Genomic DNA, 114,962 nt, shown 5'->3' on the forward strand with positions numbered 1-114,962 from the left:
GATCGGATGCAATCAAGCGCAACATATCGCCGTTCTTTTAAGCTCAGCGTTCTCTGTGCTGGCATCGCTTTTTTTACAACTTCTTCTCTGGCGGCCGGCAGCGACCTGATGCAGTCGGCCAGCCAGATCACCGCCACCGGCCTGGCGAAACAGCAGGATCTTCCCTCATTAACCGGCGAAAGCGCCGAACCGGCGCTGGCGCGCGTGCCCGACTCCCTGACCATCAATCAGGCGGTGCAGCGGGCGATCCAGTGGCATCCCGACATCGCCGAAGCGGTGGGAAAGCTGCTTGAGCAGGCGGATCAGGTGGATGTGGCGAAAGCCAAATACTATCCGCAGATCAGCGGCGGCATGAATAACGGTTACAGCAACAGCTACAGCGAGAAGGGCTACAGCCCCTCGTTCGTGCTGTCGGTGTCGCAGATGCTCTATGACTTCGGCAAGGTCAGCAGCTCGGTGCGCTCCGCCGAGGCGGGCGTCGCCCAGCAGCAGGCCAACGTGCTGGTGAGCATCGACACCGTGGCGCACGACACGGCCGCGGCGCTGGTGCAGGTGCAGGGCTATCAGCAGCTGGTGAAGATCGCCCAGGAGCAGCTATCGGCGCTGATGAAAATCGGCGATCTCGCGCGTCAGCGCAACAATGAAGGCGCCGCCTCGCTCTCCGACGCCACGCAAACCGACGCGCGTATCGAAGGGGCGCGCACCGTGCTGACGCAGTATCAGGCCAACCTCGACCGCTGGCGCGCCACGCTGGCGACCTATCTCGGCTGGCCGCTGGTGAAAAAGGTCAGCGACGACTTTCCCGCCAGCCTGGCGCGTTCCTGCGACGCCGCGAAAAGCGACGACCGCGCTATTCCGGCGGTGCTGGCCGCCTGGGCGCAGGCCAACGAGGCGCAGGCGAAGCTGGACAACGCCAACGCGCAGATGCTGCCCACTATTTCGCTGGAGCCGCAGGTAACGCACTACCTTAACAATCACTACGCCAGCAGCGAGACGCTGGATCGCACGCAATATTCCGCCTGGGTCAAAGTCGAGATGCCGCTCTATCAGGGCGGCGGCATGACCGCCAGCCGCAACGCCGCCGCCAACGCGCTGACCGCCGCCAACGCAGCGGTCAATTCGGCGCGGCTGAAGGCGCGCCAGCAGCTAAACGAATCGCAGAGCCAGTCGCAAAGCCTGGCGCTCAGCCTGGCGATTCAGGCGCGGCAGCAGCGGCTGGGCGAGAAAACCCAGGCGCTTTACCAGGATCAATATCTGCAGCTCGGCACCCGCCCGCTGCTCGACGTGCTCAACGCCGAGCAGGAGGTGTTCCAGACGCGCTTTACGCTGCAGCAAACCATCAGCCAGTTGCGCGCGCTGCAGCTCGACTGCCTTTACAGCACCGGCCATATGCGGTCGGCGTTCGCCCTGAATAATCAGCGGATCCAGTCCGTGGAGATCCAGCCATGACGCAAATGCAGCTTCCAGATTCGCCCGCCGGCAAGCCCGAGGGGGCCGAAGGCGGGGTGCCGCTCCACGGCTGGGCCACAGCCATTATCCTGATCGCCGCGCACTATCGTCTGCCCTGTTCGCCGGGCATGATCCTCGCCGCCAGCGAGTGGCAGGGCAAACAGACGCGCGACAAGGCGCTGCGCCATCTGGCGCGCCAGGCGGGCATGTCGCTGCAGCTTTACCAGGATAATAAGTGGGAGATTAACCACTGGCGGCTGCCGCTGGCGGTCGAGCTGGCGGACGGCCAGGTTGGGGTCATCGTCAGCTTCGACGGCGAAGATGAGGTGCGGGTGCACTTCAGCGGCGACGAGCAGCCGACGCCGCTGGCGCTCGGCACCCTGTTGCCCGACATCCGCTTCGCCGCCGCTTTTCGCCCGCTCACCGCCGCCAAAGACAGCCGCGTCGACCGCTATCTGGAGACCATTAAGCCCGACTGGCTGCGGCGCCTGGTGCTGCGCGATCTGCGCCCCTACGGCTACGTAATGCTGGGCTCCTTCCTGATCAACCTGCTGGCGCTGGTGGGCATTATCTTTTCGATGCAGGTCTATGACCGGGTGATCCCGGCGCAGTCCTACCCCACGCTCTACGTGCTCTACGGCGGGGTGATTATCTCGGTGATCTTTACCTATATTCTGCGCGTCGGGCGCGATCACGTCACCGATCTGCTCGGCAAGCGCGCCGATATGCGCGTCTCCGATCGGGTGTTCGGCCATGCGCTGCGGCTGCGCAACAGCGCGATTCCGCGATCCACCGGCACCTTTATCTCTCAGCTGCGCGAGCTGGAGGCGATCCGCGAAATGGTGACCTCGACCACCGTCAGCTCGATCGTCGATATGCCGTTTTTCCTGCTGTTTATGCTGGTCATGGCGATTATCGCGCCGCAGCTGGCGTGGATCGCGCCGGTGGCGGTGATCCTGATGATCCTGCCCGGCGTGCTGAAGCAGAAAACCCTGGCGCGGCTGGCGCACCAGTCGCTGAAAGAGTCGACCCTGCGCAACGCGGTGCTGGTAGAGAGCGTGCAGGGGCTGGAGGATATCAAGCTGATGCAGGCGGAGGATCGCTTTCTGCAGCAGTGGAACAGCTATATCCGCATCACCGCGCAGTCCGGCGTGGAGATGCGCAAAGTGATGCACTCGCTGATCAGCTGGGGCGTGACGGTGCAGGGGCTGGTCTATGCCAGCGTGATCGTGATCGGCGCGCCGATGGTGATCAACGGCGACATCACCACCGGCGCCATCGTCGCGGCGTCGCTGCTCTCGTCGCGCATGATCGCGCCGATGGGCACCCTGTGCGGCGTGCTGGCGCGCTGGCAGCAGGTCAAGGCGGCGAAAACCAGCCTCGACGCGCTGATGGCGCTGCCGGTCGAGAACAGCAAAGATGAAACCCGCATTCACTGCCCGGTGCTGTTCGGCCACTACCAGTTCAGCGAGGCGATGTTTCGCTACTACAGCGACTCCGCCACCATCGCGCTGCGCATCAAAAGCCTGACCATCAAGCCGGGCGAACGCGTCGCGGTGCTGGGCCGCAACGGATCGGGCAAATCGACGCTGCTGCAGGCGATGATCGGCGGCATGGATCTGGTGGGCGGCGAACTGCGGCTCGACAACCTGAGCCTGCCGCATATCGATCTCGCCGACGTGCGGCGCAACGTCGGCCTGATGACGCAGAACGCGCGGCTGTTCCACGGCACGCTGCGCGAAAACCTGACGATGGGCGCGGCGCACGCCAGCGACGAGGCGATCTTCGCCGCGCTGACGGTGAGCGGCGGCGCCGACTTTATTCGCCGGCTGCCGCTCGGGCTCGATCATCCGGTGATGGAGGGCGGCGTTGGGCTGTCCGGCGGACAGCGGCAGTCGGTGCTGCTGGCGCGCATGCTGCTGCGCGATCCCAATATCGTGCTGCTGGATGAGCCGACCGCCTCGCTGGACGACCATACCGAAAAAGAGTTTATCGAACGGCTCGGCCAGTGGCTCAACGGCCGCACGCTGGTGGTGGCGACCCACCGCGCCGCGATTCTCGCGCTGGTGGATCGCGTGCTGGTATTAAAAGAGGGGCAGCTGGTGATGGACAGCCCGAAAGAGAGCGCGCTGCCGCCTGCGCGGCCGGCGCTCAATCGTCCGGAGGATCAGGCATGAGCGAGCTATCGACTAAACTGCGGCTGGTGGCGCCCGAAGCGGAGACCTCAGACGATCTTAACGGCGATCTGCGCTCGGAAGCCTACTACAGCGGCTCGGTGCGCCTGATCGTCATCAGTTTTTTTCTGCTGATGGCGGGTCTGATCTGGGCATGGTTCGGCGTGCTGGACGAGGTGTCGACCGGCACCGGTAAAGTGATCCCCAGCTCGCGCGATCAGGTGCTCAGCTCGCTGGAAGGCGGGATCCTCGCCGAGCTTAACGTGCATGAAGGGGATCGGGTCGAGGCGGGGCAGATCGTGGCGAAGCTCGATCCGACGCGATCCGTCTCCAGCGTCGGCGAAAGCGCGGCGCGCTATCGGGCCGCGCTGGCGGCCAGCGCGCGGCTCTACGCCGAGGTAAACGATCAGCCTTTGCGCTTTCCCGACGAGCTAAAGGCCTTTCCCGATCTGATCGCCTCGGAAACCCGGCTCTACACCACCCGACGCGCGCAGTTAAAAGACGCGACGGCGCAGATCCAGCAGTCGCTCGGCCTGGCCGACCGCGAGCTGGGCATTACCCAGCGGCTGGCGAAAAGCGGCGCCGCCAGCAGCGTCGAGGTGCTGCGGCTGCAGCGCGACAAGTCCGATCTGGAGCTGAAGCTTACCGATATGCGCTCGCAGTATTACGTACAGGCGCGCGAGGATCTAGCGAAGGCGTCGGCGGAAGCGGACAGCCTGGCGCAAACGGTAAAGGGGCGCGAAGATACCGTCAGCCGCCTGACCCTGCGCTCGCCGATGCGCGGCATCGTGAAAAACATCAAGGTCACCACCGTCGGCGGGGTGATCCCGCCCAACGGCGAGCTGATGAATATCGTGCCGATGGATGACCGCCTGCTGATCGAGGCGCGCCTTTCGCCGCGCGATATCGCCTTTATCCATCCGGGGCAGAAGGCGCTGGTGAAGATCTCCGCCTACGATTATGCGATCTACGGCGGGCTGCACGGCGTAGTGGAGAGCATCTCGCCCGACACCATCCAGGATGAGGTGAAGCCGGAGATCTACTACTATCGCGTCTTTATCCGCACCGATACCGACTACGTGCAGAACAAAGCGGGACGCCGCTTCGCCATCAGTCCCGGCATGGTCTCGACGGTCGATATCAAGACCGGCGAGAAAACGGTGATGGACTATCTGGTCAAGCCGTTTAACCGCGCCAAAGAGGCGCTGCGAGAACGTTAATGCGATCTCAACAAACGCGTTTCCGGCGCGTCGCGCATTGCAGCGCGCGCCGAACTCCGCAATAATTGCGTACACTGCGGCAACGCAACTATCCCTTCCTCGTCGGGCTTAACGACGCGGAGGGGATTTTTTTTATCTGGCCTTCACCTGTAACTTAATGCCATGCGGCAGCGAGGATGATTTATGTATAACACCCTGGGCAATCAGTACGACAATTCGCTGGTTTCAAACGCCTTCGGCTTCATGCGTTTTCCGGTCAACTTCCAGCCTTACGACAGCGACGCCGAGTGGGTCATCACCGGCGTGCCTTTCGACGCCGCGACCTCTGGCCGTCCGGGGAGCCGTCTGGGACCGGGCGCGATCCGTCAGATCTCCACCAACCTCGCCTGGGAAGGGTGCCGCTGGCCGTGGCAGTTCGATCTGCGTCAGCGTCTTAACGTGGTGGACTGCGGCGATCTGGTTTACGCCTTCGGCGATTCGCAGGATCTCTCTGACAAATTACAGGCGCACGCGGAAAAACTGCTGGCGAACGGCAAGCGCATGCTGACCTTCGGCGGCGATCACTACGTTACGCTGCCGCTGCTGCGCGCTCATGCAAAACATTTCGGCAAGCTGGCGCTGGTGCATTTCGACGCCCATACCGATACTTACTCCAACGGCCCGACGTTCGATCACGGCACCATGTTCTTTACCGCGCCGCAAGAGGGGCTGATCGATCCGCAACACTCAGTGCAGATCGGCATCCGCACCGAGTTTGACAAGAGCCTCGGCTTTAACGTGCTGGATGCGGCGCAGGTCAACGATCGCAGCGTCGACGATATCCTGGCGGAAGTGAAGCGCACCGTCGGCGATATGCCGGTATACCTGACCTTCGACATCGACTGTCTCGATCCGGCGCACGCGCCCGGCACCGGCACGCCGGTGATTGGCGGCCTGACCACCGATAAGGCGACCAAACTGGTGCGCGGCCTGCAGGGCCTGAACATTGTCGGCATGGATCTGGTGGAAGTGGCGCCAGGCTACGACCACGCCGATCTCACCTCGCTGGCCGCCGCCACGCTGGCGCTTGATATGCTGCACGTGCAGGCGGCGAACAAAGGCGAATAACCCCTGGATCCGGGCGCACTCGCGCGCCCGGTTTTAACCGTAACGGAGAGCATGATGGGATTACTTGATGAATTAGTCGGCGCCTTAGGCAACGGCAACGAACGCAATACCTTAGGCGAACTGCAGGCGGTCTGGAACTGGGTGCAGGAGCAGGGCGGGGTGCAGGTGCTGCTGCAGAAGTTCCAGCAGGGCGGCCTGGGCGAAATTTTAAGTTCATGGATTGGCACCGGCAGCAACCAGTCGGTCAGCGGCGGGCAGCTGCAGTCGGCGTTCGGCGAAGAGGCGATGCAGTCGCTGGCGCAGAAGCTGGGCACCGACGTGAACGGCGCCTCGGGCAAACTGGCGGAGCTGTTGCCGCACCTGGTTGACCGCATGTCGCCGCAGGGGCAGATGGACGATCAATCCCTGCACGACAAGCAGCGCGATCTGGGATCGATGGTCGATCAGCTTTTCAAGCGCTAGTTCCCACGCGCGCCGCCGCAGGGCGGCGCGCGCTCGCTTATTTTCCGGCGTCCGCCGCGATGCGTTCGCGAATATGCTGCGCGCGCGCCTCGGAGTCGGGATGCGAATCAAACAGGCTGCTCTGTTGGCCCTGCTGCATTTTCGCCAGCTTCTCAAAGCTGGTCGCCAGCCCCATCGGATCGATGCCGCGTTTCTTCAGTAGATCGTAAGAGTAGTCATCCGCCTGCGACTCCTGGGTTTGCGAGAACTGCGCGTTGACCAGCTTTTCGCCCAGATCCCCCAGCTGCGACTGCGACAGCGAGCCGATCACGCCGCCGACAGACGCGGCCGCGGTGCGCGCCGCCGTGGTGCCGAAGGCGACCTGCATCGCCTTGCGCGTGTGACCTAGCGCGACGTGGCCCATCTCATGCCCCAGCACCCCCTCGACCTCGTTATCATCCATCATATCCATCAGGCCGCTGTAGACGCGGATGCAGCCGTTGGCCATCGCCCAGGCGTTAACATCTTTGGTGACGTAGACGCGATAGTTGGCCGGCGTGCCGTTGATGTTGTCGCCCAGCGCGGCGGCGATTTTGTTCAGGCGCTGCTGGTAGGTGCTGTCGGCGGGCGCGAGCTGGTTCTCTTTATCCATCTGCGCGCAGGATTGATCGCTGAGCTGCTTTACCTGCTCATCGTTAAGGGTGTAGGCCTGAAAAGCCTGCGCGCCCGACTGCAGCAGCGCGTTGTTGTCCATGCCCTGGCAGCCGCTGAGCAGCGCCGCGAGGCTGATTGCCATGATGCCTGTCTTAATCGTCATGCGTACATCCTGTGGGTAACAAGGTCAGAAAAGCAGGTATCTGAAAAAGGGTCAGATACGGTAAAGAGTGGGTTATAGCCTGTCGACGGCCACTTCGCTAGCAGACATTGCCGTAAATGCCAGACGGAGCGGCGACATTTAGCACGGCGCGGCATGTACTTTTGCCCCGATTTTCATGTACATTGATGAGCGACTTTTTCCTTGTTTTGCCTAATAAACCATTAATAACAATGCGTTAAACAGGCGAATCATTCATCCGACCTGGAGTAGAACATGCCCTCTCGTAAAGAGCTTGCCAACGCCATTCGCGCGTTAAGTATGGACGCAGTACAGAAAGCCAAATCGGGACATCCGGGGGCCCCGATGGGTATGGCAGATATTGCCGAGGTGCTGTGGCGCGGCTACCTGAACCATAACCCGACCAACCCGCTGTGGGCCGATCGCGACCGCTTCGTGCTCTCCAACGGCCACGGCTCGATGCTGATTTACAGCCTGCTGCACCTCACCGGCTACGATCTGCCGATGAGCGAGCTGCAGAACTTCCGCCAGCTGCATTCAAAAACTCCAGGTCACCCGGAATACGGCTACACCCCAGGCGTGGAAACCACCACCGGCCCGCTGGGCCAGGGCATCGCCAACGCAGTGGGCTTCGCCATCGCCGAGCGCACGCTGGCGGCGCAGTTCAACCGTCCGGGCCACGACATCGTCGATCACAACACCTATGTGTTTATGGGCGACGGCTGCATGATGGAAGGCATCTCGCACGAAGTCTGCTCGCTGGCCGGCACCCTGAAGCTGGGCAAACTGGTCGCCTTCTATGACGACAACGGCATCTCTATCGACGGTCATATCGACGGCTGGTTCACCGACGACACCGCGAAGCGCTTTGAAGCCTACGGCTGGCACGTGGTGCGCGGCGTAGACGGCCACGACGCGGACGCTATCGCGAAGGCGATCGACGAAGCGAAAGCGGTGAGCGATAAGCCTTCGCTGCTGATGTGCAAAACCGTTATCGGCTTCGGCTCGCCGAACAAAGCGGGCACTCACGATTCACACGGCGCGCCGCTGGGCGACGACGAAGTGGCGCTGACCCGCAAACAGCTGGGCTGGGCGCACGCGCCGTTCGTGATCCCGTCAGAGATCTACGCCGAGTGGGACGCGAAAGAAGCGGGTCAGGCGAAAGAGGCGCAGTGGAACGAGAAATTCGCCGCCTACGCGCAGGCGTTCCCGGAGCTGGCCGCCGAGTTCAAACGTCGCGTCAGCAACGAGCTGCCGGCTAACTGGCAGGAAGAGTCGCAGAAATTCATTGAACAGCTGCAGGCGAACCCGGCGAAAATCGCCAGCCGTAAAGCCTCGCAGAACGCTATCGAAGCGTTCGGCAAGCTGCTGCCGGAATATCTGGGCGGCTCTGCCGACCTGGCGCCGAGCAACCTGACCATGTGGTCTGGCTCTAAGCCGATCAACGTTGACCTGGCGGGCAACTATATTCACTACGGCGTGCGCGAGTTCGGTATGACCGCCATCGCCAACGGCATCGCGCTGCACGGCGGCTTCCTGCCTTACACCGCAACTTTCCTGATGTTCGTGGAGTATGCGCGCAACGCGGCGCGTATGGCGGCGCTGATGAAGATCCGTCAGATCATGGTCTATACCCACGACTCCATCGGTCTGGGCGAAGATGGCCCGACGCACCAGCCGGTCGAGCAGCTGGCCAGCCTGCGCACCACGCCGAACATGAGCACCTGGCGCCCGTGCGACCAGGTAGAGTCAGCGGTGGCGTGGAAATACGCTATCGAGCGCAAAGATGGCCCGAGCGCGCTGATCTTCTCTCGCCAGAACCTGGCGCAGCAGGAGCGTACGCCTGAGCAGCTGGCGAACATCGCGCGCGGCGGCTACATCCTGAAAGATTGCGACGGTCAGCCGGAGGTGATCCTGATCGCCACCGGTTCTGAAGTTGAGCTGGCGGTCGCGGCTTACGACAGGCTGAGCAGCGAAGGCATCAAAGCGCGCGTGGTTTCCATGCCTTCTACCGACGCCTTCGACAAGCAGGATGCTGCCTACCGCGAAGCGGTGCTGCCGAAAGCGATCGGCGCGCGCGTCGCTATCGAAGCGGGCATCGCCGACTACTGGCAGCGCTATACCGGCCTGCACGGCGCGGTGGTCGGCATGACCACCTTCGGCGAATCTGCACCGGCTGAGAAGCTGTTCGAGGTGTTTGGTTTCACCGTTGACAACGTTGTGGCGCAGGCGAAAGCGGTACTGTAAGTGCCTGGGGTTCGCCCGCGCAGGCGGGCGAACCCGATAAAGCGACGGCTACAGCAGCGTCGCTTTATGCAGTTGAAATGCCTGACTGGCGGAGGCAGGTGCGTCGGTCAGGAGACTCTCTTTCGTCTCCTGTTGCCAGGGAACGGAAGAGCCGTAGAAGCGTCCCTGATGATGTACCGACAGCGATTCGCACTCGATGGTACCCTCCATAAACCCTTCGGCATTAACCGCCACTTCGTTACTGTGACACAGCCCTTTCAGCTCGCCGCTGATCTCTGTGCGCTGCGCATAGATCTCGCCGTCGACCCGTCCCTGTTTCTGCACCACCACGGTTTTTTCCGCCGTGATTTTGCCGCTTACGCTGCCGCTGATATGGACATCGCCCTTTGCGGTGATCTCGCCGACGATGGCGCAGGTGTCCGGGATGGTGGTGACGTTGCCAGGCGCTGCCTTCACCACGGTGGCGACAGAGACGCTCTCTTCAAGATCGTCCACTGGCGGCGTGGTTGCCGTCGTAGGGGTATCGGTGTAGCTGGCGTTAAAACTGTTCTCTTTGCGTTTAAACATGGTTATTCCCTTCTTTAATCTTAATCCTCTGGAAGCCGCCCTGGCGATAAACGCAACCGCGACTGCCAGCAGCAGTCCGCGATGCTGGTACATCAGCTTCAGCGTAACGCTCCAGCTCAGCAGGTAGATCGCCAGAGCGGAGGCCCAGATAAACCAGAGATACCAAAGCAGGTTGTAGTTCATAGGTTGTCTGCTGTAAGGAAGCGCCCGTTGCCGCTCTTCGGCCGGGTGGCGCTAAGCAGGGTTACTTTACTAAAGCGGATCGCGTCTGGCGCTCGTTTTTTATCCATAGTGGTGAAGCAAGTGTGATCCTGGTCAGATTTTTAAATTCTGTTTTGATCTGACGCATTCCAATTATTACCGCTTCTCTTTATTGTAGCTGAACCGTTTCAGTTCGCGCTGCGACGGCGTTTTTTCCGACGGCATGCTGTTGCAAAAGCGCGAGAATTTCCTGTACAAACGTGAACGTCTGGCTCAGGCTAACGGTCCGATTTTGCACTGAATTTAACTGCTGGGGTGATATGACGGTTCGCATTGCCATTAATGGATTTGGTCGCATCGGACGCAACGTGCTGCGCGCGCTCTATGAAACCGGGCGGCGAGCAGAAATCACGGTGGTGGCGATTAACGAACTGGCGGAGGCGGCCGGCATGGCGCATCTGCTAAAGTACGACACCAGCCACGGCCGCTTCGCCTTTGACGTGCGTCAGGAGCGCGATCTGCTGTGGGTCGGCGACGATACCATCCGCATTCTGCATCACGCCGCTATCGACGCGCTGCCGTGGCGCGAGCTTAACGTCGACGTGGTGCTGGAGTGCACCGGCGTCTACGGCAGCCGGGCGGACGGCGAGGCGCATCTGCAGGCGGGCGCGAAGAAAGTGCTTTTCTCCCATCCGGGCGGCAGCGATCTCGACGCCACCGTGGTGTTCGGCGTGAACGAACAGGCTCTTAAACAAACTGACCGCATCGTCTCCAACGCCTCCTGCACCACCAACTGCATTATCCCGGTGATCAAGCTGCTGGACGACGCCTTCGGCATCGAGTCGGGCACCGTAACCACCATCCACTCGGCGATGCACGATCAGCAGGTCATTGACGCCTATCACAGCGACCTGCGCCGCACGCGCGCCGCCAGTCAGTCGATTATTCCGGTCGACACCAAACTGGCCGCCGGGATTAGCCGTATTTTTCCGAAATTCGCCGATCGCTTCGAAGCGATTGCGGTGCGTGTGCCTACTATCAACGTGACGGCTATCGATCTCAGCGTCTCCGTGCGCCAGGCGGTAAGGGCCTGCGAGGTCAACGCGCTGCTGCAAAACGCGTCAGAAGGGGCATTTCGTGGTATAGTTGACTATACGGAATTACCGTTAGTCTCAGTAGATTTTAACCACGATCCGCACAGTGCCATTGTGGACGGCACGCAGACGCGGGTCAGCGGTCAGCACCTGATCAAGACCCTGGTCTGGTGCGACAACGAATGGGGCTTTGCTAACCGAATGCTCGACACGACGTTAGCGATGGCCGCAAGCGGTTTCAGGTAAGGCGCGGTTTGCGCCTGGCAAAACTTATGAGAATCAACGAGAGGGTTCACCATGTCTGTAATTAAGATGTCCGATTTGGATCTGGCTGGTAAGCGCGTTCTGATCCGTGCCGATCTCAACGTACCAGTAAAAGAAGGGAAAGTGACGTCAGACGCACGTATCCGTGCTTCTCTGCCTACCATCGAATCGGCGTTGAAACAGGGCGCAAAAGTGATGGTCACCTCTCACCTGGGTCGCCCGACTGAAGGTGAATACAACGAAGAATTCTCCCTGCTGCCTGTTGTTAACTATCTGAAAGAAAAACTGAACGGTACTAACGTTACCCTGGCGAAAGACTACCTCGACGGCGTTGAGGTCGGCGCGGGCGAGCTGGTGGTGCTGGAAAACGTTCGCTTTAACAAAGGCGAGAAGAAAGACGACGAAGCGCTGTCGAAAAAATATGCCGCGCTGTGCGACGTCTTCGTGATGGACGCCTTCGGCACCGCGCACCGCGCGCAGGCCTCGACGCACGGCGTCGGCAAATTCGCGCCGATCGCCTGCGCAGGCCCGCTGCTGTCAGCCGAGCTGGAAGCGCTGGGTAAAGTGATGAGCAACCCGGAGCGTCCGCTGGTAGCAGTGGTCGGCGGCTCAAAAGTGTCGACCAAATTCGACGTGCTGCAGTCGCTGGTGAAAATCGCTGACACCGTTATCGTCGGCGGCGGCATCGCCAACACCTTCGTCGCTATCGACAACAACGTCGGCAAATCGCTCTATGAGCCGGACTTCGTCGAAGCGGCAAAAGGCCTGCGCGACCAGTATGGCATTCCGGTGCCAACCGACTCGCGCGTCGGCACGGAATTCTCTGAAACTGCGCCGGCAACGGTGAAAAAGGTTTCCGAAGTGGCGGATAACGAAGAGATTATGGACTTCGGCGACGAAACCGCGCAGGCGATGGCGAAAGTGCTGAAAGAAGCCAAAACCATTCTGTGGAACGGTCCGGTCGGCGTGTTCGAGTTCCCGAACTTCCGTAAGGGCACCGAGATCGTGGCGAACGCCATTGCAGACAGCGAAGCTTTCTCTGTTGCAGGCGGCGGCGATACCCTGGCGGCTATCGACCTGTTCGGCATCGAAGACAAAATCTCTTACATCTCTACCGGCGGCGGCGCGTTCCTGGAGTTCGTCGAAGGCAAAAAACTGCCTGCGGTCGCCATGCTTGAAGAGCGTGCTAAGCAGTAATCCTTTGGGGGCGACGCCTGGCGCGTCGCCTGAAGACTTGCCCCGTTGGGCGTTTAAAGCGCTGTCCCCACAGGGGATAGTCGGTCACGAAACAGGACACAATCATGTCTAAAATTTTTGATTTCGTTAAACCCGGCGTTGTCACTGGTGATGACGTTCAGAAGATCTTCCAGGTAGCGAAAGAGAACAAATTCGCGCTGCCAGCGGTAAACTGCGTCGGCACCGACTCAATCAACGCCGTGCTGGAAGCCGCCGCGAAAGTAAAAGCGCCGGTTATCGTCCAGTTCTCTAACGGCGGCGCCGCGTTTATCGCCGGCAAAGGTTTCAAAACCGACAAGCCGCAGGGCGCAGCCATTTTCGGCGCTATCTCAGGCGCGCATCACGTTCACCTGATGGCTGAACAGTATGGCGTGCCGGTTATCCTGCACACCGACCACTGCGCGAAAAAACTGCTGCCGTGGATCGACGGTCTGCTGGACGCAGGCGAAGCGCACTTCCAGAAAACCGGCAAACCGCTGTTCTCTTCTCACATGATCGACCTCTCTGAAGAGTCGCTGGAAGAGAACATCGAGATTTGCAGCAAATACCTGGCGCGCATGGACAAACTGGGCATGACGCTGGAAATCGAGCTGGGCGTGACCGGCGGTGAAGAAGATGGCGTGGACAACAGCCACGTTGACGCTTCCGCCCTCTACAGCCAGCCGGAAGACGTAGACTACGCCTACACCGAGCTGAGCAAAATCAGCAAGCGCTTCACCATCGCCGCCTCTTTCGGCAACGTGCATGGCGTTTACAAGCCAGGCAACGTCAAACTGACCCCGACCATTCTGCGCGACTCGCAGAAATACGTCTGTGAGAAACATGGCCTGCCGCACAACGCGCTGGACTTCGTTTTCCACGGCGGTTCCGGTTCTTCCGCAGCGGAAATCGAAGAGTCGATCAGCTACGGCGTGATCAAAATGAACATCGATACCGACACCCAGTGGGCAACCTGGGACGGTATTCTGCAGTACTACAAAAAGAACGAAGAGTACCTGCAGGCGCAGCTCGGCAACCCGCAGGGTCCGGACAGCCCGAACAAGAAATACTACGATCCGCGCGTCTGGCTGCGTGCGGCGCAGGCCTCAATGGTCATGCGCCTTGAGCAGGCTTTCAAAGAGCTGAACGCTATCGATCGTCTGTAATCCGCTTCGCGGGTTAATCAACAAGGCCAGGTCTTCGGATCTGGCCTTTTTTTATGCCGCTGTCGCGATATTCAGCCTAAATTTACAACAAATTCAACGTAGATTTGGCATATCCGCTCAATGTTGATTACCCTTGATAGCTGGTTTGCCGGAATTTTCTGGCTGTGATTTGATCTTCCCGGCAGGGAATTCAACAACAGGGCTCTCAAATGGAAGACTTAAACGTCGTAGACGGCATTCATAACGCCGGCGGCTGGCTGGTGCGCAATCAGGCGCTGATCCTCAGCTATGCGGTCAATATCGTAGCGGCTGTGGTTATCCTTATCCTGGGGATGATTGTGGCGCGCATTATCTCAAGGGGCATCAACCGGGTGCTGGTGGCGCGTCATATCGACAAAACGGTGGCGGACTTTCTGTCGGCGCTGGTGCGCTACGGCGTTATCGCCTTCACCCTGATCGCCGCGCTTGGGCGCATCGGCGTGCAGACCGCGTCGGTTATCGCCGTGCTGGGCGCCGCCGGTCTGGCGGTCGGTCTGGCGCTGCAGGGATCGCTCTCGAACCTGGCGGCGGGCGTGCTGCTGGTGACCTTCCGTCCTTTCCGCGCGGGCGAATTCGTCGATCTCGGCGGCGTGATGGGCACGGTGCTCAACGTGCAAATCTTCTCCACCACGCTGAAGAGCGCGGACGGTAAAATCGTCGTGGTGCCGAACGGTAAAATTATTGCCGGCAACATCGTCAACTTTTCACGTGAACCGGTGCGTCGCAACGAGTTCATTATCGGCGTCGCCTACGACGCGGACGTGGATGAGGTGATTGCGCTGCTGGAAGAGGTGGTTAAAAGCGATCCGCGCGTGCTGCAGGATATGGGCGTGCAGATCGGCCTCAACGAGCTGGCCGCCTCGTCGCTCAACTTCGTGGTGCGCTGCTGGAGCAACAGCGGCGATCTGCAGAACGTCTACTGGGATCTGCTGAAGAACTTCAAGCGCGCGCTGGATGCGAAGGGCATCGGCATTCCTTATCCGCAAATGGACGTGCATCTGCATCGCGTCAGCCAGCCTGACGCGGAAGCGAAAGCAGAATAACCCTCTCAGGACGGCGCCTGCGCCGTCCTTATTAATCTGCCTAATAGCAGATTAAATCTTTCAATTTCCGCTAATAACCTCGCCTCTTTATACTCCTTTGCATCTCGCTGATGTAAGGAAAACGCCGTGTTATCAATGTATTTACAGGGGCTTGCTCTTGGCGCCTCGCTGATTCTGCCGCTGGGCCCGCAGAACGCATTCGTGATGAATCAGGGCGTTAAGCGCCAGTACCATCTGATGACGGCCTCACTCTGCACGCTGAGCGATATCGCGCTGCTCTGCGGTGGCATCTTCGGCGGCAGCGCCTTGCTGCACCAGTCGCCGCTGCTGTTGATGCTGATCACCTGGGCCGGCGTGGCTTTTCTGCTGTGGTACGGCTGGAGTGCGCTGCGCCGCGCCTTTAGCGGCGATGTCGACCTGGCCAGCGACGGCGAGCTTAAGCAGAGCCGCTGGCGCATTATCGCCACCATGCTGGCGGTCACCTGGCTTAATCCCCACGTCTATATCGATACCTTCGTGGTGCTGGGCAGCCTGGGCGGGCAACTGCCGACGCAGGAGGCGCGCCGCTGGTTCGCGCTGGGCACCGTCAGCGCGTCGGTGTTCTGGTTCTTTGGGCTGGCGCTGATGGCGGCCTGGCTCTCGCCTCGCTTGCGCACCGCCAGGGCGCAGCGCGCCATCAATTTGCTGGTCGGCGCGGTGATGTGGATTATCGCCAGCCAGCTGGCGCTGCAGGGAATAGCGAATTTCTGAGTTGAATTGTCCTAAAGCGGCAGAACAGGATAAGCAAAACGCGAACTTTTGCGGTATAACACGCTCTTAGCAGTGCATACTATTCCGTTCAGGCTCTGGCCTTTGATGCCGCAGCAAAACAGAGATTCCAAGGAGGACTTTCGTGAAACTGAAAGCACTGGCGCTGGTCGCCATGACAGGCGCTTTAGCGCTGCCGTTAAGCGCATTAGCCGACGAACTGCCGAACGGCCCGCATGTCGTGACCTCCGGTCAGGCGACCGTCGATGCGCGCCCGGATATCGCCACGCTCTCTATCGTGGTCAACGTCTCCTCTAAAGACGCCGCGGACGCGAAAAAGCAGGCCGACGACCGCGTCGCGCAATATTTTGATTTCCTGCAGAAAAACGGCATTGAGAAGAAAGATATCGATGCCGCCAACCTCAGCACGCAGCCGGAATATGACTATACCAAAGAGGGCAAGTCGGTGCTGAAAGGCTACCGCGCGGTGCGTCAGGTGCAGGTGACGCTGCGTCAGCTGGATAAGCTGAACGAGCTGCTGGACGGCGCGCTGAAAAGCGGGCTGAACGAGATCCGCTCGGTTGAGCTGGGCGTCACCAATCCCGACAGCTATAAGGCGCAGGCGCGCAAGGCGGCGATTGATAACGCGACGCAGCAGGCCGCAGCGCTGGCGGAAGGCTTTAACGCGAAGCTTGGCCCGGTTTACAGCATTCGCTACCACGTGGCCAACTATCAGCCGATGCCGATGGCGCGCATGTATAAAGCCGCCGCGCCGGCTGCGGATACCTCCGCGCAGCAGACCTACGAGCAGCAGAGCATTCACTTCGACGATCAGGTGGATGTGGTGTTCGATATCAAGCCGAATGCGGCAGGCACGCAGCAGTAATGGAAAAGGGGCGCTAAGCGCCCCTTTTTTTGATTGTTTGTCAGACAACAAATAAGACAAACGCGGGTGGCGTGCGCACCTTGCTTAAGGCGCGCGCTTGCTCAGGCCGCTAAATCATCCTGGCGCAGCACGCGATGGCCGTGGGAGATTAGCGCGTCGGTGACGCGGCGCATCAGGCGGCTCTCCGGCGCGAAGCGGTGCCAGTAAAGCATGCGACGCTGGCAAAGGCCCGGCGTCAAATCGAGCAGTTCGCCGCTGGCCAGCTCGCGCTCAATCTGCAGGTGCGGGATCATACAGCAGGTCGACCCCTGACGCGCCAGCTGCACAAAGGCTTCCGAAGAGTTAACGATATGGCAGGGCACGCTGCCCGGCGACAGATCGAAATTCTGCTGTAAAAAGGCCTGATGCATATCGTCGAGATGGTCAAAAGCGACCGCTGGCGCCTTGAGCAGCGCCGAGCGCGTCACGCCGTTGGGGAAGTAGCGCGCGGCGAACTCCGGCGAGGCGACGAACAGATAGTCGAGCGCGCCAAGCTGATCGACCAGGCAGCTCGGCAGCGGCTGCGGCTGAATACTGACCGCGCCCACCACTTCGCCGCGGCGCAGCCGTTCCTGCGTACGGGTTTCATCTTCGACCTGCAAATTAAGGCGCACCGGCGAGTCCGCCAGCACATCTTTCAGCGCAGGCAGCAGCCAGGTCGCCAGGCTGTCGGCGTTAACCGCCAGCGACAGCAGCAGCGGCGTGGTGCCGCCGTTCTCGTCGCTCAGCCACTCCTCTTCCAGCAGCTCTACCTGATGCAGCAGCGCCAGCAGCTTCTGTCCCTGTTCGGTGGGGCGCGGCGGCACGGTACGCACCAGCAGCGGCTGGCCAAACAGATTCTCCAGCTGCTTGATACGCTGCGATACGGCCGACTGCGTAATGCATAACTTTTGTGCGGCGCGCTCAAAGCCGCGTTCGCGAATCACTGCGTCCAGCGCCTGAAGCGTTCGATAATCGGGGCGTTTCATTGTTGTTCTCTCTCCTTCAGGGTGGACGATACTATGCCACAAAAAATTCATCTGGCGCGCGTCGAAGGCGCTTTCCCTGCGCCGCGCGTCGCCTTTTTTGCGGGCTGGCTTCCAAAGCGATCACGTCAGCGGAAACAGCCGCGCACATTCGGCGAGCGTTGCTTTATACTACGCGCACTTCGTTGTCGCACAGGTTTTAAACATATCATGACCCAGGATGAACTGAAAAAAGCCGTAGGCTGGGCCGCACTGAAATATGTGCAGCCGGGTAGTGTCGTCGGCGTCGGCACCGGCTCCACCGCCGCGCACTTTATCGATGCGCTCGCCACGATGAAACATCAGATAGAGGGCGCGGTCTCCAGCTCGGAAGCCTCGACGCTGAAGCTGAAAGCGCTTGGCATTCCGGTCTTCGATCTCAATGAGATCGACGATCTGGCGATCTACGTCGACGGCGCGGATGAGATCAACCCGCAGATGCAGATGATCAAAGGCGGCGGCGCGGCCCTGACGCGCGAGAAGATCGTGGCGGCCGTCGCGCGCAAGTTCATCTGCATCGCCGACGCCTCGAAAGAGGTGGACGTGCTGGGGCATTTCCCGCTGCCGGTCGAGGTGATCCCGATGGCGCGCGCCTTCGTCGCCCGCGAGCTGGTTAAGCTCGGCGGCCTGCCGGAGTATCGCCAGCATGTCGTCACCGATAACGGCAATATTATTCTCGATGTGCATAACCTGACGATTCTCGATCCCGTCGCGCTGGAGAAAAGCATCAACGCATTGCCCGGCGTGGTCACCGTCGGCTTGTTTGCTACGCGCGGCGCCGATATCGCCCTGATCGGCACGCCGGACGGCGTAAAAACCATCGAAAAATGATCTGTCCGGCGCGATAAACGCGCCGGTTATTTCCCTGCGCAAAACATCTTTTCTTTCGCTGCCTAAATTCGGTGACTTATGTCACATAACCGTCATCCACAGCAGGTTCGTTCTTTGTTCGTCGTTCAGCTCCCGATTTTGTGCGGCAATGTGCTGGGCTCAGCCTTGCCCGTGCTGACCGCGAGGCAAACGGTTGTATTGCCGCAGGCGTAATTTTTGATATTTTGACAGAAGGCGCGCTTATGGCGGCCATTGTTGAAATCACAATAGGGTCGGGGAAATGGCAAAGGTATCACTGGAAAAAGACAAGATTAAGTTCCTGCTGGTGGAAGGCGTTCACCAGAGCGCGCTGGAAAATCTGCGCGCGGCGGGTTACACCAACATCGAATTCCATAAAGGCGCGCTGGATGACGAAGCGCTGAAAGCCTCCATTCGGGATGCGCACTTCATCGGCATCCGCTCCCGCACCCAACTGACGGAAGAGATTTTCGCCGCGGCGGAAAAACTGGTCGCCGTAGGCTGTTTCTGCATCGGCACCAATCAGGTCGATCTTAACGCGGCGGCGACGCGCGGCATTCCAGTGTTCAACGCGCCGTTCTCCAATACCCGCTCGGTCGCCGAACTGGTTATCGGCGAAATGCTGCTGATGCTGCGCGGCATTCCTGAAGCGAACGCCAAAGCGCACCGCGGCATCTGGAACAAAAACGCCGTCGGCTCGTTTGAGGCGCGCGGCAAAAAGCTCGGCATCGTCGGCTACGGCCATATCGGCATGCAGCTTGGCGTGCTGGCTGAAAGCCTGGGCATGCACGTCTTTTTCTACGACATCGAAAATAAACTGCCGCTCGGCAACGCCACCCAGGTGCGCCACCTGGCCGACCTGCTGAATATGAGCGACGTGGTGAGCCTGCACGTGCCGGAAACCCCCTCGACGCAGGATATGATCGGCGCGCAGGAGCTGGCGCAGATGAAGAAGGGCGCGTTGCTGATCAACGCTTCGCGCGGCACCGTGGTCGATATTCCGGCGCTGTGCGACGCGCTGGGGAGCAAGCATCTGGCGGGCGCCGCAATCGACGTCTTCCCGCTTGAGCCGGCGACCAACAGCGAACCCTTTAATTCGCCGCTGTGCGAGTTCGATAACGTGATCCTGACGCCGCACATCGGCGGATCGACCCAGGAGGCGCAGGAGAATATCGGTATCGAAGTCGCGGGCAAGCTGGCTAAATATTCCGATAACGGCTCAACGCTCTCGGCGGTCAACTTCCCGGAAGTGTCGCTGCCGATGCACGGCGCCAGCGCCAGCCGTCTGCTGCACATTCATGAAAACCGTCCGGGCGTGCTGACGGCCATCAACCAGATCTTTGCCGAACAGGGCATCAACATCGCTGCGCAGTTCCTGCAAACTTCGCCGATGATGGGTTACGTGGTTATCGATATCGATGCGCCGCAGGATCTGGCGGACAAAGCGCTGCAGCTGATGAAGGCGATCCCGGGCACCATTCGCGCTCGTCTGCTCTACTGATTCCGCTTTACTGAAACCGGGCCGTCTGTTTTTTTCACAGACGGCCCGTCTGTTTCCGCCTCTGGCTCACGCCTGCTATTCCCACTGCCACAGGCGCGACGGCGTCAAGACGGCGGGCAGCGGCACATCCCATTCCTCTGCGGGCAATCGCTCCACCTGCTGACAGTCATGCGCCACGCCCACCGGTAAAAAACCGTGCCGACGCCAGTTCTGCAGAGTGCGGTCGTAAAAGCCGCCGCCCATGCCGAGCCGCTGCCCGCTGCTGTCAAACGCCACCAGCGGCACCATCATTACATCCAGCCGATCCAGCGTAATCAGCTGGCGGATATCGAGCGGCGGTTCGGGAATACGCAGTTTATTCGGCGTTAGCGTGGTTTCCGGCGTATAGCGCAGAAACAGCAGCTGGCCAGCGGAGAAAGGGTGCAGCACCGGCAGATAAACCTGCTTTTTCTGCTGCCACAGCTTAGCGATAAGCGGACGGGTATTAAGCTCGCCGTCTACCGACAAAAAGAGCGCGATATGGCTGGCGTTGGCGAGAGGGGCGAAGTTAACGGCGTGTTCCGCCATCAGAGCGGCAGCCTGTTCCTGCTGCTCAGGCGTCAGGGCGCGGCGCAGGTGGCGCACATGCTGGCGGATATGGTGGCGATCGAGCAGAGAGGGCTGGGACACGAGAACCCCGTTGATATAGTCGCTGATTAAGCAACTATATCATTCATAAAGGGGAAAGACAGATGCAGAACAGAAGGAGATCTCCGAGATGCCGCCGCAGGCTGTAACCCTTGAACCCTTGGTTCAAGGTGAATGTGCCGTCGCAACCATCAGGCTTCTCGGACGAACCGAGCATGCTCACAGGTTACAGAGCGCCACACTCTGTTGGTATGAAATATCGGCTCAGGGGACTGGCCCGCTTGCAAACATCTCAGAGAAAATGGACTTCACCGTTGCCGCTGCGCAGCAACCATAAAGTATTATTCGAACTTCGCACCCTGGCGGTCGGTTATGCGACCTTGCTCAACAAGAGCCTGTTCAATCGTCTGCTGCAGGATACGGATACGTTGTTCCATATTAGCAGCATAATCGCGCGTTTTCATTTTCTCTTGCGCCAGTTCATGGCAAATGTTTAACGCGGCGATGAACACCAGTTGCTCGGTATTTGTGACTCTAGTGCGAACTTTTAAATCTTGCAACCGTTGATTGAGGTCATCGGCAGCCGCATTCAGCGCATCTTGCTGTTCAGGCGGACAATTCACTCTCAATGAACGACCAAAAATTTGTATATCTACCGGTTGTGCAGACATGCCACCTTCCTGACTGATTACTTCGCCCGCAGCTCCCTTTGGGCTCAATGCCTTGGGAGGCGGGCAACTATATAGACCCGCGAAATAACTTACAACCCCTTTTCTGGAAACCTTGAGGCAGCTAGTGGTAGCATAACACGAACTTATTCTGCCAACGACGACGAATCCTTATGTCTTTACAGAACCTGACCCCCGATTACAACGCGCTGGCTTCAGCGCTCTCTCAACAAGGCGTGGGGATGACGCCAGCTGAAATGCATGGTCTGCTCAGCGGCATTCTGTGCGGCGGCAATCAGGACGCCAGCTGGAAAACGCTGGTGCACGATCTCACCAACGAAGGCATGGCCTTCTCGCAGAGCCTGGCGTCACCGCTTCAGGCGCTGCACGACAGCACCGCCAGCACGCTGGAAGAAGAGGGCTACCTGTTTCAACTGATGCTGCCGGATGACGAAGACATCAGCGTCTTCGACCGCGCCGACGCGCTGGCGGGCTGGGTGAACCACTTCCTGCTCGGCCTGGGCGTTACGCAGCCGAAACTGGAGAAAGTGACCGGCGAAACCGGCGAGGCGATTGACGATCTGCGCACCATCGCTCAGCTCGGTTATGACGAAGATGAAGACCAGGAAGAGCTGGAGCAGTCGCTGGAAGAGGTGATTGAATATGTGCGCGTGGCGGCGCTGCTGTGCCACGACACCTTCACGCGTCCGCAACCTGTCGCCCCCGAAGTGAAAAAACCGACGCTACACTAAGCCAGATATCTCAGGGCGCGAACGCGCCCGTTTCTACAGGGAGTGCAAACATGATTTCTCTGGATACTTTCCAGCAGCGTCGTCAGGCGCTGCTGGCGAAAATGGCTCCTGGCAGCGCCGCTTTGATCTTTGCTGCGCCGGAAGTGACCCGCAGCAACGACAGCGAATATCCGTTCCGGCAAAACAGCGACTTCCTCTATTTCACCGGTTTCAACGAGCCGCAGGCGCTGCTGGTGCTGATCAAAAGCGATGAAACGCACAACCACAGCGTGCTGTTCAATCGCGTGCGGGATCTCACCGCGGAGATCTGGTTCGGCCGTCGGCTAGGGCAGGATGCCGCGCCTGAAAAGCTAGGCGTCGATCGCGCGCTGCCCTGGGATGATATCGGCCAGCAGCTGCACCTGCTGTTGAACGGGCTTGACGTGGTTTATCACGCGCAGGGCGAATACGCGGAAGCGGATACGCTGGTGTTTGCGGCGCTGGAGAAGCTGCGCCGCGGCTTTCGCCAGAATTTCAGCGCGCCGGCGACGCTCACCGACTGGCGCCCCTGGGTACACGAAATGCGTCTGTTCAAGGATGAGGAAGAGATCGCCATCCTGCGCCGCGCCGGGCAAATCAGCGCGCTGGCGCATACCCGCGCGATGGAAGCCTGCCGTCCCGGCCTGTTCGAATACCATCTGGAAGGCGAAATTCACTACGTCTTCAACCGCCACGGCGCGCGCTTTCCCTCCTATAACACCATCGTCGGCTCGGGCGAAAACGGCTGCATCCTGCACTACACCGAAAATGAGAGCGAGTTGCGCGACGGCGATCTGGTGCTGATTGACGCGGGCTGCGAATTTCACGGCTACGCCGGCGATATCACCCGCACCTTCCCGGTCAACGGCAAATTCAGCGCGCCGCAGCGCGCCATTTACGACATCGTGCTCGCCTCGCTTTACAAAGCGCTGGCGCTCTTTGGTCCCGGCGTCAGCATCCGCGACGTCAACGAAGAGGTGGTGCGCATTATGGTCAGCGGACTGGTGGAGCTGGGCATTCTGCAGGGCGAGGTAGAGACGCTGATCGCCGAAGAGGCGCACCGGCAGTTCTTTATGCACGGGCTGAGCCACTGGCTGGGCCTCGACGTGCATGACGTCGGCCACTACGGCACGCCTTCGCGCGACCGTATTCTGGAACCGGGCATGGTGCTGACCGTTGAGCCGGGGCTCTATATCACGCCGGATGCCGACGTGCCTGCGGAATATCGCGGCATCGGCATTCGTATCGAAGATGACATTCTGATCACTGAAACCGGCAACGAGAATCTGACCGACAGCGTGGTCAAGGACGCGGACGCGATTGAGGCGCTGATGGCAGCGGCGCGTCAGGCATGACGGTGATTATCGCCGGAGGCGGCATGACCGGCGCGACCCTGGCGCTGGCTATTTCCCACCTCACGCAAGGGCAGCTGCCGGTGACGCTGATTGAGAACAGCGCGCCCGACAGCCGCGCCCACCCAGGGTATGACGGCCGCGCCATCGCGCTGGCCGCCGGCACGCGTCAACAGCTGCTCGATATCGATCTCTGGCGCAGCATCGAGAAGTACGCCACGCCCATTACTGACATCCACGTCTCCGATCGCGGCCATGCCGGTTTCGTCACGCTGGACGCCGGGGCCTATCAGATCCCGGCGCTCGGCTACGTCGTCGAGCTTTTCGACGTGGGTCAGCGGCTGTTCGAGCGTCTGAAAAGCGCGCCAGGCGTGACGCTACGCTGTCCGGCGCGCGTTATCGACGCGCAGCGCCGCCAGGAGAGCGTGCAGGTGACGCTGGAGAGCGGCGAACAGCTGGAAGGGGCGCTGCTGGTGGCCGCAGACGGCTCGCGCTCGCCGCTCGCCGCCTCGTTCGGCATTCAGTGGCAGCGCGAGGATTATCAGCAGCTGGCGGTGATCGCCAATGTCTCGACTCAGTTACCCCATCAGGGACGCGCCTTTGAGCGCTTCACCGAGCACGGCCCGCTGGCGCTGCTGCCGATGTCGGACAATCGCCTGTCGCTGGTGTGGTGCCATCCGCTCTCGGCGCGTGAAAAAATTGCACGCTGGAGCGACGACGAATTCCTGGCGCAGCTGCAGCGCGCGTTCGGCTGGCGGCTGGGGCGTTTTACCCATACGGGCCAGCGCGAGAGCTATCCGCTGGCGCTGCAGCGCGCCGGGCAGCAGACGTCGCACCGGCTGGCGCTAATCGGCAATGCGGCGCAGACGCTGCATCCGATCGCCGGACAGGGCTTCAACCTCGGGCTGCGCGACGTGATGTCGCTGGCGGAGACCCTGGCGGCCGCGCATCGTCAGCAGCAGGATGTGGGCGGCTACGCCGTCCTGCATCGCTATCAGCAGCGTCGTCAGCCCGATCGCGCGACGACGATAGGCATCACCGACGGGCTGGTGCGGCTGTTCGCCAATCGCTATGCGCCGCTGGTGGCGGGACGAAATCTGGGGCTGATGGCGATGGATCATCTGCCGTGGCTGCGTAATCAACTGGCCGAGCGCACGCTTGGCTGGGTTAAGCGTTAACTAAGGGGCACCGATGCAAAGTTTTGATGTGGTTATCGCCGGCGGCGGCATGGTAGGACTGGCGGTCGCCTGCGGTTTGCAGGGCAGCGGGCTGCGCGTCGCCGTGCTGGAAAAAACGGCGGAGCCGCAGTTCGACGCCAGCGCTGCGCCGTCGATTCGCGTATCGGCAATCAACGCCGCCAGCGAGCGGCTGCTGCAGAAGCTGGAGGTCTGGTCCGATATTCTGGCGCGGCGCGCCAGCGCGTATCACGGCATGGAGGTGTGGGATCGCGACAGTTTCGGCGCCATTAGCTTCGATGACGAACAGCAGGGGCTGACCCATCTGGGACACATTGTCGAAAACCCGGCGATTCACAGCGCGCTCTGGCAGCGCGCCAGCCGCTGCAGCGACGTGACCCTTATGGCGCCTTCGCAGCTGCAGCAGGTGGCGTTCGGCGAAAATGAAGCCTTTGTCACCCTGCAGGACGGCACCATGCTGACCGCGCGCCTGCTGATCGCCGCGGACGGCGCCAACTCCTGGCTGCGCAACAAAGCCGATATTCCTTTAACCTTCTGGGATTACGATCACCATGCGCTGGTGGCGAATATCCGCACCGAGCAGCCGCATAACGCGGTGGCGCGCCAGGTTTTCCACGGCGACGGCATTCTGGCGTTCCTGCCGATGCAGGATCCGCACCTGAGCTCGATCGTCTGGTCGCTCTCGCCGCAGGAAGCGAGCCGGCTGGAGAGCATGCCGCAGGCGCTGTTCAACCAGCAGCTGGCGGTGGCGTTCGATATGCGCCTCGGTCTCTGTGAACTGGCGAGCGAGCGTAAATCTTTCCCGCTGATGGCGCGCTACGCCCGCAATTTCGCGGCGCATCGTCTGGCGCTGGTGGGCGACGCCGCGCATACCATTCATCCGCTGGCGGGACAGGGCGTGAATCTCGGCTTTATGGACGCCGCAGAGCTGATTGGCGAAATCCGCAGGCTGCACCAGCAGGGCAAGGATATCGGTCAGCATCTCTATCTGCGTCGCTACGAGCGCAGCCGCAAACACAGCGCGGCGCTGATGCTGGCGGGCATGCAGGGCTTTCGCGAGCTGTTCGCCGGCAGCCATCCGGCGAAAAAGCTGCTGCGCGATCTGGGACTGAAGCTGGCGGATACGCTGCCCGGCGTGAAACCCACGATGCTGCGTCAGGCGATGGGGCTAAACGATATGCCAGCCTGGCTGCGCTAAGCCGCGCGCTGCTTTCATTAAGCCAGCCTTGCGCTGGCTTTTTTACGTCTTTTGGTCGCTCTGCACCAAAAATGAGCGGGACTGCACCTTTAGCGGGCCTCGTTTGATTTATTCTAATTTCACCCCTCTGTTCGCATTAGTTTTATTTATTCCATAACGATCTCCGTCGAGTGCGTTGTTAACATTTTGCGCGCCCCCGCTGATTATCTTGCTGCGCATAACGGCGATACGCCTCTTTCCTGCGTGGTAAATCACAAAAACGCAGTTAATTATGCTGTCGTCTTTGCGTGCTGCTCAAGAGGCATGCTTCAATTCGACCCTGTACAGCTTATGGTTAAATCGTCTTTTCAATGATAACGTCAGGGAAAAGAGAACGTTTGCGCCGGGCGATAAGCAGGCTAACGCCCGCCCGAAACTTACCCGCTTCGCGACAGGATGGTTATGACTCAGCAAACCCCTTTGTTTGAACAGCATCAGGCCTGCGGCGCCCGCATGGTCGACTTCCACGGCTGGATGATGCCGCTGCACTACGGTTCGCAAATTGACGAACACCATGCCGTGCGCCAGGACGCCGGTATGTTCGACGTGTCGCATATGACTATCGTCGATCTGCACGGCGCGCAGACGCGCGACTTTCTGCGGCATCTGCTGGCGAACGACGTCGCTCGCCTGACGCAGCCCGGCAAAGCGCTCTACACCGGCATGCTGAACGCCTCCGGTGGCGTCATTGACGATTTGATTGTTTACTTTATGACCGACGACTTTTTCCGTCTTGTGGTCAACTCGGCCACGCGTGAAAAGGATCTGGCGTGGATCGGCAAGCACGCTCAGGCCTATGGCGTGGCGCTGACCGAGCGCGACGACCTGGCGCTTATCGCCGTGCAGGGGCCGCAGGCGCAGCAGAAGGCGCAGACGCTGTTCAGCGCGGAGCAGCGCGACGCGGTAGCCGGGATGAAACCCTTTTTTGGCGTGCAGTCCGGCGACCTGTTTATCGCCACCACCGGCTACACCGGCGAAGCGGGCTATGAAATCGCGCTGCCAGCCGCCGCCGCCGCGGATTTCTGGCAGCGTCTGCTGACGGCAGGGGTAAAACCGGCTGGACTGGGCGCGCGCGATACGCTGCGTCTGGAAGCGGGCATGAACCTCTACGGCCAGGAGATGGACGAAGGCGTCTCGCCGCTGGCGGCCAATATGGGCTGGACGATCTGCTGGGAGCCGGCCGACCGCGACTTTATCGGGCGCGAAGCGCTGGAGATGCAGCGTGAAAGAGGCACCGACAAGCTGGTTGGCCTGATCATGACGGAAAAAGGGGTGCTGCGCGGCGGGCAGCCGGTACGCTTTACCGACGCGCAAGGCCAGTCGCAGCAGGGCGTGATCACCAGCGGCTCCTTCTCGCCGACGCTCGGCTACAGCATCGCGCTGGCGCGCGTGCCGGCAGGCATTGGCGAAAGCGCTATCGTCGAGATCCGCCAGCGCGAAATGCCGGTAAAAGTAACCAAACCTGTTTTTGTACGCGGCGGCAAGCCGGTTCAGTAATCTATTTTCAGGAGAAAGGGCGATGAGCAATGTGCCAAACGAATTGAAATACCGTGACAGTCATGAGTGGGTGCGTAAGGAAGCGGACGGCACCTTTACCGTCGGCATTACCGAGCACGCTCAGGAGCTGTTAGGCGACATGGTGTTTGTCGATCTGCCGGATGTCGGCAACAGCTACTCAGCCGGCGAAGAGTGCGCCGTCGCGGAATCGGTCAAAGCCGCGTCCGATATCTACGCGCCCGTCAGCGGCGAAATCGTCGCCGTCAATGAGGCGCTGGGCGACGCGCCGGAGCTGGTCAACAGCGAGCCCTACGCAGCCGGTTGGCTGTTTAAAATCAAACCCAGCGACGAATCCGAGCTCGATTCGCTGCTGGACGCGGACGCCTATAAAGCCTCCATCGACGAATAAGCAACAGGGCGGCCAGACCTCGCTGGCCGCTTTTTGTCCCTTGCTTTCTCTGTACTCCAGCCCGATTCAGGATTGACTGCAAATGACCCAGACTTTGAGCCAGCTCGAACACAACGGCGCCTTTATTGAACGCCATATCGGCCCCTCGCCGGAACAACAGGCTTTGATGCTGGAGGCGATCGGCGCCAGCTCGCTGGACGCGCTGATCGGCACCATCGTACCGGCCGACATCCAGCTGCCTGGCCCGCCCGCCGTCGGCGATGCGGCGACCGAGCAGCAGGCGCTGGCCGAGCTTAAGGCGATCGCCGGTCAGAATCAGCGTTACAAATCCTGGATCGGCATGGGCTACAGCGCGGTGATCACGCCGCCGGTGATCCTGCGCAATATGCTGGAAAATCCGGGCTGGTACACCGCCTATACCCCCTATCAGCCGGAAGTGTCGCAGGGCCGCCTGGAGGCGCTGCTTAACTTTCAGCAGGTGACGCTCGATCTGACCGGTCTGGACGTCGCCTCCGCCTCGCTGCTGGATGAAGCCACGGCGGCGGCGGAAGCGATGGCGATGGCGAAGCGCGTCAGCAAGCTTAAAAACGCCGGTAAATTCTTTATCGCGGACGATATCCATCCGCAAACGCTGGACGTGGTGCGCACCCGCGCCGAGACCTTCGGCTTCGAGCTGATTATCGATCGCGCCGAGAAAGCGCTGGATCACGACGGGCTGTTCGGCGTGCTGCTGCAGCAGGTCGGCACCACCGGCGAAGCGCACGACTACAGCGCGCTGATCGCCGAGCTGAAAAGCCGCAAAATCGTGGTCAGCGTCGCCGCGGACTTTATGGCGCTGGTGATGCTGGAAGCGCCCGGCAAGCAGGGCGCGGACATCGTGTTCGGATCGGCGCAGCGCTTCGGCGTGCCGATGGGCTACGGCGGCCCGCACGCCGCCTTTTTCGCCAGCCGCGATGAGCACAAGCGCTCAATGCCGGGCCGCATTATCGGCGTGTCGCGCGACGCTGCGGGCAACACCGCGCTGCGTATGGCGATGCAGACGCGCGAGCAGCATATCCGCCGTGAAAAAGCGAACTCCAACATCTGTACGTCGCAGGTGCTGCTCGCCAATATTGCCGGACTCTACGCGGTCTATCACGGGCCGAAAGGGCTGAAGCGTATCGCCTCCCGCATCCATCGTCTGACTACTATTCTGGCGGCCGGGCTGCAAAACGGCGGGCTGAAGCTGCGTCACAGCAGCTGGTTCGACACCCTGACGGTCGAGGTGGAAGATAAAGCCGCGGTGCTGAACCGCGCGCAGAGCTTCGGCGTCAACCTGCGCAGCGATATTCATCACGCGGTCGGCATTACGCTGGACGAAACCACGCGCCGCGAAGATGTGCAGGCGCTGTTCGCCATTCTGCTGGGCGACGAGCACGGCCAGGATATCGACAAGCTGGATGCCGCCGTCGCGGCCGATAGCCAGGCGATCCCCGCCGCGCTGCAGCGTCAGAGCGCCATCCTGACCCATCCGGTCTTTAATCGCCATCACAGCGAAACCGAGATGATGCGCTATATGCATAGCCTGGAGAAAAAGGATCTGGCGCTGAACCAGGCGATGATCCCGCTCGGCTCCTGCACCATGAAGCTCAATGCCGCCGCCGAGATGATCCCCATCACCTGGCCGGAGTTCGCCGAGCTGCATCCGTTCTGTCCGGCAGAGCAGGCCACCGGCTATCTGCAGATGATCGGCCAGCTGTCGCAGTGGCTGGTGCAGCTCACCGGTTATGACGCGCTCTGCATGCAGCCGAACTCCGGCGCGCAGGGCGAATACGCCGGGCTGCTGGCGATCCGTCGCTATCACGAAAGCCGTAACGAAGGCGCGCGCAACCTCTGCCTGATCCCCAGCTCCGCGCACGGCACTAACCCCGCTTCGGCGCAGATGGCGGGCATGGAAGTGGTGGTGGTGGCCTGCGACAAGCAGGGCAATATCGACCTCGGCGACCTACGCGAAAAAGCGGCGCAGGCGGGCGAGCAGCTCTCCTGCATTATGGTGACCTATCCTTCGACGCACGGCGTCTATGAAGAGACCATCCGCGAAGTGTGCCAGATCGTGCATCAGCACGGCGGCCAGGTCTATCTCGACGGCGCCAATATGAACGCCCAGGTGGGCATTACCACGCCGGGCTATATCGGCGCGGACGTATCGCACCTCAACCTGCACAAAACCTTTTGCATCCCGCACGGCGGCGGCGGCCCGGGCATGGGCCCTATCGGCGTGAAAGCGCACCTGGCGCCGTTTGTGCCGGGCCACAGCGTGGTGCAGATTGAGGAGATGCTGACGCAGCAGGGCGCGGTCTCGGCGGCGCCGTTCGGCAGCGCCTCTATCCTGCCGATCAGCTGGATGTATATCCGCATGATGGGCGCGGAGGGGCTGAAGCGCGCCAGTCAGGTCGCCATTCTCAACGCCAACTATATCGCCAGCCGCTTGCAGTCGGCCTATCCGATCCTCTATGCCGGCCGCGACGGCCGCGTGGCGCACGAATGTATTCTCGACATTCGCCCGCTGAAAGAGCAGACCGGCATCAGCGAGCTGGATATCGCTAAACGCCTTATCGACTACGGCTTCCACGCGCCGACCATGTCCTTCCCGGTCGCCGGCACCCTGATGGTGGAGCCGACCGAGTCTGAGAGCAAAATCGAGCTGGATCGCTTTATCGACGCGATGCTCTCTATCCGCATGGAGATCGATCGCGTGGCCGACGGCGAATGGCCGGCGGAGGATAACCCGCTGGTGAACGCGCCGCATACCCAGGTCGAAATCGTCGGCGAGTGGAGCCATCCTTACAGCCGCGAGCTGGCGGTCTTCCCGGCGGGCAGCGACAATAAGTACTGGCCGACGGTGAAGCGCCTCGACGACGTGTTCGGCGATCGCAACCTGTTCTGTTCCTGCGTGCCGATGAGCGATTATCAGTAAACGCCGCGCAACGCTGTTATCAAGGGCCGCTTATCCGGCCCTTTTTTATGGAGAAAATATGACACTGGCTCTGGTGACCGGCGCAAGCCGGGGAATTGGCCGCGCGACGGCGCTCAAGCTGGCGCAGCAGGGCTACCGCGTGGCGGTTAACTATCTGAAGCGCGCAGACGAGGCGCAGCAGGTGGTGGCGCAGATCCGCGAGCAGGGCGGCGAAGCCTTTGCCGTGCAGGCGGATATCGCCGAGGAGGCGCAGATTATGGCGCTGTTTCAGCGGCTGGACGAGGAGGCGATGCCGCTCGGTGTGCTGGTCAACAACGCGGGCATTCTCTTTACGCAGTGTCGGGTAGAGGATCTCAGCGCCGAACGTCTGCAGCGCGTCTTCGCCACCAACGTCACCGGCGCCTTTCTCTGCTGCCGCGAAGCGGTGAAGCGCATGGGCACGCAGCACGGCGGCCAGGGCGGTTCGATTATCAACGTCTCCTCCGCCGCATCGCGTCTTGGCGCGCCGGGAGAGTATGTCGACTATGCAGCGTCGAAAGGGGCGATGGATTCGCTGACGAAAGGATTATCGCTGGAGGTGGCGGCGCAGGGCATTCGCGTCAACAGCGTCAGGCCTGGCTTTATCTATACCGAAATGCATGCGGACGGCGGCGAGCCGGGACGCGTCGATCGCGTGGCGGCCACAGCGGGCATCATCCCGATGGGACGCGGCGGAGAAGCGGAAGAGATTGCTGAAGCGATTGCCTGGCTGGCGAGCGAGGCGGCCTCCTATATTACCGGCACCTTTATCGACGCCGCCGGCGGCCGCTGACCGCGAGGCCGCGCCCGTTGCGGCGCGGCCCTGCGAGGATCAGAGGGTTTCGCCGTTGCTGGCGATAACCTGCTGATACCAGCCGAAGCTCTTCTTGCGCGAGCGGGCGAAGTCGCCGCTGCCGTCGTCGTTTTTATTGACGTGGATAAAGCCGTAGCGCTTGTCGTACTGACCGGTGGTGAACGAAACGCAGTCGATGCAGCCCCACGGCGTATAGCCCATCAGCTCGACGCCGTCGTGCGTCACCGCTTTTTTCATCTCGGCGATGTGCGCGCGCAGGTAGTCGATGCGGTAGTCATCCTCAATCACGCCCTCTTCATTCGCTTTGTCGATGGCGCCAAAGCCGTTTTCGACGATGAACAGCGGCTTCTGGTAACGCTCATAAAGCGCGTTCAGCGCATAGCGCAGCCCGGTCGGATCGATCTGCCAGCCCCAGTCGGAGGCGCCGACGTGCGGGTTTTTTACCACGCCGTCAAAGCCGGTAATGGGATCGTCAACGCCGCTGGCGTCGTGTTTTACCGCGTTGCTCATGTAGTAGCTAAAGCCGACGTAATCGGCGCAGCCGTTGCGCAGCGTCTCGGCGTCGTCCGCTTCCATTTCAATCTGATAGCCTTTACGCGCCCACTCTTTCAGGGTATAGGCCGGATAAGCGCCGCGCATCTGCACGTCGCTAAAGACATAGCGCTGATGCATCGCTTCCTGCGCCAGCATCACGTCGTCAGGATGGCAGGAGTAGGGGTAAATCGGCACCATGGCGATCATGCAGCCGATCTGGAAATCGGGATTGATGGCGTGGCCGAGGCTGACCACTTTGGCGCTGGCGACAAACTGGTGATGCATCACCTGATACATCACCTCTTCCGGCTTTTCATAGTCGGTGAACACCACGCCGGAGCAGCAGTAGCCAAACAGCGGATATTGCCAGTTGCGCTGGTTATTGATCTCGTTAAAGGTCATCCAGTACTTCACTTTGTGCTGATAGCGGCGCATCACCACGTCGCTAAAGCGCACGAAGAAATCCACCACTTTGCGGCTGCGCCAGCCGCCGTACTGTTTCACCAGATGGTAAGGCATCTCAAAGTGGGAGAGGGTGATAACCGGCTCGATGCCATACTTCAGCAGTTCGTCGAACAGATCGTCGTAAAACTGCAGGCCCGCCTCGTTCGGCTCCTGCTCGTCGCCTTCAGGGAAGATGCGCGTCCAGGCGATAGAGGTACGAAAACACTTAAAGCCCATCTCGGCAAACAGCGCCACGTCCTCTTTGTAGCGCGAGTAGAACTCCACGCCCTGATGGTTGGGATAGTGGTTGCCCGGCTGCACGCCATCGGTAATGACGCGGCTGACGCCGTGAGAGCCGCCGGTCAGCACGTCGGCGATGCTGACGCCTTTGCCGCCCTGATCCCAGCCGCCTTCGACCTGATGCGCCGCCACCGCGCCGCCCCATAAAAAGTGTTGCGGAAAGCCTGATTCGTTATGCATACGTCCCTCTCAGCGAAATAGATCTTGCCGCGAGTGTAGCAAAGCGAAAAAGGAAGTCACGCTATAACAGCGGCGCGCCAGAGTAATATGTTACGCCGGTAAAACAGCCTGTTTTATTTATTCAGCAGGCGGCCGATAGCCTCGAGAATATACATCACCGGCACCTGCGTGGTGATATCGGAATTGTCGCTCAGGCGGATGACCGGCACATGATAGGCCAGCGTAAAATCGCTCATTTTCGCCAGCGAGCTGCTCTCTGAGTGGGTTATCGCCATGATCTGGCAGCGACGCAGGCTGAACTGGCTGGCAAGACGCAATATTTCCGGCGTCTCGCCAGAGACGGAGAGCAATATCGCCAGCGTATTTTCATCCACGTTGCCGCTGACCGGATAATAGGGATCGTCGATATAGTGGCTGAATTTCCCGACGTTAGAAAAAAAGCGCGCGCCATATTTCGCCAGGCTGCCCGAGGTGCCGGCGCCAATAAAGAAAAGCTGTTCGGCGCGATTAATCATCTGCGCGGCGCGGGAAATAAGCTCGCTGAATTCATCGTTATTAATACTTTTGAAAAAGCTCAGCATTTCGCTGACGCCGACGTTCGCCTGCGCGGGCTGCGCCTGCTGCTGCGCCAGTCGGAAACGAATGCGAAATTCCGACCAGCCGTCGCACTGCATCTTGCGGCAGAAACGCAGCACGGTGGTGGTCGAGACGCCCGCTCGCTCCGCCAGCTCGCGGATGGTCATATAGCTGACGCTTTCCGGGTGTTTAATGATGTCGTGATAAACCTGCATCTCGAGGTCATTCAGGCTGGCAAGATCGTGATGAGAGAACATCGGCGGGGGCGCTCATGAAAAATGGATCTGCGCGCAGTGTAGCAGATTTGCGCGCTGCGCAGACGGTAACACGCATTCACAGATTAATTTTGGCGTACACGTGTACTCTCAAAATATTCCTGGCTATGCTGGAGAGCAGAAAATCCGCACCCATCACGACGTTGAGGAACGCGCCATAATGAAAAATCGCTTAGCCCTTCAGGGCTACTCGCTCGCTGAGGAGATTGCCAACAGCATCAGCCACGGTCTCGGCTGCCTGTTCGGCATTGTCGGTCTGGTGCTGCTACTGGCGCAGGCGACCGAAGCGGGCGCTAACGCTATCGCCATCACCAGCTACAGCCTCTATGGCGGCAGCATGATACTGCTGTTTCTCGCCTCTACGCTCTATCACGCTATTCCCCAGCAGCGCGCCAAACGCTGGCTGAAAAAACTCGATCACTGCGCCATCTATCTGCTGATCGCCGGCACCTATACGCCTTTTCTGCTGGTGGGACTGAAGTCGCCGCTGGCGCATGGGATGATGGCGGTGATCTGGGGGCTGGCGCTGGCGGGCATCATCTTCAAGCTCACCATCGCGCACCGTTTTAAGGCGCTGTCGCTGGTGACCTATCTCTGTATGGGCTGGCTGTCGCTGGTGGTGATCTATCAGCTGGCGCTGACGCTTTCGCCGGGCGGCGTCTGGCTGCTGGCGGCCGGCGGCATCATCTATTCGCTTGGCGTCATTTTCTACGTGGCGCGGCGTATCCCCTATAACCACGCTATCTGGCACGCCTTTGTGCTGGGGGGCAGCGCCTGCCACTTCTGCGCCATCTACTTTTACGTGATGTAAAGCGCCGCGCCCGGTCTCGTCGGGACGGGCGCGGCCAGAGATTACTCTTCCAGCGAATAGGGCAGCGGCTTGATCAGCAGCCGTCCGCCTTCGTCGCCCTCGACGCGCAGCACGCTATCCGCTTCCAGATCGTTGTTCATCACGACCTGCACCCACACTTCGCCATCGTCGAGCTGAACGGCGGCCAGCACCGTGCCGGTGCGGCGCCAGCGCTCGCCCATCTGCAGCTCCAGCGAGTCGTTCGCCGCGGGTACCCGGCTCGCCTGACCGGCAAGCCAGTAAAGGGCGCGCTTGTTAGCGCCGCGGAATTTGGCGCGCGCCACCATCTCCTGGCCGGTATAGCAGCCTTTTTTAAAGCTGATGGCGTCAAGCGCCTGCAGGTTAGTGGCCTGCGGAATCAGCTGCGCGGCGGTCGCCGGCTCGATGACCGGGATGCCTGCTTCGATATCGAGCGCCAGCCACTGCGCGCTGTCATTCAGCTGCGCGTCGTCGGCCAGCTTCTGCTGCAGCGCCTGCGCCTGCTCGCGCGTGGTCACGATCAGGAAACGCTCCGCGGGCGTCGGGAACCACAGCAGCGTGCTCTCCGCCTGCTGCACCACCGGATGATCGCCGTCCGGCAGAGCGTCGAACAGGCTGGTCAGCGCCGCGCGCGCCTGGAACCCCGCCACGCCGAGCAGCACCGCGTCGTCGTCCGGCGCCAGCGTCACTTTCGAGAACACCGCATATTTTTTCAGTTCCGTCAGCTGCGTGTCGCGCAGTTCGCGGCGCACCAGATAGGCGTAACCTTCGCCGCGATGGAACAGGTGCAGATTGCTCCACATCTTGCCTTTTGCGTCGCAGTGCGCCGCCGGGCGATGCTGATCCGCGCCCAGCGCGGCGACGTCCAGCGTGAGCTGGCCTTGCAGATAAGAGGTGCTGTCGGCGCCCTGCACCGATACCAGCGCCCAGCCGTCCAGCGACATCAGGGTTAACGGCAGGCGAGAGGCGGCCACGGGCTGGCGCGGGGGTAAGCTGAAAATAGGCATTGGCTGTCCTGATTAAAAAGGTGAATCCTGAACTCAATGTTAAAAGAGCGCACTGGCTTTGCAACCCGTTTACGGAATCGGGCGCACAAATCGCGAGTCGGCGCGGCAACGACAGGCCGGCACGTGCGGCGCGGCGCACAGCCTCGCAACGGGCGCCTGCAGGCGTGAGAAAACCAGGTTACACTAGCCGCCTGTCTGAAATGCGGAAATCACACACATGGATATTCATGATAAATCGCGCATTCACTGGGCCTGCCGCCGCGGTATGCTGGAGCTGGATGTCGCTATTATGCCTTTCTTCAAATATGAATATGACAGCCTCAGCGACAGCGACAAAAAGGCTTTTGTCGCGCTGCTGAAGAGCGACGATCCCGATCTCTTTAACTGGATGATGAATCACGGCGAACCGGCCGACCCGGAGCTGAAGCGCATTGTCCAGCTGATCCAGCAGCGCAACCGTGAACGCGGCCCCGTGGCAATGTAAGCTGCGGCCGTCGCGCCGGGCGCGCCTGCTGCACGGCGCGCTGGCATCAGGCGCGCTGCTAAGCGTGGCGAGCGCGCCGCTGCCCGCCCTGTTCTGGCTGATTAAACTCCCGCTTTTGCTGCTGATGCTGCATGAATACCGACAGCAGCAGCGCCGGCTGACGCAGCGGCGCGGCATGTTGCAGCATAAAAGCGACGACAGCTGGCGCTGGCAGGGCGCGCGCTGGCGCATCAGCGGACCGATCCGCTGGCTGCCAGGCGCGGCGCTGCTGGTGTTGCGCAGCGAGAAAGCACAGACGCGCAGGCTGTGGCTGATGCAGGATATGATGCCGCGCGCGCGGTGGCGTCAGCTGCGCGCCCGTTTGCTCAGCCGCGTGGACAGGCAGTAGGCCGGGCGCTAGAGCAGCGCGGCGGTCTCGGTCAGGATCTGCTCGCACCACTGTTCGATACGCGCGTCGGTGACGTCGAACTGATTCACGTCGTCCAGCGCCAGGCCGACAAACTGCGTGCCGTCGGCGCTAAGCGGACGCGGGCTGGTAAATTCATAGCCTTCCAGCGGCCAGTAGCCGACAAACTTCACGCCCATCGGCTGCAGCAGCTCGTGCAGCATGCCCAGCGCGTCGAGAAACCATTCGCCATAGCCAAGCTGGTCGCCCATGCCGTAAAGCGCGACGATTTTTCCGCGCAGGTTGAGCGTCGGCAGCTGCGGCCAGATCGCTTCCCAGTCCTCCTGCAGCTCGCCGAAATCCCAGGTCGGGATGCCTAAAATCAGCAGGTCGTACTGCTCCATCAGCAGCGGATCGTCATCTTTCACGTTGTGCAGCGTGACCAGCTCAGCGCCGATAAAGTCGCGGATTTTCTCTGCGGCCATTTCGGTATAGCAGGTGCTTGAGCCGTAAAAAAGACCAATTTTCATGCAGATAATGCTCGGATTAAGACTGACTTTGGCGCAATTGTATCAGAAGCAGGGCGGATTCAGGCATAATGAGCACGATTTCACCTCAAGGCGGGGATACCGTGCAAGACAGCGACCTGACAGAACAGTTTCTGGATGCGCTCTGGATTGAACGCAATCTGGCGCAAAATACCTTGTCCTCGTATCGTCAGGATTTAAAAACCCTGACCGACTGGCTGACGCATCGCGGGCTGACGCTGCTGACGCTGCAGGCCGAAGATTTGCAGCAGTTTCTCGCCGAACGGCTGGAAGGCGGCTATAAAGCCAGCAGCTCGGCGCGGCTGCTCAGCGCCATGCGCCGCATTTTTCAGTATCTCTACCGCGAGAAGCTGCGCAGCGACGATCCCAGCACGCTGCTGGCCGCGCCGAAGCTGCCGCAGCGGCTGCCGAAAGATCTCAGCGAAGCGCAGGTGGAGCGGCTGCTGCAGGCGCCCAGCACCGATATTCCGCTGGAGCTGCGCGACAAGGCGATGCTGGAGCTGCTCTACGCCACCGGGCTGCGCGTCTCTGAACTGGTCGGCCTGACCCTGAGCGACGTCAGTCTGCGCCAGGGCGTGGTGCGCGTTATCGGCAAAGGCAACAAAGAGCGCCTGGTGCCGCTGGGCGAAGAGGCGGTTTACTGGCTGGAGCACTACCTGGAACACGGCCGTCCCTGGCTGCTCAACGGGCAGACGCTGGACGTGCTGTTTCCCAGCAGCCGCGCGCAGCAGATGACGCGACAGACCTTCTGGCACCGCATCAAGCACTACGCCGTGCTGGCGGGCATCGACAGCGAAAAACTGTCGCCGCACGTGCTGCGGCACGCCTTCGCCACCCATTTGTTGAACCACGGCGCCGACCTGCGTGTCGTACAGATGTTGCTGGGACACAGCGATCTCTCTACCACGCAAATTTATACGCACGTCGCCACCGAGCGGCTGCGTCAGTTGCATCAACAGCATCATCCGCGCGCCTGACGCGGACATTAAGGAAAGAAGATGAAGAAATTTCTCCTGCTGGCCCTGTTGGCTGGCGCCTTCAGCAGCGTAGCTCAGGCCGATGACGGCGCGATCCTGCAGTCGCTGAAAAAGCTGGGGCTGAAGCAGACGGAAATCGTGCCGTCGCCGCTGCCGGGATTTAAAACCGTGCTGACGGAAAGCGGCGTGATTTACGTTACCGAAGACGGCAAGCATATGATTCAGGGCCCGCTCTATGACGTTAGCGGCGCGCAGCCGGTCAACGTCACCAATCAGCTGCTCGACAAAAAGGTCGAGGCGCTGGCGCCGCAGATGATTGTCTATAAAGCGGCGAAAGAGCAGCACGTCATTACCGTTTTCACCGACATCACCTGCGGCTACTGCCGCAAGCTGCATGAGCAGATGGCCGACTACAACGCGCTGGGCATTACGGTGCGCTATCTTGCCTTCCCGCGCGAAGGGCTGCACGGCCAGGTGGAAAACGCCATGAAGGCGATCTGGTGCGCCGCCGACCGCAACAAAGCGTTCGACGAAGCGATGAAGGGCAACGCGCCGCAGATGAGCGCGCCGGACAGCTGCAAGATCGATCTCGATCAGCACTACAAGCTGGGCATTCTTTACGGCATCCAGGGCACTCCGGCGATCCTGACCGACTCCGGCATGATGATCCCGGGCTATCAGGGGCCGCAGGAGCTGAAGCAGGTATTGGATCAGCAGAAGCGCGGTGGCTAATTGGCAGTGATTAAAACAGTAGAACTGCGGCGGCGCGAGATCGGCGTCGAGGACCAGCTCCCGGCAGATCTTCCGCCGCTGCTTAAACGTCTCTATCTGCAGCGCGGCGTACGCAGCGCGGCTGAGCTGGAGCGCGGCGCGAAGCATCTGCTGCCGTTCTCCTCGCTCAACGGGCTGGATGCGGCGGTCGAGCTGCTGCATCAGGCGCTGCTCGACGGACGCCGCATTATGGTGGTGGGCGATTTCGACGCCGACGGCGCCACCAGCACCGCGCTGACGGTGCTGGCGCTGCGCAGCATGGGCGGCCACAACGTGCAGTATCTGGTGCCAAACCGCTTCGACGACGGCTACGGCCTGAGTCCGGAAGTGGTGGAGCAGGCGCGCGCGCGCGGCGCGCAGCTGATCCTGACGGTGGATAACGGCATCTCGTCCCATACCGGCGTCGCCTGCGCCCATCAACACGGCATTCCGGTGCTGGTCACCGATCACCATCTGCCTGGCGACACCCTGCCTGAGGCGGAAGCGATAGTGAACCCTAACCTGCGCGACTGCGAATTCCCGTCGCGCGCGCTGGCGGGCGTCGGCGTCGCCTTCTACCTGATGATGGCGCTGCGCGCGCATCTGCGTAAGCTGGGCTGGTTCGGCGCCACGCGCGCGGAGCCGAATCTGGCGGAGCTGCTGGATCTGGTGGCGCTCGGCACCGTCGCCGACGTGGTGCCGCTCGACGTCAATAACCGCATTCTGGTGTGGCAGGGGCTGAGCCGCATTCGCGCCGGCAAATGCCGTCCCGGCATTCGCGCGCTGCTGGAGATCGCCAATCGCGACGCGCGCCAGCTGGTGGCGAGCGATCTCGGCTTCGCCCTCGGCCCGCGCCTGAATGCGGCGGGGCGGCTCGACGATATGTCGGTTGGCGTCGCGCTGCTGCTTACCGACGACATTACCCAGGCGCGGATGCTGGCCAACGAACTCGACGCGCTCAATCAGACGCGTAAAGAGATTGAGCAGGGCATGCAGAGCGAGGCGCTGGCGCTCTGCATGGAGCTGGAGCGAAAGCAGACCGATTTGCCGCTGGGGCTGGCTTTCTACCATCCCGAGTGGCATCAGGGCGTGGTGGGCATTCTCGCCTCGCGGCTGAAAGAGCGCTTTTATCGTCCGGTTATTGCGTTCGCGCCTGCGGGCGACGGCACGCTCAAAGGCTCTGGACGGTCGATTCCCGGTCTGCACCTGCGCGACGCGCTGGAGCGGCTTGATACGCTCTATCCCGGCATGATGCTGAAGTTCGGCGGGCACGCCATGGCGGCAGGCCTGTCGCTGGAAGAGACGCAGTTTGAGGCGTTTCGCCAGCGCTTCGCCGACCTGCTCGGCGAGTGGCTGAGCGAAGAGTCGCTGCAGAGCGTTATCTGGTCAGACGGCGCGCTGCAGCCGGGCGAGTTCAGTTTGCAGACCGCCGAACTGCTGCGCGAAGCGGGCCCCTGGGGACAGGCGTTTCCCGAGCCCGCTTTCGACGGCAAGTTCAAGCTGCTGCAGCAGCGGCTGGTGGGCGAGCGGCATCTGAAAGTGATGCTGGAGCCGCTCGGCGGCGGCCCGCTGATCGACGGCATCGCCTTCAACGTCGACACCACCCTGTGGCCCGACAACAGCGTGCGTCAGGTCGAGCTGGCCTTTAAGCTCGATATCAACGAATACCGCGGCAATCGCTCGGTGCAGCTGATTATCGATCATCTCTGGCCGCTGAGTTAACGGGTTTTAGCGGCGGATCTGCTGCAGATCCGCCGCCGACAGCCCGGTCAGTTCCTGCACCAGCGTCAGGTCGATTCCTCTGGCCAGCATATTGCGCGCAATCGCCAGCGTCGCCTCGCGCTGGCCTTCATTGCGGCCCTCGGCGAGGCCTTTGTGACGGCCTTCGCTAAGGCCCTGCTCTCGTCCCATCTGCTTAAGCTGTTCCGCAATCGTCATCAGTTCCTCCTTTTGCTGCGGCACGCGCCGCGCCAGCTCCTCAATAAAGCTTTTCGCCTGCGGCGCTTCGCCCGCCTGAATCATATAGTTAATCAGCGCCAGCCGCTGTTTGCGGGTCACTGAATCCTGCAGCATAAGCGTCACCAGCCGCTCAAACAACCCGGTGAGATCACGCTGGCGAATATGTTTCTGCAGCAGCGTCAGCGCCGCCATACTGCGATGACGCACAATCTCGCTGTCGGCGATTAAGCTAACATCGATCAGCGGAAAGGGGCCGCCATAGAGGCGCGCGGCCAGTTCCGCCTCGCTGAAAAGCGCGGTCCAGCGCATGCTGAAGGGCCAGGGACGTTGTTTGCCGTGATAGAAGAGCAGCGGGATCACCAGCGGCAGATGACGATGGCCAGCATCCAGATGGCGCTGCATCACCGCGATGGCGTAACGCATCAGCCGGAATGCCATCAACCGGTCCGGCGAGCTTTGATGTTCGATGATGACGTAGACATAGCCCTTTTTTCCTGTGGTTTGCAGCGAGTAGAGAATATCGCTGTAGTAAGCGCGCAGATCTTCTTCGATAAAACTGCCGGAGGTCAGGCGCAGCGTCGAGAGATCGCAGATGCGCAGCAGCCAGTCGGGCAGGTGCAGCGCTAAAAAGTCGCGCGCGGTGTGCGCGTGGGTAAGAAAGGTTTTGAATACTGCGTCGTGCGGCGTAGCGCTTTTTTTTCCTGCCATAATCGTCCCTGTATTTTCGCTCCTGTAGCGTCCAGGCTAGCACGATCCTTTCAGCGGCGACGGCTGGGAGAGAGACTAAAGGTTATCCGCGCGGCGCACCGCACAACCCGGACTGCGCCGCGCCTGCCCATCAACATAAAAACACGCGCCGCACCGCACATTTCGCCGGCCGCCGCCGCTGCCGGCGCGCGACTGAAACCCTACAATCTCACGGCTATTTCGGTTAGACTGCGGGGTTTCCATCCCGACATTCAGCGAAAAGACCCGAAGCCATGTTTGAAATTAATCCGGTTAAAAACCGCATCCAGGACCTCACCGAGCGCAGCGCCGTTCTTAGGGGGTATCTTTGACTACGATGCCAAGAAAGAACGCCTCGAAGAAGTAAACGCCGAGCTGGAGCAGCCAGACGTCTGGAACGAGCCTGAACGCGCCCAGGCGCTGGGCAAAGAGCGCTCGTCGCTGGAAGCGATCGTGCAAACCCTGGATCAGATGTCGCAGGGCCTGGAAGATGTGCAGGGTCTGCTTGAGCTGGCCGTAGAAGCCGAAGACGAAGAGACATTCGACGAAGCGGTCGCTGAGCTCGATACGCTGGAAAGCAAACTGGGCGAGCTGGAATTTCGCCGCATGTTCTCCGGCGAGTATGACAGCGCCGACTGCTATATCGATCTGCAGGCGGGTTCCGGCGGCACCGAAGCGCAGGACTGGGCCAGTATGCTGATGCGTATGTATCTGCGCTGGGCCGAATCTAAGGGCTTTAAAACCGAAATCATTGAAGAGTCAGAAGGCGAAGTGGCGGGCATCAAGTCCGTAACTATTCGCGTCTCAGGCGACTACGCCTTTGGCTGGCTGCGTACCGAAACCGGCGTGCATCGCCTGGTGCGTAAGAGTCCGTTTGACTCCGGCGGCCGCCGTCACACCTCATTCAGCTCTGCGTTTATCTATCCGGAAGTGGATGACGATATCGATATCGACATCAACCCGGCGGATCTGCGCATTGACGTCTACCGCGCGTCGGGCGCGGGCGGTCAGCACGTTAACCGTACGGAATCGGCGGTGCGTATCACCCATATTCCCACCGGCACGGTGACGCAGTGTCAGAACGACCGCTCTCAGCATAAAAACAAAGATCAGGCGATGAAACAGATGAAGGCGAAGCTGTACGAGCTTGAGATGCAAAAGAAAAATGCTGAGAAGCAGGCGCTGGAGGACAACAAGTCCGACATCGGCTGGGGCAGTCAGATCCGCTCCTATGTGCTAGACGACTCCCGCATCAAAGATCTGCGCACCGGCGTTGAAACCCGCAATACCCAGGCGGTGCTGGATGGCGATCTCGACCGTTTTATCGAAGCAAGTTTAAAAGCAGGGCTATAAGGAACCGACATGTCTGAACAACAACCGCAGAGCGCTGATGCCGCCCTTGAGTTAAATAACGAACTAAAAACGCGTCGCGAAAAACTCAGCGCGCTGCGTGAAAACGGCGTGGCGTTTCCTAACGATTTCCGCCGCGACACCACCTCGGACGCGCTGCACGCGCAGTATGACGAGAAAAGCAACGAAGAGCTGGAAGATTTAGGCGTTGAGGTCAGCGTTGCCGGTCGTATGATGACCCGCCGCATTATGGGTAAGGCGTCGTTCGTGACGCTGCAGGACGTGGGCGGCCGCATTCAGCTCTACGTGGCGCGCGACGATCTGGCGGAAGGCATTTATAACGAGCAGTTCAAGAAGTGGGATCTCGGCGATATCCTCGGCGCGCGCGGCAAGCTGTTCAAAACCAAAACCGGCGAGCTGTCGATCCACTGTCACGAGCTGCGCCTGCTGACTAAAGCGCTGCGTCCGCTGCCGGACAAATTCCACGGCCTGGCCGATCAGGAAACCCGCTACCGTCAGCGTTATCTGGACCTTATCGCCAACGACGAGTCGCGCAACACCTTTAAAATTCGCTCGCAGATCATGGCCGGCATCCGCCAGTTCATGGTCGGCCGCGACTTTATGGAAGTGGAAACGCCGATGATGCAGGTGATCCCCGGCGGCGCCTCCGCGCGTCCCTTTATCACCCATCACAACGCGCTCGATATCGATATGTATCTGCGTATCGCGCCAGAGCTCTATCTGAAGCGTCTGGTGGTCGGCGGCTTCGATCGCGTGTTCGAAATCAACCGCAACTTCCGCAACGAAGGCATCTCGCCGCGCCATAATCCTGAGTTCACCATGATGGAACTCTATATGGCCTATGCGGACTACCGGGATCTGATCGAGCTGACCGAAAGCCTGTTCCGCACCCTGGCGCAGGAGGTTCTCGGCACCACGAAGGTACCTTACGGCGACCAGGAGTTCGATTTCGGCAAGCCGTTTGAGCAGCTGACCATGCGCGAAGCGATTAAAAAGTACCGCCCGGAAACCGATCTGGCGGATCTGGATGATTTCGATAAAGCGGTGGCGATCGCCAGTGCTATCGGCATCAAGGTCGAGAAGAGCTGGGGCCTGGGTCGCGTGGTGACGGAGATTTTCGAAGAGACGGCGGAAGCGCATCTGATTCAGCCGACCTTTATCACCGAGTACCCGGCGGAGGTGTCGCCGCTGGCGCGCCGCAACGACGAGAACCCGGAAATCACCGATCGCTTTGAGTTCTTTATCGGCGGTCGCGAAATCGGCAACGGCTTCTCCGAGCTGAACGACGCGGAAGACCAGGCGGAGCGTTTCCAGCAGCAGGTTAACGCCAAAGACGCAGGCGACGACGAAGCGATGTTCTACGACGAAGATTACGTGACGGCGCTGGAGCACGGTCTGCCGCCGACGGCGGGTCTGGGCATCGGCATCGACCGTATGGTGATGCTGTTCACCAACAGCCATACCATCCGCGACGTGATCCTGTTCCCGGCGCTGCGTCCGACCGCGAAGTAACGCTAACGGCTAACGGCTAACTGATAACTGCTTTTTCAGCAACGCCTAAGCCTGAAACGCGGCTGGCAGGGCCAGAGGAGCAAAGCGTCCCGCACCATGGATGGTGCGGGCCGAGCTGGCAGGGATGCCACTTTTTGCGTCTTTGCGATCTGGCCCTGCCAGCCGCGTCAGCTTCAAGCTAACAGCCACATCAAGCTAACAGCCACTAAGGCCGGATTTCCGGCCTTTTTCTTTAAGACTTCACCACGCCATTCAGCCAGGCCTCGAAACGCGCATAGGGCACATAAAGCGCGACGTCGCGATAGAGCGTCTTCCCACTCCGGTTATCATCAATGCGGCTGCTGTAGCCGACAATCACGCCCGCCAGGGTATCGTCCGACGCGTTATAGACCGCGCCGCCCGACATGCCTTTCACCACGCCCGCACTGGCCGCCACCACCACGCACTGCGCTTTGTTCCAGCTGTTCGCCAGCGAGGTATTAATCAGATTCTCGCCGCTGGAGCTGACCGGCATCGCGCTGATAAAGCTATAGCCGTAAAGATTCACCTTATCGCCGATGTGGCTGTTGCGAAAACGCGGCGGCAAATTCGCTTCGGCATTCTTGTGGTACACCACGGCGATATCGCACTCTGGATGCCAGGCCTTAACGCGATAGAGCGAAAATTTGGCGACATGCGCGGCGGTCAGGCTGTACTCCGCCGTCAGCGGAATCGTGGTGCCCAGCGTCCCCAGACCGAGCGCGGTGGGAATACCGGTATAGGTCATATCGACGCGCTTTTGCGCTTCGCTGCTGTACTCGTAGTGGCCGACGGAGCAGCCGCTGAGACAGAGCGCCGTCAGGGCGATTAGCCGCTGCATATTCTCTCCCCGCATAAGAGTGGCTTCACATTACCGCATAGGGCAACTGGGGTATCGGCAGCGCGCGCCATACCTTTACCTGATTGAATCTACACGCAAAGCGCCCCTGCGCGCCACGCGCCTGTCGCTTACCCTCAAGCGTAGCGCGTAAAAGAGGAAAGGATTGTTAAGGATCCATCACGCGTACGGCGGCCCATTATTGCGTCTGCGGCAAAAGATCCTTGCCGCACGCAGGGTGTATGCAAACTGACGGCTATGATTTAATACTCACCGTGACGAAGTTCAAATTTTTATAACCGTCCGCGCCCGGCGTCCGCTGCGGCGTTCACCTGCATATCGATTGGGAGAGTGTGTTATGCCTGTTGCTTTACTGGCGCTGGCGCTGAGTGCGTTTGCGATTGGAACCACCGAGTTCGTCATCATGGGCCTGCTGCCCGACGTGGCGGGCGATCTGCAGGTCTCGATCCCGTCAGCGGGCTGGCTGATCAGCGGCTACGCGCTGGGCGTCGCCATCGGCGCGCCGATTATGGCGCTGTTAACCGCAAAGCTGCCGCGTAAAAAGACACTTATCCTGCTGATGATCATCTTTATTATCGGTAACGTGCTCTGCGCACTCGCCTACACCTACAACCTGCTAATGATGGCCCGCGTGATCACCGCGCTCTGTCACGGCGCCTTCTTCGGCATCGGCGCGGTGGTGGCGTCGAGCCTGGTGGCGCCGGGCCGTCAGGCGTCTGCGGTGGCGCTGATGTTCACCGGCCTGACGCTGGCGAACGTGCTTGGCGTGCCGCTCGGCACCTGGTTTGGTCAGCTGTTCGGCTGGCGCGCCACCTTCTGGGGCGTCGCCATTATCGGCGTACTCGCTTTTATCGCGCTGATCGTCAGCCTGCCCACCAATAAAGAAGAGAAGCCGGTGCATCTGGCGAGCGAAATCAGCGCGCTGGCCAACGGCAAACTGTGGCTTTCGCTGCTGATGACGGTGTTCTTCGCCGCGGCGATGTTCGCACTGTTCAGCTATATCGCGCCGCTGCTGCTGCAGGTGACCGGCATCAGCGCGCGCGGCGTCAGCTGGACGCTGTTCCTGATCGGCGCCGGTCTGACCGTCGGCAATATCCTCGGCGGCAAGCTGGCGGACTGGAAAGTCTCTTTCAGCCTGATTTTAAGCTTCTCGCTGATCGCCATCTTCTCGCTGCTGTTTAGCTGGACCAGCCATGCGCTCTGGCTGGCGGAGGTGACGCTGTTCCTGTGGGCGATGGCGACGTTCGCCACCGTGCCGGGTCTGCAGATCAACGTGGTGCGCCACGGTAAAGAGGCGCCGAACCTGGTCTCGACGCTGAACATCTCCGCCTTCAACGTCGGCAACGCGCTGGGCGCATGGGTCGGCGGCGCGGTCATCGGCCAGGGCTACGGCCTGACTGCCGTGCCGGTCGCCGCCGCCGCGCTGGCCGCTATTGGCCTGATTATCTGCCTGATCACCTTCCGTAAATCGGGCGGCAACGCCGCCGCGGTGCGCGCTTAAGCCAGTCGTTCGGCGATGCGCTGAGGAAAATCGGCCACCTGCGCCTGCAGGTGGTCGACAAAGGCCGCCACCAGCGCCGACGCGGTGCGGTGCAGCGGCCGCACCAGACTTACGGTAAAGGGCACCGCGACGCTGAAGCGGCGCATCACCACGCCGCTGTCGGCATAGTCGAGCGCCGTCAGCGGATTCACCACTGAAATCCCCACGCCCGCGCGCACCATGGCGCACACCGATGCCGCGCTGTGCGTCTCCAGCGCCAGCCTGCGCTCCACGCCCTGCTCATGAAACAGCGAATCCAGCAGCTGACGATAGCTGTCGGCGCGCGACAGGCTCACGTAGTTCTCTCCGGCGAAATCCTGCGGCGTCAGCACCGCGCGCGCGCAAAGCGGATGATCCTGCGGCAGCACGCAGACCTCGTCGCAGGTCAGCAGCGGCAGCCGCTCCGTGCCGGCGGGCGCATGCTGGGTTTCGGTCAGGCCGAGATCGTAGCGCTGCGCCGACAGCCACTCCTCCAGCAGCGGCGACTCCTGCGGAATAATATTCAGGCTGACGTCGGGGTAGCGCTGCATAAAGGGCTGCACCAGCGGCGGCAGCAGCGACTGCGAAAAGACCGGCAGGCAGGCGATCGACAGCTCGCCCTGACGGAACTGACGCAGCCCGTCGGCCGCTTCCATAATGCGATCCAGCCCGTACCAGGAGCGCTGCACCTCTTCGAACAGCCGCAGGCCCTGCACCGTGGGCTGCAGCCGACCGCGCACGCGGGTGAAAAGCGTCAATCCCAGCTGCTTCTCCAGCCGCGCCAGTTCGCGGCTGACGGTGGGCTGCGAGGTGTTCAACAGCGCGGCGGCCTGCGTCAGATTGCCGCTGGTCATCACCGCGTGAAAAATCTCTACGTGTCGCCAGTTGATTTTCGCCATATGCTGCCATATCCATTTTGCATAGAAGCTATTAAAACAGATATTTTTCAGCATGGCACGCGTCTGGCCTAATAGAAGCAACTCACAGGAGAATGCTTATGCCACGCGCCCTAACCGACCACACCACCGCGCTTAACGCCGCGCAGCTGCTGCCGCTGGCGCAGCAGTATAACGGCCCGTTCTGGGCCTATGACGCCCAGATTATTCAGCAGCGCATCGAACAGCTGCGCGCCTTCGACGTGGTGCGCTTTGCGCAGAAAGCCTGCTCAAACATTCATATTTTGCGTCTGATGCGCGCGGCGGGCGTCAAAGTCGACTCCGTGTCGCTCGGCGAAATCGAACGCGCGCTGGCGGCGGGCTTTCAGCCAGGCGGCGAGGATATCGTCTTTACCGCCGACGTATTCGACCGGCCGACGCTGGCGCGCATTGCCGAACTCAAAGTGCCGGTGAACGCCGGCTCGGTGGATATGCTGCACCAGCTGGGCCAGGTCTCGCCGGGCCACGCGGTATGGCTGCGCATCAACCCCGGTTTCGGCCACGGCCACAGCCAGAAAACCAATACCGGCGGCGAAAACAGCAAGCACGGCATCTGGCACAGCGAACTGCCGCAGGCGCTGGCGGCGATTAAAACCTACGGACTGCGCCTGATCGGGCTGCATATGCATATCGGCTCCGGCGTCGATTACGGCCACCTGCAGCAGGTGTGCGACGCGATGGTGGAGCAGGTGATCGCGCTCGGCCACGACCTTGAGGCGATTTCGGCAGGCGGCGGGCTCTCTGTTCCTTACCGCTTCGGCGAAGAGGCGATCGACACCGCGCACTATTTCGGCTTGTGGGACGCGGCGCGTCAGCGTATCGCCGCTCACCTCGGCCACGCAGTCAAGCTGGAGATCGAGCCGGGTCGTTTCCTGGTTGCCGAGGCGGGCGTGCTGGTGTCGCAGGTGCGCGCGGTAAAAGCGATGGGCAGCCGCCACTTCGTGCTGGTGGATGCGGGCTTTAGCGATCTGATGCGGCCGTCGATGTACGGCAGCTATCACCATATTTCGCTGCTGCCGGGCGACGGTCGCGCTATCGACCAGCAAACCCAGCGCGATAGCGTGGTCGCCGGGCCGCTGTGCGAGTCGGGCGACGTCTTTACCCAGCTGGAAGGCGGCAAGGTAGAAACGCGCGCGCTGCCGGCGGCGCAGGTGGGCGACTATCTGGTATTTCACGATACCGGCGCTTACGGCGCCTCAATGTCCTCAAACTACAACAGCCGTCCGCTGATCCCGGAAGTGCTGTTCGAGCAGGGCAAACCGCGTGAAATCCGCCGGGCGCAAACCATTCAGGAACTGCTGGCGCTTGAGCTGAGCTGAGGCGCGCGCGATGAACATCCTCTCTTTGCGCGACGCGCCGCAGTTCGCCGAACAGGTGACCGACTGGCTGTGGCGCGCCTTTGACGCGGAGAACGGGCGCGACTTTATGGCCAGCGTGGTGGAAAGCTCGCTGCATGGGGCGGCGTTTCCCGTCACTTTCGTCGCGGTCGACGACGCGGGCAGGGCGGTGGGCACGGTGGGCTTCTGGCGCTGCGATCTGATCAGCCGCCAGGATCTCTTTCCCTGGCTCGCCGCGCTCTACGTCGATGAAAGCGCGCGCGGCACCGGCCTGAGCGCGGCGCTGCAGAGGCATGTCATCGACTATGCGCGGCAGCGCGGCCACCACAGCCTGTGGCTCTGGTCGACCTTCGACGGCTATTACGAACGCTGCGGCTGGACGCCAGCGGGCGAGGCGCTGGACTATCCCGCTAAAAAGGTCAGGCTCTACCGGCGCGAGCTTTAACCTGGTCCGCTCACCGAATGGCGCCGTACCAGCGTCGGGCTGAACATATTGGTCACCTCCGGCAGCGGCTGCGCATGGGCCAGGGCTAACGCCAGCTCCGCCGCCTGCTGCGCCATGGTGACGATGGGATAGCGCACCGTGGTCAGGCGCGGGCGCACATAGCGCGATACCAGCACGTCATCGAAGCCGATCAGCGACATCTCTTCCGGCACGCGCACGCCGTTATCGCTCAGCACCGCCAGCGCGCCGGCCGCCATCGAATCGTTATAGCAGGCCACGGCGGTAAAGCTGCGGCCGCGTCCCAGCAGCTCGGTCATCGCCTGCTCGCCGCCCACTTCATCCGGTTCGCCAAAGGTCACCAGCCGATCGTTGGCGGGCAGGCCGTGCTCTTTCAGCGCGTCGTAGTAGCCCTGCAGGCGATCTTCGGAGTCGGAAATGGGGTGGGTCGAGCAGATAAAGGCGATATTCTGATGTCCCTGCTGGATAAGGTGGCGCGTCGCCAGCCAGGCACCGTAGCGGTCGTCGAGCGCGATACAGCGCTGTTCGAACCCTTTCAGCAGCCGGTTGAGCAGCACCATGCCCGGCATCTGCTTCATCAGCAGCTCCAGCTCGGCGTCGGGGATCTTCTTCGCATGCACCACCAGCGCGGCGCAGCGGTGGCGCATCAGCTGCTCAATCGCCTGCCGCTCTTTTTGCTCATTGTGGTAACCGTTACCAATCAGCAAAAAGTTGCCGGTCTGTCCGGCGATCTCATCAACCGCCTTAACCATTGCGCCGAAAAAAGGATCCGATACGTCGCCGACCACCAGTCCTAAGGTTTCGGTCGACTGCTGCGCCAGGGCGCGCGCGTTGGCGTTGGGATGATACTGCAGCTCCTCCATCGCCTGGCTGACGGCCTGACGCGAGCTTTCGCTGGCTTTAGGCGAATTATTAATCACACGGGACACCGTCGCGACGGAAACACCCGCCAGTCTGGCAACATCCTTTATCGTAGCCATGCCTCGACCTGCTTTAGGGAAAACGTTTACACATGGCAGCAGTGTTACGGAAAAGGCGGCCTGTATCAAGCCGACAGAATGTCTGCGCCGTCGCAAAAAGGGGGAAAACTCCAGGCTTAACCCGGCGCGGGGTCGCGTGGTATCCTGCATTTTTCCCTTACCTGCCGTAAAAGAAACCATGAAAAAGCGAGTGCCACATCTGGCGCACTGGGGCGCGTTCAGCGCCGTGACTGAAAACGATCGCCTGATCGGCTGCGAGCCGTTCTTCGCCGACGCCGATCCGTCGCCGATGCTGAATACCATTCCCGAGCTGGTCTATTCCGATAAACGTATTCGGCAGCCGATGGTGCGCCGCTCCTGGCTGAAATCGCGCGAAAACAGCGATCGCACGCTGCGCGGCCGTGAAGATTTCGTCGCCGTCGACTGGGAGACCGCGCTGGATCTGGTGGCGGATGAAAACCGCCGCATCCGCGAACGTTACGGCGCCTCCGGCATTTTCAACGGTTCTTACGGCTGGTCGTCGGCGGGCCGCGTCAACCACGCGCGCACCCTGGTGCGCCGCTTCTATTTTCAGGGCGGCGGCGGCGTCGATCAGCAGGGCAACTACAGCTGGGGCGCGGCGCAGTTCTTCCTGCCCTATGTGATCGGCACCTATATGCCGCTGACCGGCCGCGTCACCGACTGGCCGCAGGTGGTGGAACATGCGGAGATCTTCGTCGCCTTCGGCGGGCTGGCGCTGAAAAATGCCCAGGTGGCGTCAGGCGGCGCAGGCCAGCACAGTCTGAAACCGGCGCTGGAGCAGCTGGCGGCCAAAGGCACGCCGGTGATCAATATCAGCCCGATGCGCGACGACTGCCCCGATTTTGTTAACGCTGACTGGATCCCGATTCGCCCCAATACCGACGTGGCGCTGATGCTGGCGCTCGGCTACGAGATCGCCCAGCGCAACGCGGTGGACGAGGCATTTCTCGCCAGCCACTGCACCGGCTGGCCGCAGCTGCGCGCCTACCTGCTGGGCGAAAGCGACGGCGTCGCCAAAACCGCCGGCTGGGCGAGCCGCATCACCGGCATCCCGCCGGAGCGCATCGTTCGTCTGGCTGAACAGCTGATCGGCAAGCGCAGCTTTATTACCTGCTCCTACTCGGTGCAGCGCGCCCATCGCGGCGAACAGCCTTACTGGATGATGATCGCGCTCTCGTCGATGCTCGGTCAGCCCGGCCTGCCGGGCGCGGGCTTCTCGTTCGGCCACGGTTCGATGAACAGCGTCGGCAACCCGCGTCAGGACGGCCCGGCGCCGCTGATGGCGACCGGCCCCAATCCGTCCGGCTTGTCGATTCCGGTGGCGCGCATCAGCGATATGCTGCTCAATCCCGGCCAGCCTTACGCGTTCCAGGGCGAGACGCTGACCTATCCCGACATTCATCTGGTGCACTGGGCGGGCGGCAATCCTTTCCACCATCATCAGCAGCTTAACCGCCTGGTCGAAGGCTGGCAGAAGCCGGACACGGTGGTGGTGCAGGATATCGTCTGGACGCCGGCGGCGCAGATGGCGGATATCGTTCTGCCCGCCACCACCACGCTGGAGCGCAACGACATCGGCGGCTCCTCGCGCGACCGGTTTGTGCTGGCGATGCATCAGGCGATTAAGCCGCAGCACCAGGCGCGCAACGACTTCGATATTTTCGCCGATCTGGCCGAACGCCTCGGCTATCGCCAGCAGTTCACCGAAGGGCGCGACGAGCGTCAGTGGATCGAACACCTTTATCAGCAGTGCGCGACGGCGCATGCGCGCAAGGGCATCGACTTTCCGGAGTTCGCCGAGTTCTGGTCGCGCGGCTTCGTTGAGATCCCGGAAGGCGGCAAGCCCTACATCTTTATGGAGGATTTCCGCGCCGATCCGGTGCGTCACCCGATCAAAACCGCCAGCGGCAAGATCGAACTCTTCAGCCAGACCATCGCCGACTACGATCTGGCCGATTTCGCCGGTCATCCGGAGTGGCGCGAACCTCAGGAGTGGCTGGGGGCGGCGCTGAGCGAGCAGTTCCCGCTGCATATGATCTCTATCCAGCCGTCAGATCGGCTGCACAGCCAGCTTGACGCCACGGCGACGGTGCAGGGCAACAAAACCGCCGGCCATGAAACGCTCTATCTGCATCCGCAGGACGCGGCGGCGCGCGACATTGCCGACGGCGAGGTCGTTGAGGTGCGTAACGCGCGCGGCGCGATGCTGGCGGGCGCGCGTCTGACCGACGGGCTGACGCCGGGCGTGGTCATCGTCGCCACCGGCGCCTGGTTCGATCCCGGCTTCGGCGCGGAGTGGCAGCCGTTTGACCGTGCGGGCAATCCCAATGTGCTGACGCTGGATATCGGCACTTCGTCGCTGACGCAGGGCCCCAACGCCATGAGCTGCCTGGTGGACATCAAAAAACATGCGGTTTGCAAAATCGCTTAACAAACACATGGCTGGTTACATTTTGCCGGACACTGTTGCGTTTGAGTGATGGCAGCCCGTCTCGCGGCCTTGTTACAGTCAGGGTCCCAGAGGTATTGATGGGTGAACATCAATAGAATTTCTTGATTACACCGACCTGCGCAGATGCGCAGGTTTTTTTTTGCCTGGCGCGCCGATTACGAACTGATACACAGTTTTCCTGTTAACGGCGTAGCGCTTTCTTTATAACTGCTCGCGTGGATATTTTTTTACTTTTCTTTGCAGCGGATTGCTATGCCCCGGATAAAAAAACTACTGGGAAAAGACCAGATCAAAGCCCCGTTTAACCCGTTTCGTTTCCGCCTGATTTGCCTTGGCGTGCTGACCTGCATGGTGATACTGATGGCGCGCATCGCCGATCTGCAGTTTCTCAATCAGCCGATGCTGGAGCATGAGGCGGATCAGCGCTCGCTGCGCACCGTTACGCTGCCGACCAACCGCGGCACCCTGCTGGATCGCAACGGCGAAGCGCTGGCGCTCTCGGTGCCGTCGCGCGACGTTATCGCCGATCCGATGCGCGTGCTGGAGGCGAATCCCGACTTCCTCAGCGCCAAGTGGGCCTACCTGGCGTCGGCGCTGAATATGCGTCCCGAGCAGATCGCCGCGCAGATCACCGCCAATCCGAAACGCCGCTTTCTCTATCTGGGGCGCAAGATCGAGCTTGGCATCGCCAAAGATATCGCCGAGCTGCATCTGAAAGGCATCAGCGAAGTCTATGACGATAGCCGCTTCTACCCGATGAGCGAAGCGGCGGCGCCGCTGATTGGCATCGTCGGCGCCGACAATGTTGGCCTGAACGGGCTGGAGAAGGGCTACGACAAGATTTTGCAGGGCGTGCCGGGCAAAGAGGTTTATCGCCAGGACGCCGCGGGCCACATTATCTCCATGCTGAGCTATACGCCGCCGACGCAGCCGCCAACGGTGCAGCTCAGCATCGATAAGTTCGATCAGTACACGCTCTATAGCAAGCTGCGCGACGGCGTGCTGCTCAACAAGGCGGACTCCGGCGCGGCGGTGCTGGTGAAGATCGACACCGGCGAAATTCTCGGCATGGCCTCTTATCCGTCGTTTAACCCGAACAACTATGACGGCGCCACCCCGGCGCAGATGCGCAACGCGGCGATAAACGACAGCTACGAGCCAGGTTCGACGGTGAAACCGCTGGTGGTGATGGAAGGGCTGGAACGCCATCTGGTGCGCCCCGATTCTGTGATCGACACCACGCCCTATCGGGTAAACGGCCACCTGATCCGCGACGTCGGCCACTGGCCGCGCCTGACCATGACCGGCATTTTGCAAAAATCGAGCGACATCGGCGTCTCCCATATCGCGCTGGCGATGCCCGCCGAGGCGCTGGTCAACACTTATCAGGCGTTCGGCCTGGGCAAACCCACCGGGCTGGGACTGACCGGCGAAAGCGTCGGCTACTTCCCGGCGCACCGTCAGCGCTGGGCCGATATCGAGCGCGCCACCTTCTCTTTCGGCTATGGCCTGCGCGTGACGCCGCTGCAGATTGCGCGTGAATATGCCACGCTGGGCTCGTTCGGCGTTTACCGTCCGCTGTCGATTACCCGCGTGACGCCGCCGGTGCTCGGCAAGCAGGTGGCGAATCCGGAAACGGTGAAGGAAGTGGTGCATATGCTGGAGAGCGACGTGCTGCCGGGCGGAACCGGTATCAAAGCGGCAGTGCCGGGCTACCGGCTGGCGACCAAAACCGGTACCGCGGAGAAGATGGGCGACAGCGGCAAATATGACGGCGGCTATATCAACTACACCGCCGGCGTGGCGCCCGCCAGCCATCCAGAGGTGGCGCTGGTGGTGATGATCAACCATCCCACCGCCGGCGATCACTTCGGCGGCTCGGTTGCCGCGCCGATCTTCGGCAACATTATGGGGCCGGTGCTGAAGCATATGAATATCGCGCCGGACGCCATCTACAGTAAGCCTTCAGATAAATCTTAATAAAATCAGTGTGTAACCGGGTGTGGAACTTATTCATACCTGGTTTCATTTCCCCGAATTCCGTTGCGTTTTCGCGCTGTTTTGTCCCGCCGCAGAGTGCGAGGATAGCAGTCCCAGAGGTATTGATAGGTGCGAAAACGCGCTGCTCCAGGCAGCGGTATCCGCAAGGATAATCCACCCTGTTTATTGCACCAACCCACGCGGATGCGTGGGTTTTTTTTTGCTCACTTCGGCGCTAGCGCAAAAAATAGCCGCTGCTTTCCCTGAGTAGCCGCGGTTCTGCATTCCTTTATCGTTCGTCGTCCGTTATGGCCAGCTACAACAGAAAATGACGCTGCATGAGGCGCTGAGTGTCGGCTGGAAAGTCTGACCATTCTTAACGCAACCCTTACAGTTTGCCGATGGAAAAACAGGCGAGGCTTCGCGGATAATACGCGGCGTGATGATTGATAAACGTAATAATCCCCTGAAAAAGAAGGGATTCTTTCTTTCTACTGCTGGCAAGACTTTTAACCATGACTAATGCGTCCCGCTCTTCCCGTTCCCGCTGGCTTAAATGGCTGCTGTTGTTAATCCTGATAGTGATAGTTGCCGGCGTCATCTGGCGCGTGCTGCCGTTCGGCAAAGGGCAGGGCGCAATGGCGCCAGGCGGTCGTCACGGCGCACGCGGCGGGCCGCCGGGCATGGCGATGATGGGCGGCGGCGCGACGCTGGTGCACAGCGGCGTGGCGACCACCGCCGATGTGCCGGTTTACCTCAACGCGCTCGGCACGGTGATCCCCAACGCCAGCGTCACCGTCACCAGCCGCGTCGACGGCCAGCTGGAGAAGGTCTACTTCACCGAGGGGCAGAAGGTGGCGGCGGGCCAGCTGCTGGCGCAGATCGATCCGCGCGGCTTTGAGGCGACGCTGAATCAGTATCAGGCTGAGCTGAGCGAAAACCAGGCGCTGCTGAAAAGCGCCGAGCTGACGCTGGCGCGCTACCGCAAACTCTACGCGCAGGACTCGCTGGCGCGGCAGGATCTCGATACGCAAACCGCTACCGTCGGCCAGTATCGCGGCGCGGTCGCCGCCGATCGGGCGCAGATCGCCAGCGCGAAGCTGAGCATCGAGTATGCGCGCATCACCGCGCCGGTCAGCGGCCGCGTCGGGCTGCGTCAGGTCGATCCGGGCAATATGGTGCAAAGCTCTAGCAGCACCGGCCTGGTCACCATCACCCAGATGCAGCCCGCCGCCGTCACCTTCAGCGTGCCGCAAAGCCATATTCCCGCGCTGACGAAGGCGCTGCACAACGGTCAGACGCTGCCCGCCACCGCCTTCGATCAGGACAACAGCCGCGCGCTGGCGCAGGGCGAAGTGAAGTTCATCAGCAACCAGATCGACACCAGCACCGGCACCGTGGCGCTGAAGGCGACCTTCGCCAACGAGGACGAAGCGCTCTACGCCAACCAGTTCGTTAATCTGCGTTTGCAGATCGCTACCCTGACAGGAGCGACGGTGATCCCGTCGCAGGCGCTGCAGCTGAGCAGCGACGGCAGCTTTGTCTTTGTGATCAATAAAGATAATACCGTGACGCGCAGAGCGGTCTCCGCCGGTCCGGCGTTCGGCGACGACAGGCAGGCGATTCTTAAAGGCGTCGAGCCCGGCGATCGGCTGGTCACCGAAGGTATCGATCGCCTGACCAACGGCAGCAAAGTCGCGCTGGCGGATGAGACGCAACCGACCGCAAGCGCTGAGGCAAAATGAACCCGTCACGCCTGTTTATCCTGCGGCCGGTCGCCACCATCCTGCTGATGGTGGGCGTGCTGATCGCCGGCATTTTTGCCTATAAATTCCTGTCGACCTCGGCGCTGCCGCAGGTGGACTATCCGACGATTCAGGTCACCACGCTCTATCCCGGCGCCAGCCCCGACGTGATGGCGTCGTCGGTGACCTCGCCGCTGGAGCGCCAGCTGGGGCAAATGGCGGGGCTGAGCCAGATGACCTCCACCAGCTCCAGCGGCTCCTCCATCATTACCCTGAAGTTCGGCCTCGATCTCTCGCTCGACGTCGCGGAGCAGGAAGTGCAGGCGGCCATCAACGCGGCTAATAATCTGCTGCCGAGCGATCTGCCCAATCCGCCGACCTATAAAAAGGTCAATCCGGCGGACAGCGCGGTGATCACCCTGGCGGCCAGTTCAGACATCCTGCCGCTGACGCAGGTGCAGGATCTGGTCAATACCCGCGTGGCGCTGAAGCTGTCGCAGATCTCCGGCGTCGGCATGGTGACGCTGGCGGGCGGCCATCAGCCGGCGATCCGCGTGCAGATGAACCCGGCCGCGCTCGCCGCGCGCAAGCTGACGCTGGAAGACGTCAACACGCTGATTAGCAACAGCAACGTCAACGGCTCGAAGGGCGGCTTCGACGGCAAATATCACTCGGTCACTATCGACGCCAACGATCAGCTGCGCACCGCCGACGAGTACGGCAACCTGATCCTCACCTACCAGAACGGCGCGGCGCTGCGCCTGAAGGATATCGCCCATATCGAACAGGGGCCGGAGAACAGCTATCAGTCCGCATGGGCCAACCGCAGCCCGGCGATTGTTATCAGCGTGCAGCGCCAGCCGGGCGCCAACGTGATTCAGGTGGTGGACAACATCAAGGCGGCGCTGCCAACGCTGCAGGCCGCGCTGCCGGACGGCGTGAAGATGACCATTCTCTCGGACCGCACCCAGACCATCCGCGCCTCGATCAGCGACGTGCAGTTCGAGCTGATGCTGTCGATCGCGCTGGTGGTGATGGTGACCTTCCTGTTCCTGCGCAACGTGGCGGCGACGCTGATCCCCAGCGTGGCGGTGCCGCTGTCGCTGGTGGGCACCTTCGGCGTGATGTATCTGGCGGGCTTTAGCCTCAATAACCTGTCGCTGATGGCGCTGACCATCGCCACCGGCTTCGTCATCGACGACGCCATCGTGGTGGTGGAGAATATCTCGCGGCGGCTGGAGGAGGGCGAAACGCCGATGCAGGCGGCGCTGAAAGGATCGCAGCAGATCGGCTTCACTATTATCTCGCTCACCTTCTCGCTGATTGCGGTGCTGATCCCGCTGCTGTTTATGGGCGACGTGGTGGGGCGGCTGTTCCGCGAATTCGCTATCACGCTGGCGGTGTCGATTCTGGTGTCGATGCTGGTGTCGCTGACCTTAACGCCGATGCTGTGCGCTTATCTGCTGCGCCATATCCCGCCGGAGCGGCAGTCGCGCTTTGCGCGCAAGGGCGGCGAGCTGTTCGACAAGCTGATCCGCGGCTATGACCGGCTGCTGACGGTGGTGCTCAACCACCAGAAGCTGACGCTGCTGGTGGCGCTGGCGACCTTTGCGCTCACCGCGCTGCTCTATATGGCGGTGCCGAAAGGCTTCTTCCCGACCCAGGACACCGGGCTGATCCAGGGCATTACGCTGGCGTCGCAGGATGTCTCCTTTAGCGAGATGGCGAAGCGCCAGCAGGCGCTGGCGAAGGTGGTGCTGGCAAACCCGGCGGTGGAGAGCCTCTCCTCTACTATCGGCATCGACGGCAACAACACCAGCCTCAACAGCGGACGGCTGCAGATCAACCTGAAGCCGTTCGACCAGCGCGACGACAAGGCCGACGTGGTGATCAAACAGCTGCAGCAGGCGGCGACGCAGGTGGCGGGCATCCAGCTCTATATGCAGCCCGCGCAGGATCTGACGGTTAACGATCAGGTGACGCCGAGCCAGTATCAGTTCACCCTCGATGACCCCGACAGCGAAAACCTGGTGACCTGGTCGCCGCGGCTGGTGGCGGTGCTGCAAAAGCGGCCCGAGTTCAACGGCGTGGTGAGCAATTTGCAGGATCAGGGCCGCGTCGCCTGGGTGGAACTGAACCGCGATAAAGCGGCGCGCTACGGCATTACCGCCTCGGATGTCGATACCGCGCTCTACAACGCCTTCGGCCAGCGTCTGGTGTCGACCATCTTTACCCAGTCGAACCAGTATCGCGTGGTGCTGGAGGTGGCGCCGCAGTACCAGCAGTCGCCCGCCTCGTTTGAGGATGTCTATCTGCAGCCTGCGACCAGCGATAGCGCGTCGTCGAGTTCGACCTCCTCTTCAACCTCGACATCGACGTCAACCTCGACCTCAACGTCCGCCAGCGACGGCGCCAGCGGCGGCATGGTGAAGCTCACCTCTGTCGCCACCATTCACCAGCGCGCCGGTTCGCTGATGCATATGCGGCTCAATCAGTTCCCGGCGGTGATGATCTCCTTTAACCTGAATAGCGGCTACTCGCTGGAGGATGGGCAGAAGGCGATCGCTGAGGTGCAGCAGCAGCTACAGCTACCGTCGAGCATCACGCTGCGCTATCAGGGCGAAACCTCCGCCTTCCAGAGCGCCACCGGCAATACCCTGTGGCTGATCCTCGCCGCGCTGCTCACCATGTACGTGGTGCTGGGCATTCTCTACGAGAGCTTTATTCATCCGGTGACCATTCTCTCCACGCTGCCCTCGGCGGCGGTTGGCGCGCTGCTGACGCTGCTGCTGGCGGGCAGCGAGTTCAGCCTGATTGCGCTAATCGGCGTGATCCTGCTGATCGGCATCGTGAAAAAGAACGCCATTATGATGATCGACTTTGCGCTGGAGGCGGAGAACAAGCAGCACCTCAGCCCGCGCGAGGCGATCCATCAAGCCTGCCTGCTGCGCTTCCGCCCGATCCTGATGACCACCATGGCGGCGCTGCTCGGCGCGCTGCCGCTGATGCTGGCGTCGGGATCGGGCGCGGAGCTGCGTCAGCCGCTGGGGCTGGTGATCGTCGGCGGGCTGATCGTCAGCCAGGTGCTGACGCTCTTCTCCACGCCGGTGATCTATCTCTGGTTTGACGCCGTCGCGCAGCGCGGCAACGCCTGGGTGAAACGCCGTCAGCAGCGGTCGCGAGGCGCGTCATGAATCTGACGCGGCTGTTTATCTTCCGCCCGGTCGCCACGCTGCTGCTGACGCTGGCGATCCTGCTGCTCGGCGCGCTCGGCTACCGGCTGCTGCCGGTGGCGCCGCTGCCGCAGGTCGATTTTCCCACCATTATGGTGAGCGCCAGCCTGGCGGGCGCCAGCCCGGAAACCATGGCGGCGACGGTGGCGACGCCGCTGGAGCGCGCGCTCGGGCAGATCGCGGGCATCACCGAAATGACCTCCAGCAGCTCGCAGGGATCCGCCAGCATCATTTTGCAGTTTGAGCTGGACCGCGACATCAACGGCGCGGCGCGCGACGTGCAGGCGGCGATCAACGCCTCGCGCAGCCTGCTGCCGAGCAGCATGGAGTCGCTGCCGACCTACCGCAAAGCCAACCCCTCCGACGCGCCGATCGTGATGCTGGCGCTCACCTCCGAAACGCGCACGCCTGGCGAACTCTACGATCTGGCCGAAAGCAAGATCGAGCAGGCGATGGGGCAGGTAAAGGGCGTGGGCGAGGTGTCGCTGATGGGCAGCGCGCTGCCCGCGGTGCGTATCGACCTGCAGCCGCAGAAGCTGACGCACTACGGCATCTCGCTGGATAGCGTGCGCAGCGCCGTCGCCAACAGCACCACTAATCTACCGAAAGGGATGCTGCAGGGCAGCAGCCAGTCGTGGGTGGTGGACAGCAACGGCCAGCTCGACAAGGCGGCGCAGTACCGCGATCTGATCGTCGCTTATCAGGACGGCAACGCGGTGCGGCTGCATGACGTCGCCACCGTCTACGACTCGGTGGAGGATCAATACCAGGCCGGCTTCCTTAACGCCGCGCCGTCGGTGATGATCGGCATCAAGCGCCAGGCGGGCGCCAATATGCTCGACACCATCGACGCCATTAAGGCGCAGCTGCCGGCGCTGGAGAAAGACCTGCCCGCCGATACGCAGCTCAAAGTGGTGATCGACCGTTCGCCTGGGGTACGCGCCTCGCTCTACGACACCGAAGAGACGCTGCTGATCGCCGTGCTGCTGGTGATCGCCGTGGTGTTTATCTTCCTGCGCAACCTGCAGGCGGTGGTGATCCCGGCGCTGGCGCTGCCGGTGTCGCTGATCGGCACCTGCGCGGTGATGTATCTGCTCGGCTACAGCCTCGACAACCTGTCGCTGATGGCGTTGATTATCTCGACCGGCTTTGTCGTGGATGACGCCATTGTGGTGCTGGAGAATATTACGCGCCATATTGAAGAGGGCTTAGGGCCGGTGCGCGCGGCGGTGCGCGGCGCGCGCGAGGTGAGCTTTACCGTGCTGTCGATGACGGTGTCGCTGATCGCCGTCTTTATCCCCATTCTGCTGATGGGCAGCATCGTCGGACGCCTGTTCCGCGAATTCGCCGTTACGCTTACGGTGTCGCTGCTGATCTCGATGTTCGTCTCTCTCAGCCTGACGCCGATGCTCTGTTCGCGGCTGCTGAAGCGCAAGCCGCCCGTCAGCAAGAGGCCGCATCCGCTCTATCAGTTTATCGAGACCCAGCTTAACGCGCTGCTGGCCGCCTATGCGCGCGGGCTGAACTGGGTGATGCGCCACCAGAAGCTGACGATGTTCAGTCTGGCGCTGACCGTGCTGCTCAATCTGTTTCTCTATAGCGTGGTGCAGAAGGGCTTCTTTCCCAATCAGGACACCGGCCTGCTGATGGGCGCGCTGCGCGCCGACCAGAACATCTCGTTTCAGGCGATGAAGCCGAAAATGCTGATGTTCACCAAAATTATTCAGGCCGATCCGGCGGTAGAGAGCGTAATGTCGTCAATGGGCAGCGGCATGTTCGGCTCGCGCAACAGCGCCAACTTCTTCGTGCGGCTGAAGGATCTCGACCAGCGCGACGCCACCGCCACCGAAGTGGCCAACCGGCTGAGCATGAAAACCAGCCATATCGCGGGCGCGCAGATGTTCCTGATGGCGGCGCAGGATCTGCATATCGGCGGGCGCAGCGCCAACGCCAGCTATCAGTACAGCCTGCAGGCGGACGACCTCGATCTGCTGCGCAGCTGGACGCCGAAGGTGCAGGCGGCGCTGGCGGCGATCCCGCAGCTCAACAGCGTCGATTCCGACTCGCAAACCGGCGGCCAGGAGGTGGTGATCGCTATCGATCGCGACCGCGCTACGCGCCTCGGCGTCAATGTGCAGATGCTCGACACCATGCTCAACAACGCCTTCAGCCAGCGCCAGGTCGCCACTCTCTATCACACGCTGAATCAGTATCACGTCGTGATGTCGCTTAACAGCAGCTACACGCGCGACCCGGCAATCCTTCAGCAACTCTACGTCATCAACGACAGCGGCGACCGGGTGCCGCTCTCCGCCTTCGCCACCCTGAGCAGCGGCAACGCGCCGCTGTCGGTGGCGCATCAGGGGCAGTCGGCCACCAGCACCGTCGCCTTTAACCTCAACGACGGCGTCTCGCTGGAGCAGGCGCAGGCGCTGATCAAGCAGGCGATGGCGAAGCTCGGTTTGCCCTCCAGCATTCAGGCCGGTTTTGCCGGCACCGCCGCCGCCTTCAGCCAGCTGACGGCCACCATGCCCTGGCTGATTCTGGCGGCGCTGGCGGCGGTCTATATCGTGCTGGGCGTGCTCTACGAGAGCTACGTGCATCCGCTGACCATTCTCTCAACGCTGCCGTCGGCGGGCGTCGGCGCGCTGCTGCTGCTGCTGCTCACCAACACCCAGCTGACGGTGATTGCGCTGATCGGCATTATCCTGCTGATCGGCATCGTCAAGAAGAACGCCATTATGATGATCGACTTTGCGCTCGACGCCGAGCGCCGTCTCGGCCTCTCGCCGCAGCAGGCGATCGTGCAGGCGTGCCTGATGCGCTTTCGCCCCATCATGATGACTACGCTGGCGGCCTTTTTCGGCGCGCTGCCGCTGGCGCTCGGCAGCGGCGGCGACGCCGATCTGCGCAGCCCGCTCGGCATCGCCATTGCCGGCGGCCTGGCGCTGAGCCAGCTGCTGACCCTGTTTACCACGCCGGTGGTCTATCTCTGGTTCGACCGTTTGAGTCGCGCCACCCAACGTCAGTGGCGCCGTTTGCGCCATGCGGGAGCCTGATTGATGAAAAAGCTTTCTCTCGTGTTACTGCTGCTGCTCGGCGGCTGCGCCGTCGGCCCCGACTATCAACGCCCCAGCGCCAGCGTGCCGCTGCACTATAAAGAGGCCAAAGGCTGGCAGCGCGCCACGCCGCAGGACGATCAAAGCAAAGGCGAGTGGTGGGCGGTCTATCACGACGACACCCTGAGCGGCCTGCTGCGGCAGGTCAGCATCTCTAACCAGAACGTCGCCAGCTACGCCGCGCAGTACCGCGAAGCGCAGGCGCTGGCCGCTCAGTCGCGCGCCGCGCTCTTTCCCACGCTCGGCTATGACGCCAGCGCAACGCGCAGCGGCACCCGTTCCACTAACAGCGGCGCGCGCAGCGTCACCAACAGCAACTCGGCGCAGCTGAGCGCCAGCTGGGAGGTGGATCTGTGGGGCAAGCTGCGCCGCACCCGCGAGGAGAATGCCGCCAGCGCCCAGGCGAGCGCCGCCGAGCTGGCGAACGTGACGCTCAGCGCCCAGTCGGAGCTGGCGCAGGACTATTTTCAGCTGCGTATTATGGATGAGAAGATCGCGCGCTATCAGCAAAGCGTGGCGGCCTACGATCGCTACCTGAAGGTCATCGAGAATAAATATCAGGCGGGCAGCGAGTCGCGCGCCACCCTGGCGCAGGCGCAGATGCAGCTGGAGAGCGCGCGCGCCTCGGCGCTCGACCAGCAGTGGCAGCGCGCCCAGATGGAGCACGCCATCGCGCTGCTGATCGGCAAAGCGCCGGCCGACTTCAGCCTGCCGGCGGCGAAGCTGACCGCGACGCTGCCGCCGTTGCCGCAGGCGCTGCCGTCGCAGCTGCTGCAGCGCCGTCCCGATATCGCTTACGCTGAACGCAACGTCGCCGCCGCCAACGCCGCGGTCGGCGTGGCGATCGCGGGCTACTATCCCGATCTGACGCTGAGCGCCAGCGGCGGCACCAGCGCCTCGGCGCTGCACAATCTCTTCTCGCTGCCCTATCGCGTCTGGTCGCTCGGCCCCGATCTGAGCGGCACGCTGCTTGACTTCGGCGCCACCTCGGCGAAGGTCGATCAGGCGCGCGCCGCGTATGACGCCAGCGTCGCCAGCTATCGCCTGGCGGTGCTGACGGCGATGCAGGAGGTCGAGGACGATCTGGTGGAGCTGAACACCCTGACCAGCGAGCTGGCGGCGCAGCAGCGCGCCACCGACGCCGCGCGCGAGTCGGCGCGCGTTACGCGCAACCAGTATGAGGCGGGCATGATCGACTATCTCGACGTCGCCACCACCGAGACCAGCAGCCTGAGCGCGCAGCAGAGCCTGCTGACGCTGCAAAGCACCCAGTGGGTCGCCAGCGTGGCGCTGATCGCCGCGCTCGGCGGCGGCTGGCAGAGCGCGCCCTAAATCGCGCCTTTGCGCTTGTCGAACGACGCCAGATCCTGCATCGTTAGGAACCTTTTTAGCGATGCTATGGAGCTGGCATGTTGTTTACATTTTTACGTCTGGTCTGCCGCCTGCTGTGGCGGGTGGAACTGCGCGGCGACGCCGCCGCGCTGCATCAGGGAAAAGTGCTGATCGCGCCGAATCATATCTCTTTTCTCGACGGCGTGCTGCTGGCGCTGTTCCTGCCGATCAGACCGGTATTCGCGGTTTACTCCGCCGTCAGCGAGCGGTGGTATATGCGGCTGGTGAAGCCGCTGATCGATTTTGTTCCGCTCGATCCGACCCGGCCGATGTCGATCAAGCAGCTGGTGCGGCTGATCGACAGCGGCCGTCCGGTGGTGATCTTCCCGGAAGGGCGCATTACCGTGACCGGCTCGCTGATGAAAATCTACAGCGGCGCGGGGTTTGTCGCCGCCAAATCGCAGGCCAACGTGGTGCCGATGCGCATCGAAGGCGCGGAGTACACCCCTTTTGGCCGCCTGTCGGGCGTCTTCAAGCGCCGCCTGTTTCCCCGCATTACCCTGACCATCCTGCCCGCGACGCGCATTCCGATGCCGGAGGCGAAGCGCGCGCGCGACCGGCGCCAGCTCGCCGGCGAGCACCTGCATCATATTATGATGGAAGCGCGCATGGCGGTGCGCCCGCGCGAAACGCTCTATGACGCCTTCCTTAACGCCCGCACCCGCTACGGCGCGTTTAAGCCCTGCATCGAAGACGTCAATATGCAGCCCGACAGCTATACCGGGCTGCTGAAAAAGGCGCTCGGCGTCGGTCGCATTCTTGAGCGCTATAGCCAGCCAGGCGAAATCGTCGGCCTGCTGCTGCCGAATGCGACGGTGACGGCGGCGGCGATCCTCGGCGCGTCGATGCGCGGGCGCGTGCCGGCGATGCTTAACTACACCGCCGGGGTCAACGGCATGCGCGCGGCGCTCACCGCGTCGCAGGTGAAAACCGTCTTTACCTCGCGCCAGTTTCTGGAGAAGGGCAACCTCTGGCATCTGCCGCAGGGGCTGACCGAGGTCGAGTGGATCTATCTGGAGGATCTGCGCGACACCGTGACGACGCAGGACAAGCTCTGGATCCTCGCGCATCTGCTGCTGCCGCGCCGCGCGCAGGTGGCGCGCCAGCCGGAAGAGGCGGCGATGGTGCTTTTCACCTCCGGCTCGGAGGGCAACCCCAAGGGCGTGGTGCATTCGCATAAAAGCCTGCTGGCGAACGTCGAGCAGATCCGCACCGTGGCCGATTTCACCCCGCGCGATAAGTTTATGTCGGCGCTGCCGCTGTTCCACGCCTTCGGTTTGACGGTGGGCCTGTTCACGCCGCTGATGACCGGCGCGCAGGTGTTTCTCTACCCCAGTCCGCTGCACTATCGCATCGTGCCGGAGCTGGTCTACGACCGCAACTGCACCGTGCTGTTCGGCACTTCAACCTTCCTCGGCAACTACGCGCGCTTTGCCGCGCCTTACGATTTCGCCCGCCTGCGCTACGTGGTGGCGGGCGCGGAGAAGCTGCAGGAGGCGACGCGCCAGATCTATATGGAGAAGTACGGCATTCGTATTCTGGAAGGCTACGGCGTGACCGAGTGCGCGCCGGTGGTGGCGATCAACGTGCCGATGGCGGCGAAAGCGCACACCGTCGGCCGCATCCTGCCGGGCATGGATTCGCGGCTGATGTCGGTCGAGGGCATCGAGCAGGGCGGACGGCTGCAGCTGCGCGGGCCGAACATCATGAACGGCTATCTGCGCGTCGAGAACCCCGGCGTGCTGGAAGCGCCCGCCGCCGACAACGGCGAAGGGCAGATGGAGGCGGGCTGGTACGATACCGGCGACATCGTCCTCTTTGACGAAGGCGGCTTCTGTCAGATCCAGGGGCGCGCGAAACGCTTCGCCAAGATTGCCGGCGAGATGGTGTCGCTGGAGAGCGTCGAGCAGATCGCCCTGAAGGCGTCGCCGGAGAAACAGCACGCGGCGTCGCTGCGCGCCGACGGCAACCGCGGCGAAGCGCTGGTGCTCTTCACCACCGACGCCGATCTCAAGCGCGACGTGCTGCAGAAGGCGGCGCGCGAGCTGGGCGCGCCGGAGCTTGCCGTGCCGCGTGATATCCGCGTGATGAAGCCGCTGCCGATGCTGGGCAGCGGCAAACCGGACTACGTCAGCCTGAAAAAACTGGCGGAAGAGGAGCAGGCATGAACAGGCTAAACACGCAGGCGATGTCGCTGAGGTCGCGCGGCATGCTGGCGGTGATGGGCGCGCAATTCTTCTCTGCCTTCGGCGACAACGCGCTGCTTTTCGCCACCCTGGCGCTGCTGAAAAGCGAGCTTTATCCCGACTGGAGCCAGCCGGTGATGCAGATGCTGTTCGTCGCCGCCTATATTCTGCTGGCGCCTTTTGTCGGCCAGCTGGCGGACAGCTTCGCCAAAGGCCGGGTCATGATGTTCGCCAACAGCCTGAAGCTGCTGGGGGCGCTGCTGATCTGCTTCGGCTTCAATCCCTTCGTGGGCTATACGCTGGTGGGCATCGGCGCGGCCGCGTATTCGCCCGCCAAGTACGGCATCCTCACCGAGCTGACCTCCGGCGAGAAGCTGGTGAAGGCCAACGGCATGATGGAGAGTTCCACCATCGCCGCGATCCTGCTCGGATCGGTATCGGGCGGCGCGCTCGCCGACTGGAGCCTGCCGGCGGCGCTGGCGCTCTGCGCGGCCACCTACGCGGTGGCGGTGGCGGCGAACCTGTTTATTCCTGCGCTTGCCGCGGCGCGTCCGGGACAGAGCTGGCATCTCGGCGCGATGCTGCGCCGTTTTTTCCAGGCCTGCTCAACGCTGTGGCATAACGCGGAGACGCGCTTTTCCATTCTCGGCACCAGCCTGTTCTGGGGCGCAGGCGTGACGCTGCGCTTCCTGCTGGTGCTGTGGGTGCCGGTGGCGCTCGGCATCAGCGACAACGCCACGCCGACGACGCTTAACGCCATGGTGGCGATCGGTATCGTGGTCGGGGCTGGCGCGGCGGCGAAGCTGGTGACGCTGGAGACGGTGCGCCGCTGCATGCCCGCTGGCGTGCTGATCGGCGTGATGGTGGTGATCTTCTCGCTGCAGCATTCGCTGCTGAACGCCTACCTGCTGCTGATGGCGATCGGCGCGCTGGGCGGCTTTTTCGTGGTGCCGCTCAACGCGGTGCTGCAGGCGCGCGGCAAGGCGAGCGTCGGCGCGGGCAATGCGATTGCGGTGCAGAACTTCGGCGAGAATATCGCCATGCTGGTGATGCTGGGGCTCTATACGCTGGCGGTGAAGGCGGGCGCGCCCGCGGTCGCGACCGGCGTCGGCTTCGGCGCGCTGTTTGCGCTGGCGATTGCGGCGCTGTGGCTGTGGCGGCCGAAAGCGAAAGCGTAACGCGAGTGGGCAGCCATTCATCTCCGTTTTACGAGCTGGGATGAATGGCTAAGCCCAGGTTTTTTCAAAATCCATCCAACAGAAAATCAATAGCTGATTTGATTTGATAGCGATAATGCTCAACGCTACACACTTCTGCACCAAGTTGAGCCTTACGCACGCTCGCCATTGCGTGTGTTAGCAATAAATAAGGCGTGCCGTTAATTTCCAGAAGAGGGTTTAAGCGAAGCGCAGCCTGACTCTGCAAGCCGCTAAGAGGATAGAGAGGAATAGCCAGGCGAGTGTTCAAATCATCAACGATATCGCTCTGGATATCGAGTAAAAAAGGGTAGTCCCGGCTATTTCCGTTATTTTGGTAAACAGTATATTGCATACTTAAAACGTCCTGTAATCATCCGACAACAAGCCATGTTCGTCAGTAATACGATTTAACTCTTCAATGGCGCGTTTGTTTTCCTGCTTCCATTTTTCGGCTTCCGCTTTTTTAATTTCACGCTTTAGCGCCTCCGTTAAAGCAGCAGAAAGATTAATTCCTTCGTTACGAGCCCGCTCAAGAAGTGCGGGTTCAAGCGTAACGCTTACCGTTTTTTTAAGACGACCTGCTGAAATGCTCATTGCTTATCTCTCCATACACGTGTAGGAACACGTGTATGGAAAATAGCGTTTTTCGCCTGGAAAATATACATTTTTAATCATGCGGCTGTTCCAGGGAGTGCCCCAGCAGCCTCCGTGCTTCACGCGCTACATTTTCCATCTCATCCTGCAGCTCCAGCAGCTCCGGCTCCAGGTCGTCGATATCGCCGCTCTGGCGCAGGTTCTGCTCCAGCTGGCGGCAGAGCTGCTTCATGCGCGGCACGCCGCTGTAGCTGGCGCTGCCGTGCAGCTTATGAATGATCTCGCGCAGTCCCTGCACATTTTTCGCCGCCATAAAGGCATCGAGTTTTTCATGCACTTCAGGCAGAAAGTCGAGCAGCATCTTCAGCATATCGCGCGCCAGCTCGGGCTTGTTCGCCGCCTGACGCAGCGCCAGCTCCCAGTCGAGCGACGGCGAAACGGCGGGCACCGGCGGCAGCACCGCAGGCAGCGCCGGACTGTAGCGCGCCAGCAGCTGGCTGAGCCGGGTTTCGTCGATCGGCTTCGCCAGATAGTCGTTCATCCCCGCTTTGATGAGATGTTCGCGCTCGCCGTCGATGGCGTGCGCGGTGACCGCCACAATCGGCGTACTGGCGTGCAGCGGCAGGCTGCGAATGATTTCGCTGGCGCGAATGCCGTCGATTTCCGGCATCTGGATATCCATCAGGATGATATCCAGCGGCTGCGCGCGCGCCGCGGCGATCGCCTGCTCGGCGTTGTTGCACAGCAGGATATGCTGCACCTGCTCCTCCAGCAGCGCGCCAATCAGCTTGAGGTTGGCGGGGTTGTCATCCACCGCCATGACCCGCAGCGGCAGGCGCGCGCCGTTGGGCAGTTCGCTGCGCTGGCGGCTATGCAGATCGGCCAGCAGCGGCAGCAGACGCGTGGTGGATACCGGTTTGGTGATGCAGCCGTGAATGCCGCGCACCTTGAGGCGATCCGCCAGCAGCATCATGGCGCTCGGCAGCGCCAGCAGCACGCAGTCGGCGCGGTTGAGCAGGGCGTCGATAAAGGCGTCGTCCAGCAGCTCTTGCTGCGTGATATCGATCGGCAGCCCGACCAGCAGCAGCGGATAGTGCGGCTCGCGCAGGCCCGACAGCGTCTCGCTGTGCTCTACCTGCAGCGGCGTAACAAGCAGCATCTTCAGCGCCGCGTCGGCCGAGGCGGCATGCGCCTCGACGTAGGCCATGCGCGAGCGCGACAGGGCGTCGAGCGCGCGCGGCAGCGACGGCGCGTTGGGATTAAGCTCGAGCTGTATCCGCACCCAAAAGGTCGAGCCTTCATTGACGCGGCTGTGGAAGGCGATCTCGCCGCCCATTTCGCTGACCAGCTTCTGGGTGATCACCAGCCCCAGCCCGGTGCCGCCGTGACGGCGGGAAATGCTGGCGTCCGCCTGGCGAAACGCCTGAAAAAGCTGGGTCTGCTGCTGCTCGGAAATGCCGATGCCGGAGTCGTGCACCTGAATCTCCAGCTCGACGCGCGTGGCGCTGACGGCGCGCTGTTCGACGCGCAGATCGATAGTGCCGCGCTCGGTAAACTTGATGGCGTTGCCCAGCAGGTTGATCAGAATCTGCTGCAGGCGCAGCGGATCGCCAATCACGTTATCCGGCACGCTGCTGTCGCACAGCACCGTCAGCTCTAGCCCTTTTTCGTGCGCCGACGGCGCCAGCAGCACAATGGTTTCATCCAGGGTGGAGCGCAGCGGGAAAGGGATCGACTCCAGCACCAGCTTGCCCGCTTCCAGCTTAGAGAAGTCGAGCACGTCATTGATAATGCTGAGTAAATTATTCGCCGAGCGCTCAATGGTGTGCATGTAGTCGCGCTGCGTGGCGCCGAGCGCGGTTTTCAGCATCTGCCGGGTAAAGCCGATCACGCCGTTGAGCGGGGTGCGCAGCTCGTGGGACATATTGGCGAGAAACTCCGACTTGATGCGCGCCGCTTCCTGCGCGCGCTTTTTCGCCAGATCCAGCTCAACGTTCTGAATCTCCAGCTGCTCCAGCGTTTCCCGCAGATCCCAGGTCGCCTGATCGATATTGTGCTGCATCTCTTCGTGATAGGCGGTGAGCGACATCGCCATGGCGTTGATGCCGTTTTTCAGGATGCTAAGCTCCCCCAGCATATAACCCTCGACGCGGCTGTCGAGCTGGCCGCGGCGAATGCGGTCGACGGTCGTCACCATATTGCGAATCGGGCCGGTAACGTCGCGCATCAGGCGGTAGGCAAACAGCATGGCGATGCAGAGACAAAACAGCAGCATCAGGGTGGCGACAAACACCTCTTTATACTGCTGCAAACGCACCGACTGGAGATCGAGCTCGATCGCCACGTAGCCGAGCGGGTTGCCCGCCGGTTTGGTGTCGACGCTGGGCAGCTCGTCTATTGCGAAGCGCTCCGAGGTGATCGGCGTGCGCAGGATCAGCAGCGTGCCGTGGCGCTCCATCGAGACCTCGTCCGGCAGCGCGCGGATATCCTCTTGCTGCAGCAGACTCAGGTTCTGGTTGTTATTAGAGGTGACGTAAAGATGGTTATTGTTGTCGAATATTGAGATGGCGCGGACAATATCGGAGTGGCGGCGGTGCAGCAGGCTGACCAGCGCGCGGATGGCGTCGCGGTCGTGCCAGGTCATACTGTATTCGCTGGAGACCGCCAGCGGCTCAATGATGCTGGCGCCCGCGTCCACTACCTGCCGCTGCAGTTCGTTGTAGCGATGCACCACGAAAAACGAGCTGAGCAGCAGCCCAATCATTAGCGTCGGCGCCAGGATTAAAATCATCATTCGCGCCCGCAGGCTGTATTTCGTCATAATAGTCGCTGGCTAAGCCTGTTATCCCTGTGCGCGACAGCGCGCACGCTGAATTTTATTGAGAATGTAGAACACTATGGCGCAATTTTACTCCGCAAAACAGCGCGTGACGACTAAGCAACGCATCACCGTCACCGTGGACGAGCTCGATCCCTTCGGCCAGGGCGTGGCGCGGCATCAGGGTAAGACCCTGTTTATCAGCGGCGCGCTGCCCGGCGAGCAGGCGGAAGTGACGCTGGTGGAGGAGAAACGCCAGTATGCGCGCGGCAAAGCGACGCGGCTGCTTAGCCTCAGCCCGGAGCGCGTGACGCCGCGCTGCCCGCACTTTACCCGCTGCGGCGGCTGCCAGCAGCAGCACGCCGCCGAGCCGCTGCAGCAGCGCAGCAAAGCGGCGGCGCTGTCGCGCATGCTGGGCCAGGCGGCGCAGCGCGCCGTGGCGGTGGACGAGATCCTCGCCGGGCCCGCCTGGGGCTACCGCCGCCGCGCGCGCCTCGGCCTGCAGTGGCAGCCGAAAACGCGCGAGCTGCAGATGGGGTTTCGCCAGGAGGCGAGCAACGATCTGGTGGCCATTCGCGTCTGCCCCATTCTGGCGCCCGAACTTGAAGCGCTGCTGCCGCCGTTGCGCGACTGCCTCAGCGCGCTGAAGGCGGCGAGCCGGCTGGGGCACCTCGAGCTGGTGCTGGCGGACAACGGGCCGCTGATGGTATTGCGCCATCTCGACGCGCTGCACGCCGACGACCGCGAAAAACTGGAACGTTTTTCGCATGAGCAGAGGCTGATGCTGTTTCTCGACGACGGCGAGCGGCTGGAGCAGGTGCGCGGCGAGGAACCTTTTTACCATTCGGGCGAGGTGCGGTTGACCTTTAGTCCGCAAGACTTTATTCAGGTTAACGACGCGGTTAACCAGCAGATGGTGGCGCAGGCGATCGCCTGGCTCGATCTGCGGCCGGAAGACCGCGTGCTCGATCTCTTTTGCGGCATGGGAAACTTTACGATCCCTGTAGGAAAATTTGTACAAAATGTTGTGGGTGTGGAGGGCGTTGCAGCATTAGTGCGGCAGGCAGCGTATAATGCGCAGCTGAATAATCTTAAAAATGTCCGCTTTTTCCAGCACAACCTGGAGGAAGATGTCGCGCGCCAGCCGTGGGCGGCGCAGGGATTTAACAAGGTATTGCTCGATCCGGCGCGCGCCGGGGCCGCGGGCGTGATGGCGCACGTGGTTAAACTTGCGCCAGAGCGCGTGGTCTATGTTTCGTGTAATCCCACAACGCTTGCTCGCGACAGCCAGAGTTTACTGTCGGCGGGCTACCATCTGGAAAGGGTCGCGATGCTGGATATGTTCCCTCATACCCGTCATCTCGAATCCATGGTGCTGTTCAGCAAAACATAAGCGGCAATTGATGCTGCTGTGGCAGGAGAGGATATGGTTGCGGTCAGAAGTGCGCATTTAAATACGGCAGGAGAGTTCGCTCTCGATCAGTGGATCGCCAGTCTTGGCATTGCCAACCCGCAATCATGTGAACGTATCGCCGAGACCTGGCGCTATTGCGAAGCCCAGACGCAGGGACACCCCGAACAGTCGCTGCTGCTGTGGCGCGGCATTGAGATGGTTGAGATCCTCTCGATGCTCAGTATGGATATTGAAAGCTCCTGCGCCGCGCTGATCTTCCCGCTGGCGAATGCGGAAGTGGTGAGCGAAGAGGAGCTAGGCGAAACCTTCGGCAACGGCATCGTCACTCTGGTGCACGGCGTGCGCGATATGGACGCCATTCGCCAGCTGAAAGCGATCCACAACGACTCCATGGCGTCCGAGCAGGTGGACAACGTGCGCCGCATGCTGCTGGCGATGGTGGAGGATTTCCGCTGCGTGGTGATCAAGCTGGCGGAGCGCATCATGAACCTGCGCGAGATGAAAGACGCGCCGGAAGATGAGCGCGTGCTGGCGGCCAAAGAGAGCACCAATATCTACGCGCCGCTCGCCAACCGGCTCGGCATCGGTCAGCTGAAATGGGAGCTGGAGGATTACTGCTTCCGCTACCTGCATCCCGATGAATACAAACGCATCGCCAAACTGCTGCACGAGCGCCGTATCGATCGCGAACAGTATATCGAGAACTTCGTCGATTCACTGCGCAAAGAGATGGTGAAAGAGGGCGTGCGCGCCGAGGTTTACGGCCGTCCGAAACATATCTACAGCATCTGGCGCAAGATGCAGAAGAAGTCGCTGGCGTTTGACGAGCTGTTCGACGTGCGGGCGGTGCGCATCGTCGCCGAGCGTCTGCAGGACTGCTACGGCGCGCTCGGCATCGTGCATACCCTCTATCGTCATCTCCCGGCGGAGTTCGACGACTATGTCGCCAACCCCAAACCGAATGGCTATCAGTCGATTCATACCGTGGTGCTCGGGCCGAAAGGCAAGACCGTGGAAATTCAGATCCGCACCCGGCAGATGCACGAAGACGCCGAGCTGGGCGTCGCCGCGCATTGGAAATACAAAGAGGGGCCGAGCACCGGCAGCGCGCGCGGCGCCTCCGGGCACGAAGGGCGTATCGCCTGGCTGCGTAAGCTGATCGCCTGGCAGGAAGAGATGGCCGACTCCGGCGAGATGCTGGAAGAGGTGCGCAGTCAGGTGTTTGACGATCGCGTTTACGTCTTTACCCCAAAAGGCGACGTGGTGGATCTGCCCGCCGGATCGACGCCGCTCGACTTCGCCTATCACATTCACAGCGATATCGGCCACCGCTGCATCGGCGCCAAAATCGGCGGCCGCATCGTGCCCTTTACCTATCAGCTGCAGATGGGCGATCAGGTTGAAGTGATCACCCAGAAACAGCCGAACCCGAGCCGCGACTGGCTGAACCCCAACCTCGGCTATATCACCACCAGCCGCGGCCGCGCCAAGATCCATAACTGGTTCCGCAAGCAGGACCGCGACAAAAACATCGCGGCGGGTCGTCAGATCCTCGACAGCGAGCTGAACCAGCTCGATATCAGCCTGCGCGAAGCGGAGAAGCTGCTGCTGCCGCGCTATAACGTCACCTCGCTCGATGAGCTGCTGGCGGCGATTGGCGGCGGCGATATCCGCCTGAATCAGATGGTCAACTTCCTGCAGGCGAAGCTCAACAAGCCGAGCGCGGAGGAGGAAGATCGCGAGGCGCTGCGCCAGCTGACGCAGAAAAGCTACTCGCCGCCGTCGCGCAAAGAGAGCGGCCGCGTGGTGGTGGAGGGGGTCGGCAACCTGATGCACCATATCGCGCGCTGCTGTCAGCCGATTCCGGGCGACGATATTGTCGGGTTTATTACGCAGGGCCGCGGCATCTCTATCCACCGCGCCGACTGCGACCAGCTGGCCGAGCTGACCGCTCACGCGCCGGAACGCATTGTCGACGCGGTGTGGGGCGAAAGCTACTCCAGCGGCTACTCGCTGGTGGTGCGCGTTACCGCTAACGATCGCAGCGGGCTGCTGCGCGATATCACCACCATTCTCGCCAACGAGAAGGTCAACGTGCTGGGCGTCTCCAGCCGCAGCGACACCAAAAAACAGCTGGCGACCATCGATATGGATATTGAAATCTACAATCAGCAGGTGCTGGGCCGCGTGCTGTCGCGGCTGAACCAGGTGCCTGATATCATCGACGCCCGACGTCTTCACTAATTTTGCGGGATGGGCGCGCGCCCATCCCCGCGCTTATGACCCCGTGTTTGAAAAGGACTGACTATGAGCTCACTCGATCGCCTGCTGGGCATTATGCAAACCCTGCGCGATCCGCAACGCGGCTGTCCGTGGGATCGCGAGCAAACCTTCGCCTCGATCGCCCCCTATACGCTGGAAGAGACCTATGAAGTGCTGGACGCCATCCAGCGTGAAGACTTTGACGATCTGCGCGGCGAGCTGGGCGATCTGCTGTTTCAGGTGGTGTTCTACGCGCAGATGGCCAGCGAGCAGGATCGCTTTACCTTCGAAGATATCTGCGACGCCATCAGCGACAAGCTGGAGCGCCGCCATCCGCATATCTTCGGCGACGCCAGCGTGGCGGACAGCGCGGAGGTGCTGAAAAACTGGGAGGCGATTAAAGGCGCGGAGCGGGCGGAGAAGGCGCAGCACTCGGCGCTCGACGATATTCCCAAAGCGCTGCCGGCGTTGATGCGCGCGCATAAAATCCAGAAGCGCTGCCATAACGTCGGCTTCGACTGGACCTCGATTGGCCCGGTGCTGGATAAAGTGCATGAAGAGATCGACGAAGTGATGCACGAGGCGCAGCAGGCGACCATCGATCCGCACAAGCTGGAAGAGGAGATCGGCGATCTGCTGTTCGCCACGGTCAACCTGTCGCGCCATCTCGGCAGCAAAGCGGAAACCGCGCTGCAAAAGGCGAACGACAAGTTCGAGCGTCGTTTCCGCGCGGTCGAAGCGATTATCGCCGCGCAGGGGCTCGCCATGCCCGAGGCGACGCTGGAACAGATGGAGGCGGCCTGGCAGCAGGTAAAAGAAGGCGAAAAACGCTGATTATTCCAGCGCCGCATACAATTTAGCCGGTCGCGCTTACTCGATTCAGCCCGAGAAAAAAGTTGTGACCTGCATCAACATTTCCCTGGCCGCTATCCGCTATGTTACCCGCTGCAATGCGTTGGAGGATGGCGGTGATTCATCAATTGTGGCTAACAGGGGTTTCAGGTATACTGTTTTCCCGTCCTGGTTATTCCACCGTCTTTAAACCTAAACTCTCAGGTTCAGCATGACAACGAATTATATTTTTGTGACCGGCGGGGTCGTTTCCTCTCTGGGTAAAGGCATTGCCGCAGCCTCCCTCGCAGCCATTCTCGAAGCACGTGGTCTCAACGTGACCATCATGAAGCTGGATCCCTATATCAACGTCGATCCGGGCACCATGAGCCCTACCCAGCACGGTGAAGTGTTCGTCACCGACGACGGGGCCGAAACCGATTTGGATTTGGGTCACTACGAGCGTTTCATTCGCACTAAAATGACGCGCCGCAACAACTTCACCACGGGTCGTATCTACTCTGAAGTGCTGCGCAAAGAGCGCCGCGGCGACTATCTCGGCGCGACCATTCAGGTTATCCCGCACATCACCAACGCCATTAAAGAACGCATTATCGCCGGTGGCGAAGGTCACGACGTCGTTCTGGTGGAGATCGGCGGTACCGTCGGCGATATCGAGTCGCTGCCGTTCCTGGAGGCGATTCGCCAGATGGCGGTTGACGTCGGCCGCGAGCACACCATGTATATGCACCTGACGCTGGTGCCCTATATGGCGGCGGCGGGCGAGGTGAAAACCAAGCCGACCCAGCACTCGGTTAAAGAGCTGCTCTCTATCGGCATCCAGCCGGACGTGCTGATCTGCCGTTCCGATCGCGCCGTGCCTGCCAACGAACGCGCCAAGATTGCGCTGTTCTGTAACGTGCCGGAAAAAGCGGTTATCTCGCTGAAAGATGTCGATTCCATCTACAAAATCCCGGGCCTGCTGAAGTCGCAGGGTCTGGATGACTATATCTGCAAGCGCTTCAACCTGAACGCGCCAGAAGCCAACCTGTCCGAATGGGAACAGGTGATCTACGAAGAGGCCAATCCGGGCGGCGAAGTGACCATCGGTATGGTCGGCAAATATGTCGAACTGCCGGATGCGTACAAATCGGTGATTGAAGCGCTGAAGCACGGCGGCCTGAAAAATCGCGTAACGGTCAACATCAAGCTGATCGATTCGCAGGACGTCGAGACGCGCGGCGTCGAAATTCTGAAAGATCTGGATGCGATTCTGATCCCCGGCGGCTTCGGCTACCGCGGCGTGGAAGGCAAGCTGATGACCGCGCAGTACGCGCGTGAAAACAACGTGCCTTATCTGGGCATCTGCCTCGGCATGCAGGTTGCGCTGATGGAGTTCGCGCGCAACGTCGCCGGGATGGAAGGCGCCAACTCCACTGAATTTGTGCCAGACTGTAAATACCCGGTGGTGGCGTTGATCACCGAATGGCGCGATGAAAACGGCAATGTGGAACAGCGTACGGAAACCAGCGACCTGGGCGGCACCATGCGCCTCGGCAGCCAGCAGTGCCAGCTGACGCCGGACAGCAAAGTCCGTCAGCTGTACGGTTCCGACACCATCGTCGAGCGCCATCGCCACCGCTACGAAGTCAACAATCTGCTGCTGAAGCCGATTGAAGCCGCAGGGCTGCGCATTGCCGGACGTTCTGGCGACGACCAGCTGGTCGAGATCATCGAGATCCCGAACCACCCCTGGTTTGTGGCTTGCCAGTTCCACCCGGAGTTCACGTCAACACCGCGCGACGGTCATCCGCTGTTCGCCGGCTTTGTTAAGGCCGCGCAGGATCACCAGAAGCGTTTAGCGAAGTAAGTTTCACGAGCAACGCGCGAACTTTTCGCGCGTTGTTTGTCTTAGGATTGACTAACTTGTACTGAGGAAAATCGTAATGGCCAAAATCGTTAAAGTCATCGGTCGCGAAATCATCGACTCCCGCGGCAACCCAACTGTAGAAGCGGAAGTACATCTGGAAGGTGGTTTTGTTGGTCTGGCAGCGGCACCGTCAGGCGCTTCTACCGGTTCACGCGAGGCGCTGGAGCTGCGCGACGGCGACAAATCTCGTTTCCTGGGCAAAGGCGTAACTAAAGCAGTTGCTGCGGTTAACGGTCCGATTGCGGATGCGGTAAAAGGCAAAGACGCGAAAGATCAGGCGAACATCGATAAGATCATGATCGACCTGGACGGTACTGAGAACAAATCCAACTTCGGCGCAAACGCCATTCTGGCGGTATCGCTGGCTGCGGCGAAAGCGGCAGCGGCCTCTAAAGGTCAGCCGCTGTATGAGCACATCGCTGAGCTGAACGGCACCCCGGGCAAATTCTCTATGCCGCTGCCGATGATGAATATCATCAACGGCGGCGAGCACGCCGACAACAACGTCGACATCCAGGAATTCATGATCCAGCCGGTTGGCGCTTCAACGGTGAAAGAAGCGATCCGTATGGGTTCTGAAGTGTTCCACCACCTGGCGAAAGTGCTGAAGTCTAAAGGCCTGAACACTGCGGTTGGCGACGAAGGCGGCTACGCGCCGAACCTGGGTTCCAACGCTGAAGCGCTGGCTGTTATCGCAGAAGCGGTAAAAGCGGCGGGCTACGAGCTGGGCAAAGATATCACCCTGGCGATGGACTGCGCGGCGTCTGAATTCTACAAAGACGGCAAATATGTGCTGGCTGGCGAAGGCAACAAAGCCTTTACCTCTGAAGAGTTCACGCACTTCCTGGAAGATCTGACCAAACAGTACCCGATCGTCTCTATCGAAGACGGCCTGGACGAGTCAGACTGGAACGGCTTTGCTTACCAGACTAAAGTGCTGGGCGACAAAATCCAGCTGGTGGGCGACGACCTGTTCGTGACCAACACCAAGATCCTGAAAGAAGGCATCGAGAAAGGCATCGCTAACTCCATCCTGATCAAGTTCAACCAGATCGGTTCTCTGACCGAAACCCTGGCGGCGATCAAAATGGCGAAAGACGCAGGCTACACCGCGGTGATTTCACACCGTTCAGGTGAAACCGAAGACGCCACCATCGCTGACCTGGCGGTCGGTACTGCAGCAGGCCAGATCAAAACCGGTTCTATGAGCCGTTCTGACCGCGTTGCTAAGTACAACCAGCTGATCCGTATTGAAGAAGCGCTGGGTTCAAAAGCGCCGTTCAACGGTCTGAAAGAAGTAAAAGGCCAGGCGTAATCGCCTGCTGATGCCGTTAGCTGACGGCATTGCTTGAGAGAAAGCCCCGCCCTGGCGGGGCTTTTGCTTTTTATGGCAACGTGCTAACGCGGATGACAAGGTCCGATCGCAAAGACGCAAGACGCCATCCCTGGCCGCTCGGCCCGCGCAGTCCCTTGCGAGGACGCTTTGCTCTTCGGTCCTTGTCATCCGCGTTTTGACTTTGTAGCCGTCTGAAATGTTATCCGGGCGGAGCTTTTGCTTTTTATGGCACGGAGAAAAGGCACATCGCGTGGTTGAGCTGCGCGGCAAATCTGCCATAATCAGCGCCCTGTTTTTTTCTAGCGAGTCCGTAATGCAATACCCGATTAATGAAATGTTCCAGACGCTGCAGGGTGAAGGATTTTACACCGGCGTTCCGGCCATCTTTATCCGCTTACAGGGATGTCCGGTAGGTTGTAGCTGGTGTGATACCAAACATACCTGGGAGAAACTGGCCGATCGGGAAACGGCGCTGGGCGATATTCTGGTCAAAACGGTGGAAACGGATGCCTGGGGCAACGCCGACGCGGCGCTGCTGATCGAGACTATTCAGCGTCAGGGCTGGACGGCGCGCCATGTGGTGATTACCGGCGGCGAGCCGTCGATTTACGATCTGCGCCCGCTGACCACGGCGCTGGAAGCGCAGGGTTTTCAGTGCCAGATCGAAACCAGCGGCACGCACGAAGTGCACTGCTCCGAGAAAACCTGGGTGACGGTATCGCCGAAGGTGAATATGCGCGGCGGCTATGACGTGCTGGCGCAGGCGCTGCAGCGCGCGGATGAGATCAAGCATCCGGTGGCGCGCGAGCGCGACGTTGAGGCGCTGGATGAACTGCTGGCAACGCTGAGCGACAGCAAAGCGCGCATTATTGCGCTGCAGCCCATCAGCCGCAAAGACGCCGCGACGAAACTTTGTATTGAAACCTGTATCGCACGCAACTGGCGCCTGTCGATGCAGACGCACAAGTACCTCAATATCGCCTGATGGCAGAGAGCAGGGCGGCGCTCTCAAATCCATGTAGCTCGACCTTTTTTCGGCCATCCGGCAACTGCTTATACACCCGGAAAAACGCCTGCAAGCGCTCCTGCTCGATTTTAGGCAGATCGCTCATGCTCTTAATATCGTCCCAGGCGGGATCGATTTTGCTGGTCGGCACCGCGACAATCTTGTCGTCCACTTCACCGCCGTCGAGCGGATCGTTATCGCCGCCCAGCGACTGCGTCAGGGAGCCGTAGTTGGCCGGCCAGGCGACCGGCATCGACTGAAAGCGATCCGCCACGATAAAGCCGGTTTTGGCGTCGGTCTCATATTTGATGGTGCCGCCGGCGGGAATGTCTGTCACGGCGTAGAACTCGTCCGGCAGGTTATCCGGCTGGGGAAAGTCGAGCGCGTTTTGCGCCTGAACGGCGGCAGAGGCGGTAAAAGCCGCGCAGACGGCAAGGCGTTTCAGGTTCATCGTTGATTCTCTTGACCTTTAATAGAGGAGAGAACAACGTAGAGGCGTCAGATAGCTGAAAGATGACGTGTGCGTAAAGACGCGCAGGGCGAAAAGGGCGGGCTGTGCGGACCACAGCCCTGACGGGATTTATCCTTTATAGACGCAGCCCGCCGTGCAGGTCTCTTTGATCATCACCGCGCTCAGCTCAGGCAGCTGCGGCTTCATCTGATCCCAGATCCACTTCGCCAGCACTTCGCTGGTGGGATTCTCAAGGCCTTCGATCTCGTTCAGATAGTGGTGATCGAGGCGCTCATACAGCGGTTTGAACGCCGCTTTCAGTTCGGCGAAATCCATCACCCAGCCGGTATGCGCGTCCACTTCGCCGGTAATTTCCAGTCGCACCAGAAACGAATGGCCATGCAGGCGACCGCATTTATGTCCTGCCGGGACGTTAGGCAAATGGTGAGCGGCTTCGAACTGGAACTCTTTAAACAATGTGGTAGACATAATGGCTCTCAGGGTAAAAAACCGGGGAATTCTACCTGAAATACGGAATTTTCGCATCCGTGCCGTTGTAAAGAGGGATTTGCGCGGCCAGCGCAATAGCACTCGCCTTTAACTCTATGATAAATATGGGCTTGCTTTACCAGTTTTACTGATTAGTCCTACTCAAAAAACCACTTAGTCATTTTGGTTATTAATTATGTCGAAGCCGTATTTAATCGTTAATATACGGGCCGGTAACCTACCACTCTTTCTGCTACTTTACCGTCCGGACTCTGGATACTGGAATTCTTAACGCGATGACGACTCAGGCACCCCCAGGTTCTCTGCTCCCGCTTAACCCGGAGCAACTTGCGCGCTTACAGGCGGCAACGACTGATTTTTCTCCCACCCAGCTGGCGTGGATCTCTGGCTACTTCTGGGGAATGATCAATCAGACGCCCGGCAGCGTCGCGGCCAGCGCGCCAGCGGCGGCGGAGATCCCGGCGATTACGCTAATCTCCGCTTCGCAAACCGGCAACGCGCGCCGCGTCGCCGAGCAGCTGCGCGACGATCTGCAGGCGGCGAAGCTCAACGTTAAGCTGGTTAACGCCGGCGACTACAAGTTCAAGCAGATCGGCCAGGAGAAGCTGCTGGTGGTGGTGACCTCCACCCAGGGTGAAGGCGATCCGCCGGAAGAGGCGGTGGCGCTGCACAAATTCCTGATGTCGAAAAAAGCGCCGAAGCTGGATGGCGCCGCTTTCGCGGTGCTCGGCCTCGGCGACACCTCTTACGAATTCTTTAGCAAAGCGGGCAAGGACTTCGACAGCCGCCTGGCGGAGCTGGGCGCAGAGCGTCTGCTGGATCGCGTCGATGCCGACGTCGATTTCGCCGAAGCGGCAGCGAACTGGCGCCGTGCGCTGGTCGAGGTGCTGAAACAGCGCGTGCCGAGCGAAACGCCGGCGCAGGCAGTGGCGACCGCGACCGGCAGCGTCAATGAAGTGCACAGCAGTCCTTACACCAAAGAGGCGCCGCTCAGCGCCAGCTTTGCCGTAAACCAAAAAATTACCGGCCGCAACTCCGATAAGGACGTGCGTCATATCGAAATCGATCTGGGCGACTCCAGCCTGCGCTACCAGCCGGGCGACGCGCTGGGCGTCTGGTATGAAAACGATCCGCAGCTGGTCGCCGAGCTGCTGAGCCTGCTGTGGCTGAAAGGCGACGAGCCGGTGCAGATCGACAACCAAACCCTGCCGCTTAGCGAAGCGCTGCAAAAACGCTTCGAGCTGACGGTCAACACCGCGCAGATCGTCGAGCAGTACGCCGCCCTGTCGCGCAACGACGCGCTGCTGGCGCTGGTGGGCGATAAGGCGAAGCTGCAGCACTACGCGCAGACCTTCCCGATCGTCGATATGGTGCGTAACGCGCCGACCGAACTCAACGCCGAACAGCTGACCGCATTGCTGCGTCCGCTGACGCCGCGCCTCTACTCTATCGCCTCCTCGCAGGCAGAGAATGAAACCGAAGTGCATATCACCGTCGGCGCGGTGCGTTTTGATATCGACGGCCGCGCCCGCGCGGGCGGCGCCTCGAGCTATCTGGCCGACCGCCTGGAAGAGGATGCGGAAATTCGCGTCTTTATCGAGCATAACGATAACTTCCGCCTGCCCGCCAACCCCGACGCGCCGGTGATTATGATTGGCCCAGGCACCGGCATCGCGCCGTTCCGCGCCTTTATGCAGCAGCGCGACAACGACGGCGCAGGCGGCAAAAACTGGCTCTTCTTCGGCAATCCGCACTTCACTGAGGATTTTCTCTATCAGGTGGAATGGCAGCAGTATGTGAAGGATGGCCTGCTGACCCATATCGATCTCGCCTGGTCGCGCGACCAGGAGCAGAAAGTCTACGTGCAGGACAAAATCCGCGCGAAAGGGGCGGAAGTGTGGCGCTGGATCGAAGAGGGCGCGCATATTTATGTCTGCGGCGACGCCAACCGTATGGCGAAGGATGTCGAGCAGGCACTGCTGGATGTGGTGGTCGAACACGGCGCAATGGATCGTGAAACGGCCGACGAATTTTTAAGCGAGCTGCGCATCGAGCGCCGCTATCAGCGAGACGTTTACTAATGAGCGAAAAACACCCCGGACCGCTGGTCGTTGAAGGCAAGCTGGTCGACGCCGAGCGTCTTAAAAAAGAGAGTAACTATTTACGCGGCACCATCCTGGAAGATCTGGATGATGGCCTGACCGGTGGCTTCAACGGCGATAACTTTCTGCTGATCCGTTTCCACGGCATGTACCAGCAGGACGATCGCGACATTCGCGCCGAGCGCGCCGAGCAGAAGCTGGAGCCGCGTCACGCTATGATGCTGCGCTGCCGTCTGCCGGGCGGCATCATCACGCCGACGCAGTGGCTGGCGATCGATAAGTTCGCCACCGAGAAAACCCTGTACGGCAGCATTCGTCTGACCAACCGCCAGACCTTTCAGTTTCACGGCATTCTGAAGAAGAACGTCAAGCCGTCGCACCAGATGCTGCACGAAGTCGGGCTCGACGCGCTGGCAACCGCCAACGACGTCAACCGCAACGTGCTTTGCACCTCGAACCCGGTCGAGTCGGAGCTGCATCAGGAAGCCTACGAGTGGGCGAAGAAGATCTCCGAGCATCTGCTGCCGCGCACCCGCGCTTACGCAGAAATCTGGTGGGATAAAGAGAAGGTCGCGACCACGGATGAGGAGCCGATCCTCGGCGAGACCTATCTGCCGCGTAAGTTTAAAACCACGGTGGTGATCCCGCCGCACAATGACGTCGATCTGCACGCCAACGACCTCAACTTTATCGCGGTGGCGGAGAAGGGCAAGCTAGTCGGCTTTAACCTGCTGGTCGGCGGCGGCTTATCGATCGAGCACGGCAACAAAGCGACCTATGCGCGCACCGCCAGCGAGTTCGGCTATCTGCCGCTGGAGAAAACGCTGGAGGTCGCGGCTGCGGTGGTGACTACTCAGCGCGATTGGGGCAACCGCACCGATCGTAAAAACGCCAAAACCAAATATACCCTGGAGCGCGTCGGCGTCGAGACCTTCAAAGCGGAAGTCGAGAAGCGCGCCGGGCTGACCTTCGAGCCGATTCGCCCGTACGAGTTCACCACCCGCGGCGACCGCATCGGCTGGATCAAGGGCATCGACAATAAGTGGCACCTGACGCTGTTTATCGAGAACGGCCGCCTGCTCGACTACCCGGACCGTCCGCTGAAAAGCGGCATCGCGGCGATTGCGCGCGTGCATCAGGGCGACTTCCGCCTGACGGCGAACCAGAACCTGATCGTGGCCGGCGTACCGGAGAGCGAAAAGGCGAAAATCGAGGCGATTGCGCGTGAACACGGCCTGATGGAGAGCGTGACCGCGCAGCGCGAAAACTCGATGGCGTGCGTCTCGTTCCCGACCTGCCCGCTGGCGATGGCGGAAGCAGAGCGTTTTCTGCCCGCCTTCGTCACCAAAGTCGAAGAGATCATGCACAGCCACGGCGTGGGCGAAGAGCACATAGTGCTACGCGTCACCGGTTGTCCCAACGGCTGCGGCCGTGCCATGCTGGCGGAAATCGGGCTGGTGGGCAAAGCGCCGGGCCGTTACAACCTGCATATCGGCGGCAACCGCATCGGCACGCGCATTCCGCGCATGTACCGCGAGAACATCACCGAAAGCGAGATCCTCGCCAGCATCGACGAACTGGTGGGCCGCTGGGCGCGCGAGCGTCACGGCGCTGAGGGCTTCGGCGACTTCGCGATCCGCGCAGGCATCGTCAAGCCGGTCGTCGATCCGGCACGAGATTTCTGGGATTCGGAGGCAGTATGAGTCAGTTCGACCTCGCAGCACTGAGTGAAATGAACAAAGTCGAGCGCACGCTGGCGCTGGCGTCCGTGAATGCGCAGCTGGAGAAAAGCTCGGCGGAGGCGCGCGTCAGCTGGACGCTGGAAAACCTGCCGGGCGCCTTTGTGCTCTCGTCGAGTTTCGGCATTCAGGCGGCGGTGTCGCTGCATCTGGTCACGCGACAGATGCCCGATATTCCGGTGATCCTTACCGATACCGGCTATCTCTTCCCGGAAACCTACCGTTTTATCGACCAGCTGACGGATCAGCTGGGCCTGAATCTGCAGGTGTTTCGCGCCGAAACCTCGGCGGCCTGGCAGGAGGCGCGCTACGGCAAGCTGTGGGAGCAGGGCGTGGAAGGCATTGAGCAGTACAACCAGATCAACAAGGTTGAGCCGATGAACCGCGCGCTGCAAACGCTGGGCGCCCAGACCTGGTTCGCCGGGCTGCGGCGCGATCAGTCCGGCAGCCGTGCGAATCTGCCGGTGCTCGGCGTGCAGCGCGGCGTGTTCAAGGTGCTGCCGATTATCGACTGGGACAACCGTCAGATTCATCACTATCTGCAGCAGCACAATCTTAAATACCATCCGCTGTGGGATGAGGGCTATTTGTCGGTGGGCGATACACACACCACGCGCAAATGGGAGCCCGGCATGGCGGAAGAGGAGACGCGCTTCTTCGGCCTGAAGCGCGAGTGCGGCCTGCACGAAGGCTAAATATCCAGGCGCGCGGCGATGAAGCCGCGCGCCTGCTGACTACATCCCTACCAGAGCGGCAAACTCTTCTGCCGCACGCGTTACGTTCAGCCTGGTAACCTCATAATTCGCCACCGCGACAAAGGGATCCTCCGCCAGGATCGTATCCAGCCGCGCGCGATCGATATCTTTGACCAGGACGATGCCGCCAGTACGCGGATCCTTGCGTCCAGCCGCGATAAATACGCCAGCGGCGAAATAGCGATCCAGCCACTGAACATGCGGTTCCAGCAGTGTTTCCACCTCTTCGACCGGACGAAAATAGCTTAACGAGACGATATACATAATTATTCTCACACTTTGGGATTAGTCAGCTCGCCCAGCAGCGGCAGCAGCACCTTCACGCTGTCGCGCGTGCGCAGCGAAATGCGGCCCGGCAGCCAGCGATCGAGATAGCTGAGGTTATCACGGTCGATCTGATGGCGCGTAGTGCCGTCCGGGAAATGCTTCGAGCGGCTGCGCTGCTGCGCGCCATCTTTGCCGCCCAGCGCCCAGTTGCTTGCCGTCACGTCCAGCAGCGGAAAGCCCGCCTTATCGAAGGCGTTAGCGGCGTTATAGTCGCGTGCGGTCATCTGATGGCTGGCGGCGGGAATGCCGAGCTGCTGCGCCAGGCGCAGCGCGCGCTCGCTGGTCTGCTTGCGCACCGCGCGCGGCGTATTGCTGCCGCTGTTGAAATAGAGATGGTCGCCAGCGATCAGGCTGTTGAGGTCTACCACCAGCAGCGTATTCTTTTTCTCTTTCTCGCTCATGCGCGCCACGTAATCCTGCATGCCGCCCAGCGCGGTTTCGCCTGCGCTCAGGGCCACGAAGCGCACGCCGTAGTGCAGCGGCCGGCGGCTCAGCTGCTGCGCCAGCTCCAGCATCACGCCCAGCCCTGACGCGTTGTCGTCGACGCCCTGCAGACGCAGGCCGCCAAGGTTATGCTCCGCGTCGCTGCTGCTGAGCGGCGTCCAGGTGTCGAGATGCGCCACAATCAGGATCTCCTGCGGCGCGCTGCCGGCGCGAGCGGCGATCACCGAGGTCGCCGTCACCTTATGCCAGCGCAGATCGCCACTGGACTCGCGCCAGCGGTAGCCGGTATTGAACTGACGGGTATTACTCTGAAAACCGAGCGCGGCGAACTGCTGCTGCAGGTAGTCGGCGGCCATCATTTCGGCCGGGCTGCCGCTCATGCGGCCAGGGAAGTAAGTGGCGATGTGACGAAGCTGCTGCTCGGCAAATTTCCCCGGCGCGACGCTGGCGGCCTGGGCGTGCAGAGCGAAACCGCAATTCAACAGCGCAGCCAGCGCGGTCAGGCGGAGAAGGGCAAACATGGGGCGTTCCTTGTGGGTCATCCTGTGACGAAAAGCCAAACTTTTTTTCGCTCTCCAGTATGAAACTGTGATCGTCATTAAACAATTTGATTCGCTCTGAAAGCCTTGCCAGATCATCCGTTAAGCACATTTTGTTATGAGCTTGCCTGGCGCGTTATTCCATTCGGTAACTACTCATTCCAATTCGTAATTTCATCTGCCAGAAGGGCGCAACGTATAGTCGCGTTAAATTACGGTTACAACGCCAGGGTTATCGTGGACTATTTGCCTCTTTTCGCCGATCTCAAAGGTCGTCCGGTGCTGGTCGTCGGCGGCGGCGACGTCGCGGCGCGCAAAATCGAACTGCTGCGCCGCGCTTCCGCGCAGGTGCGCGTGGTGTCGCGCGAGCTTTGCCCCGAACTCCAGGCGCTGCATCAGGAACAGCAGATCGAATGGCTGGCGACGGCGTTCGAGCCGGCGCAGCTCGACGCGGTTTTTCTCGCCATCGCCGCGACCGACGATAACCTGCTCAACCGCCAGGTTTACGACGAGGCCAACGCCCGTCACCGACTGGTCAACGTGGTAGACGACCAGCCGAAGTGCAGCTTTATCTTTCCCTCTATCGTGGACCGCTCTCCGCTGGTGGTCGCTATCTCCTCCAGCGGCACCGCGCCGGTGCTGGCGCGTATGCTGCGCGAAAAGCTGGAGGCGCTGCTGCCCGCCAGCCTGGGGCAGATGGCGGAGGTCGCAGGCGGGTTCCGCGACCGCGTAAAGCAGCGTTTCAGCCGCATGTCCGATCGCCGTCGCTTCTGGGAGCGCGCCTTTAACGGCCTGTTCGCCAGCCAGATGTCGGCGGGCAACGTGGACGAGGCGACGCGCACGCTGACGCGCGAGCTTAATGAAGAGCCGAACCGCGCAGGCGAGATCATTCTGGTCGGCGCCGGCCCTGGCGACAGCGGCCTGCTGACGCTGCGCGGCCTGCAGGTGATGCAGCTGGCGGACGTGGTGCTTTACGACCATCTGGTCAGCGACGAGGTGCTGGATCTGGTGCGCCGCGACGCCGACCGCATCTGCGTCGGCAAACGCGCCGGCGCGCACTCGGTGCCGCAGGAAGAGACCAATCGCCTGCTGGTGGAGCTGGCGCGCAAAGGCAAACGCGTGGTGCGCCTGAAAGGGGGCGATCCCTTTATCTTCGGCCGCGGCGGCGAAGAGCTGCAGGCGGCGCAGGAGGCGGGGATTCCGTTTCAGGTGGTGCCCGGCGTGACGGCGGCGGCAGGCGCGACCGCCTACGCCGGTATTCCGCTGACCCACCGCGATCACGCGCAGAGCGTGCTGTTTATTACCGGTCACTGTCGCGCCGACGGCGACGACATCGACTGGCCGTCGCTGGCGCGCGCGCGTCAGACGCTGGCGATCTATATGGGCACGGTAAAGGCAGCGGCGATTAGCGAAGGGCTGATGCGTCACGGCCGCGATCCCGCGACGCCGGTTGCGGTGATTGGCCGCGGCACGCGGCAGGATCAGCAGGTGCTGACCGGCACGCTGGAACACCTTGAGACGCTGGCTGCCGCCGCGCCGACGCCAGCGCTGCTGGTGATCGGGGAAGTGGTGAAGCTGCACGAGCAGCTGGCGTGGTTTCAACATTCTGCACAGCAGGCGACCCGCGAGTCCGCCGTTGTCACACTGGCTTGAGGAAAAATCATGGACCAAAAAAGACTCACTCATCTGCGTCAGTTAGAGGCGGAAAGCATTCATATCATCCGCGAGGTCGCAGCGGAGTTCAGCAATCCGGTAATGATGTACTCCATCGGCAAAGATTCGTCGGTGATGCTGCATCTGGCGCGTAAAGCCTTCTACCCAGGCACGCTGCCGTTTCCGCTGCTGCATGTCGATACCGGCTGGAAATTTCGCGAGATGTACGCGTTTCGCGATCGCACCGTGAAAGAGATGGGCGCCGAGCTGCTGGTTCACCGCAACCCGGAAGGCGTGGCGATGGGCATCAACCCCTTCGTGCACGGCAGCGCCAAGCACACCGATATCATGAAAACCGAAGGGCTGAAGCAGGCGCTGAACAAATATGGCTTTGACGCCGCGTTCGGCGGCGCGCGCCGCGACGAAGAGAAGTCGCGCGCCAAAGAGCGTATCTACTCTTTCCGCGACCGTTTCCACCGCTGGGATCCAAAGAACCAGCGCCCGGAGCTGTGGCATAACTACAACGGCCAGATCAACAAGGGCGAAAGCATTCGCGTCTTCCCGCTGTCGAACTGGACCGAACTCGATATCTGGCAGTACATCTTCCTGGAAAACATCGAAATCGTGCCGCTCTATCTCGCCGCGCCGCGCCCGGTGCTGGAGCGCGACGGCATGCTGATGATGGTGGATGACGACCGTATCAATTTGCAGCCTGGCGAAGTGATCAAACAGCGTATGGTGCGCTTCCGCACCCTTGGCTGCTGGCCGCTTACCGGCGCGGTGGAGTCCGAAGCGCAGACGCTGCCGGAAATTATTGAAGAGATGCTGGTCTCTACCACCAGCGAACGTCAGGGCCGCGTGATTGACCGCGATCAGTCCGGTTCGATGGAACTGAAAAAACGTCAGGGTTATTTCTAAGGAGACGCAGATGAATACCGTTATTGCACAACAGATTGCCGATCAGGGCGGCGTGGAAGCCTGGCTGACCGCGCAACAGCATAAAAGTCTGCTGCGTTTTCTCACCTGCGGCAGCGTCGACGACGGCAAAAGCACGCTGATCGGCCGCCTGCTGCACGATACGCGTCAGATTTATGAAGATCAGCTCTCTTCGCTGCACAACGACAGCAAACGTCACGGCACCCAGGGCGAGAAGCTCGACCTGGCGCTGCTGGTGGACGGGCTGCAGGCGGAGCGCGAGCAGGGCATCACCATCGACGTGGCCTACCGCTACTTCTCCACCGAGAAGCGTAAATTTATTATCGCCGACACGCCGGGGCATGAGCAGTACACCCGCAACATGGCGACCGGCGCCTCGACCTGCGATCTGGCGATTCTGCTGATCGACGCGCGCAAAGGGGTGCTGGATCAGACCCGTCGCCACAGCTTTATCTCGACGCTGCTGGGCATTAAGCATCTGGTGGTGGCGATCAACAAAATGGACCTGGTGGAGTATCGCCAGGAGACCTACGAGCAAATTAAACAGGATTACCTCGACTTCGCGGCGCAGCTGCCGGAAGACCTGGATATTCGCTTCGTGCCGATGTCGGCGCTGGAGGGCGACAACGTCGCCACCCCGAGCCAGACCATGCCGTGGTACAGCGGTCCGACGCTGCTCGACGTGCTGGAGACCGTCGAGGTGAAGCGCGTGGTGGATCAGCAGCCGATGCGCTTCCCGGTGCAGTACGTTAACCGTCCGAACCTGGATTTCCGCGGCTATGCGGGTACGCTCGCCTCTGGCGCGGTGCGCGTCGGCCAGCGCGTGAAGGTGCTGCCGTCGGGCGTGGAGTCCACCGTGGCGCGCATCGTAACCTTTGACGGCGACCTGCAGGAAGCGGGCGCGGGCGAAGCCATTACCCTGGTGCTGAACGACGAGATCGATATCAGCCGCGGCGATCTGCTGGTCGACAGCGACGCCGAGCTGGAGGCGGTGCAGTCCGCCACCGTCGACGTGGTATGGATGGCGGAGCAGCCGCTGCAGCCGGGCCAGAGCTACGATATTAAAATCGCCGGCAAGAAGGCGCGCGGCCGCGTGGAGAAGGTGATTCATCAGGTCGAGATCAACACGCTGGAGAAGCGCGCCGCCGAGACGCTGCCGCTGAACGGCATCGGCCTGGTGGAAGTGACCTTCGACGAACCGATGGTGCTGGATAAATACCAGCAGAACCCGGTAACCGGCGGCATGATCTTTATCGATCGCCTGAGCAACGTCACCGTGGGCGCAGGCATGATCCATGAGCCGCTGAGCGGCGCGGCGCGGCAGGCGGGCGACTTTAGCGCGTTCGAGCTGGAGCTGAACGCGCTGATCCGTCGCCACTTTCCGCACTGGAACGCGCGCGATCTGCTGGGCGGTGAGTAATGGCGCAGCACGATGAAAACGTGGTGTGGCACGATCATCCGGTGACGCGCGAGGCGCGCGAGCGGCAGCACGGCCATCAGGGCGCGGTGCTGTGGTTTACCGGTCTCTCCGGCTCCGGCAAATCGACGGTGGCCGGCGCGCTGGAGCAGGCGCTGCATCCGCTCGGCGTCAGCACCTATCTGCTCGACGGCGATAACGTGCGTCACGGCCTCTGTCGCGATCTGGGCTTCAGCGACGCGGATCGCAAAGAGAACATCCGCCGCGTCGGTGAAGTGGCGAAGCTGATGGTGGACGCGGGACTGGTGGTGCTCACCGCCTTTATCTCGCCGCATCGCGCCGAGCGTCAGATGGTGCGCGACATGCTGCCGGAAGGTCGCTTTATCGAGGTCTTCGTCGATACGCCGCTGGCGGTGTGCGAAGCGCGCGATCCCAAAGGGTTATATAAAAAAGCGCGCGCGGGCGAGCTGCGCAATTTTACCGGCATCGACAGCGTCTACGAGGCGCCGGAGCAGCCGGAAATACACTTAGCGGGCGAACAATTGGTTACAAAACTGACCGGCCAATTGTTAGACCTGCTGCGCCACCGCGATATCATCGAATCCTGAACAGACAAGCGGCAAATCGAGGCTGATTTGCCGCCTCCGCGTCAACAGGATCTCTATGCAGAATGTTACTCCTATGCTGGCCCGCAAAGATGAAAGCGCCCTGGACGAGCCGCACTCGTCGCTGCCGGGCGGCATCATCGGCTTCCTCTCATACTGGTGCGCGCTGGCGATCCCCTTCCTGTTGTACGGTTCCAACACGCTTTTCTTCTTCCTCTATACCTGGCCCTTTTTCCTGGCGCTGCTGCCGGTATCGGTGCTGATCGGCATTATTTTCAGCATGGCGCTGCGCGGCAGGCTGCTCTGGACGACGCCCGTTACGGCGATAGTCGTGGTCTGCCTTTTCTGGCTGCTCTTCTCGTTTTTATCCGGCTGGTGATGCCTCCGGATGTGGAAACGCGTCGGCAGGTTACAAAACTTTACCTGACCGCCTTCTCGCCATCCTAATCAGAATTTGCGCAGACGGCCGGTAAAGCGGGCCATTTTCACCGCTGGAGTGGAGTCCTGCACCAAGTTATGGGATGATTGAGCCGTTTTTCAGGGGGCGGGGATGGGAAAACTGACGTTACTGCTACTGGTGCTGCTCGGCTGGCTGCAATATTCGCTGTGGCTGGGCAAAAACGGTATTCACGACTATACGCGCGTCAATGACGACGTCGCGGTGCAACAGGCGAACAACGCCAAACTTAAAGCGCGTAACGATCAGCTGTTTGCCGAAATTGACGATCTCAATGGCGGCTCGGAGGCGATCGAGGAACGCGCGCGCAATGAGCTGGGCATGATTAAGCCCGGTGAGACCTTCTATCGTCTGGTGCCGGATCAGAACAAACGCAACGCGCAGGCTGCGCAAAACCAACAACGATAACTCATGAACATGCACTCTCTCCCTGCGGAGGTGATCGCCGTGGTGCCCGCTGCCGGTATCGGCAGCCGCATGCAGGCGACCTGTCCTAAGCAGTATCTGACCATCGGTCAGCAGACGCTTCTGGAACACAGCATCGCACGTCTGTTTTCCCATCCCGCTATCAAACAGGTCATCGTCGCGCTTAGCCCGGACGACGCGCAGTTCGCGTCGCTGCCGCTGGCGCGGGATCCGCGCGTGCTCAGCGTGACGGGCGGCGAGACGCGCGCCGAGTCGGTGCTGGCGGGGCTACGCGCCGCGCAGGGCGCAGGCTGGGTGCTGGTGCACGACGCGGCGCGTCCTTGCCTGCACCCTGAGGATCTCGCGCGCTTGCTGCAGGTGCGGGAAACCAGCCGCGTTGGCGGCATTCTGGCCGCGCCGGTGCGCGACACCATGAAGCGCGGCGAGCCGGGCGTCGCCGCCGTGGCGCATACCGTCGAGCGCGAAGATCTCTGGCACGCGCTGACGCCGCAGTTTTTCCCTCATCAGCTGCTGACCGCCTGCCTGACGCGCGCGCTGGCGGAAGGCGCGACCATTACCGACGAAGCCTCGGCGCTCGAATATTGCGGCTATCATCCGCTGCTGGTCAGCGGACGCAGTGATAACATCAAAGTCACCCGGCCGGAAGATCTGGCGCTGGCGGCATTTTACTTAACCCAGATTCAGTTAAAGGAGAGCGCATGATGCGTATCGGTCACGGTTTTGACGTTCACGCTTTCGGCGGCGAAGGTCCGCTGGTGATTGGCGGCGTGCGGATCCCGTTTGAGCAGGGTTTTCTCGCCCATTCCGACGGCGACGTGGCGCTGCATGCGCTGACCGACGCGCTGCTTGGCGCGGTGGCGATGGGCGATATCGGCAAGCTGTTTCCCGATACCGATCCCGCCTATAAGGGCGCCGACAGCCGCGGCCTGCTGCGCGAAGCCTGGCGGCGCATCGCGGAAAAGGGCTACTGCATCGGCAACGTCGACGTCACCATCATCGCTCAGGCGCCGAAAATGCTGCCCCATGTGCCGCAGATGCGCGTCAATATCGCTGAAGATCTGGGCTGCCATATGGATCAGGTCAATGTCAAAGCGACCACCACCGAGAAGCTGGGCTTTACCGGGCGCGGCGAAGGCATCGCCTGCGAAGCGGTCGCGCTGCTGCTGAAGGCGGATGCGGCATGACGCTGGAGAACCAGGCTTTTCTGCACGGCAAGCCGACCGCGCGCGGCATGATCAAAGCGAACCCCGAAGATTTCGAGGTGGTGGAGGATCTCGGTTACGGCGCCGACGGCGAAGGGGAGCATCTGCTGGTGCGCATTCGTAAAACCGGCGCGAATACCCGCTTTGTGGCGGAAGCGCTGGCGAAATTCCTCGGCGTGCATCAGCGCGATATGAGTTACGCGGGGATGAAAGACCGCCATGCGGTGACCGAGCAGACGCTCTGTTTTCGTATTCCGGGCAATGCGATGCCTGACCTGAGCGGCTTTTCGCTGGAAGGGGTCGAGATCCTCGAGGCGACGCGCCACAAGCGCAAGCTGCGCGTCGGCGCGCTGGCGGGCAACGCCTTTCGTCTCGTGGTGCGCCACATCAGCGACCGCGACGCGGTGGAATCGCGCCTGGCGCTGATCCGTGACGCTGGCGCCCCCAACTACTTCGGCACGCAGCGCTTTGGCCGCGGCGGCAATAACCTGACCATGGCGCAGCAGTGGGCGCGCGGTGAAATCAGCCTGCGCGACCGCAACAAGCGCAGCCTGATCCTCTCGGCGGCGCGCAGCGCGCTGTTTAATCAGGTCACCAGCGCGCGCCTGCAGCAGCAGGGCTCGCTTACCCAGGTGATAGAGGGCGACGCGCTGCAGCTTACCGGCCGCGGCAGCTGGTTTGTCGCGCAGGCGGACGAGCTGAGCGAGCTGCAAACCCGCGTCGATCATCATGAACTGCGCATTACCGCGCCGCTGCCGGGACGCGGCGAGCCGGGCCCGCAGGCGGAAGCGCTCGCCTTTGAGCAGCAATCTCTGGCAGGCGCAGCAGAATTGGTTACACTGCTTGAGCGAGAGCGAGTGGATGCGGCGCGGCGCGCGATGCTGGTGGTGCCGCGCGATCTGCGCTGGAGCTGGTGGGACGACGTCACGCTGGAGATGCAGTTCTGGCTGCCGGCAGGCAGTTTCGCCACCAGCGTGATTCGGGAACTTCTGCAACAGGAAGGTGACGATGCGGATATTGCTGAGTAATGACGACGGAATTCATGCGCCGGGCATTCAGACGCTGGCAAAGGCGCTGCGCCATATCGCCGAGGTGCAGGTGGTCGCTCCTGACCGCAACCGCAGCGGCGCCTCCAACTCCCTGACGCTGGAGACGCCGCTGCGCACCTTTACCCATGAAAATGGCGATATCGCCGTGCAGATGGGTACGCCGACCGACTGCGTCTACCTCGGCGTCAACGCGCTGATGCAGCCGCGCCCGGATATCGTGGTTTCCGGCATTAACGCCGGCCCCAATCTGGGGGACGACGTGATTTACTCAGGCACCGTGGCGGCGGCAATGGAAGGGCGTCATCTCGGCCTGCCCGCGCTGGCGGTATCGCTCAACGGGCATCAGCATTACGATACGGCGGCGGCGGTCACCTGCGCGCTGCTGCAGGCGCTGACGCGCGAACCGCTGCGTACCGGACGTATTCTCAATATCAACGTGCCGGATCTGCCGCTGGAAGAAGTCAAAGGCATCCGCGTGACGCGCTGCGGCAGCCGTCATCCCGCCGATCAGGTGATCGCGCAGCAGGATCCGCGCGGCAACACGCTCTACTGGATTGGCCCGCCGGGCGAAAAGTTCGATGCCGGCCCGGATACCGATTTCGCCGCCGTGGATCAGGGCTACGTCTCCGTGACCGCTCTGCATGTCGACCTTACCGCGCACGGCGCGCAGGATGTGCTGATTGACTGGCTGGAGAAGTCGGAGGTCAGCCTCGTATGGTGAACCGGCGTATCGAAGCGTTGCTGGAGCAGCTGCGCCAGCAGGGCATTCACGATGAGGTCCTGTTAAAGGCCATCGCGGAGGTGCCGCGCGAACGTTTTATCGACGAAGCCTTCGAGCATAAAGCCTGGGACAATGTGGCGCTGCCCATCGGTTCCGGGCAGACGATTTCGCAGCCCTATATGGTGGCGCGCATGACCGCGCTGCTGGAGCTGCAACCCCATTCGCGCGTGCTGGAGATCGGCACGGGTTCCGGCTATCAGACCGCCATTCTGGCGCATCTGGTGGATCACGTTTACTCCGTCGAACGCATCAAAGGGCTGCAGTGGCAGGCGAAACGTCGCCTCAAACAGCTCGATCTGCATAACGTTTCGACGCGCCACGGCGACGGCTGGCAGGGCTGGCCCGCGCGCGGGCCCTTTGACGCCATCATCGTCACCGCCGCGCCGCCGGAAATTCCGACTGCGCTGATTGCGCAGCTCGACGAGGGCGGCATTATGGTGCTGCCGGTGGGCGACGATCAGCAGGTGCTGAAGCGTCTGCGCCGTCAGGGTGGCGACATTGTGGAAGAGACTATTGAGCCGGTGCGGTTCGTTCCGCTGGTTCAGGGCGATTTGGCCTGAGATTTACCCTACGTATTTCTTCACAACTGTTTCATAGCACCATCCTTTTGATCTTGTTACTATCCATTTTCATGCGTTATACGCAGGCTTTAATACGCCTCACAGAGCTTTGTGCTGGTGCGTTAGCAAGAAGCGTTATTCAGGTTTGCCATCACGGGGGAACAATGAGCACGGGAAGCCCAATATTTCAGTTACGCCGCCTTGCGGCGCTTTCTCTGGTTGGATTTTGGCTGGCAGGCTGTAGTTCAGGCGACAACACACAAGCACCCATTAGCCAGGTTGGAGATAACGGTAGCAGTGGCGGCATGCTTAGCGCGTCAGGCGGCGTTCCGTCGACGCCACGTCAGGGAGGTATGATTAGCAATACTGTACCTTCCGCACCCAGCAGCGGCGCAATGGTTAGCGGCAATGATAATGTTCAGACGCAAAACGGCCGCATCGTATACAACCGTAGTTATCAGAATATTCCGAAAGGTAGTTACGCTGGCGAGACTTATACCGTTAAGCGCGGCGACACCCTGTTCTATATCGCCTGGATAACCGGCAACGATTTCCGCGATCTGGCGCAGCGCAACAACGTGCAGGCCCCGTACGGCCTGAATGTCGGCCAGACGCTGCAGGTTGGCAACGGCTCAGGCCAGCCGATTACGGGCGGCAATGCGATTACCGCAGCCGATGCAACGCAGGGCGGCGTCCCGACTGCGCCGCAAATTAAACCAGCGCCTGTTGCACAGCAACCAGTTATTACGTATTCTGATGATTCGGGTAACTCGTCTGGTAGCAAATTGTTGCCGTCGAGAGGGACAAATGTTGCAACGACAACAGCTCCCCCCGTGGTTGCCGCACCGCCCACGGTTAGCAGTACAACGAACAGTTCGACGCCGGTTGGAAGCTGGCGTTGGCCGACCGATGGGAAGATTATCGATAACTTCTCCGCCTCTGAAGGGGGGAATAAAGGAATCGATATCGCTGGCTCGCGTGGACAACCTGTCGTCGCTACCGCATCAGGAAGAGTAGTGTACGCAGGCAACGCGCTCCGGGGTTACGGCAACCTGATCATCATTAAGCACAATGATGATTATCTCAGTGCCTACGCCCATAACGATACAATGCTGGTCCGGGAACAACAGGAAGTTAAGGCGGGGCAAAAGATCGCTACCATGGGTAGCACCGGAACCAGTTCAGTTAGATTACATTTTGAAATTCGTTACAAGGGGAAATCCGTAAACCCGTTGCGTTATTTGCCGCAGCGATAAACCGGCAGAACCCTGCTGTTCTGCCCTGGGATCACGGGTAGGAGCCGCTTATGAGCCAGAATACGCTGAAAGTAAACGAGTTACATGAAGATGCGGAATTCGAGGAGAACGGAGCTGAGGTTTTTGATGAGAAGGCTCTTGTTGAAAACGAACCCAGTGATAACGACGTAGCGGAAGAAGAGTTGTTGTCACAGGGTGCGACGCAGCGCGTTTTGGATGCGACGCAGCTCTATCTCGGGGAGATTGGCTATTCCCCGCTGTTAACGGCAGAGGAAGAAGTGTTCTTCGCTCGCCGCGCATTACGAGGCGATATCCCTTCTCGTCGCCGCATGATTGAAAGTAACTTACGACTGGTGGTGAAGATTGCCCGCCGCTACAGCAATCGCGGTCTTGCGCTGCTTGACCTGATTGAAGAGGGCAATCTCGGTTTAATCCGTGCCGTTGAGAAGTTTGACCCAGAGCGTGGGTTCCGTTTCTCAACCTATGCCACCTGGTGGATTCGTCAGACGATTGAACGGGCGATCATGAATCAAACCCGTACCATCCGCCTGCCGATTCACATTGTTAAAGAGCTGAACGTTTATCTGCGCACCGCGCGTGAACTCTCCCACAAGCTCGATCATGAGCCGAGTGCGGAAGAGATCGCGGAGCAGCTGGATAAGCCCGTTGACGACGTCAGCCGTATGCTGCGTCTTAACGAACGCATCACCTCGGTTGATACGCCGTTAGGCGGAGACTCCGAAAAAGCGCTGCTGGACATTCTGGCCGATGAGAAAGACAACGGTCCGGAAGACACCACGCAGGATGACGATATGAAGCAAAGTATCGTTAAGTGGCTGTTCGAACTGAACGCTAAGCAGCGCGAAGTGCTGGCGCGTCGTTTCGGCCTGTTAGGCTATGAAGCGGCAACGCTTGAGGATGTGGGCCGTGAAATCGGTCTGACCCGCGAGCGCGTACGCCAGATTCAGGTTGAAGGCCTGCGTCGTCTGCGTGAAATCCTGCAGGCGCAGGGTCTGAACATTGAAGCGCTGTTTCGTGAGTAACTGACAAGTTGTAAGTACAAAAAAGCGGTGGCCGTGGGCCTCCGCTTTTTTTTTGCTGCGACAGCGGCGGCAGGGCCGTAAAGGCCTGCCGCCAGGGTGCGCTACACCAGCGACTTCAGCCGGTAAATCCACTCCAGCGCCTGACGCGGCGTCAGGGTGTCGGGATCCAGCGCTTCAAGCGCCTCTACGGCTGGCGAACTCTCTTCCACCAGCAGCGGAAGCTGCGAGCCGTCGATGGTCGAAGAGGCGGAGTGGTTCGACAGCGTCTCCAGCTCCTTCAGCTTATTGCGCGCGCGCTTGATGACCTCTTTCGGTACGCCCGCCAGCGCCGCAACCGCCAGGCCGTAGCTTTTGCTGGCTGCCCCTTCCTGCACGCTGTGCATAAAGGCGATGGTGTCGCCGTGTTCGACTGCGTCCAGATGGACGTTGAACACGCCTTCCATTTTCTCTGGCAGCGTGGTCAGCTCAAAATAGTGCGTAGCGAACAGCGTCATCGCCTTGATGCGGTTCGCCAGGCTTTCCGCGCAGGCCCAGGCCAGCGACAGGCCGTCATAGGTCGAGGTGCCGCGCCCGATTTCATCCATCAGCACCAGGCTGTTTTCGGTGGCGTTGTGCAGAATATTGGCGGTTTCCGTCATCTCCACCATAAAGGTCGAACGGCCCGAAGCGAGATCGTCCGCCGCGCCGATACGGGTAAAGATACGATCCAGCGGACCGGTCACCGCCTCTTCCGCCGGCACAAAGCTGCCAATCCAGGTCATCAGCGCAATCAGCGCCGCCTGACGCATGTAGGTGCTCTTACCGCCCATATTGGGGCCGGTGATGATCAGCATGCGGCGCTGCGGCGTGAGCGACAGCGGGTTGGCGATAAACGGCTCTTTCAGCACCTGCTCAACCACCGGATGGCGACCGCCGGTGATTTTAATGCCGGGTTTCTCCTGCAGCGTCGGGCGACAGTAGTTCAGCGTCCAGGCGCGTTCCGCCAGGTTGCTCAGCACGTCCAGCTCGGCAAGCGCGGCGGCGCTAAGCTGCAGCGCTTCCAGATGGGGCAACAGCTGGTCAAATAGCGACTCGTAGAGGCTTTTCTCCAGCGCCAGCGCCTTGCCCTTCGAGGTCAGCACTTTATCCTCGTACTCTTTCAGTTCCGGGATGATATAGCGCTCGGCGTTTTTCAGCGTCTGGCGGCGCACGTAGTGAATCGGCACGTGGTCGCTCTGGCCGCGGCTGACCTGAATGTAGTAGCCGTGGATGGCGTTGTAGCCGACCTTGAGCGTGTCGAGGCCGAGCTTTTCGCGCTCGCGGATCTCCAGCCTGTCCAGATAGTCGGTGGCGCCGTCCGCCAGCGCGCGCCACTCATCCAGCTCCGCGTTGTAGCCCGGCGCGATAACGCCGCCGTCGCGGATCAGCACCGGCGGCGCCTCGATAATCGCCGCTTCAAGCAGCTCGCGCAGCTCGGTGAACTCGCCCATCTGTGCGCGCAGACGGATCAGCGCCGTCGATTCGACGTTGGCCAGCAGATCGTTCAGCTCCGGCAGCTGCTGAAAAGCGTGACGCATGCGGGCCAAATCGCGCGGACGCGCGGTGCGCAGCGCCAGACGCGCCAGAATACGCTCCAGGTCGCCCACCTGGCGCAGCACCGGTTGCAGGGTGTCGCTCAGCGGCTGAAGCTCGGCGATGGCGTCCTGGCGCTGACCGATGGTCTGCGCGTCGCGCAGCGGCATATGCAGCCAGCGCTTGAGCATGCGGCTGCCCATCGGCGTCACGGTTCGATCCAGCACCGCCGCCAGCGTGTTCTCCGTGCCGCCGGCGAGGTTCTGCGTAATTTCCAGATTGCGGCGCGTGGCGGCATCCATAATGATGCTGTCCTGCTGCCGCTCCATGCTGAGCGAGCGGATATGCGGCAGGCTGGTGCGCTGCGTATCCTTAACGTATTGCAGCAGGCAGCCCGCCGCGCGCAGCGCCTGATGCGCCTGCTCGACGCCGAATCCATTGAGATCGCGGGTGCCGAACTGCATATTCAACTGCTGACGCGCGGTCGCGATCTCGAACTCCCACAGCGGACGACGGCGCAGGCCGCGACGCTGGTCAATCAGCGCCATCGCCTGCAGATCTTCCGGATAGAGCAGTTCGGCAGGATTGGTGCGCTGCAGCTCGGCGGCCATGGTTTCGGCGTCCGCCGGTTCGCTCAGGCGAAAACGGCCGGAGCTGATATCGAGCGTGGCGTAGCCGAACCCCTGCGGGCTCTGCACGATGGCGGCCAGCAGGTTGTCGTGGCGCTCCTGCAGCAGCGCTTCATCGCTGATGGTGCCCGGGGTGACGATGCGTACTACCTTGCGCTCCACCGGCCCTTTGCTTAGCGCCGGATCGCCGATCTGCTCGCAAATCGCCACGGACTCGCCCAGCTGCACCAGTTTCGCCAGATAGCTCTCAACCGCATGGTAGGGCACGCCCGCCATCGGAATCGGTTCGCCCGCCGAGGCGCCGCGTTTGGTCAGCGAAATCTCCAGCAGCTGCGAGGCGCGTTTCGCGTCGTCATAGAAGAGCTCGTAAAAGTCGCCCATGCGGTAAAACAGCAGGATGTCAGGGTGTTCCGCCTTGAGGCGCAGATATTGCTGCATCATGGGCGTATGAGCGGTGATGTCCTTATCGACTGATTTGTTCATAAATAATTAGCTCTAAAATCATTCGGTTATTGGGCAAGCCTTGCATCGGACTGCGCGATCTGGCGTATGTAACTGGATCAACCCATTCAGAAACAGAGAGGATGCGCGGAAAAATGCGGCGCTGGCTGTGAGATAAGCTGCGTCTGAGAGCCATTATGAAAAGTTGCCTGCTGAACATCAAGGCTGCCGCTTTTTCACCGCCAGGGCAAACGCGCTTCGAATCGGGCGGATAAGAGCGAGCGCCGCCCGCGTCGGGCGAAAACCTGGGTTAATGCGCATGACGTTATCAGGCCGCGCGCTAAAAGCCTAACGGATCCCTGCCTGATAGTTAACCTGTGCGAGACGCTACGCAAAAAGCGCTCAGCTGTAGCAGAATGCCAGCCGATCCAGCAGCAGCGCTTCGCCCGCCAGCGCCAGGCAGGGGCCGAAAGGCAAGGGCAGATGCAGCGGACGCTGCATACAAAGGCGCGCCAGCAGCGCGGCGCTTAAACCGGCACAGGATGCGATCAGCAGCAGCAGGGGAAGCGACTGCCAGCCCAGCCAGGCGCCTAGCGCGGCCAGCAGCATGGCGTCGCCGCCGCCCAGCGCCTCCCGATGGCGGAACAAGCGCCAGGCCCAGGCCAGCAGGCGGAACAGCAGATAGCCGCTGGCGGCGCCGGCGATCGCCTCCGCCGGTCTGCTATGCGGCAGAACGCCGCAGGCGTGAAACAGCAGCCCGAGCCAGAGCAACGGCAGGGTCAGCGCATCGGGCAGCAGCTGGACGCGCAGGTCGATCAGCGACAGCGCCAGCAAAAAGCCGCTCATCACCAGCGCCGCCAGCAGCGTGCCGTTCCACGGCAGCCGCCAGGCGAGCAGCAGGCTTATCGCCAGCGCGGCGAGCTCGATCGCCGGATAACGCCATGGAATGGGACGACGGCAGCGGCGGCAGCGGCCGCGCAGCCTTAGCCAGCTAAGCAGCGGAAGGCAGTCGCCTGCGCGCACCGGCGTTTTGCAGCGCGGGCAGTGCGATCGAGGCAGCAGCAGCGAAAAACCCGGCTGCGGCTGCAGCACCATCAGCGGCAGGCGATAAATCACCACGTTGAGAAAGCTGCCGACGCAGAGCGCGGCGGCGGCCAGCAGCAGCCAGCACAAAAGGTCATAGCTCATCGGCTTCGGTTCCTCTTCCTTGATGCGCCGGTTTGGCACGACCGGCTTAAGCGTCAGGATCTGCACGCACTCTATTCTTGTCCCGATTGTTGTACAGAGTAACCGATTGTTTTCCGGGAGTTTTGCGTACCGCGCCGCAGAGTGATCATGACACCGCGCAGCCGTTTACCGCTGCTGCTCGCGTCACTTCACAGCTATGCGCTGGCGCTATTTTTGCGTTTCACCCTGTCTATTCTGGGACTGAATGTTTACCATAATTTGTTACCTTCACTGCATGCTTATGGATATCAAATGCGTTTTAAGATCACCTTGCTTCCGCTTGTTGCCTTACTTGCCGCCTGCAGCAGTAAACCTGAATCCGCGCCGCAGGCTGCTACCCTGGCCGCGCCGAAAGGGGGCTTTCTGCTGGAACAGTCCCACGCCGTCCAGCCTGTGCTCGGCGACTTTGCCGGCAATCCGGCTGCCGAACAGTTTATCGACCAGATGGTGGAGAAGCATGGCTTCGACCGCCAGCAGCTGCACGCGGTTATCGGCCAGGCGAAACGGCTGGACTACGTGCTGCGCCTGATGGATCGCCAGGCGCCTTCCTATACGCCGCCCACCGGGCCCAACGGCGCCTGGAGCCGCTATCGCAAGCAGTTCATTACGCCGGACAACGTGCAGAACGGCGTCGCCTTCTGGAATCAGTATCAGGACGCCTTAACGCGCGCCCAGCAGATCTACGGCGTGCCGCCGGAGATCATCGTCGGCATTATCGGCGTGGAGACGCGCTGGGGCCGCGTCATGGGGAAAACGCGCATTCTCGACGCGCTCGCCACGCTGTCGTTTAACTATCCGCGCCGCGCCAGCTACTTCAGCAGCGAGCTGGAAACCTTTCTGCTGATGGCGCGTAACGAAGAGGACGATCCGCTGGATCTGAAGGGGTCGTTCGCCGGCGCGATGGGCTACGGCCAGTTTATGCCTTCTTCCTATCAGCAGTATGCAGTGGATTTCAACGGCGACGGCCACGTCAATTTGTGGGATCCGGTGGACGCCATCGGCAGCGTCGCGCACTACTTCCAGAAGCACGGCTGGCGCAGCGGAGAGGGCGTCGCCGTTCCCGCCAGCGGCCAGGCGCCGCTGCTGGAGAACGGCTTCAAAACCAGCTACACGCCGCAGATGCTGGCGGCGTCCGGCCTCTCTCCGCAGGGTTCGCTTGACGGCAATAGTCAGGTCAGCCTGCTGCGTCTGGATATGGGCACCAGCTATCAGTACTGGTACGGGCTGCCTAACTTCTACGTCATTACCCGCTACAACCACAGCACGCACTACGCGATGGCGGTATGGCAGCTGGGCGAGGCTGTTAGCAAAGCGCGCAGCGGCGCGATGTTCTGATAGTTGCCCTTATCAACAGTGCGGGTATATGATGGCGCCCCTCTGGCGTCATCATATCTGTTGTTTCAGGAGCTGTTATGCAATCACTTCCCGCATGTCCCCTTTGTCAGGCTGATTACAGCTGGCAGGATGGCGACAACCTCAACTGTCCCGCCTGCGGCCATATCTGGTCGCCGGGCGAAGGCGAAAGCACTGCGGATCGTCTTGTGGTGCGCGACGCCAACGGCAATCTGCTGGAGGATGGCGATACGGTGACCGTGATTAAAGATCTCAAAGTGAAGGGCAGCTCCTCCACGCTGAAGATCGGCACCCGCGTGAAAGGGATCCGTCTGGTCGAGGGCGATCATAATATCGACTGCAAGATCGATGGTTTCGGCCCGATGAAGTTGAAATCGGAGTTCGTGAAGCGCGGATAACGCAGGCGGGCGCGTCGCGCCCGCATCAGCGCCTTAGTCAAACAGCCGGTCGAGCGCCTCGCACTGCTCAGCGCTCAGCGCGCCCCCATAGTTGCGCGACTGGCTGGTCATCGAATCGAACCGGCGCGACACCGCGGTTTTAATGGTGGTGACGAAATCTTCTCCGATGGCGTAAATCGCCATCATCTTGCCGATGCGCTGTTGAATGCGCGTCAGCGCCGTCAGATCCTGCTCGCGCCACGCCTGCATCGCCGCGGCGAACAGCTCCGGCACGATGTTATTCAATCCTGAAATCACGCCCGCGCCGCCTGCCAGCAGGTTCGGCACCAGATATTCGTCATAGCCGGACAGCACGGCGAAATCGTCGCGCACCTTTTTCGTCTCTTCGATCAGCGCGCGATTATGTGAAAGGCAGTCGACCGTATCTTTTATGCCGATGAAATTAGGCAGTTCGGCCGCCAGCTCGCTGACCAGCGTCGGCGTCAAATCGCAGCCGGTGCGCGCCGGAAAATTATAGGCAAACCACCTGCCGCCGATCTGCTTGTCCAGCGCGCGGAAGTAGCTGAGCAGCTGACGCGGCGTCTGGCCGTAGTAGTAGGGCGGCAGCACCATCACCGCGTCGAAGTCGTTTTGCCAGGCGGCCTCGGCCAGCGCCAGCATATCCGGCACGCAGGTGCTAGAGATATTGGCGACCATGCTGAGCGGCGAAAGCTGCCGCGCCTCGCGGATCAACAACAGTCGCTCCTGCTGCGTCAGCGAGGCAAATTCGCCAATGCTGCCCATCAGCAGTAAGGTATTAATGCCTGATGCGTTTAGTCGGGCGAAGTGGCGACCCAGCGCGTCGATATCGGGCCCTCCTTGCGGCGTAAAAGGCGTAACGGAAGGGCACCACACGCCGGAAAATGCGGGTTGCGAGATCATAAACGCTCCTGAATGTGAAAAATGAAACACTGTTTTAACCTAATGCGCGGCGTGACGCTCTGCCAGCGCGACGCGTAGAATTGGGCAGCGCATCGCATTTTTCGCTTCACAGCGTATTCAGACTCACTCACACAGAGGCTCAAAATGCAGGACTGGGATCCCCAACTTTATCGACAGTTCGAATCGGAAAGGACGCGGCCTGCGCAAGAGCTGCTGGCGCGCATTCCGGTAACCGACGTGCGTTTCGCCACGGATTTAGGCTGCGGTCCGGGCAACAGCACCGAGCTGCTGGCTCACGCCTGGCCCGACGCGCAGATTACCGGGCTGGACAGCTCCGAGGCGATGCTGACGCAGGCGCGCGAACGGCTGCCGCACTGCACTTTTCTCAATGAGGATATTCGACGCTGGCGCGCCGCGCAGCCGCAGCAGGTGATTTACGCTAATGCTTCGCTGCAGTGGCTGGACGCGCACGACAGCCTGTTGCCGCAGCTGGCGAGCCAGCTGGAGAGCGGCGGCGCGCTGGCGATACAAATGCCGGATAATCTGCAGGAGCCTTCGCATCGTCTGATGCGCGAAGTCGCCGCCTGCGATCCCTGGCGTCAGCGTATCGGCGACGTAGAGCGGAAAAAGCCGCTCACCGGCGAGCGCTATTACGATCTGCTGGCGCAGGCGGGTTGCGAGGTGGATCTCTGGCGCACCACCTATTACCACGTGATGCCCGACGCGCAGGCGATCGTCCTGTGGCTGAAAGCGACCGGACTGCGGCCGTTTCTCCACGCGCTGGATCCTGACGAGCAGCCGCGCTTTCTGGAGCAGTATCATCAGGCGCTGCGGCTGGCCTATCCGCCGCGCGCCGACGGCCGCGTTTTGCTCGCCTTCCCGCGTCTTTTTATCGTAGCGGTGAAAAAGGGGAGATCGCGCTGAGAGGCAATGCGCAAAGCGGGCAGGCAATGCGCGGGACGGGTTGAAAAGATCCCGCTTCTGCACCATGTTCTCTTAACCGGGCTAAAAGGATGAGTGGCGATGAATGATATGGAATTGCAGCGCTTAAGTGCTGCAATAGGCGAACGCCTTAAGGCGAAAAGCGCGACGGTAACCTGCGCCGAGTCCTGTACGGGCGGCTGGATCGCCAAAGTATTTACCGACATCAGCGGCAGCTCCGCCTGGTTCGAGCGTGGTTTTGTGACCTACAGCAATGAGGCCAAACAGGAGATGGTGGGTGTCGCTGCGGCTTCGCTTGCCCAGCACGGCGCGGTGAGCGAAGCCGTGGTGCGCGAGATGGCGCAGGGCGCGCTGCGCGCTGCGCAGGCGGACTATGCGCTATCGGTCAGCGGCATCGCCGGACCGGACGGCGGCAGCGCCGAAAAACCGGTCGGCACCGTGTGGTTCGGCTTCGCGGCGCCAGGCGGAAAAGTAGTGGCGAAACGCCAGCAATTTCAAGGGGATCGCGAGGCAGTTCGTCGACAGTCCGTCGCCTTCGCGCTGCAGACATTACAAGACGATTTTTTGGCAAATTAAGCTTGATACTGTATGACTATACAGTATAATTAGCAGCAACAGAAAGCGAGCAGGCATTTGTAGCGTGCTTACCCCCGTATGAGTCAGGAGTAGAAATGGCAATTGACGAAAACAAACAGAAGGCTTTAGCTGCTGCGCTGGGCCAGATTGAGAAGCAATTCGGTAAAGGCTCCATCATGCGTCTGGGTGAAGACCGCTCAATGGACGTGGAAACCATTTCTACCGGTTCGCTTTCTCTGGATATCGCGCTGGGCGCCGGCGGTTTGCCGATGGGCCGTATGGTTGAAATTTATGGTCCGGAATCTTCTGGTAAAACGACGTTGACGCTGCAGGTGATCGCTTCAGCACAGCGCAAAGGCAAAACCTGTGCCTTTATCGATGCTGAACACGCGCTGGATCCGGTGTATGCCAAGAAGCTCGGCGTAGATATCGACAACCTGCTCTGTTCTCAGCCGGACACCGGCGAGCAGGCGCTGGAAATCTGTGACGCGCTGGCGCGTTCAGGCGCAGTGGACGTTATCATCGTCGACTCCGTTGCGGCGCTGACGCCGAAAGCGGAAATCGAAGGCGAGATCGGCGACTCTCACATGGGCCTTGCGGCGCGTATGATGAGCCAGGCGATGCGTAAGCTGGCGGGTAACCTGAAGCAGTCCAACACGCTGCTGATCTTCATCAACCAGATTCGTATGAAGATCGGCGTGATGTTCGGTAACCCGGAAACCACTACCGGCGGTAACGCGCTGAAGTTCTACGCTTCTGTTCGTCTTGATATCCGTCGTATCGGCGCGATTAAAGAGGGCGACGAAGTGGTCGGCAGCGAAACCCGCGTTAAAGTCGTGAAAAATAAAATCGCCGCGCCGTTTAAGCAGGCAGAGTTCCAGATCATGTACGGCGAAGGCATCAACACCTTCGGCGAGCTGGTCGACCTGGGCGTGAAGTACAAGCTGGTGGAAAAAGCGGGCGCCTGGTATAGCTACAACGGCGACAAGATTGGCCAGGGTAAAGCGAACGCCACCAATTTCCTTAAGGAAAACCCGGCGATCGCCAACGAGCTGGACGTTAAACTGCGCGAGATGCTGCTGAACAGCGCAAACGCCGAAGCGGGCGCCGCTAATGCGCCAGCAGGCGCGCTTGAAGACGCAGCCAGCGAGACGAACGAAGATTTCTAACCCTGTAACGGGAGTGGGCAATCCACTCCCGTTTTTCGTTTTACCGACCCTCTCTTTTCTTCCCCCTCGTTCTGCCGCCATAATCCCCTTCTGATTGAGCAAGGTGACCGCTATGACTGAACAACCGCAACCTAAGGAAATCGCTTTTCCGCGACTGCTCGACCGCGCTATGCGCATTCTGGCGCAGCGCGATCACAGCGAGGCTGAGCTGCGCAGAAAGCTGCAGCAGTCAGTGCAGCGAGCGGCCTTTATCCAGCAGAACGACCCTGAAATCATTACCGACGCGCAGCTGGATAAAGTCGTCGGCTGGTGCCAGGAAAACGGCTGGCTTAATGAGGCGCGCTTTACTGAGCGCTTTATCGAGAGCCGCAGCCGCAAAGGGTACGGCCCGCAGCGCATCCGGCTGGAGCTGGGGCAAAAAGGGATCGCGCGGCCAGAAATCGACATGGCGATGGAGGCCTGTGAGATTGACTGGGGCGCCTGCGCCGCGCAGCTGGCGGAGCGCAAATTCGGCCTTCCTTTGCCCACGGAATGGAAGGCAAAAGCCAAAGTTCAGCGCTTTTTGCAGGCAAAAGGCTTTTTCATGGAGGATATTCAATCCGTTTTCAGAAATTTTGATGAATGAAAGCCGCGCGGGGTTTTACTTCCCTGTGAAGAAAATTTATCTTATTCCCACTTTTTGTTCCACTGAACGGACAACTGCGCGGATGCGGCTTGTCTGACCGGACGGAACTTTCGTTAGCGTGATTCCAGGATATATATGAGCAAGAGCACTGCTGAGATCCGTCAAGCGTTTCTCGACTTTTTCCATAGCAAGGGACATCAGGTTGTAGCCAGCAGCTCCCTCGTACCGAATAACGACCCGACGCTGCTGTTCACCAACGCCGGCATGGTCCAGTTCAAGGACGTTTTTCTTGGGCAGGACAAGCGCAACTATTCGCGCGCGACCACGTCGCAGCGCTGCGTGCGTGCCGGCGGCAAGCACAACGATCTGGAAAACGTCGGTTATACCGCACGTCACCACACTTTCTTTGAAATGCTGGGCAACTTCAGCTTCGGCGACTATTTCAAGAAAGAGGCGATTGCTTATGCCTGGGAACTGCTGACGGGAGAAACCTGGTTCGCTCTGCCGAAAGAGCGTCTGTGGGTCACCGTTTATGAGACCGATGACGAAGCCTACGACATCTGGGCCAACGATATCGGCGTGCCGCGCGAGCGCATTATTCGTATCGGCGACAACAAAGGCAGCGCGTACGCCTCTGACAACTTCTGGCAGATGGGCGATACCGGTCCTTGCGGGCCGTGCAGCGAAATTTTCTACGATCATGGCGACCACATCTGGGGCGGACCGCCGGGAAGCCCGGAAGAAGATGGCGATCGCTATATCGAGATCTGGAATATCGTCTTCATGCAGTTCAACCGTCAGCCGGACGGCACCATGCTGCCGCTGCCGAAGCCGTCGGTCGATACCGGCATGGGCCTGGAGCGTATCTCCGCCGTGCTGCAGCACGTTAATTCCAACTATGAAATCGATCTGTTCGACAAACTGATCAAAGCGGTAGCCAACGTTACCGGCGCAACCGACCTCAGCAATAAGTCGCTGCGCGTTATCGCCGACCATATCCGTTCCTGCGCGTTTCTTATCGCCGACGGCGTTATTCCGTCGAACGAAAACCGCGGCTATGTACTGCGCCGCATCATTCGTCGCGCGGTGCGCCACGGCAATATGCTGGGCGCGAAAGAGGCGTTCTTCTACAAGCTGGTCGCCCCGCTAGTCGAGGTGATGGGCGCCGCAGGCGACGATCTTAAACGTCAGCAGAGCCAGGTGGAAACGGTACTCAAGACCGAAGAAGAGCAGTTCGCGAAAACGCTGGAGCGCGGTCTGGCGCTGCTGGACGACGAGCTGGCCAAACTGCAGGGCGATACGCTGGACGGCGAGACCGTCTTCCGTCTGTACGATACCTTCGGTTTTCCGGCCGATCTTACGGCCGACGTCTGCCGCGAGCGCAACCTGAAAATCGACGAAGCCGGCTTTGAAAAAGCGATGGAGCAGCAGCGCCAGCGCGCGCGCGAGGCCAGCGGTTTCGGCGCCGATTACAGCAACGTCATCAGCATCGATGCGGCTTCCGCTTTTAAAGGCTATGACCAGCTCGATCTGACGGCTAGCGTGAAGGCGATCTACGTTGACGGCGTCGCGGTAGAGGAAGTGGCCGCAGGTCAGGAAGCGGTCGTGGTGCTGGATGAAACGCCGTTTTATGGTGAGTCTGGCGGCCAGGTAGGCGATACGGGCCTGCTGAAAGGGAAGAATGCTGAATTTAGCGTCCAGGATACACAAAAATATGGCCAGGCTATCGGCCATATCGGTAAGCTGACGGCTGGTCATCTGCGTATCAACGATCGCGTTGAAGCGCAGGTTGATGAAGCGCGCCGCGCGCGTATTCGTCTGAACCACTCAGCAACGCATCTGCTGCACGCGGCGCTGCGTGAAGTTCTTGGCGAGCATGTGGCGCAGAAGGGCTCGCTGGTCAACGATAAGTACCTGCGTTTCGACTTCTCGCATTTTGAGGCGATGAAACCGCAGGAGATCCATCGGGTCGAAGAGATCGTCAATGCGCAGATCCGTCGTAACCTGCCAGTCGAAACCGAAGTGATGGATATCGACGCGGCAAAAGGCAAGGGCGCGATGGCGCTGTTCGGCGAGAAGTACGATCAGCGCGTGCGCGTACTGACCATGGGCGATTTCTCTATTGAACTGTGCGGCGGTACCCACGCTGCGCGCACCGGCGATATTGGCCTGTTCCGCATTTTAGGCGAATCCGGCACGGCCGCAGGCGTACGTCGTATCGAAGCCGTGACCGGCGAGGGCGCGCTGGCGCAGGTTGATGCGCAGAGCAGTCAGCTGAACGAAATCGCACAGCTGGTGAAAGCCAATAGCAGCAATCTGAACGACAAGGTGCGCGGACTGGTGGATCATGTGCGCGCGCTGGAAAAAGAGCTGCAGCAGCTGCGCGATCAGCAGGCTGCGCTTGAGAGCGCCTCTTTGAGCAGTAAGGCGATCGACATTCAAGGCGTGAAGCTGCTGGTTAGCGAACTGAGCAACGTAGAGCCGAAAATGTTGCGCACCATGGTAGACGATCTGAAAAATCAGCTAGGCTCGGCGGTGATTGTGCTGGCGACCGTAGCGGAAGGAAAAGTGTCGTTAATTGCAGGCGTAACCAAAGATCTCACTGACCGCGTAAAAGCGGGCGAGCTGGTGGGCGAGCTTGCGCAGCAGGTTGGCGGCAAAGGCGGCGGGCGTCCCGATATGGCGCAGGCCGGCGGCACCGATACGCAGGCGCTGAAAGGCGCGCTGGCGGGCGTTGAAAGCTGGGTCAGCAGCCGCCTGTAACGAAATAGAACAATGCATCGTGAAAAGCGCCAGAGCCTGAGGTTCCGGCGCTTTTTAATACGATGTGCATCAGGTAATGACAAAGTCAGGTTGATGTAGTGTATTTCGGCTAAACTAACTATCAGCAGAATGTATTGGCGTAGCGACGTACATTGGTGTATTTGTCATAGTCAATGTTCAGCGTTAAATGATGGATAATGCCGGGAGCCCAAACAGAGCCCGACTCTTTTAATCTTTCAAGGAGCAAAGAATGCTTATTCTAACTCGTCGAGTTGGTGAAACCCTCATGATTGGCGATGAGGTGACTGTAACGGTGCTGGGTGTGAAAGGTAACCAGGTTCGTATTGGTGTGAACGCGCCAAAAGAGGTCTCAGTGCATCGCGAAGAGATTTATCAGCGCATTCAGGCCGAAAAAACTCAGCAAACGAGTTACTAACGGATTCAGCGCCTCGCAGGCTTCTGCGAGGCGCGACCGCTTTTCCGCTTTACACCTCTTTTCTTCCCGCTTCGTCTTGTTTTTCTCCCGCTCCGTCTTTGTGATTATTTTCCTGTCCGCTCGCTTTTACTGTTGATAATTCACTCTTTTTGTCGGCAAATTACGCCAATTGAGCGTCATTTGTGCAAACGATCGAGCGGTGGGAAAAATTGTTTGACTTATAAGTGCGGGAAAGTAATATGTGCGCCACGCAGTGCCGATGAGCAGATACAACGTTCAGACGCACGGTTCGGAAGAACGCGTAAGGTGAGGTGGCCGAGAGGCTGAAGGCGCTCCCCTGCTAAGGGAGTATGCGGTCAAAAGCTGCATCCGGGGTTCGAATCCCCGCCTCACCGCCATTTTCCGATGCATCCGTAGCTCAGCTGGATAGAGTACTCGGCTACGAACCGAGCGGTCGGAGGTTCGAATCCTCCCGGATGCACCATATCTTCGGATATGGAAAGAGTGCCCCGAACTGACATGGCATCGAGTATCGCCAGGCAGTACGAGGGAGGAAAACGTTGCATTAGCAACGGCCCGCAGGGCGAGGCGAAAGCCGAGTAATCCTCCCGGATGCACCATCTTTTAAAGATGCGGAATAAAAAAGTAAGTGAAAGAGTCGTTCCTTTCTCGGTGAGTTGTTAGCACCCTGCGTTGTACAAGAATTATCTATGCATCCGTAGCTCAGCTGGATAGAGTACTCGGCTACGAACCGAGCGGTCGGAGGTTCGAATCCTCCCGGATGCACCATATCTCTGGATATGGGCAAGGTCTCAGGCGAGACGCGATAATTCTGGCACTTCCTGGTTGTCTGATTTAATCCCTGTAAAACGATTTCCCGATGCATCCGTAGCTCAGCTGGATAGAGTACTCGGCTACGAACCGAGCGGTCGGAGGTTCGAATCCTCCCGGATGCACCATACTTTACGATATGAACAGTATGGGCAAGATGTCTCCACGCGAGGCGCGTATTTGTCGGCACTTCCTGATTATCTGATTTACTCCCCTGCAAAATGCTTTCCCGATGCATCCGTAGCTCAGCTGGATAGAGTACTCGGCTACGAACCGAGCGGTCGGAGGTTCGAATCCTCCCGGATGCACCATACTTCACGATAGTAAATTCCCCCAAGCTGATATGGCCAGGCTCAATGCCAGACAGCATCAGGGAGGAAAATGTTGCATGAGCAACGGCCCGTAGGGCGAGGCGAAAGCCGAGTAATCCTCCCGGATGCACCATTTTTCTCGATATCAACAGCGGCATTACCCTCCCTCATTTTCCGTCTATACCCTTTTTCAATCCGCTTAATTCTCTTTTCTTACTTACCATTCACGCCTTTAACAAAACCCAAACCCACTGAAATTTCCGGCAATTATCTCCGGCATCGCGCGATCACCTTTTTCTGAAAAGAAAAATTGCTAATGCTTTCAAAGCATTTGCTGTTCATGTCCCCTGGCGACAACCTGGACGCATTAGGCTAAAGTAATGGCTCATTTGTTGGATGTCCGGAGTGACGATGTACGATCAATATGACGCACTGATTTTCGATATGGACGGCACGATTCTCGATACCGAGCCGACACATCGAAAAGCGTGGCATCAGGTACTGGGACGATATGGACTGACGTTAGACGAATCGCAAATGGTTGGTTTCAACGGCGCGCCTACCTGGCGACTTGCGCAATTTATTATCGAACAAAATCGCTCCTCTCAGGATCCGTATCAGCTGGCCGCCGAAAAAACCGCGGCGGTTAAGGCCATGCTGCTGGAAAACGTGCGTCCGCTTCCGCTGATGGAAGTGGTGAAAGCGTATCACGGCCGCCGTCCGATGGCGGTCGGCACTGGAAGCGAACACAGCATGGCGGATGCGCTGCTCAACCAGCTGGGCGTTCGCGAGCTGTTCACTGCGGTGGTGGGCGCCGACGACGTCGAGCGTCACAAACCCGAACCCGATACGTTTCTACGCTGCGCAGCGCTGATGGGCGTCGAACCCGCACGCTGCATAGTGTTCGAAGACGCCGATTTCGGCGTGCAGGCGGCGAAAGCGGCCGGTATGGATGTGGTTGACGTGCGCTTGCTGTGAGTGACGTTCTGGCGCTTGCTTCTCTGTTTGGCAGCAGCTTTCTCAGCGCCACCCTGTTACCGGGGAGTTCTGAGGCGCTGCTGATTGCGTTACTGGTTGCCAAAAAGGCTTCCGTTTTTGGATTGATTGTCGCTGCATCAGTGGGAAATACGCTGGGCGGAATAACCAATATTTTTCTTGGTCGCTTACTGCCGTTAAAACGGCAGGGGCGATGGCATGACACAGCAATAACGTGGTTGCACCGACTGGGACCTGCAGCGCTGTTGCTGAGCTGGCTGCCGATAATCGGCGACCTGCTCTGCGTGCTCGCAGGCTGGATGCGCTTTGCCTGGCTTCCGGTCCTGCTGTTTCTCGCCGTCGGGAAAACACTGCGTTATATCGTTATCGCGACCGCCACCTTACAGGGTTTGCAATGGTGGCATTGATTCGCACAGATTCGAGGCTAGGGTTAACATTATGCTGAACAAAAATAAATTACTGTCCCAGCGGGAGGTTAATGTGATCCCGGACGTATCTAAAGCGCTCTCCTGGCTGGAGGCGCATCCCAATGCCTTGAAAGGTATTGGTCGCGGTATTGAACGCGAAACGCTGCGCGTGAAGCCTGATGGTCATCTGGCGGAAAGCGGGCATCCCGAGTCGCTGGGATCGGCGCTGAAGCATGACTGGATTACCACCGACTTTGCGGAAACGCTACTCGAGTTCATCACGCCGGTAGATCAAAACATCGACCATATGCTGGCATTTCTGCGCGATATCCATCGCCATGTGGCGCGCGAGCTGGCTGAAGAGCGTATGTGGCCTTTCAGCATGCCTTGCCTGATCGACGACGCCGATCGCATCGAGCTGGCGCAGTACGGCAGCTCTAACATCGGACGCATGAAGACGCTCTATCGTCAGGGGCTGAAAAATCGCTACGGCGCGCTGATGCAGACCATCTCCGGCATCCACTATAACTTCTCGCTGCCGCTGAGCTTCTGGCAGGAGTGGGCGGACGTTAAAGATGCCGAAAGCGGCAAAGAGACCATCTCTGCCGGCTATTTGCGTCTGATCCGCAACTACTACCGTTACGGCTGGGTGATCCCTTATCTCTTCGGCGCCTCGCCGGCGATTAGCTCCAGCTTCCTGCAGGGACGCGAGAGCAAACTGCCGTTTGAAACTGACGGCAAAGATTCGCTGTGGCTGCCCTATGCGACATCGCTGCGCCTGAGCGATCTCGGCTACACCAATAAGTCGCAGAGCGGTCTCGGCATTACCTTCAACTCCCTTGAGGGATACGTTAAGGCGTTAAAAGCCGCCATTAAAACGCCGTCTGAAGAGTATGCCGCGATGGGCACGAAAGATGCGGACGGCAACTGGCTGCAGCTTAATACCAACGTACTGCAGATTGAGAACGAGCTGTACGCGCCGATCCGTCCGAAGCGCGTAACGCGCTCCGGCGAAG

At 60.7% G+C, this 114,962-nt stretch carries 97 protein-coding genes, 5 tRNA genes and 1 other RNA gene (1 of these 103 running past the window's edge); 79 read left to right on the plus strand and 24 right to left on the minus strand.

Annotated features, from left to right (window positions below; translation table 11 throughout):
* Positions 1 to 108 precede the first annotated feature (108 nt).
* From AC6I7Z_RS03505 to AC6I7Z_RS03525, 5 genes are all read left to right on the plus strand, one after another.
* Complete coding sequence (locus AC6I7Z_RS03505) at positions 109 to 1,449, plus strand: TolC family outer membrane protein (RefSeq protein WP_497813164.1); 1,341 nt, start codon at positions 109 to 111, stop codon at positions 1,447 to 1,449.
* Complete coding sequence (locus tag AC6I7Z_RS03510; protein WP_497813165.1) at positions 1,446 to 3,626, plus strand: type I secretion system permease/ATPase; 2,181 nt, start codon at positions 1,446 to 1,448, stop codon at positions 3,624 to 3,626. The genes AC6I7Z_RS03505 and AC6I7Z_RS03510 overlap by 4 nt, the downstream gene beginning before the upstream one ends.
* On the plus strand, positions 3,623 to 4,843 hold the full coding sequence (locus AC6I7Z_RS03515) for an HlyD family type I secretion periplasmic adaptor subunit (protein ID WP_497813166.1): 1,221 nt from the start codon (positions 3,623 to 3,625) through the stop codon (positions 4,841 to 4,843). Before AC6I7Z_RS03510 ends, AC6I7Z_RS03515 begins: the two co-directional genes overlap by 4 nt.
* Before the next feature lie 183 nt (positions 4,844 to 5,026).
* A complete protein-coding gene (gene speB / locus AC6I7Z_RS03520; RefSeq protein WP_048785539.1) occupies positions 5,027 to 5,950 on the plus strand; it encodes an agmatinase in 924 nt (307 codons plus the stop codon).
* Positions 5,951 to 6,004: 54 nt separating this feature from the next.
* Positions 6,005 to 6,412 carry a YidB family protein gene (locus AC6I7Z_RS03525; protein ID WP_497815391.1) on the plus strand — a complete coding sequence of 136 codons (408 nt, stop codon included), beginning with the start codon at positions 6,005 to 6,007 and terminating at the stop codon, positions 6,410 to 6,412.
* Between the two features lie 37 nt (positions 6,413 to 6,449).
* Here the strand turns inward: AC6I7Z_RS03525 and loiP are convergent, their stop codons facing one another.
* Entirely contained in the window at positions 6,450 to 7,208 is a 759-nt protein-coding gene (gene loiP / locus AC6I7Z_RS03530) for a metalloprotease LoiP (RefSeq protein ID WP_497813167.1), read from the minus strand.
* A 273-nt stretch (positions 7,209 to 7,481) separates the two neighbouring features.
* On the opposite strand from loiP, the gene tkt reads away from it, so the two are divergent.
* Complete coding sequence (tkt, locus tag AC6I7Z_RS03535; RefSeq protein ID WP_497813168.1) at positions 7,482 to 9,473, plus strand: transketolase; 1,992 nt, start codon at positions 7,482 to 7,484, stop codon at positions 9,471 to 9,473.
* A 48-nt stretch (positions 9,474 to 9,521) separates the two neighbouring features.
* Here tkt and AC6I7Z_RS03540 read toward each other — a convergent pair whose 3' ends face one another.
* A complete protein-coding gene (locus AC6I7Z_RS03540) occupies positions 9,522 to 10,223 on the minus strand; it encodes a bactofilin family protein (RefSeq protein WP_497813169.1) in 702 nt (233 codons plus the stop codon).
* Positions 10,224 to 10,561: 338 nt separating this feature from the next.
* Here AC6I7Z_RS03540 and epd point away from each other — a divergent pair, with 338 nt between their 5' ends.
* The 6 genes from epd to AC6I7Z_RS03570 all read left to right on the plus strand — a co-directional run bounded on the left by epd (position 10,562) and on the right by AC6I7Z_RS03570 (position 16,695).
* Positions 10,562 to 11,581 carry an erythrose-4-phosphate dehydrogenase gene (gene epd / locus AC6I7Z_RS03545; RefSeq protein WP_497813170.1) on the plus strand — a complete coding sequence of 340 codons (1,020 nt, stop codon included), beginning with the start codon at positions 10,562 to 10,564 and terminating at the stop codon, positions 11,579 to 11,581.
* Positions 11,582 to 11,632: 51 nt separating this feature from the next.
* Positions 11,633 to 12,796: a phosphoglycerate kinase gene (gene pgk, locus AC6I7Z_RS03550; protein WP_033752224.1), complete on the plus strand. Its 1,164-nt coding sequence runs from the start codon at positions 11,633 to 11,635 to the stop codon at positions 12,794 to 12,796.
* Positions 12,797 to 12,900: 104 nt separating this feature from the next.
* Positions 12,901 to 13,980, plus strand: coding sequence for a class II fructose-bisphosphate aldolase (gene fbaA, locus AC6I7Z_RS03555; RefSeq protein WP_497813171.1), 1,080 nt, complete (start codon positions 12,901 to 12,903; stop codon positions 13,978 to 13,980).
* Positions 13,981 to 14,189: 209 nt separating this feature from the next.
* Positions 14,190 to 15,062, plus strand: coding sequence for a small-conductance mechanosensitive channel MscS (gene mscS / locus AC6I7Z_RS03560; RefSeq protein WP_048785549.1), 873 nt, complete (start codon positions 14,190 to 14,192; stop codon positions 15,060 to 15,062).
* A 126-nt stretch (positions 15,063 to 15,188) separates the two neighbouring features.
* The gene (gene argO / locus AC6I7Z_RS03565) at positions 15,189 to 15,812 is read left to right on the plus strand and encodes an arginine exporter ArgO (protein ID WP_497813172.1); all 624 of its coding nucleotides are present in this window, start codon (positions 15,189 to 15,191) and stop codon (positions 15,810 to 15,812) included.
* A 142-nt stretch (positions 15,813 to 15,954) separates the two neighbouring features.
* Entirely contained in the window at positions 15,955 to 16,695 is a 741-nt protein-coding gene (locus AC6I7Z_RS03570; protein WP_033752213.1) for an oxidative stress defense protein, read from the plus strand.
* Between the two features lie 101 nt (positions 16,696 to 16,796).
* On the opposite strand, the gene AC6I7Z_RS03575 is transcribed toward AC6I7Z_RS03570, so the two are convergent.
* Entirely contained in the window at positions 16,797 to 17,702 is a 906-nt protein-coding gene (locus AC6I7Z_RS03575) for a LysR family transcriptional regulator ArgP (RefSeq protein WP_103794763.1), read from the minus strand.
* Positions 17,703 to 17,909: 207 nt separating this feature from the next.
* On the opposite strand from AC6I7Z_RS03575, the gene rpiA reads away from it, so the two are divergent.
* Both rpiA and serA read left to right on the plus strand, forming a co-directional pair.
* Positions 17,910 to 18,569: a ribose-5-phosphate isomerase RpiA gene (gene rpiA, locus AC6I7Z_RS03580; RefSeq protein ID WP_497813173.1), complete on the plus strand. Its 660-nt coding sequence runs from the start codon at positions 17,910 to 17,912 to the stop codon at positions 18,567 to 18,569.
* 280 nt (positions 18,570 to 18,849) lie between these two features.
* Positions 18,850 to 20,088 carry a phosphoglycerate dehydrogenase gene (gene serA, locus AC6I7Z_RS03585; RefSeq protein ID WP_033792111.1) on the plus strand — a complete coding sequence of 413 codons (1,239 nt, stop codon included), beginning with the start codon at positions 18,850 to 18,852 and terminating at the stop codon, positions 20,086 to 20,088.
* A gap of 75 nt (positions 20,089 to 20,163) precedes the next feature.
* On the opposite strand, the gene AC6I7Z_RS03590 is transcribed toward serA, so the two are convergent.
* From AC6I7Z_RS03590 to zapA, 3 genes are all read right to left on the minus strand, one after another.
* Positions 20,164 to 20,757: a 5-formyltetrahydrofolate cyclo-ligase gene (locus tag AC6I7Z_RS03590; protein ID WP_096073757.1), complete on the minus strand. Its 594-nt coding sequence runs from the start codon at positions 20,755 to 20,757 to the stop codon at positions 20,164 to 20,166.
* 76 nt (positions 20,758 to 20,833) lie between these two features.
* A non-coding RNA gene (gene ssrS / locus AC6I7Z_RS03595) (6S RNA) lies at positions 20,834 to 21,017 on the minus strand.
* A gap of 39 nt (positions 21,018 to 21,056) precedes the next feature.
* Positions 21,057 to 21,386: a cell division protein ZapA gene (gene zapA, locus AC6I7Z_RS03600; RefSeq protein WP_033752202.1), complete on the minus strand. Its 330-nt coding sequence runs from the start codon at positions 21,384 to 21,386 to the stop codon at positions 21,057 to 21,059.
* A gap of 170 nt (positions 21,387 to 21,556) precedes the next feature.
* Between zapA and AC6I7Z_RS03605 the strand changes: the two genes are divergently transcribed.
* The 8 genes from AC6I7Z_RS03605 (at position 21,557) to AC6I7Z_RS03640 (ending at position 31,611) form a co-directional block, all read left to right on the plus strand.
* Entirely contained in the window at positions 21,557 to 22,135 is a 579-nt protein-coding gene (locus tag AC6I7Z_RS03605) for a YecA/YgfB family protein (RefSeq protein WP_497813174.1), read from the plus strand.
* A 50-nt stretch (positions 22,136 to 22,185) separates the two neighbouring features.
* Positions 22,186 to 23,508: a Xaa-Pro aminopeptidase gene (gene pepP, locus AC6I7Z_RS03610; RefSeq protein WP_497813175.1), complete on the plus strand. Its 1,323-nt coding sequence runs from the start codon at positions 22,186 to 22,188 to the stop codon at positions 23,506 to 23,508.
* The gene (ubiH, locus tag AC6I7Z_RS03615) at positions 23,505 to 24,683 is read left to right on the plus strand and encodes a 2-octaprenyl-6-methoxyphenyl hydroxylase (protein ID WP_497813176.1); all 1,179 of its coding nucleotides are present in this window, start codon (positions 23,505 to 23,507) and stop codon (positions 24,681 to 24,683) included. Before pepP ends, ubiH begins: the two co-directional genes overlap by 4 nt.
* A gap of 13 nt (positions 24,684 to 24,696) precedes the next feature.
* A complete protein-coding gene (ubiI, locus tag AC6I7Z_RS03620; RefSeq protein WP_497813177.1) occupies positions 24,697 to 25,899 on the plus strand; it encodes an FAD-dependent 2-octaprenylphenol hydroxylase in 1,203 nt (400 codons plus the stop codon).
* A 441-nt stretch (positions 25,900 to 26,340) separates the two neighbouring features.
* Complete coding sequence (gene gcvT, locus AC6I7Z_RS03625) at positions 26,341 to 27,435, plus strand: glycine cleavage system aminomethyltransferase GcvT (protein ID WP_497813178.1); 1,095 nt, start codon at positions 26,341 to 26,343, stop codon at positions 27,433 to 27,435.
* A gap of 22 nt (positions 27,436 to 27,457) precedes the next feature.
* Entirely contained in the window at positions 27,458 to 27,844 is a 387-nt protein-coding gene (gcvH, locus tag AC6I7Z_RS03630) for a glycine cleavage system protein GcvH (protein ID WP_497813179.1), read from the plus strand.
* Positions 27,845 to 27,926: 82 nt separating this feature from the next.
* Positions 27,927 to 30,800, plus strand: coding sequence for an aminomethyl-transferring glycine dehydrogenase (gene gcvP, locus AC6I7Z_RS03635; RefSeq protein WP_497813180.1), 2,874 nt, complete (start codon positions 27,927 to 27,929; stop codon positions 30,798 to 30,800).
* Between the two features lie 58 nt (positions 30,801 to 30,858).
* Positions 30,859 to 31,611: an SDR family oxidoreductase gene (locus AC6I7Z_RS03640; RefSeq protein WP_497813181.1), complete on the plus strand. Its 753-nt coding sequence runs from the start codon at positions 30,859 to 30,861 to the stop codon at positions 31,609 to 31,611.
* 39 nt (positions 31,612 to 31,650) lie between these two features.
* On the opposite strand, the gene AC6I7Z_RS03645 is transcribed toward AC6I7Z_RS03640, so the two are convergent.
* Both AC6I7Z_RS03645 and AC6I7Z_RS03650 read right to left on the minus strand, forming a co-directional pair.
* Positions 31,651 to 33,090: a 6-phospho-beta-glucosidase gene (locus AC6I7Z_RS03645; protein WP_497813182.1), complete on the minus strand. Its 1,440-nt coding sequence runs from the start codon at positions 33,088 to 33,090 to the stop codon at positions 31,651 to 31,653.
* Between the two features lie 113 nt (positions 33,091 to 33,203).
* Positions 33,204 to 33,923 (minus strand): MurR/RpiR family transcriptional regulator, encoded by a 720-nt coding sequence (locus AC6I7Z_RS03650; protein WP_313590422.1) that lies wholly within the window; start codon positions 33,921 to 33,923, stop codon positions 33,204 to 33,206.
* Positions 33,924 to 34,101: 178 nt separating this feature from the next.
* Between AC6I7Z_RS03650 and trhA the strand changes: the two genes are divergently transcribed.
* Positions 34,102 to 34,752 carry a PAQR family membrane homeostasis protein TrhA gene (gene trhA / locus AC6I7Z_RS03655; RefSeq protein ID WP_497813183.1) on the plus strand — a complete coding sequence of 217 codons (651 nt, stop codon included), beginning with the start codon at positions 34,102 to 34,104 and terminating at the stop codon, positions 34,750 to 34,752.
* A 41-nt stretch (positions 34,753 to 34,793) separates the two neighbouring features.
* Here trhA and ygfZ read toward each other — a convergent pair whose 3' ends face one another.
* Complete coding sequence (gene ygfZ / locus AC6I7Z_RS03660) at positions 34,794 to 35,777, minus strand: tRNA-modifying protein YgfZ (RefSeq protein WP_497813184.1); 984 nt, start codon at positions 35,775 to 35,777, stop codon at positions 34,794 to 34,796.
* Positions 35,778 to 35,994: 217 nt separating this feature from the next.
* Here ygfZ and sdhE point away from each other — a divergent pair, with 217 nt between their 5' ends.
* Complete coding sequence (sdhE, locus tag AC6I7Z_RS03665; protein WP_048784258.1) at positions 35,995 to 36,261, plus strand: FAD assembly factor SdhE; 267 nt, start codon at positions 35,995 to 35,997, stop codon at positions 36,259 to 36,261.
* Positions 36,236 to 36,649, plus strand: a complete 414-nt coding sequence (locus AC6I7Z_RS03670) for a protein YgfX (protein WP_497813185.1) — start codon at positions 36,236 to 36,238, stop codon at positions 36,647 to 36,649. Before sdhE ends, AC6I7Z_RS03670 begins: the two co-directional genes overlap by 26 nt.
* A gap of 8 nt (positions 36,650 to 36,657) precedes the next feature.
* Here the strand turns inward: AC6I7Z_RS03670 and fldB are convergent, their stop codons facing one another.
* Complete coding sequence (fldB, locus tag AC6I7Z_RS03675; RefSeq protein WP_497813186.1) at positions 36,658 to 37,176, minus strand: flavodoxin FldB; 519 nt, start codon at positions 37,174 to 37,176, stop codon at positions 36,658 to 36,660.
* A gap of 68 nt (positions 37,177 to 37,244) precedes the next feature.
* Here fldB and xerD point away from each other — a divergent pair, with 68 nt between their 5' ends.
* The 3 genes from xerD to recJ are packed head-to-tail and all read left to right on the plus strand — an operon-like array spanning position 37,245 to position 40,643.
* Positions 37,245 to 38,171, plus strand: coding sequence for a site-specific tyrosine recombinase XerD (gene xerD, locus AC6I7Z_RS03680; RefSeq protein ID WP_161801252.1), 927 nt, complete (start codon positions 37,245 to 37,247; stop codon positions 38,169 to 38,171).
* 21 nt (positions 38,172 to 38,192) lie between these two features.
* Positions 38,193 to 38,903: a bifunctional protein-disulfide isomerase/oxidoreductase DsbC gene (dsbC, locus tag AC6I7Z_RS03685; protein WP_033752164.1), complete on the plus strand. Its 711-nt coding sequence runs from the start codon at positions 38,193 to 38,195 to the stop codon at positions 38,901 to 38,903.
* A gap of 6 nt (positions 38,904 to 38,909) precedes the next feature.
* Entirely contained in the window at positions 38,910 to 40,643 is a 1,734-nt protein-coding gene (gene recJ, locus AC6I7Z_RS03690; RefSeq protein WP_497813187.1) for a single-stranded-DNA-specific exonuclease RecJ, read from the plus strand.
* A gap of 6 nt (positions 40,644 to 40,649) precedes the next feature.
* On the opposite strand, the gene AC6I7Z_RS03695 is transcribed toward recJ, so the two are convergent.
* The gene (locus AC6I7Z_RS03695) at positions 40,650 to 41,588 is read right to left on the minus strand and encodes an Rpn family recombination-promoting nuclease/putative transposase (RefSeq protein WP_497813188.1); all 939 of its coding nucleotides are present in this window, start codon (positions 41,586 to 41,588) and stop codon (positions 40,650 to 40,652) included.
* A gap of 272 nt (positions 41,589 to 41,860) precedes the next feature.
* Between AC6I7Z_RS03695 and prfB the strand changes: the two genes are divergently transcribed.
* Both prfB and lysS read left to right on the plus strand, forming a co-directional pair.
* Positions 41,861 to 42,959, plus strand: a protein-coding gene (gene prfB / locus AC6I7Z_RS03700) for a peptide chain release factor 2 (protein WP_096073747.1) whose coding sequence is annotated in 2 segments (ribosomal slippage) — positions 41,861 to 41,935 and positions 41,937 to 42,959 — 1,098 coding nt in all. Because the reading frame shifts where the segments join, the coding sequence is not laid out codon by codon here.
* 9 nt (positions 42,960 to 42,968) lie between these two features.
* Positions 42,969 to 44,489 (plus strand): lysine--tRNA ligase, encoded by a 1,521-nt coding sequence (gene lysS, locus AC6I7Z_RS03705; RefSeq protein ID WP_497813189.1) that lies wholly within the window; start codon positions 42,969 to 42,971, stop codon positions 44,487 to 44,489.
* A gap of 232 nt (positions 44,490 to 44,721) precedes the next feature.
* Here lysS and AC6I7Z_RS03710 read toward each other — a convergent pair whose 3' ends face one another.
* Positions 44,722 to 45,348, minus strand: a complete 627-nt coding sequence (locus tag AC6I7Z_RS03710; protein WP_033792093.1) for a hypothetical protein — start codon at positions 45,346 to 45,348, stop codon at positions 44,722 to 44,724.
* Positions 45,349 to 45,703: 355 nt separating this feature from the next.
* Between AC6I7Z_RS03710 and AC6I7Z_RS03715 the strand changes: the two genes are divergently transcribed.
* The gene (locus tag AC6I7Z_RS03715) at positions 45,704 to 46,867 is read left to right on the plus strand and encodes an MFS transporter (protein WP_497813190.1); all 1,164 of its coding nucleotides are present in this window, start codon (positions 45,704 to 45,706) and stop codon (positions 46,865 to 46,867) included.
* Here the strand turns inward: AC6I7Z_RS03715 and AC6I7Z_RS03720 are convergent.
* A complete protein-coding gene (locus tag AC6I7Z_RS03720) occupies positions 46,864 to 47,784 on the minus strand; it encodes a LysR family transcriptional regulator (protein ID WP_497813191.1) in 921 nt (306 codons plus the stop codon). The two genes, AC6I7Z_RS03715 and AC6I7Z_RS03720, sit on opposite strands and share 4 nt — an antisense overlap.
* Positions 47,785 to 47,882: 98 nt before the next feature.
* On the opposite strand from AC6I7Z_RS03720, the gene lysA reads away from it, so the two are divergent.
* Positions 47,883 to 49,139 carry a diaminopimelate decarboxylase gene (gene lysA, locus AC6I7Z_RS03725; protein WP_497813192.1) on the plus strand — a complete coding sequence of 419 codons (1,257 nt, stop codon included), beginning with the start codon at positions 47,883 to 47,885 and terminating at the stop codon, positions 49,137 to 49,139.
* A gap of 10 nt (positions 49,140 to 49,149) precedes the next feature.
* Positions 49,150 to 49,602, plus strand: coding sequence for a GNAT family N-acetyltransferase (locus AC6I7Z_RS03730; protein ID WP_497813193.1), 453 nt, complete (start codon positions 49,150 to 49,152; stop codon positions 49,600 to 49,602).
* On the opposite strand, the gene galR is transcribed toward AC6I7Z_RS03730, so the two are convergent.
* On the minus strand, positions 49,599 to 50,600 hold the full coding sequence (gene galR, locus AC6I7Z_RS03735; protein ID WP_033752146.1) for an HTH-type transcriptional regulator GalR: 1,002 nt from the start codon (positions 50,598 to 50,600) through the stop codon (positions 49,599 to 49,601). The genes AC6I7Z_RS03730 and galR overlap by 4 nt on opposite strands.
* 178 nt (positions 50,601 to 50,778) lie before the next feature.
* Here galR and AC6I7Z_RS03740 point away from each other — a divergent pair, with 178 nt between their 5' ends.
* The 8 genes from AC6I7Z_RS03740 to lplT all read left to right on the plus strand — a co-directional run bounded on the left by AC6I7Z_RS03740 (position 50,779) and on the right by lplT (position 67,906).
* A complete protein-coding gene (locus AC6I7Z_RS03740; RefSeq protein ID WP_497813194.1) occupies positions 50,779 to 53,052 on the plus strand; it encodes a molybdopterin guanine dinucleotide-containing S/N-oxide reductase in 2,274 nt (757 codons plus the stop codon).
* Positions 53,053 to 53,325: 273 nt separating this feature from the next.
* A complete protein-coding gene (locus AC6I7Z_RS03745) occupies positions 53,326 to 55,053 on the plus strand; it encodes a penicillin-binding transpeptidase domain-containing protein (RefSeq protein WP_497813195.1) in 1,728 nt (575 codons plus the stop codon).
* A 515-nt stretch (positions 55,054 to 55,568) separates the two neighbouring features.
* On the plus strand, positions 55,569 to 56,798 hold the full coding sequence (locus AC6I7Z_RS03750; protein ID WP_497813196.1) for an MdtA/MuxA family multidrug efflux RND transporter periplasmic adaptor subunit: 1,230 nt from the start codon (positions 55,569 to 55,571) through the stop codon (positions 56,796 to 56,798).
* Positions 56,795 to 59,992 carry an efflux RND transporter permease subunit gene (locus tag AC6I7Z_RS03755; protein WP_497813197.1) on the plus strand — a complete coding sequence of 1,066 codons (3,198 nt, stop codon included), beginning with the start codon at positions 56,795 to 56,797 and terminating at the stop codon, positions 59,990 to 59,992. Before AC6I7Z_RS03750 ends, AC6I7Z_RS03755 begins: the two co-directional genes overlap by 4 nt.
* Positions 59,989 to 63,090: an efflux RND transporter permease subunit gene (locus AC6I7Z_RS03760; RefSeq protein ID WP_497813198.1), complete on the plus strand. Its 3,102-nt coding sequence runs from the start codon at positions 59,989 to 59,991 to the stop codon at positions 63,088 to 63,090. Before AC6I7Z_RS03755 ends, AC6I7Z_RS03760 begins: the two co-directional genes overlap by 4 nt.
* 3 nt (positions 63,091 to 63,093) lie before the next feature.
* On the plus strand, positions 63,094 to 64,482 hold the full coding sequence (locus AC6I7Z_RS03765; RefSeq protein WP_497813199.1) for an efflux transporter outer membrane subunit: 1,389 nt from the start codon (positions 63,094 to 63,096) through the stop codon (positions 64,480 to 64,482).
* A gap of 77 nt (positions 64,483 to 64,559) precedes the next feature.
* Positions 64,560 to 66,710, plus strand: coding sequence for a bifunctional acyl-ACP--phospholipid O-acyltransferase/long-chain-fatty-acid--ACP ligase (gene aas / locus AC6I7Z_RS03770; RefSeq protein ID WP_497813200.1), 2,151 nt, complete (start codon positions 64,560 to 64,562; stop codon positions 66,708 to 66,710).
* Entirely contained in the window at positions 66,707 to 67,906 is a 1,200-nt protein-coding gene (lplT, locus tag AC6I7Z_RS03775) for a lysophospholipid transporter LplT (RefSeq protein WP_497813201.1), read from the plus strand. The genes aas and lplT overlap by 4 nt, the downstream gene beginning before the upstream one ends.
* A gap of 64 nt (positions 67,907 to 67,970) precedes the next feature.
* Here the strand turns inward: lplT and AC6I7Z_RS03780 are convergent, their stop codons facing one another.
* The 3 genes from AC6I7Z_RS03780 to barA all read right to left on the minus strand — a co-directional run bounded on the left by AC6I7Z_RS03780 (position 67,971) and on the right by barA (position 71,342).
* On the minus strand, positions 67,971 to 68,279 hold the full coding sequence (locus AC6I7Z_RS03780) for a CcdB family protein (protein ID WP_497813202.1): 309 nt from the start codon (positions 68,277 to 68,279) through the stop codon (positions 67,971 to 67,973).
* Between the two features lie 2 nt (positions 68,280 to 68,281).
* Entirely contained in the window at positions 68,282 to 68,521 is a 240-nt protein-coding gene (locus AC6I7Z_RS03785; RefSeq protein WP_497813203.1) for a type II toxin-antitoxin system CcdA family antitoxin, read from the minus strand.
* A gap of 73 nt (positions 68,522 to 68,594) precedes the next feature.
* Positions 68,595 to 71,342 (minus strand): two-component sensor histidine kinase BarA, encoded by a 2,748-nt coding sequence (barA, locus tag AC6I7Z_RS03790; RefSeq protein ID WP_497813204.1) that lies wholly within the window; start codon positions 71,340 to 71,342, stop codon positions 68,595 to 68,597.
* 76 nt (positions 71,343 to 71,418) lie between these two features.
* Between barA and rlmD the strand changes: the two genes are divergently transcribed.
* From rlmD to queE, 6 genes are all read left to right on the plus strand, one after another.
* Positions 71,419 to 72,732: a 23S rRNA (uracil(1939)-C(5))-methyltransferase RlmD gene (gene rlmD / locus AC6I7Z_RS03795; protein ID WP_497813205.1), complete on the plus strand. Its 1,314-nt coding sequence runs from the start codon at positions 71,419 to 71,421 to the stop codon at positions 72,730 to 72,732.
* A 33-nt stretch (positions 72,733 to 72,765) separates the two neighbouring features.
* Complete coding sequence (gene relA / locus AC6I7Z_RS03800; RefSeq protein WP_497813206.1) at positions 72,766 to 74,997, plus strand: GTP diphosphokinase; 2,232 nt, start codon at positions 72,766 to 72,768, stop codon at positions 74,995 to 74,997.
* Positions 74,998 to 75,060: 63 nt separating this feature from the next.
* Positions 75,061 to 75,849: a nucleoside triphosphate pyrophosphohydrolase gene (gene mazG / locus AC6I7Z_RS03805; RefSeq protein ID WP_286868642.1), complete on the plus strand. Its 789-nt coding sequence runs from the start codon at positions 75,061 to 75,063 to the stop codon at positions 75,847 to 75,849.
* 229 nt (positions 75,850 to 76,078) lie between these two features.
* Entirely contained in the window at positions 76,079 to 77,716 is a 1,638-nt protein-coding gene (pyrG, locus tag AC6I7Z_RS03810; RefSeq protein WP_033752123.1) for a glutamine hydrolyzing CTP synthase, read from the plus strand.
* Positions 77,717 to 77,792: 76 nt separating this feature from the next.
* Positions 77,793 to 79,091 carry a phosphopyruvate hydratase gene (eno, locus tag AC6I7Z_RS03815; protein ID WP_033752120.1) on the plus strand — a complete coding sequence of 433 codons (1,299 nt, stop codon included), beginning with the start codon at positions 77,793 to 77,795 and terminating at the stop codon, positions 79,089 to 79,091.
* Positions 79,092 to 79,425: 334 nt separating this feature from the next.
* A complete protein-coding gene (gene queE, locus AC6I7Z_RS03820; RefSeq protein ID WP_316555715.1) occupies positions 79,426 to 80,097 on the plus strand; it encodes a 7-carboxy-7-deazaguanine synthase QueE in 672 nt (223 codons plus the stop codon).
* On the opposite strand, the gene AC6I7Z_RS03825 is transcribed toward queE, so the two are convergent.
* Both AC6I7Z_RS03825 and queD read right to left on the minus strand, forming a co-directional pair.
* The gene (locus tag AC6I7Z_RS03825) at positions 80,084 to 80,569 is read right to left on the minus strand and encodes an inorganic diphosphatase (protein WP_497813207.1); all 486 of its coding nucleotides are present in this window, start codon (positions 80,567 to 80,569) and stop codon (positions 80,084 to 80,086) included. The genes queE and AC6I7Z_RS03825 overlap by 14 nt on opposite strands.
* A 129-nt stretch (positions 80,570 to 80,698) precedes the next feature.
* Positions 80,699 to 81,058: a 6-carboxytetrahydropterin synthase QueD gene (gene queD, locus AC6I7Z_RS03830; RefSeq protein ID WP_497813208.1), complete on the minus strand. Its 360-nt coding sequence runs from the start codon at positions 81,056 to 81,058 to the stop codon at positions 80,699 to 80,701.
* A gap of 296 nt (positions 81,059 to 81,354) precedes the next feature.
* On the opposite strand from queD, the gene cysJ reads away from it, so the two are divergent.
* The 3 genes from cysJ to AC6I7Z_RS03845 are packed head-to-tail and all read left to right on the plus strand — an operon-like array spanning position 81,355 to position 85,615.
* Entirely contained in the window at positions 81,355 to 83,160 is a 1,806-nt protein-coding gene (gene cysJ, locus AC6I7Z_RS03835) for an NADPH-dependent assimilatory sulfite reductase flavoprotein subunit (RefSeq protein ID WP_497813209.1), read from the plus strand.
* A complete protein-coding gene (gene cysI, locus AC6I7Z_RS03840; protein ID WP_497813210.1) occupies positions 83,160 to 84,884 on the plus strand; it encodes an assimilatory sulfite reductase (NADPH) hemoprotein subunit in 1,725 nt (574 codons plus the stop codon). Before cysJ ends, cysI begins: the two co-directional genes overlap by 1 nt.
* Positions 84,881 to 85,615, plus strand: coding sequence for a phosphoadenylyl-sulfate reductase (locus tag AC6I7Z_RS03845; protein WP_497813211.1), 735 nt, complete (start codon positions 84,881 to 84,883; stop codon positions 85,613 to 85,615). Before cysI ends, AC6I7Z_RS03845 begins: the two co-directional genes overlap by 4 nt.
* Before the next feature lie 39 nt (positions 85,616 to 85,654).
* Here the strand turns inward: AC6I7Z_RS03845 and AC6I7Z_RS03850 are convergent, their stop codons facing one another.
* Both AC6I7Z_RS03850 and AC6I7Z_RS03855 read right to left on the minus strand, forming a co-directional pair.
* Positions 85,655 to 85,939 (minus strand): YciI family protein, encoded by a 285-nt coding sequence (locus tag AC6I7Z_RS03850; protein ID WP_497813212.1) that lies wholly within the window; start codon positions 85,937 to 85,939, stop codon positions 85,655 to 85,657.
* 8 nt (positions 85,940 to 85,947) lie between these two features.
* Entirely contained in the window at positions 85,948 to 86,967 is a 1,020-nt protein-coding gene (locus tag AC6I7Z_RS03855) for an aminopeptidase (protein ID WP_497813213.1), read from the minus strand.
* A 255-nt stretch (positions 86,968 to 87,222) separates the two neighbouring features.
* On the opposite strand from AC6I7Z_RS03855, the gene cysG reads away from it, so the two are divergent.
* The 13 genes from cysG to rpoS all read left to right on the plus strand — a co-directional run bounded on the left by cysG (position 87,223) and on the right by rpoS (position 98,370).
* Entirely contained in the window at positions 87,223 to 88,638 is a 1,416-nt protein-coding gene (gene cysG / locus AC6I7Z_RS03860) for a siroheme synthase CysG (protein ID WP_497813214.1), read from the plus strand.
* 9 nt (positions 88,639 to 88,647) lie between these two features.
* Complete coding sequence (cysD, locus tag AC6I7Z_RS03865; protein ID WP_311783930.1) at positions 88,648 to 89,556, plus strand: sulfate adenylyltransferase subunit CysD; 909 nt, start codon at positions 88,648 to 88,650, stop codon at positions 89,554 to 89,556.
* Between the two features lie 10 nt (positions 89,557 to 89,566).
* Entirely contained in the window at positions 89,567 to 90,994 is a 1,428-nt protein-coding gene (gene cysN / locus AC6I7Z_RS03870) for a sulfate adenylyltransferase subunit CysN (RefSeq protein ID WP_497813215.1), read from the plus strand.
* Positions 90,994 to 91,599, plus strand: coding sequence for an adenylyl-sulfate kinase (gene cysC / locus AC6I7Z_RS03875; protein ID WP_497813216.1), 606 nt, complete (start codon positions 90,994 to 90,996; stop codon positions 91,597 to 91,599). The genes cysN and cysC overlap by 1 nt, the downstream gene beginning before the upstream one ends.
* Positions 91,600 to 91,654: 55 nt before the next feature.
* Positions 91,655 to 91,975, plus strand: coding sequence for a DUF3561 family protein (locus AC6I7Z_RS03880; protein WP_497813217.1), 321 nt, complete (start codon positions 91,655 to 91,657; stop codon positions 91,973 to 91,975).
* Between the two features lie 171 nt (positions 91,976 to 92,146).
* Positions 92,147 to 92,461: a cell division protein FtsB gene (ftsB, locus tag AC6I7Z_RS03885; protein ID WP_033752087.1), complete on the plus strand. Its 315-nt coding sequence runs from the start codon at positions 92,147 to 92,149 to the stop codon at positions 92,459 to 92,461.
* Between the two features lie 3 nt (positions 92,462 to 92,464).
* Positions 92,465 to 93,181 carry a 2-C-methyl-D-erythritol 4-phosphate cytidylyltransferase gene (gene ispD / locus AC6I7Z_RS03890; RefSeq protein WP_497813218.1) on the plus strand — a complete coding sequence of 239 codons (717 nt, stop codon included), beginning with the start codon at positions 92,465 to 92,467 and terminating at the stop codon, positions 93,179 to 93,181.
* On the plus strand, positions 93,181 to 93,663 hold the full coding sequence (gene ispF, locus AC6I7Z_RS03895; RefSeq protein WP_497815392.1) for a 2-C-methyl-D-erythritol 2,4-cyclodiphosphate synthase: 483 nt from the start codon (positions 93,181 to 93,183) through the stop codon (positions 93,661 to 93,663). Before ispD ends, ispF begins: the two co-directional genes overlap by 1 nt.
* A complete protein-coding gene (gene truD, locus AC6I7Z_RS03900; protein WP_497813219.1) occupies positions 93,660 to 94,709 on the plus strand; it encodes a tRNA pseudouridine(13) synthase TruD in 1,050 nt (349 codons plus the stop codon). Before ispF ends, truD begins: the two co-directional genes overlap by 4 nt.
* Entirely contained in the window at positions 94,690 to 95,451 is a 762-nt protein-coding gene (gene surE / locus AC6I7Z_RS03905) for a 5'/3'-nucleotidase SurE (RefSeq protein ID WP_497813220.1), read from the plus strand. The genes truD and surE overlap by 20 nt, the downstream gene beginning before the upstream one ends.
* Positions 95,445 to 96,071 carry a protein-L-isoaspartate(D-aspartate) O-methyltransferase gene (locus AC6I7Z_RS03910; protein ID WP_497813221.1) on the plus strand — a complete coding sequence of 209 codons (627 nt, stop codon included), beginning with the start codon at positions 95,445 to 95,447 and terminating at the stop codon, positions 96,069 to 96,071. Before surE ends, AC6I7Z_RS03910 begins: the two co-directional genes overlap by 7 nt.
* Before the next feature lie 164 nt (positions 96,072 to 96,235).
* Positions 96,236 to 97,327, plus strand: coding sequence for a murein hydrolase activator NlpD (gene nlpD, locus AC6I7Z_RS03915; protein ID WP_497813222.1), 1,092 nt, complete (start codon positions 96,236 to 96,238; stop codon positions 97,325 to 97,327).
* Between the two features lie 50 nt (positions 97,328 to 97,377).
* Positions 97,378 to 98,370 carry an RNA polymerase sigma factor RpoS gene (gene rpoS, locus AC6I7Z_RS03920; RefSeq protein WP_048783701.1) on the plus strand — a complete coding sequence of 331 codons (993 nt, stop codon included), beginning with the start codon at positions 97,378 to 97,380 and terminating at the stop codon, positions 98,368 to 98,370.
* A gap of 101 nt (positions 98,371 to 98,471) precedes the next feature.
* On the opposite strand, the gene mutS is transcribed toward rpoS, so the two are convergent.
* Both mutS and AC6I7Z_RS03930 read right to left on the minus strand, forming a co-directional pair.
* Positions 98,472 to 101,033, minus strand: a complete 2,562-nt coding sequence (mutS, locus tag AC6I7Z_RS03925) for a DNA mismatch repair protein MutS (RefSeq protein ID WP_497813223.1) — start codon at positions 101,031 to 101,033, stop codon at positions 98,472 to 98,474.
* A gap of 360 nt (positions 101,034 to 101,393) precedes the next feature.
* On the minus strand, positions 101,394 to 102,179 hold the full coding sequence (locus AC6I7Z_RS03930; RefSeq protein WP_497813224.1) for a prepilin peptidase: 786 nt from the start codon (positions 102,177 to 102,179) through the stop codon (positions 101,394 to 101,396).
* Between the two features lie 291 nt (positions 102,180 to 102,470).
* Here AC6I7Z_RS03930 and mltB point away from each other — a divergent pair, with 291 nt between their 5' ends.
* Positions 102,471 to 103,553 (plus strand): lytic murein transglycosylase B, encoded by a 1,083-nt coding sequence (mltB, locus tag AC6I7Z_RS03935; protein WP_497813225.1) that lies wholly within the window; start codon positions 102,471 to 102,473, stop codon positions 103,551 to 103,553.
* Positions 103,554 to 103,630: 77 nt separating this feature from the next.
* Complete coding sequence (locus AC6I7Z_RS03940; protein ID WP_033752063.1) at positions 103,631 to 103,969, plus strand: zinc ribbon domain-containing protein YjdM; 339 nt, start codon at positions 103,631 to 103,633, stop codon at positions 103,967 to 103,969.
* A 33-nt stretch (positions 103,970 to 104,002) separates the two neighbouring features.
* On the opposite strand, the gene AC6I7Z_RS03945 is transcribed toward AC6I7Z_RS03940, so the two are convergent.
* Positions 104,003 to 104,890: a dihydrodipicolinate synthase family protein gene (locus AC6I7Z_RS03945; RefSeq protein WP_497813226.1), complete on the minus strand. Its 888-nt coding sequence runs from the start codon at positions 104,888 to 104,890 to the stop codon at positions 104,003 to 104,005.
* Between the two features lie 144 nt (positions 104,891 to 105,034).
* Here AC6I7Z_RS03945 and tam point away from each other — a divergent pair, with 144 nt between their 5' ends.
* The 14 genes from tam to gshA all read left to right on the plus strand — a co-directional run.
* A complete protein-coding gene (gene tam / locus AC6I7Z_RS03950; protein WP_497813227.1) occupies positions 105,035 to 105,814 on the plus strand; it encodes a trans-aconitate 2-methyltransferase in 780 nt (259 codons plus the stop codon).
* Between the two features lie 99 nt (positions 105,815 to 105,913).
* Positions 105,914 to 106,408, plus strand: coding sequence for a nicotinamide-nucleotide amidase (gene pncC / locus AC6I7Z_RS03955; protein WP_497813228.1), 495 nt, complete (start codon positions 105,914 to 105,916; stop codon positions 106,406 to 106,408).
* Positions 106,409 to 106,503: 95 nt separating this feature from the next.
* Complete coding sequence (gene recA, locus AC6I7Z_RS03960; protein ID WP_033752052.1) at positions 106,504 to 107,577, plus strand: recombinase RecA; 1,074 nt, start codon at positions 106,504 to 106,506, stop codon at positions 107,575 to 107,577.
* Positions 107,578 to 107,689: 112 nt separating this feature from the next.
* Entirely contained in the window at positions 107,690 to 108,202 is a 513-nt protein-coding gene (locus AC6I7Z_RS03965) for a regulatory protein RecX (RefSeq protein WP_497813229.1), read from the plus strand.
* A gap of 135 nt (positions 108,203 to 108,337) precedes the next feature.
* On the plus strand, positions 108,338 to 110,965 hold the full coding sequence (alaS, locus tag AC6I7Z_RS03970; RefSeq protein WP_497813230.1) for an alanine--tRNA ligase: 2,628 nt from the start codon (positions 108,338 to 108,340) through the stop codon (positions 110,963 to 110,965).
* Positions 110,966 to 111,215: 250 nt separating this feature from the next.
* Complete coding sequence (gene csrA / locus AC6I7Z_RS03975; protein ID WP_004155916.1) at positions 111,216 to 111,401, plus strand: carbon storage regulator CsrA; 186 nt, start codon at positions 111,216 to 111,218, stop codon at positions 111,399 to 111,401.
* 305 nt (positions 111,402 to 111,706) lie between these two features.
* Positions 111,707 to 111,799, plus strand: a tRNA-Ser gene (locus AC6I7Z_RS03980).
* A 9-nt stretch (positions 111,800 to 111,808) separates the two neighbouring features.
* Positions 111,809 to 111,885: transfer RNA gene (locus tag AC6I7Z_RS03985), tRNA-Arg, on the plus strand.
* Between the two features lie 228 nt (positions 111,886 to 112,113).
* A tRNA-Arg gene (locus AC6I7Z_RS03990) sits at positions 112,114 to 112,190 on the plus strand.
* Positions 112,191 to 112,283: 93 nt separating this feature from the next.
* A tRNA-Arg gene (locus AC6I7Z_RS03995) sits at positions 112,284 to 112,360 on the plus strand.
* Positions 112,361 to 112,466: 106 nt separating this feature from the next.
* Positions 112,467 to 112,543, plus strand: a tRNA-Arg gene (locus AC6I7Z_RS04000).
* 411 nt (positions 112,544 to 112,954) lie between these two features.
* Positions 112,955 to 113,521, plus strand: coding sequence for a fructose-1-phosphate/6-phosphogluconate phosphatase (gene yqaB / locus AC6I7Z_RS04005; protein WP_497813231.1), 567 nt, complete (start codon positions 112,955 to 112,957; stop codon positions 113,519 to 113,521).
* Entirely contained in the window at positions 113,518 to 113,946 is a 429-nt protein-coding gene (locus AC6I7Z_RS04010; protein ID WP_497813232.1) for a YqaA family protein, read from the plus strand. Before yqaB ends, AC6I7Z_RS04010 begins: the two co-directional genes overlap by 4 nt.
* 31 nt (positions 113,947 to 113,977) lie before the next feature.
* A protein-coding gene (gene gshA / locus AC6I7Z_RS04015) for a glutamate--cysteine ligase (RefSeq protein ID WP_497813233.1) crosses the window boundary here: on the plus strand, positions 113,978 to 114,962 show its 5' portion. The gene runs 620 nt beyond the window's last position; 985 of the gene's 1,605 nt are visible here — the first part of the coding sequence; its start codon is at positions 113,978 to 113,980; the stop codon falls past the right edge of the window.

Source organism: Pantoea sp. X-Soil-MYKO-1289 (assembly GCF_059730625.1).

Coding starts and splice junctions, on each gene's coding strand:
- AC6I7Z_RS03505 (WP_497813164.1), top strand. CDS start 109: ATGCAGTCGGCCAGCCAGATCACCGCCACCGGCCTGGCGAAACAGCAG.
- AC6I7Z_RS03510 (WP_497813165.1), top strand. CDS start 1,446: ATGACGCAAATGCAGCTTCCAGATTCGCCCGCCGGCAAGCCCGAGGGG.
- AC6I7Z_RS03515 (WP_497813166.1), top strand. CDS start 3,623: ATGAGCGAGCTATCGACTAAACTGCGGCTGGTGGCGCCCGAAGCGGAG.
- speB (WP_048785539.1), top strand. CDS start 5,027: ATGTATAACACCCTGGGCAATCAGTACGACAATTCGCTGGTTTCAAAC.
- AC6I7Z_RS03525 (WP_497815391.1), top strand. CDS start 6,005: ATGGGATTACTTGATGAATTAGTCGGCGCCTTAGGCAACGGCAACGAA.
- loiP (WP_497813167.1), bottom strand. CDS start 7,208: ATGACGATTAAGACAGGCATCATGGCAATCAGCCTCGCGGCGCTGCTC.
- tkt (WP_497813168.1), top strand. CDS start 7,482: ATGCCCTCTCGTAAAGAGCTTGCCAACGCCATTCGCGCGTTAAGTATG.
- AC6I7Z_RS03540 (WP_497813169.1), bottom strand. CDS start 10,223: ATGAACTACAACCTGCTTTGGTATCTCTGGTTTATCTGGGCCTCCGCT.
- epd (WP_497813170.1), top strand. CDS start 10,562: ATGACGGTTCGCATTGCCATTAATGGATTTGGTCGCATCGGACGCAAC.
- pgk (WP_033752224.1), top strand. CDS start 11,633: ATGTCTGTAATTAAGATGTCCGATTTGGATCTGGCTGGTAAGCGCGTT.
- fbaA (WP_497813171.1), top strand. CDS start 12,901: ATGTCTAAAATTTTTGATTTCGTTAAACCCGGCGTTGTCACTGGTGAT.
- mscS (WP_048785549.1), top strand. CDS start 14,190: ATGGAAGACTTAAACGTCGTAGACGGCATTCATAACGCCGGCGGCTGG.
- AC6I7Z_RS03575 (WP_103794763.1), bottom strand. CDS start 17,702: ATGAAACGCCCCGATTATCGAACGCTTCAGGCGCTGGACGCAGTGATT.
- rpiA (WP_497813173.1), top strand. CDS start 17,910: ATGACCCAGGATGAACTGAAAAAAGCCGTAGGCTGGGCCGCACTGAAA.
- serA (WP_033792111.1), top strand. CDS start 18,850: ATGGCAAAGGTATCACTGGAAAAAGACAAGATTAAGTTCCTGCTGGTG.
- zapA (WP_033752202.1), bottom strand. CDS start 21,386: ATGTCTGCACAACCGGTAGATATACAAATTTTTGGTCGTTCATTGAGA.
- AC6I7Z_RS03605 (WP_497813174.1), top strand. CDS start 21,557: ATGTCTTTACAGAACCTGACCCCCGATTACAACGCGCTGGCTTCAGCG.
- pepP (WP_497813175.1), top strand. CDS start 22,186: ATGATTTCTCTGGATACTTTCCAGCAGCGTCGTCAGGCGCTGCTGGCG.
- ubiH (WP_497813176.1), top strand. CDS start 23,505: ATGACGGTGATTATCGCCGGAGGCGGCATGACCGGCGCGACCCTGGCG.
- ubiI (WP_497813177.1), top strand. CDS start 24,697: ATGCAAAGTTTTGATGTGGTTATCGCCGGCGGCGGCATGGTAGGACTG.
- gcvT (WP_497813178.1), top strand. CDS start 26,341: ATGACTCAGCAAACCCCTTTGTTTGAACAGCATCAGGCCTGCGGCGCC.
- gcvH (WP_497813179.1), top strand. CDS start 27,458: ATGAGCAATGTGCCAAACGAATTGAAATACCGTGACAGTCATGAGTGG.
- gcvP (WP_497813180.1), top strand. CDS start 27,927: ATGACCCAGACTTTGAGCCAGCTCGAACACAACGGCGCCTTTATTGAA.
- AC6I7Z_RS03640 (WP_497813181.1), top strand. CDS start 30,859: ATGACACTGGCTCTGGTGACCGGCGCAAGCCGGGGAATTGGCCGCGCG.
- AC6I7Z_RS03645 (WP_497813182.1), bottom strand. CDS start 33,090: ATGCATAACGAATCAGGCTTTCCGCAACACTTTTTATGGGGCGGCGCG.
- AC6I7Z_RS03650 (WP_313590422.1), bottom strand. CDS start 33,923: ATGTTCTCTCATCACGATCTTGCCAGCCTGAATGACCTCGAGATGCAG.
- trhA (WP_497813183.1), top strand. CDS start 34,102: ATGAAAAATCGCTTAGCCCTTCAGGGCTACTCGCTCGCTGAGGAGATT.
- ygfZ (WP_497813184.1), bottom strand. CDS start 35,777: ATGCCTATTTTCAGCTTACCCCCGCGCCAGCCCGTGGCCGCCTCTCGC.
- sdhE (WP_048784258.1), top strand. CDS start 35,995: ATGGATATTCATGATAAATCGCGCATTCACTGGGCCTGCCGCCGCGGT.
- fldB (WP_497813186.1), bottom strand. CDS start 37,176: ATGAAAATTGGTCTTTTTTACGGCTCAAGCACCTGCTATACCGAAATG.
- xerD (WP_161801252.1), top strand. CDS start 37,245: ATGAGCACGATTTCACCTCAAGGCGGGGATACCGTGCAAGACAGCGAC.
- dsbC (WP_033752164.1), top strand. CDS start 38,193: ATGAAGAAATTTCTCCTGCTGGCCCTGTTGGCTGGCGCCTTCAGCAGC.
- AC6I7Z_RS03695 (WP_497813188.1), bottom strand. CDS start 41,588: ATGGCAGGAAAAAAAAGCGCTACGCCGCACGACGCAGTATTCAAAACC.
- lysS (WP_497813189.1), top strand. CDS start 42,969: ATGTCTGAACAACAACCGCAGAGCGCTGATGCCGCCCTTGAGTTAAAT.
- AC6I7Z_RS03710 (WP_033792093.1), bottom strand. CDS start 45,348: ATGCAGCGGCTAATCGCCCTGACGGCGCTCTGTCTCAGCGGCTGCTCC.
- AC6I7Z_RS03715 (WP_497813190.1), top strand. CDS start 45,704: ATGCCTGTTGCTTTACTGGCGCTGGCGCTGAGTGCGTTTGCGATTGGA.
- AC6I7Z_RS03720 (WP_497813191.1), bottom strand. CDS start 47,784: ATGGCGAAAATCAACTGGCGACACGTAGAGATTTTTCACGCGGTGATG.
- lysA (WP_497813192.1), top strand. CDS start 47,883: ATGCCACGCGCCCTAACCGACCACACCACCGCGCTTAACGCCGCGCAG.
- AC6I7Z_RS03730 (WP_497813193.1), top strand. CDS start 49,150: ATGAACATCCTCTCTTTGCGCGACGCGCCGCAGTTCGCCGAACAGGTG.
- galR (WP_033752146.1), bottom strand. CDS start 50,600: ATGGCTACGATAAAGGATGTTGCCAGACTGGCGGGTGTTTCCGTCGCG.
- AC6I7Z_RS03740 (WP_497813194.1), top strand. CDS start 50,779: ATGAAAAAGCGAGTGCCACATCTGGCGCACTGGGGCGCGTTCAGCGCC.
- AC6I7Z_RS03745 (WP_497813195.1), top strand. CDS start 53,326: ATGCCCCGGATAAAAAAACTACTGGGAAAAGACCAGATCAAAGCCCCG.
- AC6I7Z_RS03750 (WP_497813196.1), top strand. CDS start 55,569: ATGACTAATGCGTCCCGCTCTTCCCGTTCCCGCTGGCTTAAATGGCTG.
- AC6I7Z_RS03755 (WP_497813197.1), top strand. CDS start 56,795: ATGAACCCGTCACGCCTGTTTATCCTGCGGCCGGTCGCCACCATCCTG.
- AC6I7Z_RS03760 (WP_497813198.1), top strand. CDS start 59,989: ATGAATCTGACGCGGCTGTTTATCTTCCGCCCGGTCGCCACGCTGCTG.
- AC6I7Z_RS03765 (WP_497813199.1), top strand. CDS start 63,094: ATGAAAAAGCTTTCTCTCGTGTTACTGCTGCTGCTCGGCGGCTGCGCC.
- aas (WP_497813200.1), top strand. CDS start 64,560: ATGTTGTTTACATTTTTACGTCTGGTCTGCCGCCTGCTGTGGCGGGTG.
- lplT (WP_497813201.1), top strand. CDS start 66,707: ATGAACAGGCTAAACACGCAGGCGATGTCGCTGAGGTCGCGCGGCATG.
- AC6I7Z_RS03780 (WP_497813202.1), bottom strand. CDS start 68,279: ATGCAATATACTGTTTACCAAAATAACGGAAATAGCCGGGACTACCCT.
- AC6I7Z_RS03785 (WP_497813203.1), bottom strand. CDS start 68,521: ATGAGCATTTCAGCAGGTCGTCTTAAAAAAACGGTAAGCGTTACGCTT.
- barA (WP_497813204.1), bottom strand. CDS start 71,342: ATGACGAAATACAGCCTGCGGGCGCGAATGATGATTTTAATCCTGGCG.
- rlmD (WP_497813205.1), top strand. CDS start 71,419: ATGGCGCAATTTTACTCCGCAAAACAGCGCGTGACGACTAAGCAACGC.
- relA (WP_497813206.1), top strand. CDS start 72,766: ATGGTTGCGGTCAGAAGTGCGCATTTAAATACGGCAGGAGAGTTCGCT.
- mazG (WP_286868642.1), top strand. CDS start 75,061: ATGAGCTCACTCGATCGCCTGCTGGGCATTATGCAAACCCTGCGCGAT.
- pyrG (WP_033752123.1), top strand. CDS start 76,079: ATGACAACGAATTATATTTTTGTGACCGGCGGGGTCGTTTCCTCTCTG.
- eno (WP_033752120.1), top strand. CDS start 77,793: ATGGCCAAAATCGTTAAAGTCATCGGTCGCGAAATCATCGACTCCCGC.
- queE (WP_316555715.1), top strand. CDS start 79,426: ATGCAATACCCGATTAATGAAATGTTCCAGACGCTGCAGGGTGAAGGA.
- AC6I7Z_RS03825 (WP_497813207.1), bottom strand. CDS start 80,569: ATGAACCTGAAACGCCTTGCCGTCTGCGCGGCTTTTACCGCCTCTGCC.
- queD (WP_497813208.1), bottom strand. CDS start 81,058: ATGTCTACCACATTGTTTAAAGAGTTCCAGTTCGAAGCCGCTCACCAT.
- cysJ (WP_497813209.1), top strand. CDS start 81,355: ATGACGACTCAGGCACCCCCAGGTTCTCTGCTCCCGCTTAACCCGGAG.
- cysI (WP_497813210.1), top strand. CDS start 83,160: ATGAGCGAAAAACACCCCGGACCGCTGGTCGTTGAAGGCAAGCTGGTC.
- AC6I7Z_RS03845 (WP_497813211.1), top strand. CDS start 84,881: ATGAGTCAGTTCGACCTCGCAGCACTGAGTGAAATGAACAAAGTCGAG.
- AC6I7Z_RS03850 (WP_497813212.1), bottom strand. CDS start 85,939: ATGTATATCGTCTCGTTAAGCTATTTTCGTCCGGTCGAAGAGGTGGAA.
- AC6I7Z_RS03855 (WP_497813213.1), bottom strand. CDS start 86,967: ATGTTTGCCCTTCTCCGCCTGACCGCGCTGGCTGCGCTGTTGAATTGC.
- cysD (WP_311783930.1), top strand. CDS start 88,648: ATGGACCAAAAAAGACTCACTCATCTGCGTCAGTTAGAGGCGGAAAGC.
- cysN (WP_497813215.1), top strand. CDS start 89,567: ATGAATACCGTTATTGCACAACAGATTGCCGATCAGGGCGGCGTGGAA.
- cysC (WP_497813216.1), top strand. CDS start 90,994: ATGGCGCAGCACGATGAAAACGTGGTGTGGCACGATCATCCGGTGACG.
- AC6I7Z_RS03880 (WP_497813217.1), top strand. CDS start 91,655: ATGCAGAATGTTACTCCTATGCTGGCCCGCAAAGATGAAAGCGCCCTG.
- ftsB (WP_033752087.1), top strand. CDS start 92,147: ATGGGAAAACTGACGTTACTGCTACTGGTGCTGCTCGGCTGGCTGCAA.
- ispD (WP_497813218.1), top strand. CDS start 92,465: ATGAACATGCACTCTCTCCCTGCGGAGGTGATCGCCGTGGTGCCCGCT.
- ispF (WP_497815392.1), top strand. CDS start 93,181: ATGCGTATCGGTCACGGTTTTGACGTTCACGCTTTCGGCGGCGAAGGT.
- truD (WP_497813219.1), top strand. CDS start 93,660: ATGACGCTGGAGAACCAGGCTTTTCTGCACGGCAAGCCGACCGCGCGC.
- surE (WP_497813220.1), top strand. CDS start 94,690: ATGCGGATATTGCTGAGTAATGACGACGGAATTCATGCGCCGGGCATT.
- AC6I7Z_RS03910 (WP_497813221.1), top strand. CDS start 95,445: ATGGTGAACCGGCGTATCGAAGCGTTGCTGGAGCAGCTGCGCCAGCAG.
- nlpD (WP_497813222.1), top strand. CDS start 96,236: ATGAGCACGGGAAGCCCAATATTTCAGTTACGCCGCCTTGCGGCGCTT.
- rpoS (WP_048783701.1), top strand. CDS start 97,378: ATGAGCCAGAATACGCTGAAAGTAAACGAGTTACATGAAGATGCGGAA.
- mutS (WP_497813223.1), bottom strand. CDS start 101,033: ATGAACAAATCAGTCGATAAGGACATCACCGCTCATACGCCCATGATG.
- AC6I7Z_RS03930 (WP_497813224.1), bottom strand. CDS start 102,179: ATGAGCTATGACCTTTTGTGCTGGCTGCTGCTGGCCGCCGCCGCGCTC.
- mltB (WP_497813225.1), top strand. CDS start 102,471: ATGCGTTTTAAGATCACCTTGCTTCCGCTTGTTGCCTTACTTGCCGCC.
- AC6I7Z_RS03940 (WP_033752063.1), top strand. CDS start 103,631: ATGCAATCACTTCCCGCATGTCCCCTTTGTCAGGCTGATTACAGCTGG.
- AC6I7Z_RS03945 (WP_497813226.1), bottom strand. CDS start 104,890: ATGATCTCGCAACCCGCATTTTCCGGCGTGTGGTGCCCTTCCGTTACG.
- tam (WP_497813227.1), top strand. CDS start 105,035: ATGCAGGACTGGGATCCCCAACTTTATCGACAGTTCGAATCGGAAAGG.
- pncC (WP_497813228.1), top strand. CDS start 105,914: ATGAATGATATGGAATTGCAGCGCTTAAGTGCTGCAATAGGCGAACGC.
- recA (WP_033752052.1), top strand. CDS start 106,504: ATGGCAATTGACGAAAACAAACAGAAGGCTTTAGCTGCTGCGCTGGGC.
- AC6I7Z_RS03965 (WP_497813229.1), top strand. CDS start 107,690: ATGACTGAACAACCGCAACCTAAGGAAATCGCTTTTCCGCGACTGCTC.
- alaS (WP_497813230.1), top strand. CDS start 108,338: ATGAGCAAGAGCACTGCTGAGATCCGTCAAGCGTTTCTCGACTTTTTC.
- csrA (WP_004155916.1), top strand. CDS start 111,216: ATGCTTATTCTAACTCGTCGAGTTGGTGAAACCCTCATGATTGGCGAT.
- yqaB (WP_497813231.1), top strand. CDS start 112,955: ATGTACGATCAATATGACGCACTGATTTTCGATATGGACGGCACGATT.